The sequence below is a fragment of the Halorussus marinus genome (assembly GCF_004521895.1).
Lineage (GTDB): Archaea > Halobacteriota > Halobacteria > Halobacteriales > Haladaptataceae > Halorussus > Halorussus marinus.
In genome coordinates this window covers 165,545-277,342 of sequence record NZ_SBIR01000005.1, presented here as the reverse complement: position 1 = coordinate 277,342, position 111,798 = coordinate 165,545, and the positions used below count along the sequence as shown (strand labels likewise).

The 111,798-nt window shown below is 69.0% G+C and carries 107 protein-coding genes (2 of these 107 only partly in view); 50 read left to right on the top strand and 57 right to left on the bottom strand.

Features of this window, described 5'->3' with window-relative positions:
- The 5 genes from EPL04_RS08705 to purL all read right to left on the bottom strand — a co-directional run.
- Window positions 1–3,034 carry the 5' portion of a molybdopterin-containing oxidoreductase family protein gene (locus EPL04_RS08705; protein WP_134670937.1) on the bottom strand. Its footprint begins 170 nt before the window's first position, so 3,034 of the gene's 3,204 nt are visible here — the first part of the coding sequence; the start codon lies at window positions 3,032–3,034; its stop codon lies beyond the left edge, outside the window.
- A 224-nt stretch (window positions 3,035–3,258) separates the two neighbouring features.
- Window positions 3,259–4,749, bottom strand: coding sequence for an aldehyde dehydrogenase family protein (locus EPL04_RS08700; protein ID WP_134670936.1), 1,491 nt, complete (start codon window positions 4,747–4,749; stop codon window positions 3,259–3,261).
- A gap of 170 nt (window positions 4,750–4,919) precedes the next feature.
- The gene (locus EPL04_RS08695; protein ID WP_134670935.1) at window positions 4,920–5,222 is read right to left on the bottom strand and encodes a hypothetical protein; all 303 of its coding nucleotides are present in this window, start codon (window positions 5,220–5,222) and stop codon (window positions 4,920–4,922) included.
- Between the two features lie 155 nt (window positions 5,223–5,377).
- Window positions 5,378–6,832, bottom strand: coding sequence for an amidohydrolase family protein (locus EPL04_RS08690; protein ID WP_134670934.1), 1,455 nt, complete (start codon window positions 6,830–6,832; stop codon window positions 5,378–5,380).
- A 205-nt stretch (window positions 6,833–7,037) separates the two neighbouring features.
- Window positions 7,038–9,149: a phosphoribosylformylglycinamidine synthase subunit PurL gene (gene purL, locus EPL04_RS08685; protein ID WP_134670933.1), complete on the bottom strand. Its 2,112-nt coding sequence runs from the start codon at window positions 9,147–9,149 to the stop codon at window positions 7,038–7,040.
- Between the two features lie 430 nt (window positions 9,150–9,579).
- Here purL and EPL04_RS08680 point away from each other — a divergent pair, with 430 nt between their 5' ends.
- Window positions 9,580–9,780 (top strand): hypothetical protein, encoded by a 201-nt coding sequence (locus tag EPL04_RS08680; RefSeq protein ID WP_134670932.1) that lies wholly within the window; start codon window positions 9,580–9,582, stop codon window positions 9,778–9,780.
- A 126-nt stretch (window positions 9,781–9,906) separates the two neighbouring features.
- On the opposite strand, the gene arsB is transcribed toward EPL04_RS08680, so the two are convergent.
- From arsB to EPL04_RS08660, 4 genes are all read right to left on the bottom strand, one after another.
- A complete protein-coding gene (gene arsB / locus EPL04_RS08675; RefSeq protein ID WP_134670931.1) occupies window positions 9,907–11,073 on the bottom strand; it encodes an ACR3 family arsenite efflux transporter in 1,167 nt (388 codons plus the stop codon).
- Window positions 11,066–11,467, bottom strand: a complete 402-nt coding sequence (locus EPL04_RS08670; protein ID WP_134670930.1) for an ArsR/SmtB family transcription factor — start codon at window positions 11,465–11,467, stop codon at window positions 11,066–11,068. The genes arsB and EPL04_RS08670 overlap by 8 nt, the downstream gene beginning before the upstream one ends.
- Before the next feature lie 165 nt (window positions 11,468–11,632).
- The gene (locus EPL04_RS08665) at window positions 11,633–12,418 is read right to left on the bottom strand and encodes an ABC transporter permease subunit (RefSeq protein WP_134670929.1); all 786 of its coding nucleotides are present in this window, start codon (window positions 12,416–12,418) and stop codon (window positions 11,633–11,635) included.
- Window positions 12,411–13,328, bottom strand: coding sequence for an ABC transporter ATP-binding protein (locus EPL04_RS08660; protein WP_134670928.1), 918 nt, complete (start codon window positions 13,326–13,328; stop codon window positions 12,411–12,413). The genes EPL04_RS08665 and EPL04_RS08660 overlap by 8 nt, the downstream gene beginning before the upstream one ends.
- A gap of 97 nt (window positions 13,329–13,425) precedes the next feature.
- Between EPL04_RS08660 and EPL04_RS08655 the strand changes: the two genes are divergently transcribed.
- Window positions 13,426–14,064, top strand: coding sequence for a TetR/AcrR family transcriptional regulator (locus EPL04_RS08655; protein ID WP_134670927.1), 639 nt, complete (start codon window positions 13,426–13,428; stop codon window positions 14,062–14,064).
- Between the two features lie 59 nt (window positions 14,065–14,123).
- Here EPL04_RS08655 and EPL04_RS08650 read toward each other — a convergent pair whose 3' ends face one another.
- Window positions 14,124–15,569, bottom strand: coding sequence for an aryl-sulfate sulfotransferase (locus EPL04_RS08650; RefSeq protein ID WP_134670926.1), 1,446 nt, complete (start codon window positions 15,567–15,569; stop codon window positions 14,124–14,126).
- 116 nt (window positions 15,570–15,685) lie between these two features.
- Between EPL04_RS08650 and EPL04_RS08645 the strand changes: the two genes are divergently transcribed.
- Both EPL04_RS08645 and EPL04_RS08640 read left to right on the top strand, forming a co-directional pair.
- On the top strand, window positions 15,686–16,405 hold the full coding sequence (locus EPL04_RS08645; protein ID WP_134670925.1) for a CehA/McbA family metallohydrolase: 720 nt from the start codon (window positions 15,686–15,688) through the stop codon (window positions 16,403–16,405).
- The gene (locus tag EPL04_RS08640; protein WP_134670924.1) at window positions 16,402–17,514 is read left to right on the top strand and encodes an asparagine synthase C-terminal domain-containing protein; all 1,113 of its coding nucleotides are present in this window, start codon (window positions 16,402–16,404) and stop codon (window positions 17,512–17,514) included. The genes EPL04_RS08645 and EPL04_RS08640 overlap by 4 nt, the downstream gene beginning before the upstream one ends.
- Window positions 17,515–17,520: 6 nt before the next feature.
- Here the strand turns inward: EPL04_RS08640 and EPL04_RS08635 are convergent, their stop codons facing one another.
- From EPL04_RS08635 to EPL04_RS08625, 3 genes are all read right to left on the bottom strand, one after another.
- Window positions 17,521–18,045: a hypothetical protein gene (locus EPL04_RS08635; protein ID WP_134670923.1), complete on the bottom strand. Its 525-nt coding sequence runs from the start codon at window positions 18,043–18,045 to the stop codon at window positions 17,521–17,523.
- Between the two features lie 91 nt (window positions 18,046–18,136).
- Complete coding sequence (locus EPL04_RS08630; RefSeq protein ID WP_134670922.1) at window positions 18,137–18,613, bottom strand: NUDIX hydrolase; 477 nt, start codon at window positions 18,611–18,613, stop codon at window positions 18,137–18,139.
- A gap of 51 nt (window positions 18,614–18,664) precedes the next feature.
- Window positions 18,665–19,633, bottom strand: a complete 969-nt coding sequence (locus tag EPL04_RS08625) for a transcription initiation factor IIB (protein WP_134670921.1) — start codon at window positions 19,631–19,633, stop codon at window positions 18,665–18,667.
- Window positions 19,634–19,899: 266 nt separating this feature from the next.
- Between EPL04_RS08625 and gatC the strand changes: the two genes are divergently transcribed.
- From gatC to EPL04_RS08610, 3 genes are all read left to right on the top strand, one after another.
- Window positions 19,900–20,178 carry an Asp-tRNA(Asn)/Glu-tRNA(Gln) amidotransferase subunit GatC gene (gatC, locus tag EPL04_RS08620; protein WP_134670920.1) on the top strand — a complete coding sequence of 93 codons (279 nt, stop codon included), beginning with the start codon at window positions 19,900–19,902 and terminating at the stop codon, window positions 20,176–20,178.
- A 2-nt stretch (window positions 20,179–20,180) separates the two neighbouring features.
- Window positions 20,181–21,455 (top strand): Asp-tRNA(Asn)/Glu-tRNA(Gln) amidotransferase subunit GatA, encoded by a 1,275-nt coding sequence (gene gatA, locus EPL04_RS08615; RefSeq protein ID WP_134670919.1) that lies wholly within the window; start codon window positions 20,181–20,183, stop codon window positions 21,453–21,455.
- A gap of 173 nt (window positions 21,456–21,628) precedes the next feature.
- A complete protein-coding gene (locus EPL04_RS08610) occupies window positions 21,629–23,266 on the top strand; it encodes a YegP family protein (RefSeq protein WP_134670918.1) in 1,638 nt (545 codons plus the stop codon).
- A gap of 9 nt (window positions 23,267–23,275) precedes the next feature.
- On the opposite strand, the gene EPL04_RS08605 is transcribed toward EPL04_RS08610, so the two are convergent.
- The 9 genes from EPL04_RS08605 to EPL04_RS08565 form a co-directional block, all read right to left on the bottom strand.
- Entirely contained in the window at window positions 23,276–23,620 is a 345-nt protein-coding gene (locus tag EPL04_RS08605) for a helix-turn-helix transcriptional regulator (RefSeq protein WP_134670917.1), read from the bottom strand.
- A gap of 25 nt (window positions 23,621–23,645) precedes the next feature.
- On the bottom strand, window positions 23,646–24,398 hold the full coding sequence (locus EPL04_RS08600; protein WP_134670916.1) for an NRDE family protein: 753 nt from the start codon (window positions 24,396–24,398) through the stop codon (window positions 23,646–23,648).
- Between the two features lie 56 nt (window positions 24,399–24,454).
- A complete protein-coding gene (gene menE / locus EPL04_RS08595) occupies window positions 24,455–26,005 on the bottom strand; it encodes an o-succinylbenzoate--CoA ligase (protein ID WP_134670915.1) in 1,551 nt (516 codons plus the stop codon).
- Window positions 25,998–27,050 carry a mandelate racemase/muconate lactonizing enzyme family protein gene (locus EPL04_RS08590; protein WP_134670914.1) on the bottom strand — a complete coding sequence of 351 codons (1,053 nt, stop codon included), beginning with the start codon at window positions 27,048–27,050 and terminating at the stop codon, window positions 25,998–26,000. Before EPL04_RS08590 ends, menE begins: the two co-directional genes overlap by 8 nt.
- Window positions 27,047–27,988, bottom strand: coding sequence for a 1,4-dihydroxy-2-naphthoate polyprenyltransferase (locus EPL04_RS08585; protein WP_134670913.1), 942 nt, complete (start codon window positions 27,986–27,988; stop codon window positions 27,047–27,049). The genes EPL04_RS08590 and EPL04_RS08585 overlap by 4 nt, the downstream gene beginning before the upstream one ends.
- A 224-nt stretch (window positions 27,989–28,212) precedes the next feature.
- Window positions 28,213–29,016 (bottom strand): molybdate ABC transporter permease subunit, encoded by an 804-nt coding sequence (locus EPL04_RS08580; RefSeq protein ID WP_134670912.1) that lies wholly within the window; start codon window positions 29,014–29,016, stop codon window positions 28,213–28,215.
- Complete coding sequence (locus tag EPL04_RS08575) at window positions 28,991–29,941, bottom strand: extracellular solute-binding protein (RefSeq protein WP_134670911.1); 951 nt, start codon at window positions 29,939–29,941, stop codon at window positions 28,991–28,993. The genes EPL04_RS08580 and EPL04_RS08575 overlap by 26 nt, the downstream gene beginning before the upstream one ends.
- 85 nt (window positions 29,942–30,026) lie before the next feature.
- Complete coding sequence (locus EPL04_RS08570; RefSeq protein WP_134670910.1) at window positions 30,027–30,920, bottom strand: 1,4-dihydroxy-2-naphthoyl-CoA synthase; 894 nt, start codon at window positions 30,918–30,920, stop codon at window positions 30,027–30,029.
- Window positions 30,921–30,963: 43 nt separating this feature from the next.
- Complete coding sequence (locus tag EPL04_RS08565) at window positions 30,964–31,683, bottom strand: DUF2270 domain-containing protein (protein WP_134670909.1); 720 nt, start codon at window positions 31,681–31,683, stop codon at window positions 30,964–30,966.
- A gap of 115 nt (window positions 31,684–31,798) precedes the next feature.
- On the opposite strand from EPL04_RS08565, the gene EPL04_RS08560 reads away from it, so the two are divergent.
- Both EPL04_RS08560 and EPL04_RS08555 read left to right on the top strand, forming a co-directional pair.
- A complete protein-coding gene (locus EPL04_RS08560) occupies window positions 31,799–32,986 on the top strand; it encodes a pyridoxal phosphate-dependent aminotransferase (protein ID WP_209019597.1) in 1,188 nt (395 codons plus the stop codon).
- A 74-nt stretch (window positions 32,987–33,060) separates the two neighbouring features.
- Window positions 33,061–35,130 (top strand): S9 family peptidase, encoded by a 2,070-nt coding sequence (locus tag EPL04_RS08555; RefSeq protein WP_134670908.1) that lies wholly within the window; start codon window positions 33,061–33,063, stop codon window positions 35,128–35,130.
- On the opposite strand, the gene EPL04_RS08550 is transcribed toward EPL04_RS08555, so the two are convergent.
- The 4 genes from EPL04_RS08550 to EPL04_RS08535 form a co-directional block, all read right to left on the bottom strand.
- Window positions 35,127–35,501, bottom strand: a complete 375-nt coding sequence (locus tag EPL04_RS08550; protein ID WP_134670907.1) for a DUF7522 family protein — start codon at window positions 35,499–35,501, stop codon at window positions 35,127–35,129. The genes EPL04_RS08555 and EPL04_RS08550 overlap by 4 nt on opposite strands.
- Window positions 35,502–35,571: 70 nt before the next feature.
- Window positions 35,572–37,365 (bottom strand): 2-succinyl-5-enolpyruvyl-6-hydroxy-3-cyclohexene-1-carboxylic-acid synthase, encoded by a 1,794-nt coding sequence (menD, locus tag EPL04_RS08545; RefSeq protein ID WP_134670906.1) that lies wholly within the window; start codon window positions 37,363–37,365, stop codon window positions 35,572–35,574.
- Window positions 37,362–38,696 (bottom strand): isochorismate synthase, encoded by a 1,335-nt coding sequence (locus EPL04_RS08540; RefSeq protein WP_134670905.1) that lies wholly within the window; start codon window positions 38,694–38,696, stop codon window positions 37,362–37,364. The genes menD and EPL04_RS08540 overlap by 4 nt, the downstream gene beginning before the upstream one ends.
- 32 nt (window positions 38,697–38,728) lie before the next feature.
- Window positions 38,729–39,325, bottom strand: a complete 597-nt coding sequence (locus EPL04_RS08535; RefSeq protein ID WP_134670904.1) for a sulfite oxidase-like oxidoreductase — start codon at window positions 39,323–39,325, stop codon at window positions 38,729–38,731.
- Window positions 39,326–39,547: 222 nt separating this feature from the next.
- On the opposite strand from EPL04_RS08535, the gene EPL04_RS08530 reads away from it, so the two are divergent.
- The 4 genes from EPL04_RS08530 (at window position 39,548) to EPL04_RS08515 (ending at window position 43,330) form a co-directional block, all read left to right on the top strand.
- Window positions 39,548–39,793, top strand: coding sequence for a hypothetical protein (locus EPL04_RS08530; RefSeq protein WP_134670969.1), 246 nt, complete (start codon window positions 39,548–39,550; stop codon window positions 39,791–39,793).
- 188 nt (window positions 39,794–39,981) lie between these two features.
- A complete protein-coding gene (locus EPL04_RS08525; RefSeq protein WP_115865556.1) occupies window positions 39,982–40,200 on the top strand; it encodes a ribbon-helix-helix domain-containing protein in 219 nt (72 codons plus the stop codon).
- A 67-nt stretch (window positions 40,201–40,267) separates the two neighbouring features.
- The gene (locus EPL04_RS08520; RefSeq protein ID WP_134670903.1) at window positions 40,268–40,546 is read left to right on the top strand and encodes a UPF0058 family protein; all 279 of its coding nucleotides are present in this window, start codon (window positions 40,268–40,270) and stop codon (window positions 40,544–40,546) included.
- 420 nt (window positions 40,547–40,966) lie between these two features.
- Entirely contained in the window at window positions 40,967–43,330 is a 2,364-nt protein-coding gene (locus EPL04_RS08515) for a DUF7527 domain-containing protein (protein WP_134670902.1), read from the top strand.
- Here the strand turns inward: EPL04_RS08515 and EPL04_RS08510 are convergent.
- Window positions 43,327–43,632: a hypothetical protein gene (locus tag EPL04_RS08510; protein ID WP_134670901.1), complete on the bottom strand. Its 306-nt coding sequence runs from the start codon at window positions 43,630–43,632 to the stop codon at window positions 43,327–43,329. The two genes, EPL04_RS08515 and EPL04_RS08510, sit on opposite strands and share 4 nt — an antisense overlap.
- A 249-nt stretch (window positions 43,633–43,881) precedes the next feature.
- Here EPL04_RS08510 and EPL04_RS08505 point away from each other — a divergent pair, with 249 nt between their 5' ends.
- The 12 genes from EPL04_RS08505 (at window position 43,882) to EPL04_RS08455 (ending at window position 59,309) form a co-directional block, all read left to right on the top strand.
- A complete protein-coding gene (locus EPL04_RS08505) occupies window positions 43,882–45,237 on the top strand; it encodes an adenylosuccinate synthase (protein WP_134670900.1) in 1,356 nt (451 codons plus the stop codon).
- A gap of 158 nt (window positions 45,238–45,395) precedes the next feature.
- The gene (locus EPL04_RS08500; RefSeq protein WP_134670899.1) at window positions 45,396–45,626 is read left to right on the top strand and encodes a UPF0058 family protein; all 231 of its coding nucleotides are present in this window, start codon (window positions 45,396–45,398) and stop codon (window positions 45,624–45,626) included.
- 109 nt (window positions 45,627–45,735) lie between these two features.
- Complete coding sequence (locus tag EPL04_RS08495; protein ID WP_134670898.1) at window positions 45,736–45,927, top strand: methytransferase partner Trm112; 192 nt, start codon at window positions 45,736–45,738, stop codon at window positions 45,925–45,927.
- Window positions 45,928–45,962: 35 nt separating this feature from the next.
- A complete protein-coding gene (locus EPL04_RS08490) occupies window positions 45,963–46,541 on the top strand; it encodes a DUF7524 family protein (RefSeq protein ID WP_134670897.1) in 579 nt (192 codons plus the stop codon).
- A gap of 64 nt (window positions 46,542–46,605) precedes the next feature.
- Complete coding sequence (locus EPL04_RS08485) at window positions 46,606–47,124, top strand: DUF7523 family protein (RefSeq protein ID WP_134670896.1); 519 nt, start codon at window positions 46,606–46,608, stop codon at window positions 47,122–47,124.
- A gap of 74 nt (window positions 47,125–47,198) precedes the next feature.
- On the top strand, window positions 47,199–48,647 hold the full coding sequence (gene cysS, locus EPL04_RS08480; protein WP_134670895.1) for a cysteine--tRNA ligase: 1,449 nt from the start codon (window positions 47,199–47,201) through the stop codon (window positions 48,645–48,647).
- Window positions 48,648–48,763: 116 nt separating this feature from the next.
- Window positions 48,764–49,402: a DUF6517 family protein gene (locus tag EPL04_RS08475; protein WP_134670894.1), complete on the top strand. Its 639-nt coding sequence runs from the start codon at window positions 48,764–48,766 to the stop codon at window positions 49,400–49,402.
- 38 nt (window positions 49,403–49,440) lie between these two features.
- On the top strand, window positions 49,441–49,617 hold the full coding sequence (locus tag EPL04_RS18720; protein ID WP_167599444.1) for a hypothetical protein: 177 nt from the start codon (window positions 49,441–49,443) through the stop codon (window positions 49,615–49,617).
- Complete coding sequence (gene corA, locus EPL04_RS08470; RefSeq protein ID WP_134670893.1) at window positions 49,614–50,594, top strand: magnesium/cobalt transporter CorA; 981 nt, start codon at window positions 49,614–49,616, stop codon at window positions 50,592–50,594. Before EPL04_RS18720 ends, corA begins: the two co-directional genes overlap by 4 nt.
- Window positions 50,595–50,652: 58 nt before the next feature.
- On the top strand, window positions 50,653–51,558 hold the full coding sequence (locus tag EPL04_RS08465) for a DMT family transporter (RefSeq protein ID WP_134670892.1): 906 nt from the start codon (window positions 50,653–50,655) through the stop codon (window positions 51,556–51,558).
- A gap of 361 nt (window positions 51,559–51,919) precedes the next feature.
- Complete coding sequence (locus EPL04_RS19170; RefSeq protein ID WP_134670891.1) at window positions 51,920–55,552, top strand: PKD domain-containing protein; 3,633 nt, start codon at window positions 51,920–51,922, stop codon at window positions 55,550–55,552.
- A 211-nt stretch (window positions 55,553–55,763) separates the two neighbouring features.
- Window positions 55,764–59,309, top strand: coding sequence for a PKD domain-containing protein (locus EPL04_RS08455; protein WP_134670890.1), 3,546 nt, complete (start codon window positions 55,764–55,766; stop codon window positions 59,307–59,309).
- Here the strand turns inward: EPL04_RS08455 and queC are convergent.
- Window positions 59,306–60,007: a 7-cyano-7-deazaguanine synthase QueC gene (queC, locus tag EPL04_RS08450; protein ID WP_134670889.1), complete on the bottom strand. Its 702-nt coding sequence runs from the start codon at window positions 60,005–60,007 to the stop codon at window positions 59,306–59,308. The genes EPL04_RS08455 and queC overlap by 4 nt on opposite strands.
- Before the next feature lie 89 nt (window positions 60,008–60,096).
- On the opposite strand from queC, the gene EPL04_RS08445 reads away from it, so the two are divergent.
- Complete coding sequence (locus tag EPL04_RS08445) at window positions 60,097–60,942, top strand: DUF7847 domain-containing protein (RefSeq protein ID WP_134670888.1); 846 nt, start codon at window positions 60,097–60,099, stop codon at window positions 60,940–60,942.
- On the opposite strand, the gene EPL04_RS08440 is transcribed toward EPL04_RS08445, so the two are convergent.
- The 5 genes from EPL04_RS08440 to EPL04_RS08420 form a co-directional block, all read right to left on the bottom strand.
- A complete protein-coding gene (locus tag EPL04_RS08440) occupies window positions 60,939–61,706 on the bottom strand; it encodes a 7-carboxy-7-deazaguanine synthase QueE (protein ID WP_134670887.1) in 768 nt (255 codons plus the stop codon). The two genes, EPL04_RS08445 and EPL04_RS08440, sit on opposite strands and share 4 nt — an antisense overlap.
- Window positions 61,707–61,708: 2 nt before the next feature.
- Window positions 61,709–62,161 (bottom strand): 6-pyruvoyl trahydropterin synthase family protein, encoded by a 453-nt coding sequence (locus tag EPL04_RS08435; RefSeq protein ID WP_134670886.1) that lies wholly within the window; start codon window positions 62,159–62,161, stop codon window positions 61,709–61,711.
- 104 nt (window positions 62,162–62,265) lie between these two features.
- Complete coding sequence (locus EPL04_RS08430; protein WP_134670885.1) at window positions 62,266–62,553, bottom strand: DUF3006 domain-containing protein; 288 nt, start codon at window positions 62,551–62,553, stop codon at window positions 62,266–62,268.
- A complete protein-coding gene (locus EPL04_RS08425; protein ID WP_134670884.1) occupies window positions 62,543–63,997 on the bottom strand; it encodes a lamin tail domain-containing protein in 1,455 nt (484 codons plus the stop codon). The genes EPL04_RS08430 and EPL04_RS08425 overlap by 11 nt, the downstream gene beginning before the upstream one ends.
- Window positions 63,998–64,165: 168 nt before the next feature.
- Complete coding sequence (locus tag EPL04_RS08420; RefSeq protein WP_134670883.1) at window positions 64,166–65,194, bottom strand: NAD(P)/FAD-dependent oxidoreductase; 1,029 nt, start codon at window positions 65,192–65,194, stop codon at window positions 64,166–64,168.
- 164 nt (window positions 65,195–65,358) lie between these two features.
- Here EPL04_RS08420 and EPL04_RS08415 point away from each other — a divergent pair, with 164 nt between their 5' ends.
- Window positions 65,359–65,913 carry a metal-dependent hydrolase gene (locus EPL04_RS08415; protein ID WP_134670882.1) on the top strand — a complete coding sequence of 185 codons (555 nt, stop codon included), beginning with the start codon at window positions 65,359–65,361 and terminating at the stop codon, window positions 65,911–65,913.
- 6 nt (window positions 65,914–65,919) lie between these two features.
- Here EPL04_RS08415 and EPL04_RS08410 read toward each other — a convergent pair whose 3' ends face one another.
- Window positions 65,920–66,510 carry a DUF1616 domain-containing protein gene (locus EPL04_RS08410; RefSeq protein WP_134670881.1) on the bottom strand — a complete coding sequence of 197 codons (591 nt, stop codon included), beginning with the start codon at window positions 66,508–66,510 and terminating at the stop codon, window positions 65,920–65,922.
- Window positions 66,511–66,834: 324 nt separating this feature from the next.
- Here EPL04_RS08410 and EPL04_RS08405 point away from each other — a divergent pair, with 324 nt between their 5' ends.
- Complete coding sequence (locus EPL04_RS08405) at window positions 66,835–68,169, top strand: glycosyltransferase family 2 protein (protein ID WP_134670880.1); 1,335 nt, start codon at window positions 66,835–66,837, stop codon at window positions 68,167–68,169.
- 58 nt (window positions 68,170–68,227) lie between these two features.
- On the opposite strand, the gene EPL04_RS08400 is transcribed toward EPL04_RS08405, so the two are convergent.
- The 6 genes from EPL04_RS08400 to EPL04_RS08375 all read right to left on the bottom strand — a co-directional run bounded on the left by EPL04_RS08400 (window position 68,228) and on the right by EPL04_RS08375 (window position 77,468).
- Window positions 68,228–70,462 (bottom strand): DUF2206 domain-containing protein, encoded by a 2,235-nt coding sequence (locus EPL04_RS08400; protein ID WP_134670879.1) that lies wholly within the window; start codon window positions 70,460–70,462, stop codon window positions 68,228–68,230.
- 154 nt (window positions 70,463–70,616) lie between these two features.
- Window positions 70,617–72,074, bottom strand: coding sequence for a flippase (locus tag EPL04_RS08395; RefSeq protein ID WP_134670878.1), 1,458 nt, complete (start codon window positions 72,072–72,074; stop codon window positions 70,617–70,619).
- Window positions 72,075–72,267: 193 nt separating this feature from the next.
- Complete coding sequence (locus tag EPL04_RS08390; protein ID WP_134670877.1) at window positions 72,268–73,455, bottom strand: carboxylate--amine ligase; 1,188 nt, start codon at window positions 73,453–73,455, stop codon at window positions 72,268–72,270.
- A 174-nt stretch (window positions 73,456–73,629) separates the two neighbouring features.
- Window positions 73,630–74,820: a carboxylate--amine ligase gene (locus tag EPL04_RS08385; protein WP_134670876.1), complete on the bottom strand. Its 1,191-nt coding sequence runs from the start codon at window positions 74,818–74,820 to the stop codon at window positions 73,630–73,632.
- Window positions 74,821–74,917: 97 nt separating this feature from the next.
- Window positions 74,918–76,114: a carboxylate--amine ligase gene (locus EPL04_RS08380; protein WP_134670875.1), complete on the bottom strand. Its 1,197-nt coding sequence runs from the start codon at window positions 76,112–76,114 to the stop codon at window positions 74,918–74,920.
- A gap of 106 nt (window positions 76,115–76,220) precedes the next feature.
- On the bottom strand, window positions 76,221–77,468 hold the full coding sequence (locus tag EPL04_RS08375) for a sulfatase-like hydrolase/transferase (protein ID WP_134670874.1): 1,248 nt from the start codon (window positions 77,466–77,468) through the stop codon (window positions 76,221–76,223).
- Between the two features lie 121 nt (window positions 77,469–77,589).
- Between EPL04_RS08375 and EPL04_RS08370 the strand changes: the two genes are divergently transcribed.
- The 3 genes from EPL04_RS08370 to EPL04_RS08360 are packed head-to-tail and all read left to right on the top strand — an operon-like array spanning window position 77,590 to window position 80,738.
- Window positions 77,590–78,483 carry a polysaccharide deacetylase family protein gene (locus EPL04_RS08370; RefSeq protein WP_244605506.1) on the top strand — a complete coding sequence of 298 codons (894 nt, stop codon included), beginning with the start codon at window positions 77,590–77,592 and terminating at the stop codon, window positions 78,481–78,483.
- A 4-nt stretch (window positions 78,484–78,487) separates the two neighbouring features.
- Entirely contained in the window at window positions 78,488–79,552 is a 1,065-nt protein-coding gene (locus EPL04_RS08365) for a GNAT family N-acetyltransferase (protein ID WP_134670872.1), read from the top strand.
- 4 nt (window positions 79,553–79,556) lie between these two features.
- Complete coding sequence (locus EPL04_RS08360; protein ID WP_134670871.1) at window positions 79,557–80,738, top strand: glycosyltransferase family 4 protein; 1,182 nt, start codon at window positions 79,557–79,559, stop codon at window positions 80,736–80,738.
- Window positions 80,739–80,746: 8 nt separating this feature from the next.
- On the opposite strand, the gene EPL04_RS08355 is transcribed toward EPL04_RS08360, so the two are convergent.
- Window positions 80,747–81,748 carry a glycosyltransferase family 2 protein gene (locus EPL04_RS08355; RefSeq protein WP_245154544.1) on the bottom strand — a complete coding sequence of 334 codons (1,002 nt, stop codon included), beginning with the start codon at window positions 81,746–81,748 and terminating at the stop codon, window positions 80,747–80,749.
- Window positions 81,749–81,844: 96 nt separating this feature from the next.
- Between EPL04_RS08355 and EPL04_RS08350 the strand changes: the two genes are divergently transcribed.
- Window positions 81,845–82,480, top strand: coding sequence for an IS6 family transposase (locus EPL04_RS08350; RefSeq protein ID WP_134670870.1), 636 nt, complete (start codon window positions 81,845–81,847; stop codon window positions 82,478–82,480).
- A 56-nt stretch (window positions 82,481–82,536) separates the two neighbouring features.
- Here the strand turns inward: EPL04_RS08350 and EPL04_RS08345 are convergent, their stop codons facing one another.
- On the bottom strand, window positions 82,537–83,070 hold the full coding sequence (locus EPL04_RS08345; protein ID WP_134670869.1) for an inorganic diphosphatase: 534 nt from the start codon (window positions 83,068–83,070) through the stop codon (window positions 82,537–82,539).
- Between the two features lie 216 nt (window positions 83,071–83,286).
- Here EPL04_RS08345 and EPL04_RS08340 point away from each other — a divergent pair, with 216 nt between their 5' ends.
- Window positions 83,287–83,643 (top strand): PadR family transcriptional regulator, encoded by a 357-nt coding sequence (locus EPL04_RS08340; RefSeq protein ID WP_134670868.1) that lies wholly within the window; start codon window positions 83,287–83,289, stop codon window positions 83,641–83,643.
- Here EPL04_RS08340 and EPL04_RS08335 read toward each other — a convergent pair whose 3' ends face one another.
- Window positions 83,644–84,189 (bottom strand): DUF7108 family protein, encoded by a 546-nt coding sequence (locus EPL04_RS08335; RefSeq protein ID WP_134670867.1) that lies wholly within the window; start codon window positions 84,187–84,189, stop codon window positions 83,644–83,646.
- The gene (gene rnhA, locus EPL04_RS08330; protein WP_134670866.1) at window positions 84,182–84,775 is read right to left on the bottom strand and encodes a ribonuclease HI; all 594 of its coding nucleotides are present in this window, start codon (window positions 84,773–84,775) and stop codon (window positions 84,182–84,184) included. The genes EPL04_RS08335 and rnhA overlap by 8 nt, the downstream gene beginning before the upstream one ends.
- Before the next feature lie 177 nt (window positions 84,776–84,952).
- Between rnhA and EPL04_RS08325 the strand changes: the two genes are divergently transcribed.
- The 3 genes from EPL04_RS08325 (at window position 84,953) to EPL04_RS19165 (ending at window position 87,516) form a co-directional block, all read left to right on the top strand.
- Window positions 84,953–85,915 (top strand): transcription initiation factor IIB, encoded by a 963-nt coding sequence (locus EPL04_RS08325; RefSeq protein ID WP_134670865.1) that lies wholly within the window; start codon window positions 84,953–84,955, stop codon window positions 85,913–85,915.
- 85 nt (window positions 85,916–86,000) lie between these two features.
- Window positions 86,001–87,260, top strand: coding sequence for a DNA repair protein NreA (gene nreA, locus EPL04_RS08320; protein WP_134670864.1), 1,260 nt, complete (start codon window positions 86,001–86,003; stop codon window positions 87,258–87,260).
- A gap of 34 nt (window positions 87,261–87,294) precedes the next feature.
- The gene (locus EPL04_RS19165; protein WP_134670863.1) at window positions 87,295–87,516 is read left to right on the top strand and encodes a hypothetical protein; all 222 of its coding nucleotides are present in this window, start codon (window positions 87,295–87,297) and stop codon (window positions 87,514–87,516) included.
- A 21-nt stretch (window positions 87,517–87,537) separates the two neighbouring features.
- On the opposite strand, the gene EPL04_RS08310 is transcribed toward EPL04_RS19165, so the two are convergent.
- The 5 genes from EPL04_RS08310 to EPL04_RS08290 form a co-directional block, all read right to left on the bottom strand.
- A complete protein-coding gene (locus tag EPL04_RS08310; protein ID WP_134670862.1) occupies window positions 87,538–87,987 on the bottom strand; it encodes a DUF302 domain-containing protein in 450 nt (149 codons plus the stop codon).
- An 81-nt stretch (window positions 87,988–88,068) separates the two neighbouring features.
- Window positions 88,069–88,749, bottom strand: a complete 681-nt coding sequence (locus EPL04_RS08305; protein WP_245154543.1) for a CPBP family intramembrane glutamic endopeptidase — start codon at window positions 88,747–88,749, stop codon at window positions 88,069–88,071.
- Between the two features lies 1 nt (window position 88,750).
- Window positions 88,751–89,038, bottom strand: a complete 288-nt coding sequence (locus EPL04_RS08300) for a DUF5789 family protein (protein ID WP_134670861.1) — start codon at window positions 89,036–89,038, stop codon at window positions 88,751–88,753.
- Window positions 89,039–89,194: 156 nt separating this feature from the next.
- On the bottom strand, window positions 89,195–89,500 hold the full coding sequence (locus EPL04_RS08295; RefSeq protein ID WP_167599443.1) for a HalOD1 output domain-containing protein: 306 nt from the start codon (window positions 89,498–89,500) through the stop codon (window positions 89,195–89,197).
- Between the two features lie 94 nt (window positions 89,501–89,594).
- The gene (locus EPL04_RS08290) at window positions 89,595–90,878 is read right to left on the bottom strand and encodes an amidohydrolase (RefSeq protein WP_134670860.1); all 1,284 of its coding nucleotides are present in this window, start codon (window positions 90,876–90,878) and stop codon (window positions 89,595–89,597) included.
- A 111-nt stretch (window positions 90,879–90,989) separates the two neighbouring features.
- Here EPL04_RS08290 and EPL04_RS08285 point away from each other — a divergent pair, with 111 nt between their 5' ends.
- The 6 genes from EPL04_RS08285 to EPL04_RS08260 all read left to right on the top strand — a co-directional run bounded on the left by EPL04_RS08285 (window position 90,990) and on the right by EPL04_RS08260 (window position 97,117).
- On the top strand, window positions 90,990–92,564 hold the full coding sequence (locus tag EPL04_RS08285) for a Na+/H+ antiporter NhaC family protein (protein WP_134670859.1): 1,575 nt from the start codon (window positions 90,990–90,992) through the stop codon (window positions 92,562–92,564).
- Window positions 92,561–92,827, top strand: a complete 267-nt coding sequence (locus tag EPL04_RS08280) for a DUF7513 family protein (RefSeq protein WP_134670858.1) — start codon at window positions 92,561–92,563, stop codon at window positions 92,825–92,827. Before EPL04_RS08285 ends, EPL04_RS08280 begins: the two co-directional genes overlap by 4 nt.
- Before the next feature lie 86 nt (window positions 92,828–92,913).
- Complete coding sequence (locus EPL04_RS08275; RefSeq protein WP_134670857.1) at window positions 92,914–93,519, top strand: hypothetical protein; 606 nt, start codon at window positions 92,914–92,916, stop codon at window positions 93,517–93,519.
- The gene (locus EPL04_RS08270) at window positions 93,516–94,235 is read left to right on the top strand and encodes an RNA methyltransferase (protein WP_134670856.1); all 720 of its coding nucleotides are present in this window, start codon (window positions 93,516–93,518) and stop codon (window positions 94,233–94,235) included. Before EPL04_RS08275 ends, EPL04_RS08270 begins: the two co-directional genes overlap by 4 nt.
- A 52-nt stretch (window positions 94,236–94,287) precedes the next feature.
- Complete coding sequence (locus EPL04_RS08265) at window positions 94,288–95,136, top strand: phosphatase PAP2 family protein (RefSeq protein ID WP_134670855.1); 849 nt, start codon at window positions 94,288–94,290, stop codon at window positions 95,134–95,136.
- A gap of 85 nt (window positions 95,137–95,221) precedes the next feature.
- Window positions 95,222–97,117, top strand: coding sequence for a S9 family peptidase (locus EPL04_RS08260; protein ID WP_134670854.1), 1,896 nt, complete (start codon window positions 95,222–95,224; stop codon window positions 97,115–97,117).
- Between the two features lies 1 nt (window position 97,118).
- Here EPL04_RS08260 and EPL04_RS08255 read toward each other — a convergent pair whose 3' ends face one another.
- On the bottom strand, window positions 97,119–98,414 hold the full coding sequence (locus EPL04_RS08255; protein WP_167599442.1) for a heme ABC transporter ATP-binding protein: 1,296 nt from the start codon (window positions 98,412–98,414) through the stop codon (window positions 97,119–97,121).
- Complete coding sequence (gene btuC, locus EPL04_RS08250; protein ID WP_134670853.1) at window positions 98,411–99,511, bottom strand: vitamin B12 ABC transporter permease BtuC; 1,101 nt, start codon at window positions 99,509–99,511, stop codon at window positions 98,411–98,413. Before btuC ends, EPL04_RS08255 begins: the two co-directional genes overlap by 4 nt.
- Before the next feature lie 61 nt (window positions 99,512–99,572).
- On the opposite strand from btuC, the gene EPL04_RS08245 reads away from it, so the two are divergent.
- From EPL04_RS08245 to EPL04_RS08230, 4 genes are read left to right on the top strand one after another with little or no spacing between them, the layout of a single operon-like run.
- Window positions 99,573–100,706, top strand: a complete 1,134-nt coding sequence (locus EPL04_RS08245) for a PGF-CTERM-anchored ABC transporter substrate-binding protein (RefSeq protein WP_134670852.1) — start codon at window positions 99,573–99,575, stop codon at window positions 100,704–100,706.
- Between the two features lie 48 nt (window positions 100,707–100,754).
- Window positions 100,755–101,036: a signal recognition particle subunit SRP19 gene (gene srp19 / locus EPL04_RS08240; protein WP_134670851.1), complete on the top strand. Its 282-nt coding sequence runs from the start codon at window positions 100,755–100,757 to the stop codon at window positions 101,034–101,036.
- The gene (locus EPL04_RS08235; protein ID WP_134670850.1) at window positions 101,036–101,263 is read left to right on the top strand and encodes an H/ACA ribonucleoprotein complex subunit GAR1; all 228 of its coding nucleotides are present in this window, start codon (window positions 101,036–101,038) and stop codon (window positions 101,261–101,263) included. Before srp19 ends, EPL04_RS08235 begins: the two co-directional genes overlap by 1 nt.
- Window positions 101,264–101,311: 48 nt before the next feature.
- Window positions 101,312–102,352, top strand: coding sequence for a presenilin family intramembrane aspartyl protease PSH (locus EPL04_RS08230; protein ID WP_134670849.1), 1,041 nt, complete (start codon window positions 101,312–101,314; stop codon window positions 102,350–102,352).
- A 212-nt stretch (window positions 102,353–102,564) separates the two neighbouring features.
- Here the strand turns inward: EPL04_RS08230 and EPL04_RS08225 are convergent, their stop codons facing one another.
- Both EPL04_RS08225 and EPL04_RS08220 read right to left on the bottom strand, forming a co-directional pair.
- Window positions 102,565–103,563 carry an ornithine cyclodeaminase family protein gene (locus tag EPL04_RS08225; RefSeq protein WP_134670848.1) on the bottom strand — a complete coding sequence of 333 codons (999 nt, stop codon included), beginning with the start codon at window positions 103,561–103,563 and terminating at the stop codon, window positions 102,565–102,567.
- A gap of 77 nt (window positions 103,564–103,640) precedes the next feature.
- Window positions 103,641–103,871, bottom strand: a complete 231-nt coding sequence (locus EPL04_RS08220; protein ID WP_134670847.1) for a hypothetical protein — start codon at window positions 103,869–103,871, stop codon at window positions 103,641–103,643.
- Between the two features lie 290 nt (window positions 103,872–104,161).
- Between EPL04_RS08220 and EPL04_RS08215 the strand changes: the two genes are divergently transcribed.
- Window positions 104,162–104,803 (top strand): SdpI family protein, encoded by a 642-nt coding sequence (locus tag EPL04_RS08215; protein WP_134670846.1) that lies wholly within the window; start codon window positions 104,162–104,164, stop codon window positions 104,801–104,803.
- On the opposite strand, the gene EPL04_RS08210 is transcribed toward EPL04_RS08215, so the two are convergent.
- Window positions 104,800–105,219, bottom strand: coding sequence for a DUF3054 domain-containing protein (locus EPL04_RS08210; RefSeq protein ID WP_167599441.1), 420 nt, complete (start codon window positions 105,217–105,219; stop codon window positions 104,800–104,802). The genes EPL04_RS08215 and EPL04_RS08210 overlap by 4 nt on opposite strands.
- Before the next feature lie 97 nt (window positions 105,220–105,316).
- On the opposite strand from EPL04_RS08210, the gene EPL04_RS08205 reads away from it, so the two are divergent.
- From EPL04_RS08205 to EPL04_RS08195, 3 genes are all read left to right on the top strand, one after another.
- On the top strand, window positions 105,317–105,856 hold the full coding sequence (locus EPL04_RS08205) for a GNAT family N-acetyltransferase (RefSeq protein WP_134670844.1): 540 nt from the start codon (window positions 105,317–105,319) through the stop codon (window positions 105,854–105,856).
- A gap of 68 nt (window positions 105,857–105,924) precedes the next feature.
- Window positions 105,925–107,448, top strand: coding sequence for an FAD-dependent oxidoreductase (locus tag EPL04_RS08200; RefSeq protein ID WP_134670843.1), 1,524 nt, complete (start codon window positions 105,925–105,927; stop codon window positions 107,446–107,448).
- A 62-nt stretch (window positions 107,449–107,510) separates the two neighbouring features.
- The gene (locus EPL04_RS08195) at window positions 107,511–108,290 is read left to right on the top strand and encodes a GHMP family kinase ATP-binding protein (RefSeq protein ID WP_134670842.1); all 780 of its coding nucleotides are present in this window, start codon (window positions 107,511–107,513) and stop codon (window positions 108,288–108,290) included.
- A 90-nt stretch (window positions 108,291–108,380) separates the two neighbouring features.
- Here the strand turns inward: EPL04_RS08195 and fni are convergent, their stop codons facing one another.
- The 3 genes from fni to EPL04_RS08180 all read right to left on the bottom strand — a co-directional run.
- A complete protein-coding gene (fni, locus tag EPL04_RS08190) occupies window positions 108,381–109,463 on the bottom strand; it encodes a type 2 isopentenyl-diphosphate Delta-isomerase (protein ID WP_134670841.1) in 1,083 nt (360 codons plus the stop codon).
- 60 nt (window positions 109,464–109,523) lie between these two features.
- Complete coding sequence (gene thsA / locus EPL04_RS08185; RefSeq protein WP_134670964.1) at window positions 109,524–111,086, bottom strand: thermosome subunit alpha; 1,563 nt, start codon at window positions 111,084–111,086, stop codon at window positions 109,524–109,526.
- A gap of 114 nt (window positions 111,087–111,200) precedes the next feature.
- On the bottom strand, window positions 111,201–111,798 hold the 3' portion of the coding sequence (locus tag EPL04_RS08180; RefSeq protein WP_134670840.1) for a hypothetical protein. It continues 815 nt past the right edge of the window; the window shows 598 of its 1,413 coding nt (coding positions 816–1,413); its start codon lies off the right edge, out of view; it ends in the stop codon at window positions 111,201–111,203.

Here is a 111,798-nt window from a genome sequence, read left to right as displayed (position 1 = left end):
TCACGCCCGTCGGGGCCCAGACGGTCTCCTCGTAGCCGTGTTCGAGTTCCGCGCCGTGCCACGCGATCTCCTCGCCGACCTCCTCGGAGACGTTCGGGTCGCCGAACACCGCCTTGTGGACGAGGTCGTCGGTCTCTTGGCCGGGGTCGAGCCAGATGTTGGTCGTCGTGTTGAACCCCTTGACCTCGTCGTCGCCCTTCTCCTCGTCGTCCGGGAAGTGCTGGGGCCACCAGCCGTGCCAGAGGGTCAACTGTCCCATGTCGCCCGCCTTCCCGGGGCGCTGGCGCTCGCTGAGCATCGCCCGGACCACCGTCCCGCCGCGCTTGCCCGAGATGCGCACGTAGTCGCCGTTCTCCACGCCGATGTCCTCGGCGTCGCTCGGATGAATCTCGACGAACGCCTCGCCGAGCGGCGGCGCGTCGCTGGTCCGGCCGTCGCCTTCGGGGAACGAGAAGTCGTCGACGAGTCGCTCGGTGCCCTCGGGGTCGGCGCTGGTGGACCCGAAGTCCCGCGCCGACCAGATCAGGTTCCAGTCGGTCATCCCCCACGAGGAGTGAGTCCGGTACTTGCTGTGGGGCGTGTTGTAGTAGAACTGGTAGCCCTCGTCGTGGTAGAGGGGATTCTCCTGTTCGCCGGCCTCGGGCCACTTCTCGTTGACGCCGTATGGCGTCCCCTCGACGCTCTCGATGTGGTCGAGGTCGCCGCGTCCGAGGTCCACGAACCGGTCTTCCTCCTTGTGGAACTCCATCCGGCCGGTCTTGGTGTAGAAGGGCCGATCGTCGTGCACCTGCGAGTAGAACGGAACCCGCGGGTAGGTCTTGAGATTCAGACGCTCGGGCCCGTCTTCGAGGTCCTCGACGTCGATGTCCTGAGTGGTGATCCCCGCATCGAGGGTCTGTTGGATGTAATCGCGGACGTCCTCGTCGTCGTCGAGGAACTTCTCGAAGTACGACCGGTACGAGTCGACGGTGCGCTCCTCGGGCGGAATCTTCTCGTCGAGCTTCTCGGCGACAAGCGCGAGCACCTCCCCGTCCTGTTTGGTGTCGTAGATGGGGTCCATCACGCCGTGGTCCATCGTGATGAAGGGGTTCTCGGGCCCGATGGTGATGTCGGGGTACTCACACTCCAGCCACGACGGCGCCGGGAACACGACGTCGGCGTGGCGGGCCGAGTAGGTCATGTGCATGTCCGAGACGACGAACAGCTCGTTCTCGGTCTCGGGGTGCTTGACGAAGTTGTTGACGACGTGCTCCTGATGTTTGGTCTGGTTCAGGAGGTTGCAGTTCATCGTCCACAACACGGTGGGCTTGGACATCGTGTACGTCTCGGCCCCCTCCGGCATCACCGGCTCCTCGGCGTCGCCCTGCGGAACGAGATCTAGTTCCCGGTCGAAATCGCCCCGGATCTCGTGGGGGTCCAACTGCTCGCCGCCGAAGAACGCGAAGGCGTACCCCGGGTACATCCCGTGGGCCGCGTGACCGTCGGGGTTGACGTACTCGGGGTAGCCGTCGAGGAGTTCGATCTTGTACTGGCCGGAGTAGTTGTAGTAGCCCGACCCCGGCTTGCCGACGTTCCCGAGCATCGACTGGACGAAGAAGATCGAGCGCTGGAGCTCGGAGTTACCGTGGAACCAGTGGTTGATGCCCTCGCCGGTGAACCACTGGCCGTTCTCGGCATCGGCGAACTCCCGCGCCGTCTTCCGGATCGCGTCGGCCGGGACCGTCGTGATCTCCTCGACCTGCTCGGGCGAGTAGCTCTCCAGCACGTTGCGCTTCTGGCGCGAGAAGTCGGTCTCGACCGCGACCGTCGACCCGTCGGCGAGTCGGAGCTCGGTCTCGGCGTCGAGTCGCGGCGTCGCCGGCATCTCGTCGCCGACCTGCTCGCGGGTGACCGCGACGGGGTCGCCGTTCTGGTCGAGGACCACGAAGTCGCCCCAGTCGTCGTTCTCGTGGCGTTCGTGGCTGTCCTCCGGGGGCGCCTCGTGGTCGTCGAACACCTCGTGGGCCCGGAGGTACTTGTCGTCGTCCGCCCGCACCAGCAGGGGCAGGCTGGTGAACTTCCGCACGAAGTCGGGGTCGTACAGCTCCTCGCTGATGATGACGTGGGCGAACCCGAGCGGGATCGCGGGGTCCGACCCCGGCCGGATGGGGAGCCACCGGTCGCACTTCTGGACGGTCGGCGAGTAGTCGGGGTAGATGCCGACCATCTCGCCGCCGCGCTCGCGCATCTCCTGGAACCAGTGGTTGTCCGCGAGCTTGTTGTGGATGAGGTTCTTGCCCTGGATGATGGTGTAGTCGGCCTTGCGCCAGTCGGCGGCGTCGGCGTCGGAGGTCTGGTAGCCCGTCGTGATGACGTGGCCCGGCGGCAGGTCGGCGTACCAGTCGTACTCGGTCCACTCACAGCCCCCGAAGATGGAGGCGAGGCGCCGGCCAGCGCCGTGGCGGGTGATGAGCCCGTCGGCCTTGATCGCGTTGAAGATGTGGAACCGTTTGCGGTCGTCGAGGCTCGCCATCTTCTCGGCGACCAGATCGATCGCCTCGTCCCACGAGACCCGCTCGAACTCGTCCTCGCCGCGGCCCTCCGGGTTGGGGTCGTCGGGGTCCCACCCTTTCCGGACCATCGGGTACTTGATGCGACTGGGCTCGAAGGTCCGGCGGTGGAGCGTCAGCCCCTTCATGCACCCGCGGGGGTTCCAGTTCTGGCTGACGTCCGCGTCCTCGTAGCCCGACGGGCCGACGCTCGGCTCCTCGTTGTGGTAGACCTGCTCGGCCCTGATCGGGATCCCGTTTTTCATGTAGAAGTTGAGCGCACACGACTGGGTGCAGTTGGGGTGACACACCGTCCAGTCGACGTCGTCGTACGCGTAGATGTCGTGGTACACCTGTTCCCAGTCGCGGTTGGGGTAGCCCCGCAGGGGGTTGTCGACCTCGGTCACGGGGTCGATGCTCTGGGTCGCGCCCCACCCGCTGGTGAGTAGCGAGCCGACCGCGCCCGCTCCCGCGCCCCTGATGAAGTCGCGTCGCGAGAGGCTCACGCGTGCTCACCTCGGTTCGTCCGGCGTCGTGTCGGCTGGCGTGCCATACCCGACACTCGGCGTGTCCAACTCTTTAACCGGAAACCACGTTCTCAGCTACTCGGGACGCTCCGGAACGTGTTCGTCACACCGTGACATGTTCGGTGGCGGCGTTATGCGTCGACCGAAAAATCGGGGGCGACCGACCGGACTCGCCGTTGGCGTCCCAGCGGTGATCGGCGGGCTCAGAACGGGTACTCGCGGGGCTCGCGCTGGATCGAGACCCACTTCGTCTCGGTAATCTCGTCGAGGAAGGCGTCGCTGTTGTACGAGCCCATCCCGGAGGCTTTGGTCCCGCTGAACGGGACGTGGGCCTCGTCGTTGATCGGCTGGTCGTTGATGTGGACGTGGCCGGTTTCGAGCCGGTCGGCGACGTCCTTCGCGACCCCGAGGTCGCCCGCGTGGACGGCGCTCGACAGGCCGTACTCGGTGTCGTTGGCGATCTCGACCGCCTCGTCGAGGTCCGAGAACGGGATCACGGGCGCGATCGGACCGAAGTGCTCGTTGCACGCCGCGGCCATGTCGTTTGTCACGCCCGACAGCACCGTGGGCGCGACGACGAGCGAGTCGTCGACGCCGTCGACCGGGACGGTCTCGCCGCCGGTTTCGAGGGTCGCACCCGCCTCGACGGTCTCCTCGACGTAGCCGAGCATCTCGTCGCGCTGGGACTCGTCGATGATGGGGCCGACGACCGTCTGGTCGTCGTGGACGGAGCCGGCGGGCAACGAGGCCGCGCGCTCGGCGAGTCGGTCGACGTACTCGTCGTAGACGTCCTCGTGGACGATGTGGCGGTTGATGGAGATACAGACCTGCCCCTGATGGACGAACGAGCCGAACGACGCGGCGTCGAGCGCCCGATCGAGGTCGGCGTCGGCGGTCACCACGAAGGGGTTGTTCCCGCCCAGTTCCATCGTCGGGACCGCGAGGTTCTCGGCGGCGGTGGCCGCGACCTGCCGGCCGACCGATGTCGAGCCGGTGAACGCCACCACGTCGCTCTCGGGGTGGCCCGCCACCCGGTCGCCGATGTCCGAACCCCGCCCGGTGACCACGTTGAGGACGCCGTCGGGGAGCCCGACCTCCTCGAACAGCTTGCCGAACAGGAGCCCGCCCGTGATCGGCGTGTTCGTCGCGGGCTTGAGCACGACCGCGTTCCCGGCCGCGATGGCGGGCGCGACCGCCCGCATCGAGAGGTTCAGCGGGAAGTTCCACGGCGAGATGACCGTGACTACGCCCTTCGGACCGCGCTCGACGACGTTCTCCTTGCCCGGGATGTTCGAGTCGGCGTGTTCGCCTTTCATCCGGCGAGTGAGCGTGGCCGCCTCGGCGGCGTGGTCGGCGGCGATCTGGACGGAGGTCTCGCCCATGATCCGGGAGCCGCCGGCTTCGCGGGCGAGCAACTCGACGATCTCGTCGCTGTGGGCCTGAAGCGCGCCGAGGAACTCCTGTACGGCCTCCTCGCGGCGGGCGGGCGGCTGGTCGGCCCACTCCGTCTGGGCCGCCGCGGCGGCCTCGTAGGCGGCGTCGACGTCGGCCTCGACGCCGGCCGGGACCTCGGTGACCGCCTCGCGCGTCGAGGGGTCCTCGACCGCGACGGCGTCGTCGCCGGCGGAGTCGGTCCACTCGCCGTCGACGTAAAGCGCGTTCCAGTCGGCGTCTATCGAGAAGTCGTCTGGCATGTGTACTACCATTGGACGCAGATACACAAAGCAAGTGGCCAACTGGCCGGTCCGGCCCCGAGCGCCAGACTCAAGTCCGGGGCGAACGCGCGGCGAGCGACGGTCCGACGGCGTCGGCGTAGCGTGTCTCTACCGAGGCTTCGACCGAACGGGGCGGCGACTCCGGGCGGTCACTCGGCGTTCGCCCGGCGGCGCTCGTGTTTCTCCGCGCCGACGGTCAGTCCGGCCTTCGCCTGATCGGCGCCGTCGAACGTCAGGTCCTCGACCGGCACTTCGTGGACGTCGTCGTACTCCTCGACGATGTACGTGTAGTAGTACTGGATCGCTCGCCGGGCGTTCTGGGCCGGACTCCCGCTCAAAACGTCGGTGTTCAGACTGAGGTGAAGCACCTCGGGGAACGAGAGCCCCAGCACCTCTTGGGCGGCCGAGATCGCCTCGTAGTCGTCGTCTCGTATCCGGACTGGCTCCGACATACGTCGAACGTGCGGGGCGACCGACATAAGCGTAACGGCTAGTAACTTCTTGTAACAGCCGGTTACAATTCGGGGGCCGCCTCGCTCGGTGGCTCTCAGTCGTCCCCCGATGTTTCGAACCGGCGTGAACGATCCCCGCTCGGACGCGACTCCGCTCACCACCGGTGTTGTGCGACGACGCCCCGGCCGTACTGCCGTACTGCTCTCAACAGCGGGCGCGGGGCAACGCGCCGGAGAAGAGATTCGTCTGGGGGTGTGCTGCCGGCCAGCGACGTCTCCCAGCCGGTGTGGGTCCGGAGGCGTTCGCGCTCCCGCCTCGCGTCGGCCCGAACGCTCTCAACGTCCATCGACCTGACCGATCGGTCTTCCACGAGGACCTCGCCGTCGACGACGACCGTCTCGACGTCGCCCGCAGTGACCGTGTTCATCAGTACCGACGGGAGATTGCTGTAGGGGCGGTGGCGGGGCGTGTCGACGTCCACGACGACCAGATCGGCGCGCTTCCCGGGTTCGATACTCCCGACCCGATCGTCGAGTCCGAGCGCGCGCGCGGCGTCGATGGTGAGCATCTTGAGCAGGTCGTACGAGGACCACTGCTGGGCTCCGTATTCGAAGTTCGCCAGCAGGCGGGCGTGTTTAGCTTCCTGAAAGAGGTCCCAGGAGTCGAACCAGAACGGATCGTCGAGGCCCACGACGACGTTCGCGCCGAACTCCCGGAGCGCCGGGAGCGGGAACCAGGTTCGCTCGCCCGCCCGGAAGTAACTGTAGACCGTCGGACAGTGAAGGACGTGCGCGCCGCTGGCGGCGATCCGGCGCGCGGCGTCCCGGTCTGCGTGTAACAGGTGGGTCACCAGCGTCCGCTCGTCGAGGAGACCGTACCGGTCGAGCAGGTCGAGCGGATCGTCACCGCCGCTTCCGGCCGCCATCGTGTCCGCCTCCGTGGAGTCGTACAGATGCGTGTGGAGCCGCAAGTCGGGGTAGTCGGCGCGGAGTTCGGCCACGCCCTCCCAGAGCGCGCGCGAACAGCCGGCTTCCCCGCCGGGCGCGATGCTCGCGGTGACGCGTCCGTCGTGCGTGTCGTGGTGGGCCTCGATGAACCGACGGGCGGCCCGGAGCTGTTCGGCCGCGGACGCGGGGGCGAGAAAGTCCGCGAGCTCCGGCCCGATCACGCCGCGTAACCCGCTCGCACCGATCGCCGACGCTCCGATTTCCGGCGTGAAGTCCATCGCGTTCACCGTGGTGACTCCGTGCGTGAGTTGACGCAGGCAGGCGAGTCGCCACGCGGCCTCGAAAAAGGAGTCGCCCAAGAGCGGTTCGGCGGTGTGGTACAACGCGAAGGCCTCCTTGAGCAACTCGTCGCCCGAGAGCTCACTGAACAGCCCTTGGACGAGCGTGAAGTCGGTGTGGCGGTGGGCGTCGATGAGACCGGGAATCACGACCTTGCCGCTGGCGTCGATCACGCGTTCGGCGTCCGAATCCCGATCGCCGGGTTCGGTGGGTTCGACCGACGAGACGACCCCGTCGGTCACTCGAACGGAGCCGTTCTTCAGGATCTGGTGCTCTTGATTCACCGTCACGACGATCGCATCGTGAATCAGGAGGTCCGTCATCGTCCAGATCACGTTGTCCAACTTACAAAAGCGATTGGGGACCTCGACGGGATCGAGATTCCCCCCATCGCGCTCTCGCCCGACCGCACCGAAATCGCGGCCCGTCCGCATCGAGATCGCGGTCTCGGCGACCGGGCGCCGGCCGAACGTATCGCGGGTGAGGATTTATCACTGCCGCCGAACGCCGGAGTGGCGCCCGCGCCGATCAGGCCAGTTCGCGCCCGAGCACGTCCCGGAGCGTCGCGATCTCGGCCGCATCGTACGACAGCGTCTCGTCGCCGACCGACAGTTCCAGCGTCCCCGAGCCGTCGGCCTCGCCGAGTTCAGCCACGGGCGCCACGCCGTCGAACGCCTCGCGGACCGCGTCCGGCGCGGTGGTCTCGACGACGGCCCGGCCCGGCGTCTCGGCGAACAGCGCCTCGACGGTCTCGACCTCGGCGCTCGCGCCGGCCGAGTTGGTCACCATCTCGGCGAGCGCGACCGCGAGCCCGCCGTGGCTCACGTCGTGGACCGCGAGCGTCTCGGGGGCGTCGGCCACCGCCGCGAGCGCGGAGACGACCTCGCCGGGATTCGCGGGCAGTTCGGGGAACCGGTCGCTTCCGCCGACCTGCGCGAGGTACTCCGAGCCGCCGAGCCCCGAGCCTCCGTCCGCGCCGACGACGAGGAGCGTGCCCTCACCGGAGAGGGCGGCGGGCGGCGCATCGTACCCGGCTTTGGTGCCGGTCATCGCGAGCGTCGGGGTCGGCGGGATCGGTCCCGACGGCGAGTCGTTGTACAGCGAGACGTTGCCGCCCACGACGGGCACAGAGAGCTCGCGGCACATGTCGGCGAGGCCGTCGACGATGCCCTCGAAGCCGCCGTACACCTCGGGCTTCTCGGGGTTGCCGCCGTTGAGGCAGTCGACTGCCGCGAGCGGCGTCGCACCCTTCGCCGCGAGGTTGGTGGCGTTTTCGAGCGCGACCGCCCGGGCACCGTCGTAGGGCGCGGCCGCCGTCCAGTTGGGGTCGGCGCCCGAAGCGAACGCCAGCCCCTTCTCGGCGTCCCGGAGCGCCAACACCGCCGCGTCGTCGCCGGGCGGCGTCGCGGTCCGGACCTGTACCTCGTGGTCGTACTGGCGGTAGACCCACCGCTTGCTCGCGGTGTTCGGGCTCTCGACCACCGCCTCGAACGCCGATTCGAGGTCGGGGTCGGGCAGATCGCGCTCGGGCCCTGCGGGCTCTGTGGCGGGCAGGTCGTTCATCGGCGCGCCGTCGGCGAGGAACTCCGGTGGCGCGTCGACGACGACCTCGTCCTCGAAGGTACAGACGTAGTTGCCCTCGGTGACGTCGCCGATGACCGAACAGCCCAGATCGTACTTCTCGGCGACGCGCTCGACCGCCTCGACGTTCTCCGGGCGGACCTCGTAGCACATCCGCTCTTGGGACTCGGCGAGCAGGATTTCGAGCGCGTTCATGTTGGGCTCGCGCTGATGGACCCGTTCGAGCGCGATCTCACAGCCGAGTCCGCCCTTCGAGACCATCTCGGAGGACGCTCCGCCGAGCCCGGCCGCCCCGAGGTCGCGGGCCGCCTCGACGAGCGACTCGTCGAGTAGCGCCTCGTTGGCCTCCACCAGCAGTTTCTCGGTGTAGGGGTCCCCGACCTGCACCGCGGGCCGGTCTTCGGTCTCGGCGTCCTCCGAGAGGTCCTCGCTGGCGAAGCTCGCGCCGCCGAGACCGTCCCGGCCGGTCGCGTTCCCGACGAGCACGAGCTTGTTGCCCGGCGACTTCGCGTCGGCGGTGACCAGCCGCTCGTCGTCGAGCAGTCCCACGCAGGCGACGTTGACCAGCGGATTGCCCTCGTAGTCGGGGTGGAACGCCGTGGAGCCCGCAACCGTCGGAACGCCGATCGAGTTGCCGTAGTCGCTGATACCCTCCACGACGCCCTCCAGCAGGTACCGGGAGTGTTCGCGGTCGAAGTCGCCGAAGTAAAGCGAGTCCGCGAGCGCGATCGGGTACGCACCCATCGAGAGGGTGTCGCGGACGATGCCGCCGACCCCGGTCGCCGCGCCGTCGTAGGGGTCGACGAACGACGGGTGGTTGTGGCTCTCGACGCCCATCGTGATGTACGTGCCGTCGGCGACTTCCACGACCGCGGCGTCGTCGCCGGGACCGACGACGACCCGCTCGCCCTCGGAGTCGAACGCCGAGAGCAGGGGTCGCGAGGACCGGTACGCGCAGTGTTCGCTCCAGAGGTTCTCGAACAGGGCCGCCTCCGCTGGGGTCGGCTCCCGGCCGAGTTCGGCGACGACCAGTTCGCGGTCTGGCTCGGAGAGACTCATTCACTCATCTGTACAGACAGCGCGGATTAATGCCTTTCTATGTGCAAGTGCGTGGGTATATCAGTCCGGGAGCCGCGATCGCGGCCATCGCCTCGTATTCACGCAATTAGTATCGGAGATGTTACCGTTGTGGCGCGGGCGTCCGATCCGAAGCGAACAAGTAAATCGTATTTTGCTATATAGAAAACAGTTCGAGCAGTTCAGATAGTCGGAGGAGAGACTTCGTCAGTTCGCACGCTTACTCCCGCCTAGAATTCGGGTATCTTCTGGCTCAGCGGGCTTCGGCCCTTGCCGAAGACGCCAGCTAAGAAGCAACTCCGAACAGTCGCCGAGCAATCCAGAGCGTGAATCGTTTGGTGTGCAGTGTGAACGTGACACTCCCTGCTGAAAAACACAATAGTTATAATTTAATTTGTTAATGTCGTCTATCATGAGTGAGGGCTCAGTACCGAAACTCGTCGTCGACGAGAAAGTAGAGGTTGCCGTATCCCTGGCGGGAATTTTAGCAGTCTGTGTAGCCACGTACCACGTCGGGAAGACGGGAAACTGGAAACCGCTGTCGGCGACGTCTTTTGGACTGGCACTCGTCGTTCTGTTTGTCACTTCTGAGAGAGACCCACCGCGCAATTGAGCGAACCGGCGAATCAATTGCGGACTCTCAACCGAGGACGCCGTCTATCTGGCCCGTTCGTCCCGGCCGAACGCGAGACGAATCGGACCGGCGGCGTCGACCCGTCCATGCGGAATCGGAGCGCGCTCAGTCGTCTTCGGCGGCCGACCCCGAAACGGAGAGGCCGAGCCCTCCGGTCGCGGCGCCGGTCCAGTCGAACCGCCGCTGGAAGTAGAGCGCGACGTGGACCAGCGCGAGCAACACCGGGACCTCGATCAGCGGGCCGACGACGGTCGTGAACGCGACGCCCGAGCCGACCCCGAACACCGCGACCGCGACCGCGATCGCGAGTTCGAAGTTGTTCGAGGCGGCGGTGAACCCGATCGCGGTCGTCGTCGAGTAGTCCGCGCCGATCCCCTTGCCCATCCCGAAGCTCACCAGAAACATCACGACGAAGTAGATCGTCAGCGGCACCGCGATCAGCAAGACGTCGCCCGGCGCCGCGACGATGTTCTCGCCCTGCGTGGCGAACATCACGATCACCGTGAACAACAACGCGATCAGCGTCAGGGGATCGATCTTCGGGACGAACTCCTCGTCGTACCACGTTTCGCTTCTGAGGCGGGTGCCGAGGTAGCGGCTGAGAAAGCCCGCGGCGAACGGGATCCCGAGAAAGACCACGATGGCCTCGAACACCTGCATCGGCGTGATGTCGAAGGCCGTGATCCCGTCGACGAGCGACTCCATGCCCAGTAGCGGCGGGAGCACGAGCCCGAAGAACCAGACGTACACGCCGTACGTGACGATCTGGAAAAGGCTGTTGAACGCGACCAGCCCGGTCACGTACTCGGTCGAGCCCTCCGCGAGCTCGTTCCACACCAGGACCATCGCGATACACCGGGCCATTCCGATGAACACGAGCCCGAGGAAGTACTCCGGGCGGGCCGGCAGACCGGGCACGACGCCGCCGAAGAAGACGACCGCGAGCCCGAACATCAGCGTCGGGCCGATGAGCCAGTTCTGGATCAGGCTCAGCCCGAGCACGCGCCAGTTGCTGAACACCGCACGGAGCCGGGAGTAGTCGGCCTTCGCCAGTGGCGGATACATCATCAGGACGAGCCCGATCTCCACGAGGTTGAAGCGCTGGATCGGCTGGGTCACCGACGGCGCGAGGAAGCCGACGCCGACGCCGATCCCCATCGCGCCGAAGATCCAGACGGTGAGATACTTGTCGAGAAAGTCCATCGACCGCGGGTCCCCACAGCTCTCACAGTCGCAGTTCGGCCCGTGGTCGTGGGCGTCGGCGTCACTCATCGGGGCTCACGCTCCCGTCCAGAACCGTGACGAGCGCCACCGCGCGGTTGGTCGCGCGGTACTTCTTCCACCGGCCGTCCTTTCGGCCCTCGACGAGTCCGGCGTCGACCAGCGCCGAGAGGGCGTGGCTCAGCCCGCTCTCGGTCACGTCGACGACCGCGTGCAGTTCACAGACGCAGAGCTCCTCTCGGGCCCCGACGAGGACCCGGACGAGCGTGTAGCGCGTCTCGTTCGAGAGCGCCGACAGCACGTCGAGTTCGGCTCCCACCTGCGCTGTTCCGAGTGCCGCTTCGAGAGTGCCGAGTTCGTCGAGCCGACGCTCGACGTCCTCGCTACGACACTCTCCGAGTTCGTCTTCGAGGTACCGCCGAAGGCGCTCGGTCGATTGTGCCATCGCGCTTAGGTTGAATGTTTCTTCAATTAATAGTTCCGATGACAGAGTTCGGGCCGCTACAAACTATCAGAAGTTGCAACAGGAGTGCTTTGAGAGATGTCGCGCAAAGTCGCACTTGAATATTTTCTAAACCAAACTGGCACCGCGACGCCGGTGTCGGGGGTCCTATATGTCCCGGCGCTGGAACAGGAGTTGGCTCACGACGAGTAGCCCCAGGAACGCGGCGAGCAGAATGGCGGCGTCGATCAGTTCGTACGACCCGTCGACGAGAATCGGCGTGGGGGCGTAGTAGTGAGTCGGGCTGAGGTTCTGTATCCACGCGAAGTCTTCGGCCGCGCCGACGGCCGACTCGACGAGCCAGAGCACGAACACCAGTCCGATGGCGGCCCGTTCTGCGATCGCCGCCCGATCGACCACCACGGACAGAACAAGCCCGATCGCCGCACACACGAGCAGATACGGGATCGAGAGGAGGTGGGCCGCCGCGAGATGCATCGGATCGATCGTCTCGCCGATCGCCACCACGAGACCGTAGGTCACGGCCCCCACGACCACGTTCAGCGAGACGAGCGGGAGAAGCACCGACGCGAACTTCTCGGTGAGCAACCGCCGCCGGGAGACCGGAAACGAGAGCAACAGGTCCATCCGATCGCTCTCGATATCGTTCGCGATCACGCCCGCCGACGCGTACGCGAAGTATACGCCGAGCCCCAACAGCCACAGGAACGTGTAGATCTGTCCGCCGAGCCATCCCTCGATCGAGCCGATCGACTGCATGCCGAACGCGTCCAGCATCGCCGGCGGCAGCGACTCGGCGATCTGTGCGTACGCCGAGGGGTCCAACAGCGAGAAGTACCAGACGATGAAGGCCACGTAGGCGCTGACGCCGACGGTCAGGACCGCGGTTCCGCGAATCCGACGACCCATCTCGTACTTGGTGGTCTCAAACATCGGTTCGCACCTCCCGGTCGGACTCGACCGCATCGGTCGCGCCGTAGTAGTGCATGAAGATGTCTTCGAGCGGCGGTTCGCTGATCTCGATTTCGCGAACGTCGTGAGTCGCCAGTTCGCGGAGCAACGCGTTGTACTCCCCGGTGTAGATGAACTGGACCCCCTCGGCGAACGTCTGGACGTCGAGGGCACCCTCGATCGCTTCGAGATCCGTTCTGGCGTCGTCGGTCGTCTGGAGTCGGACCCGCTTGCCGCCCTGTCGAAGTAGCGTCTCGACGTCTTCGAGACCGACGAGTTCGCCCTCCCGGAGGATCCCGACGCGGTCGCACACGCGTCGGACCTCGCTCAGGACGTGGGAAGAAAAGAACAGCGTCTTGCCTCGCTCGCACTCGTTTCTGGCGAACTCGTTGAACTCCTCCTGTTTGAGCGGGTCGAGACCGGAGGTCGGCTCGTCCATGATCACGAGGTCCGGATCGTGCATGAACGCCTGAACGATCCCGAGCATGCGCTTGTTCCCGGTCGAGTACTCCCGAATCGGCCGCTCGACCGGCGGGGTGAAAATCTCGAGGAGTTCGTCCCGGCGCGAGCCGCCTTTGACCGACTCGTGGTAGTCGAGCACCTCGGCGCCCGTCGCTTCCTCGTCGAACCCGAGGTGTGCGGGCAGGTAGCCGATGCGTCGTTTCGCCTCGATGAGGGCGTCCTCGTCGTGGACGTCTGCGCCGAGGACGGTCGCGGTCCCGGCGGTCGGTTCGAGCAAGCCCAGTAGCGACCGGATCGTCGTCGTCTTGCCGGCCCCGTTCGGACCGAGGAATCCGAACACTTCCCCGGATTCGACGGTAAACGAGATGGAGTCGACTGCACGCACGCTCCCGAACTCTTTTGTAAAATCTTTTACCTCTATCGTCGCCATACCCCAATGTGCCCGCTATGACTAAATATTTATTTTGGTTACGGGGTAATAACCGAAAACCAATTTAGTTATGAGTTTTCGATCCGTGGGCAGAGACATGCGATCGTTCAGCGACGACGAACGGGAGCGGATCCGGGAGGAACTGCTCGAAACCGCACGCGAGCTGTTGGTGAAGTTCGGGCCCGCGAAAACGACCGTCAAAGACATCACCGACCCCGTCGGGATCGCCAAACCCACCTTCTACCAGTTTTTCGACGCCAAGTCCGATCTGTACGTCGATATCTTCGAACAGGAGCTAGACGAGTTCGCGACGACCCTGGAGTCGGAACTGGCGGCCATCGACGACCCTCAGGACCGCCTCGAACGGTTCTTCCGCTGTTACGTGGAGTTCGGCGAGGGAAACGAGTTCATTCAGGAAGTCTTCATCAAACAGGACTACCGGGAGGTCCTCGGGGACATCTCGTCGGATCAGCTCGCCGAGATAGAAAAAAAGGAGATGAACGTGCTGATCCCCCCTGTCGCGGAGATTCAGGCCCGTAGCGACGGTCCGATCGCGGAGATGGAGCCGATCACCGTCCTCGGTCTCATGGGGTCGGCGCTCGGACTGTTGATCCTTCACAAAGACGAGTACGACGAGATCAGCGCGAACGTCGCCGAGATTCAGAACGGGATCTACGATCACCTCCAAGAGGAGATGATCGTCACCCTCGCGAGAGGCCTGACCGTAGAACGCTGACGCTCGGAGTTTCAGACGAGAGAGCCGAAAGCGCCGTCGGTCTTGGCGGTCTGTGCCGATCAGTTCCCCTCCGATCCGAACGCCCGATCGCGGACCGCCTCGCCGACGTCGCCGACTCGCCGCAGGATGCGCTCGCGCTGGTAGACCGCCTCGCCGACGCCCCACCCGAGCAGGACCGCGAGCGCCGCCCCCAACAGCGTGGCGCTCCAGGTCGGGAGCCATCGCGGCGTGAACCACGGCGCGACGTGGTGCCACCGCTCGGCCGCCCGGACCACCGGCGCCGCCGCGGGCGTCCCGCGGGTCAGGTCGGCCGCGACCGCCGGAACCGACCGCACGCCCGGGACCCCCGATCCGGTCGCGCCGTGGAGTTCGCGGTCGCCGCCCGCCCCGAGGTCGGCCATCGTCGGCCCGCCGGGTTCGTCGCCGTGGACCGCCCGTTCGGCGTCGTAGGTCGCCCACGGGACGAACGTCTCCCAGACGACCTCCCCGTCCGGGGTCACCTCCACGACGCGGTGGTTCATCGAGTCGACGATCAGCGTGTTGCCGTTCGGGAGCCGATCGGCGTCCCGGGGCCAGTTCAGGCCGCCCGAGACCGACCAGACGCGCTCCCACTCGCCGTCGGCCGAGGCTCCCGAACCGTTCGTTCGCTCGCCCCCGTCGCCGGTGCGCTCGTACTCCACGACGCGGTCGTTCTCGCTGTCGGCGACCAGAATCGTGGGCGTCCCGTCCTCGCTTTCGAGGTACGTCGGGTTGTGTTGCTCGTACATCGTCTCGTGGTCGCCGTCGCTCCCGAGTGCCATCTCGATCTCGTCTGTCGAGCGGTTCACCACGATCACCTGATCGAGGTTGCGCGGGGAGACCAGATACTCGCCGTCGCCGATCTTGTCGACGTCGTTGACGTGGGTCCAGTCTTTGGCCCGGACGCCCGGCCCGGCGTCCTCGGGGTAGTGGTCCTCGAAGTGCCACTCCCAGGTGACCGCCTCGCGGGTGCGGTTGTAGACGAAGACGCTGTCGCGGCTGACCCGGTCCTCGTCGTAGTTGATCCCCGCGACGAGGAGTTCGTCGCCGTTGATCAGGTCGACGTCGTGAACGTCCGGGAGGTCGAACCGCTCGGTCCAGAGACGCTCGCCCGTCTCGGGGTCGTACTCGTAGACGACGGTCGTCTCGGGCACCGGATTGACGACGAGGAGGGTCCCGTTCGGCAGGGGGTCGACGTCGTAGAACCACTGCTCGGTGTCCGCCGGACCGTCGTGGGTCCACTCGGTGGTCGCGTTGGGACCGACGCCAGCGAGTCGGGCGGGCCGGCCGGGCAGCGAGTAGCCGTTCGCGTGCCACCCCTGACTGGTGACGACCGTCGTCCCGTCGGCCGGCGACTCGACCGCGCCGGCTCCGAGCCGGGGTGTGTCGTACGAGAGCGTCATCGCCCCGCTCGCCAGCACCAGCACGGCGACGAGCGCGCCGAGCAGACCGCGGGCGAGCCAGCGCGGGGCGGGTAGGGCGGTCATACCTAACGGGTCTTTCAATAGCTGGATAGTAGTTACGAAGCCGCCCGACCAGACCGTCGGGCTCGCGCGGTCCCGAGACCGAGTCGCTTTTGCCACCGCCCTCCGAAGCTCAAGCCGTGCTATCGGTCGAGCTTCACGCCCACTCGTCGCTGTCGTACGACGGCCGTGACGACGTCGACCTCCTGCTCGAGCAGGCGTCCGCTGTCGGTCTCGACGCGCTGGCGATCACCGATCACGACGAGATCGACGCGAGCCTCGCGGCCGTCGACCGGGCCCCCGAGTACGGACTGGTGGGCATCCCCGGCATGGAGGTGAGCTCCGCCGCGGGCCACGTCCTCGGGCTCGGCGTGACCGAGGCGATCCCGGCGGGGCTGTCGTTCGGCGAGACGCTCGCCCGGATCCGCGAGCAGGGCGGGGTCGCGGTCGTCCCCCACCCGTTCCAGAAGTCCCGGAGCGGCGTGATGGCCAACATCTCCCGGTCCGAGCTGGCGGGCGCCGACGCCATCGAGGTGTACAACTCCCGACTGCTCACCGGCCGGGGCAACCGGAAGGCCGAGAAGTTCGCCGACCGCCGCGGGCTCCCCAAGACCGCGGGTAGCGACGCCCACATCAGCGAGATGGTCGGACAGGCGGTCACCCGCATCGATACCGGAGCGGACGCTCCGAACGGTCCCGGGTCCGACGGCCCCGCCTCCGTCGACGCGATCCTCGACGCGATCCGGGCGGGCCGGACGACCGTCGAGGGCAAGCGAACCCCGTGGCGGATCAGCTTCCGGCAGGCCGCCGGCGGGGCCAAGCGCCGGGTGAAGAGCCGGGTCGCCGACCTCCTCGAATGATCCGCGGGGCGCCGGCGGCGGCGGTCGAGCGAGCTCTCGACCGGGCGGAGCCGCTGGTCGGCGCCCGCGACCGGACCGGGTCGGCGATCCGGGGGTACGCGGGCGAACTCCCCGACGGGCGACTCGTCCGGGACGTGCTGGGTCGACGGCCGATCTTCGTCGGGAGCGACGGCGAGTGGGGGTTCGGCCCGGACGGGCTCGCCGACCCGGACCCCGTGCCGGCCGGCGCAGTGCGCTCGGCCGACGGGAGCCTCGAGCGCGCCTTTTCGCTCCCCGATCCCGATCCGGTCGCCGACCGACGGGCGGCCGCGAGCGCCGTCGGGGACGCGCTCGACGCGAGCCTCGGCGCCGTCGAGGACGACGGGCTGGCGGTCGCGTTCTCGGGCGGCGTCGACTCGGCGGTCGTCGCGAGCGCGGTCGACGCACCGCTGTACGTCGTCGGGTTCCCCGACAGCCACGACGTGGCCGCGGCCCGGACCGCGGCGGGGCTGATGGGCCGTGCGCCCGACCTCCGGGTCGTCGAGCTCTCACCGGCCGACGTCGAACGGGCGGTTCCGGCGGTCGCGCGGGCGATCGGCCGGACGAACGCGATGGACGTCCAGATCGCGCTCCCGCTGTTTCTGGCGGCCGAGCGGGCCGCCCGGGACGGCTTCGACCGGCTCGCGGTCGGACAGGGCGCCGACGAACTGTTCGGCGGCTACGCCAAGGTCGCCCGCGCGCCCGAGGACCCCCGCGTCGAGGCCGACACCGTCCGCGGGGCCGCCCGGGAGGTGACCCGGACGCTCTCCGAGCAGTTAGAACGGGACGTGCTCGCGCTCCGGGCCGCGGGGGTCGAGCCGGTCGCGCCGCTGCTCGACGACCGGGTGGTCCGGGCGGCGCTGGCGCTCCCCGGGGACCTGCTGGTCGACTCGCGGGGCGAACGCAAGAAGGCGCTCCGGCTCGCGGCCCGCGAGTTCGTCCCCGACGCGGTGGCGTTCCGCGAGAAGAAGGCCGTCCAGTACGGGAGCCTCGTGGCCCGCGAACTCGACCGGCTCGCCCGGCAGGCGGGGTTCAAGCGCCGGATCGACGACCACGTCTCGACGTACGTCGAGTCCCGCGTCGGCGAGTAGCGACGCTCAGTCGACCAGCCCCGACAGCTTCGGGCCGACGTCCTCGTCGGCCGCAAACGACAGGCGCTGGCGCTCGTTGCCGATGACGATGGTGACGGTCGCGGCCCGATCGGTGTCGTCGATCGCGGCCCCGACCGCGAGGAGCGCGATCGAGAGGACGACGAGGCCCGCGCCGTTGGTGAAGTCCTGTAGCGCGACCACTACCCCGACCACCAGACAGAGCCCGCCGCTCGCGAGAAACGCCGTCGAGACGTCGAACCCGGCGGCGGCGGGGCTCGTCTTGACCGCCCGCATCCGGTCGTACCCGATCGAGGCGACCGACTCGTCGGTCTCGAAGAGGATTCGACGGTCGGTCGCCGCGAACGTCGTCGGCGTCGAGACGTCGTGGATCGACTCGTTCGCCCACCGGACGCCGGTCGCGGTCCACGAGAACCGGACCGACTCCTCGGACTGGAGCTCGTCGTCGAAGCGCTCGCTCGGCTTCTCGGCCGCGTCGTCGCGTCGCCCGCCGCCGACCTCCCCGACGCTCATGTAAGCGAGCTTTTCAGAAAGCGGGGTAATTAAGCTTGCTAATTGATAAGATCAGAGATATAGTTGAAAGAGCCGAACGACGGGGCGTCGCTCAGGCCTCGGCCTCGACGCGTTCGATGGCTTGCGTCCCGATCTGGACGACCTCGCTGGTGAGCGCGTCGTCGTCCCGGAGGTCCGCGGCGGTGAACCACTCCCACTCGTCGGCGCCGGCCTCGCCGTCGGCGGGCGCGATCTCGCGGTCGGCGGCCACACCGAAGTAGACGAAATCGACGTGCTGGTGGCCGACCTCGCCGTCGGGGTGGACGTTGATGTCGAACAGCATGACGTGCTCGGCGGGCGGAAGCTCCCGTCCGGCCTCCACGTCGAGGGCGGTCTCGGGTTCGAGCAGGTCGACGTCGAGGCCGACCTCCTCGCGGACTTCGCGGCGGGCGGTCTCGCGGGGGCGCTCGTCGCGCTCGACGTGGCCGCCGGGCGCCAGCCACATGTCGAGCCGATCGTGGTGGTGTAAGGCGAGCGCGCCGTCGTGGACGACGTAGGCCGTAGCGGTGAAGTGGCGAGTGGTCTCCATGCCGGCCTCCAGACGGTCGGCCGTCTTGCGCGTTACGAAATCCGCGGAGAATCAGGGCGCGAGCGCGTCGTCTTTCGCTTCGAGCAGTTCGTGGTAGCGGTTGCGGATCGTGACTTCGCTGATGTCCGAGACCTCGCTGACCTCGCTCTGGGTCACCTTCTCGTTGCTGAGCAGGGCGGCGGCGTAGACGGCGGCCGCGGCGAGCCCGACCGGCGACTTGCCGCTGTGGATGCCCTTCTCGGTCGCGGTGTCGAGCAGGCCGCGCGCGCTGCGCTCGACCTCCTCGCTCACGCCCAGATCCGAGACGAACCGCGGGACGTAGCTTTTGGGGTCGGCGGGCTGAATTTCGAGCCCGAGCTCCCGGACCACGTACCGATAGGTCCGGGCGATCTCGTCTTTCTCGACCCGCGAGACGTTGCTGATCTCGTCGAGGCTCCGGGGGGTCCCGGCCTTCCGGGCGGCGGCGTAGAGCGCGCTTGTGGCGACGCCCTCGATCGAGCGGCCGGGCAGGAGGTCCTCGTCGAGCGCGCGCCGGTAGATGACCGAAGCGGTCTCCCGGACGTTGTTCGGGAGCCCGAGCGCCGAAGCCATGCGGTCGATCTCGCCGAGCGCCTGCTTGAGGTTGCGCTCTTTGGAGTCGCGGGTCCGGAACCGCTCGTTCCACTTGCGGAGCCGTTGCATCTTCTCGCGCTGGCGCGAACCGAGCGAGTTGCCGTAGGCGTCTTTGTCCTGCCAGCCGATGTTGGTCGACAGCCCCTTGTCGTGCATCGTGTTGGTGGTCGGGGCGCCGACCCGACTCTTCTCGTCTTTCTCGGCCGCGTCGAACGCCCGCCACTCGGGACCGGGGTCGATCTGGTCCTCGTCGACGACGAGGCCGCAGTCCGCACAGACGGTTTCGCCGCGCTCGCCGTCGGTGACGAGGTCGCCGCCGCACTCGGGGCACTGGTGTTGCTCGCGCTGTTCTTCGGCCTCGTCGGCCGTTCGTTCGTCGGTCGGGTTTCGGATTCGTGTGTCAGTCATGATCGGGTTGGGACGGGATAGCCAACGGTAGACGGGGCGGTCGACCGCAGTACAGAAGACACCGTTAATAGCGACCGAAGCTACTTAAATAGTTCGGCTCGGTGGGGGTGGAGATTCGGCCCGGGATAGCGACTTCGAGGGTCGATACGGCCGCGGAAGGCATCTACGCTGTTTTGCCCGAGAGCTCCAATTCCCGTATCTTTAATACAGTTTCCGAGAGGTCCCGTATCGAAACCCTTACCGCCGGTCCGCGGGACCCTTTGGGTATGAGCGAAACGTCTCCCGGACCCGAGGAGGTCCGCCACGTCGCCGACCTCGCGCGCGTCGGGCTCGACGACGAGGAGGTCGAGCGGTTCACCGACCAGTTCGCGGACATCCTCGACTACTTCGAGACGCTAGAGGAGGTCCCCGAGGTCGAGCGCGAGGCCGACCTCGCCAACGTGATGCGCGCCGACGAGATGCGCGAGTCGCTGAGTCAGGACGAGGCGCTCTCGAACGCACCCGAGACCGAGGACGGCTACTTCAAGGGGCCGAACGTCTCCTGATCATGACCGACGACCACAACATCTTCGTCACCGAAGAGACCGTCGAGGGCGCCGACGACGGCCCGCTCGCGGACGCGACGGTGGCGGTCAAGGACAACATCAGCACCGAGGGGGTCCGCACGACCTGCGGGTCGGCGATGCTCGACGACTACGTCCCGCCCTACGACGCGACCGTCGTCGAGTCGCTGAAGGCGGCCGGCGCGACGATCGTCGGCAAGGCCAACATGGACGAGTTCGGGATGGGCTCGACCACGGAGACCTCGGCGTTCGGGCCGGTCGAGAACCCCGCCGCACCGGGCCGCGTGCCCGGCGGTTCGTCGGGCGGGAGCGCGGCCGCGGTCGCCGCGGGCGAGGCCGACCTCGCGCTCGGAAGCGACACCGGCGGGTCGGTCCGCAATCCCGCGGCGTTCTGTGGCGTGGTCGGTATCAAGCCCACCTACGGACTCGTCTCGCGGTACGGCCTCGTGGCGTACGCCAACAGCCTCGAACAGATCGGGCCGCTCGGGCCGACCGTCGAGGCGACCGCCGAACTCTTAGACGTCATCAGCGGGCCGGACGACCGAGACGCCACCTCCCGCGAGGAGGGCGCCGACACCGACTACGCGAGCGCCGCCGACGGCGACGTCGCGGGGACCACGATCGGCGTCCCGACCGAACTCGTCGAGGGCGCCGACGCGGGCGTCCGCGAGCGCTTCGAGGAGACCCTCGAAGACCTCCGCGATGGGGGCGCGACCGTCGAGGAGGTCTCGTTGCCCTCGGTCGAACACGCGGTCGAGGCCTACTACGTCATCGCGATGTCGGAGGCGTCCTCGAACCTCGCGCGGTTCGACGGCGTCCGGTACGGCAACTCGGGCGGTTTCGAGGGCAACTGGAACGAGGCGTTCAGCGACTCTCGGGAGGCGTTCGGCGAGGAAGTCAAGCGCCGCATCCTCCTCGGGACCTACGCGCTCTCGGCGGGCTACCACGACAAGTACTACAAGCAGGCTCAAGACGCCCGCGCGTGGGTCAAGCAGGACTTCGACGAGGCGTTCGAGTCGGTCGACGTGCTCGCGAGCCCGACGATGCCCACCCCGCCGTTCGAGCAGGGCGAGAGCCTCGAGGACCCGCTCCAGATGTACCTCGCCGACGCCAACACCGTGCCGGTGAATCTGGCGGACCTGCCCGCGATCTCGGTCCCCGCCGGCGAGACCGACGCCGGCCCGGTCGGGGTGCAGTTCGTCGGCCCCGCGTTCGGCGAGGAGGCGATCATCCGGGTCGGCAGTGCGGTCGAGAACTGAGCCGAGCAGGTTTTTACCGCCTTCGATCCCCGAGAGCGTCGATTTTCCGACTGGTGAGCGCCGCCGCCGCGCGTTCCGGGACGCGGCCGTGCCGTGTCCCGGTTTGCTTTCACCGTTCAGTTATAATACATTTGTCAACATTCATGGTGTGGTGGTGAGAACCCTCAGAAGTAATGTCAACTAACACGTCGGAGAGCGCGCTCGTGAGCACGTATCGCAAGCGGTTCGGCGAACCGCTGACGAACGACGAAGTGTACGGCTACTGGCTGTTCGTGGTCAGCGTCCTGGCCGCGGTCGCGGGCATGGTGCTCGCGTTGAGTACCGAGAGCATCGGCACCACCCGGGAGATGGCGTTCTCGCTGACGGGACTCGGCCTCGCCGGCGCGCTGACCGGGCTCGTGGTCGGCCAGTCGTTCCACCGGGTGGCGAAGCTACTGGTGTATCTCGGCGCCGCGGTGTGTGTCGCCGCCGTCGGGTGGTTCACGGCCGTCTACCCGTTCGAGTGGCAGCTCGGTCGAGCCGCGACCACGAACGTGATCGCGCTGTACACGCTCGGACTCGGCGTCATCACCTTCTCGGGAGTCCTCGCGCCCGTGACCGTGGGCCAGAGCCGCGCCCGGAGCGCCGCAGAGGCGGCGCTGGCCGCCGCTCGCGAGACGTCAGCGGACCGCGAGCGAGAGGCGTCGGCGCTCCGATCGGAGCTCGAGGAGAAGGCCGACCGAATCGAGCGACTGGAGGCCGAACTCGACGAACTCAGCGACTCCCGGGACGCCGCGGCCGCGGCGGCCGACGCGGCCAGCGAGGAGACCGCCGCCGAGCGCGAGCGCGCCGACGACGCCCAAGCCCGCCTCGAGCGCCTCCACGAGAGCACCGCCACGTTCCAGCTCTACCGCGACAAGGCCAGCGAGTGGCGCTGGCGGCTCGTCCACCGGAACGGCAACATCATCGCGACCAGCGGCGAGTCGTACGCGAGCGACCGCAACGCCCGCCGGGGGATGCAGAGCGTGACCCGCAACGCGCTGGGCGCGGACGTGCTCTGGGACCGCGGCGACGAGGAGCCCGAGCCGACCGTCGATCCGGTCGCAACGGACCCGAAGACGACGTTCGAGCTCTACCGCGACGACGCCGAGGAGTACCGCTGGCGGCTCCGCCACGACAACGGTCGGATCGTCGCGGCGGCCGCCCGCGGCTTCTCCTCGAAGTCGGCGGCCACCGACGGGATCGAGGCGGTCCGGACCCACGTCGGGCCGGCCGACTACCTCGCGTTCGACCCCGCGGCGTTCGAGGTGTACGAGGACGCGGCCGGCGAGTACCGCTGGCGGCTCGTCCACCGGAACGGCCGGATACTCGCCGACTCGGGCGAGGGGTACGTCTCCCGGTCGAACGCTCGTCGGGCGGTCGAGACCGTCGCGGAGACGGCCGGCGAGGCGGCGGTCGACGCCGACGACGGCGCCCGGTTCGAGGTGTACGAGGACGCCGGCGGCGAGCACCGCTGGCGGCTCCTGAGCGCAAACAACGAGCTCATCGCCGACGGCGGGCAGGGGTATGCAGACCGGTCGGCCGCGACTGACGCGGTCGAACGAGTCTGCGAGTACGCGCCGGACGCGGACGCACTCACGGTCGGCGAGGCCGCCGTCGAGATCTACGAGGACGCCGGCGGCGAGTACCGCTGGCGGCTCCGCCACCGCAACGGCACCATCCTCGCCACCGGCGGCGAGGGGTACAGCGATCGCTCCGGGGCGGTCGAGGGGGTCAACGGCGTGAAGCAAAACGCGCCGAACACGGCGATCGAAGAAGTAGAGTCCCAGTAGGCGTCCGGCTCACTCGCTGTACGCGAGGTTCATGATCCACTGGGAGAAGGCGTCGCTCTCGGCGTCGATCTCTTCTTCGCCGATGAACGGCGAGAGCATGTCGCCGGCCATCAACAGCGAGAAGTCGAGATCGCGGGCCGCGGGCGTGATCAGGTAGGTGTTGTGACCCTCGTAGACGGTCTCCTCGCGCTGGACGAGGCCCTTCTCGTAGAGCGACTCCACGATACGGCTCCCCTTCCGGGAGTCGACGTCGAGTTCCTTCCAGAAGTCGCTCTGGTGGATACCGCCGGACTGCCGGACGAGTTCGAGACCGGCACGCTCCGCCTCGGTGAGGTCGTCCTCAGATGCTGCCATACGGGGAACACGGTCCCCGAGCGGTTTAAAACTGACCGTCGCCGATTTCGACGTCCTCGTAGTCGGTCTCGCACGGCGGCCCGTCGGCGAACCGATACCGCCCCGCCCCGGTCGCGTCGATCGAGATCAGCGAGGACGATCTGGTGGCGTACCCCTCGCCGTGGACGCACGCGCCGAGGTCGTGGTCTTCGAGCGCGGCCGCCGCGGTCTCGAACCACGCCGACACCTCCTCGCCGCGATCGGCGTCGCCGGTCGGATCGCCCCTCGGGACGGGCCGGACGGCCTCGCGGACCCGATCGGCCGTCTCTGTGGCCCCCTCGTAGCCGTCGTTGACGACGACGTGGACGCCGGGGTCGAAGTGAGTCGCACGGAGGACGCCGTCCCACTCGAGCAGAGTCGCGTCCCCGGCGTCGGCGACCACGAGGTTGAAGCCGTCGTACGGGCGGGCCGCCAGTTCGTCGCGGACGGTCGAGACCGCCTCGTGGTGGGACTCGGCGGCGAGCGCGTCCCGCACGAGGAGTCCCCGAGACCGGTCGGGCTCGAAGCCAGCGCCCGTCTCGGGGTCGCGCCGGCGGTTCGTGATCGCGACGAACACGCCGGCGTCGTTGTAGCCGATCCACGTCCCGCCGGCCTCCTCGTCGGTCGGCGCGACGACTCGCGGATCGTCGTCGATGGTCGCGGGCGGTCGCGACGGGCGGTCGACCCGCTCGTCGCGGTTCGCCGCGGCGGCTATCGGGGCGTCGTCGAACACCTGCCACGCGAGGACGAGGGTACACACGGTCGCCACTACGGCCGTGGCGGGCTAAAACCTCGCGGCCTCGGAAGCTCCTTCTGCTACTCCCGGAGGAACTCGCGGACCGCCTCGCGCTCGACGGTGCCCGAGGCGGTTCGCGGGAGCTCGTCGGCGACCCCGACGGTTCGGGGCCGCTTGTAGCCCGCGAGTCGGCCCTCGCAGTGGCGCTCGACGTCGCCGACCGAGAGCGTGGCCCCGGCCTCGGGGACCACGAGCGCGCCGACCCGCTCGCCCCACTCCTCGTCGTCGAGTCCGACGACGGCGGCGTCCCGAACGTCGGGGTGGTCGCGCAGTACGTCGGCGACCTCGCCGGGGTGGACGTTCTCGCCGCCGGTGACGATGCGGTCCTCGCGCCGGTTCAGCACCCAGATTCGGCCACCGTCGTCGCGGTAGCCCACGTCGCCGGTGTGGAGACCGCGGGGGCCGAACGCCGCCTCGGTCGCCCCGGGATCGCCGTAGTAGCCGGGCGTGACCGTCGGGCCGGCCACGACGAGTTCGCCGGTCTCGCCCACCGAAACCGGCTCGCCGGCGTCGTCGACGACCGTCACGTCGGTCCACAGCAGGGGCCGGCCCACGGTCCCCCGGTGGGCGAACGCCTCGCGGGGCCGGGCGGTCGCGATCTGGGAGGTCGTCTCGGTCATGCCGTAGGTCGGGTGGACCGGCACGCGCCGCTCCTCGCAGCGTTCGAGCAGTTCCTCGCGGGCGGGCGCGCCCCCGAGCAGGACGAACCGCAGCGAGTCGGCGAGGTCGTCGGTGGCGTCGAGCATCCGGCGGAGCATCGTCGGGACCAGCGAGACGCCGGTGACATCGTACGCCGCGATCGCGTCGGCGGCCCTCGCGGCGTCGAACCCCGCCTGAAGCACGACGGTCGAGCCGTACAGCGCCGACCGGAGGACGACCGACAGCCCGCCCATGTGATACATCGACAGGCAGAGCAACCACCGGTCGTCGGGGGTCGCGCCGAGCCGGAACGCCGACGACACCGCACTCGACAGGACGTTCCCGGCGGTGAGCGCGACCGCCTTCGGATCGCCGGTCGTGCCGGAGGTGAAAAGAAGCGCCTGCCGGTCGCCGCGGGACCGCTCGGCGGGCGCGACCGCCGCGGGCTCGGTCTCGCGGAGCGAGGCGACCGGCTCGCGGTCCGGCGGGTCGACCGACGCGACCGGGACGGCCCCGACCGGCTCGCCGTCGGCCCGCGAATCGTCGGCCCGTCGGGGCTCGGAGGCGGCTACCGCCGCGGACTCGGTCTCGGCCTCGCAGACGAGTAGCGTGAGGTCGGCGACCGCGGCCTGCCGGGCGAGTTCGGGGTCGGCGAGTCGGGCGTTGAGCGGGACCAACACCGCGCCGAGCCGGGCCGCGGCGTGGACGAGCCGGACGAACGCCACCCGCGTCTCCATCAGGACGCCGAGGTGGTCGCCTTCCCGGACACCGAGGGCCGCGAGCCGGCCCGCGGTCGCCGCGACCGCCTCGTCGAGGTCGGCGTAGGTCCACTCGGTGGCGTCGGCCGCCTCGATCAGCGCGGTGGCGTCGGGCGAGATCCGCGCCCGGCGGGCCAGCCAGTCGACGGTCCCGTCGGGCCAACGCTCAGACACGGTCGCCCCCGTGGGCCCCCGCGGCGTTGCCCCACGCGTCGACGGGGCCGTTGCCCGACCCCTGCGGGACCACCGCCCGGCCGTCGGCGACCGGCGCGATGTCGGGGCCGAGGTCCGATTCGAGCAGTTTCGCGGTCGCGAGCCCGCACGCCGGCGGGTCGGGAATCGCGGCCGCGACGTGGACCGCGGCGGTCCGCGCGACCGCGGCGTCGACGGTGGTGGTCACGACCGGCTCGACGCCCGCCTCCCGGGCCCGCTCGGCGACCGCGACCGCACGCCGGGGGCCGCCGAGCGCCATCGGTTTGAGCACGAGCGCCGCCGGATCCGCGTCGAGGGCGTCCGCGACGTCGACCGCCGCGAGCGTCTCGTCTAACGCGATCGGCCCCGACAGCGCCGCGAGTCCGGGCACGTCGGTCGCGGGCAGGGGCTGTTCGACGTACTCGAGTCGGTCGGCCGTGGCGTCGAGGAACTGCTGGGCCTGCGACCGGGACCACGCCCCGTTGGCGTCGGCCCGGAGGGCGGCGTCGACCGCGTCGGCGGCGGCCTCGACGCGCTCGATGTCGGCCGCGAGCGGGCGCGCGCCCACCTTGAGCTTGACGCAGTCGAAGCCGGCGTCGACGGCGCGTTCGACCGCCGCGACGGTCTGATCGGCGGGGGCGTCCCCGACCGTCGCGTTCGCCGGGACGCTCTCGACCCGATCGGACGCGCCGAGGTGGCGGTAGAGGGGCTCGTCCGCCCGAGAGGCCGCCAGATCAGCGAGCGCGAGATCGAGCGCGTGGCGCGCCGCGGGGGTCGGTTCGAGCGCGTCGAGAGAGTCGTCGGGGGCCGCGCCCCGATCGACGGCGTCGACGACGGTGCCGAGCGCGCGCTCGCACTCGTCGTAGTGTTCGGTCCAGCCCGCGAGCGGGGTCGCCTCCCCGACGCCGACCGCGCCGTCGTCGGCGTCGAGCCGGAACACCAGCCCCTCGCGGCGCTCGATCGACCCCCGGGCGGTGTCGAGGGGCTCCGCGAGCGGGACCGCGAACGGCCGGACGCCCGCCTTCATGCTATCAGACCCAGCGCGAAGAGGACCGAGTGGGCCGCCAGCAGTTTGCCGGTCTGTTCGAGCGCGGGGTTGAGCGCCTCGCCGGAGGCGTCGGTGAGGACGGTCCGGGCGATCAGGCCGGCGTACGGCAGGGTCGCCAGCGGAGCGAGCACGGCCGGCGAGTAGTCGGCGGCGAGCCAGAACCAGAACGGGACGGCGTACGCGACCGCGAGCAAGCCGACGAACTCCGCCCTGCTGGCCCGGTAGCCGAGGATGACCGCGAGGGTCTTCTTGCCGGCCTCGCGGTCGGTTTCGAGGTCCCGGACGTTGTTGACCACCAGGATGTCGGTGGAGATGGCGGCGACCGGGAGGCTGGCGACGACCGACGCGAGCGTGACCGTCCCCGACGGAATCGCGGTCGGGAACAGCGGGGCGACCACCGCGGCCGCCTGCACGTAGAAGGTGCCGGTCACCGCGATGACGCCGAAGAAGACGAAGACGAACAGGTCCCCGAGACCGTGCGAGCCGAGCGGGAACGGGCCCCCGGCGTACGCGACGCCCGAGACCACGCTGGCGAGTCCGATCACGAGGATCGGGACCCCGCCGACCGCGACCAGGTAGGTCCCGACGAGGATCGCGAGCCCGAAGGTGGCGTACATCGCGCGCTTGACCTGTGCCGGCGGGATGAGTCCCGACTGGGTGACGCGGGTGAACCCCTCGCGGTCGTCGGTGTCGACGCCCTTGACGGCGTCGTAGTAGTCGTTGGCGAAGTTGGTCCCGATCTGGATGAGCGCCGCGCCGAGGAACGCGGCGAGCGCCGGGAGCGGCGCGAACAGCCCCTCGTGGACCGCGAGCCCGGTCCCGACGACGACGGGGGCCGCGGCCGCCGGGAGCGTGTGGGGCCGGGCCGCGATCAGCCACGCCTCGCGGCGGCTGTGGTCGGTGGTCGTTTCGCTCATTGTGTGACCCTTACGGGAACCGAACAATAGCCCCTGCGGTTTCGGGAAACGCGGCCGGAACCCCTCGGCCTCGGGGCGGCGCCGCGGCTGTCGAATCGCGGCGGCCCGTAGAAGGCGTCTTCGCTCGTATCTACTCCTTGTCGCCAGAATCACTTAAACGATCGCGGCGGACGCCGACTTCCCGACGCTGGACTCTGCGGGGCGGCCTCCGGACTCGCGAGCGCTCAGTCCCACGGGTTCGTGCCGACGAGGTTCAACACGACGAGCGCGGCGATCGAAACCCCGACGAGGACGAGCGCGACGGGGAACGCCTCGGAGAGCCCGGTCGTGGTGAACGACACCCAGATCTGGACCGGCATGGTCCGGGGGTAGTAAGCAAGCATCATGGTCGCGCCGAACTCGCCCATCGACCGGGCGAACGCCAGCGTCACGCCCGCGAGCACCCCCGGCCACGCGAGCGGCAGGGTCACTCGCCGGAAGGTCGCGGCCCGGGACTCCCCGAGCGTGAACGCCGCCTCTTCGAGTCGATCGTCGACGCCCTCGAAGGCGGCTTTCGCGGTCACGACGACGAACGGCGAGGCCACGAACGTCTGGGCGAGGACCACGCCCGCGAGCGACCGGGTGAGCGGGACGCCCGCGGCGGCGGCCGCGGTCCCGACCGCGGAGTTCGGCCCGACCAGCGTCAGCAGGACGAGACCGCTCACGATCGGCGGGAGCACGAGCGGTAACACCACGATCGCGACGACGAGGCTCCGCCACCGGGTCTCGGTCCGAGCGAGCCAGTAGGCGAGCGGCAGGCCGAGCGCGGTCGCGACGACGGTGCTCGCGGTCGCCGAGACCAGCGAGTTCGTGACCGCCCCGATCACGCTCGGGTCCCCGAGCCGCGCGGCCACGTCGCCCGGCGGGCGAGCCACGACCAGCGCCGCCAGCGGGAGGAGGTAGTAACACAGCAACAGGCCCCCGAGCAGGAGAGCGACGGTGAGCCACCCCGTCGAGCGGACCTCACTCCGCGATCGCGTCGGGAACATCGCCTCCGAACTCGGGGTAGTCGTCGGGCACTTCGAAGCCGTACTCGGTCAGATAGTCGCCGGTCGCGTGCGCCTCGAACACCGCCCGGACCGTCCGGGTCGGCTCCGAGCGAATCGTGGTCGCGTAGCGCACGGGCGCGCCCCGGACGGTCTTGCCGCTCGGCAGGGTGTACGAGACTGTCCGGTAGGTCTCCTCGCGGTCGGGGTCGCTGAGGTCGATCTCGGGCGGCAGGTCGACGTACTCGTAGCCTCGCGCGAGCGCGTCGCTCCGGTAGGTGAACGCGGCGTCGACGTTGCCGGTCTCGAACTGGCTCACGAGCTGGGTCTCGGGGTAGAGCTGGTCGCGGCTGGGGATCGCCTCCCGGAGGTCGGCGTCTGTGTCGTAGCGCTCGGTGGCGAGCTCCAGCGCGAAGAGGGTGCGATAGCCGAGCGGATCGAGGTCGGGGTCGGTGCGCCCGAGCGTCACCTCCCCGTCGAGTAGCGGTCGGAACCACGCCTCGGACCCGGCGTCGGCGAGCGCCCGGCCGCCCGGCGTGTCGGGGTCGTAGGCGATCACGACCGAGTTGGTCGCGAACGCCGCGTGCCACGGCGGATCGAGCGGCCCGTCGAACAGCACGGGGTCGGCCACCGACACGATGTCGGGGTCTTTCTGTCCCTCGTCGACCAGTCGGGCGAGCGCCGCCGAGCCGCGGGCCTCGACGCGGAGGGTCGTCCCTCGGTCCCGAAGCGTCGGCCGGAGGCCGTTCTCGAGGGCGTGGTTGAGACTCCCGGCGGCGAGGAGTTCGACGGGCCCCGAGTCGGTGGTCTCGGCCGACGGCCCGCCGGCCGACAGGTGGGTCACACAGCCCGCGAGCCCGCTCGCGAGGATCGCCGCCCCGCCGGCGAGGACGCCGCGGCGCGATCGTCGAGGCTCAGAGTCGGCCATAGTGGGATTCCCAGTGGTTACTCAAAAGTTGTATCGAAACCAAAATACGTTACTCCCGAACAAGTTCGGCTCTGTGGCGTGAGGCTCAGTAGTGCCAGTCGAACTCCTCGAAGTCGGGGTCGCGCCCCTCGACGAACGCGTCGCGGCCCTCCCGGGCCTCGTCGGTCATGTACGCGAGTCGGGTGGCCTCGCCCGCGAACACCTGCTGGCCGACCATCCCGTCGGAGTCGAGGTTGAACGCGTACTTGAGCATCCGGATCGCGGTCGGGCTCTTGCGGTTGATCTCGGCCGCCCACTCCAGCGCGACCGCTTCGAGGTCCTCGTGGGGGACCACCTCGTTGACCATCCCCATCTCCTCGGCCTCCGCGGCGCTGTAATCCTTTCCGAGGAAGAAGATCTCGCGGGCCTTCTTCTGGCCGACCTGCCGGGCGAGGTACGCCGAGCCGAACCCGCCGTCGAACGACGCCACGTCCGGGTCGGTCTGCTTGAACACGGCGTGGTCCTCGCTCGCGATGGTCAGATCGCAGACGACGTGGAGGCTGTGGCCGCCGCCGACCGCCCACCCGGGGACGACACAGACCACCGGCTTGGGGATGTGGCGGATGAGGCGCTGGACTTCGAGAATGTGGAGCCGACCGCCCTCGGCGGCGCGGCCGGTCTCGCCGTCCTCGCCTCGATACTCGTAGCCGTCCTCGCCCCGGACAGTCTGGTCGCCGCCCGCGCAGAACGCCCACCCGCCGTCTTTCGGCGAGGGACCGTTGCCGGTCAGCAGGACACAGCCGACGTCGGTCTGGCGCTTGGCGTGGTCGAGTGCGTCGTAGAGTTCGTCGACGGTTTTGGGTCGGAAGGCGTTCCGGACCGCCGGCCGGTCGAACGCGATCCGGACCGTCCCCGAATCGACCGCGCGGTGGTACGTGATGTCGTCGAAGTCCGGCCCCGCGGCCTCCCACGCCTCGGGGTCGAAGGTCTCTGAGACCATACCCCCGAGTGGGTGGGGAACCCCCAAATAGGTTCCACGTTCGTCACTCGTCGAGGTCCTTCCACTCGTCGGGGTCGCCCTCGCGAAACTCCCCCTTGGCGTGGCGCTCGCGGGGCCAGAACGCGATCGCGACCATCGCCAGATAGAACGCGCCGACGGTCCCGATCACGGCGACGCCCGGGATGGTGCCGATCGCGGCGGCCGTCAGCCAGTCCTCGCGGGGCGCGAACGCCGTGATCCGGAACGCCCACGCGACGAGCAGGACGCCGAGCAGGGCGAGATAGACCCGCTTGAGCCGGTTCGCGAGCGCCTCGGGAACCGAGACCTTCCGCGTCGGCCGCCGGTAGTCGCGGCTGAGTTGGGCGCGCCAGTCGCGGCTCTCGACGCCGTCTGAGGGGTCGAGCGCGTTCGCGAACAGGTTCTCCTGCAGGAGTCGGACCCGCGACCGGAAGACGTCGTAGTCGCGGTAGCGCCGCGCCTCGATGCCGAGGAAGATAGCGACGACGACGACCCCGATCAGCAGAATGTAGTGGGGGTTGTCGCCGCTCGAAAACGCCCACGTCAGGATCGCCGCCAGCACGGTCACCGACCACGTCGTGGCCTGATCAAGCCGCTGGCGCCACGTCCCGACCCGATCGACCTCCCCGCGGTAGGCGTGGGCCATCACCGATCCGAGACCCGTACTCTCGTCGACCATCTCGCGGCCGATCTCCCGCTGGTCGGGAGCCTGCGGATCGAACTCGTCGTCGCTCGAATCGGTCATAGGTGAACAACGCGCTCGGCTCGCATATGCGGTGTGGCGGGGCGACTCGACGCGACGGCCCGGCCCGTTTTCCGGGGGACGAACTTACTTCACGCCAGATTCCGTGCGTACGCCCATGACCGACGCAAGCCAGCAGGCCTCGACGCCACCGACCGCGGCCCGAGTCGACCACCTCGAACGCTCGAAGATCCGCGTGATGTTCGATCTCGCCGCCGAACACGACGGCGATCCCGTCCGACTCCACGTCGGCGAGCCCGACTTCGACACCCCCGAGCACGTCCTCGACGCGGCCGACCGGGCGGCCCGCGACGGCGAGACTCACTACACGGTCAATCAGGGGATCGCGCCGCTCCGTGAGGCCGTCGCCGACGAACTCGCCCGCGAGAGCGACGTGACGGTCTCGCCCGAGCAGGTGACCGTCAAGTCGGGCGCGATGGAGGCCCTCGCGCTGGGGACCCTCGCGGTGGCCGACCCCGGCGACGAGGTGGTGATCCCGACGCCGGCGTGGCCGAACTACTACAACCACGCCGCGATGGCGGGCGCGACCCCGGTAGAGGTCCCGCTGTCGGCCGACGAGGGGTTCGACCTCGACGCCGACCGCGTGGCCGACGCCATCGGCGACGACACCGCCGCCGTGATCCTGACGACCCCGTCGAACCCGACCGGACGGGTCTACGACGAGGACGCGGTCAGCGAGGTGGTCGACGCCGCCGCGGCCCACGACGCCTACGTCTTCGCCGACGAGGTGTACGGTCGGCTCACGTACGACGAGTCGTTCCGGGGGATGGCGTCGTACGTCGACCACCCCGAGCGGGTGCTGACAGTCGGCTCGTGCTCGAAGACCTACGCGATGACCGGCTGGCGGCTCGGCTGGCTCGCGGGCCCCCAGCAGATCGTCGACGCGGTCACACAGCTGGGCGAGAGCACCACCGCCTGCTCGTCGAGCGTGAGCCAGCACGCCGCGCTGGCCGCGCTGACCGGACCCCAAGAGCCCGTCGCGGAGATGAAGGCGGCGTTCGAGGAGCGCCGGGACTACGTGGTCGAGCGCGTCGCCGACATCGACGGCGTCTCGTGTCCGCGCCCCGAGGGGGCGTTCTACGCGTTCCTCGACGTGAGCGAGTTCGAGGGCGGGAGCTTCGACGTCGCCAAGCGCCTGCTCGAGGAGTACGGAGTCGTGACCGCGCCCGGCGACGGCTTCGGCGACGCCGGCGAGGGCTACCTCCGGATCAGCTTCGCGAACAGCTTAGACCGCATCGAGACGGGCCTCGACCGAATCGAGGAGATGGCTCGGGCCGAGAGGTAGCGACCGTTCGATCCGCCCCGAGAGCGGTCCCCGGAAGGCGAGGAGTTATTCTGGTGGCCTCGGAAGGCCCCCGCATGGCAGACCGACCGCTCGAACCCTCTGACCTGTACGACCTGCGCCGGGTCCGAACCGTCGCCGTCTCTCCGGACGGTGAGCGCGTCGCTTTCGTGGTCAGCGAGGCCGACGAGAGCGAGGACGCGTGGCACGAATCACTGTTCGTCGCGCCGACCGACGGCTCTCGGGAGCCCCACCGCCTGACCAGCCGTCCCGGTGCGGGGTCGCCCGAATGGAGTCCCGACGGGTCGAAGCTGGCGTTCGTGGCCGCCCGCCCCGCGGACACCGAACTCACGACTTCGGGCGACGAGCCGGCGACCGACGGGGAAGACGAACGGGCCGGAAGCGACGACGAGCCCGAACCGCAGGTCTGGGCGTTCGATCTGGAGCGCGGCGGGGACGCCCGCCAACTCACCGACTTCGAGGAGGGCGTCGAGTCGTTCGACTGGGGGCCCGCCGGCGAGCGACTCGTCGTCGCGGCTCGCGATCCGACCGACGACCAACGCGAGTACCTCGCCGCCCGTCGGGAGGACGACGCCCCGATCGAGACCGAGCGCCTCCAGCACAAGTACGACGGGAAGGGCTGGCTCGACGAGGTGCGGACTTATCTGTTCGTGGTCGACTGCGAGAGCCGAGAAACCGACCGACTCGACGACGCCTACGGCGGCGGCGCCCAAGAGCCCGCGACCGGGCTCCAACCGAGATGGTCGCCCGACGGCGGCCACGTTGCCTTCCTCTCGAACCGGACCGACCGCCCCGACGACTCGGGCGCGATGGACGCCTACACGATCGCGCCCGACGGGTCGGGGCTCCGGCGGGTCACGGACGGCGACCTGTTCGTCAGCGACCTCGCGTGGAGTCCCGGCGGCGACCGGATCGCGCTGGCCGCCCGGGCGGCCGACAACTGGTACGACACGACGGAGGTGCTGGTCGCCGATCCCGATACCGGCGACGCGTCGTCGGTCTCGGAGTCCCTCGACCGGACCCTCTCGCGGGCCGGGATGGTCCGGTGGGTCGACGACGACACCCTGCTCGGTCCGTTCGCCGACGAGGGCCGAACCCGACTCGTTCGACTCCGCACCGACGGCGAGCCCGAGCGCGTCTTCGACCGACAGAACGACTCGGAGACCGTTGCCGGCTTCGACGCGGCGGGCGGAACCGCGGCGCTCGTGCGCACGTCGCCCGACGAGACCCCGGACGTGTACGCGCTCCCCGTCTCCGAGGTGTCGACGGACGGCGGCTCGGGGGCGCTCCGGCGCGTTTCGAACCTGAACGACGGATTGGTCGCGGCGGTCGAAACCCCGTCCAGCGAGCGCGTCAGCTTCGAAAACGGGAACGGCGACGACATCGAGGCCATCGCGTACCTCCCGGCCGACTTCGACCCGGCGCGCCCCGAGGAACGCCCCTTGATAGTGAAGATTCACGGCGGCCCCATGGCGTACGACGAACCGAAGTTCGGCTTCGAGGAGACCTACTGGACCGGCCGGGGGTACGCTGTCCTCGAAGTGAACTACCGCGGGTCGACCTCGTACGGCCGGGCGTTCAGCGAGCAGATCCGCGGCGAGTGGGGCCCGCGAGAGACCGACGACGTCGTCTCGGGCGCCCGAGCGCTGGTCGATCGGGGGTGGGCCGATCCCGACCGGCTGTTCGTCACCGGGTTCTCGCAGGGCGGGATCAACACCCTCCACGTCCTCACCCGTACGGACGACTTCGCGGCGGCGGCACCCGAGCACGGCATCTACGACTTCTACGGGCTGTACGGAACCGCCGACACCCACCACTGGTACGAGAGCGACCTCGGCCTCCCGTGGGAGAACCCCGAGGGCTATCGCGCGATTTCGACCATTCAGGACGTCGGGGCGGTCGAGACGCCGACCCTCCTCACCGCCGGCGAAGACGACTGGCGGTGCCCGCCGTGGCAGGCCGAACAGCTGTACGTCCGCCTCAAGAAGCGCGACGTGCCCTCGAAGCTCGTGGTGTACCCCGACGAACACCACAACGTCGGCGACCCCGAGCGCACGATCCACCGACTGCGAACCCTGACCGACTGGTTCGAGACCCACGACCCGGCGATCGACGAGCGGGCCTAGACCTCCATCAGTTCCCTGCAACGGCCGATGAACGTGTTGTGGACCGCGAACACCTCGGCGTCGAGCGCGACTGCGGTGCCGGTGTTGGCGTCGTGGGCGAAGTGCATCTCGACGGCGTTCTCGAAGCACTTGACCGTGCAGTTCAGCTCGCCGTGGTCGTAGAGGCTCTCCTGATGGGGCTTGCCGAGTCCTTCGAGTCGGACGTCGTCGACCGCCCGCTCGATCTCCCCGTCGGCGTAGCGGTCGGCGACGTCGTCGCGGAGATACACCACCTGCCAGTCGTCGGCGGTGTAGTGGACGACGCTCCGGAGGTGGTCGCCGACGCGCTCGCGCAGGAACTCGGTCAGCGATTCGGCGGCGGCTACTGACATGGTTCGGGCTGAATTGACGCTAAACGGACATTAATGTTGCCTCGGTCATCACCGAGCACAACGGCCCGGGCTACCCGAGGCGGCGACCGACTCGCTCGGCGAGTTCCTCGCGGTAGCGGTGGCTCTCGGCGGCCTCGGTCACGACTTCGATCACCTGAGTCCCGTCGCGGTCGACCGAGTCGGCGAACGCAGACCGGAACGACCCGAGGTCGGCGACCCGCTCGAACTCCAGCCCGTAGAGGTCGCCGGTCGCCTCGAAGTCGAGCCCGTGGGGGGTCTTGAACTGGTCGGTGAACGGCGGGTCGAACCCCTCGATCGGGAGCATGTGGAAGATGCCCCCGCCGTCGTTGTTGATCTCGACGACGGTGGCGTCGACGCCACACCGCCTGACCGCGAGCAGACCGTTCATGTCGTGGTAGTACGCGAGGTCGCCGGTGACGACGACGAGGGGGTCGTCGGTCGCGCTCCCCGCGCCCAGCCCGGTCGACGCGATGCCGTCGATGCCGCTCGCGCCCCGGTTGCCCAGTACCGTCAGCGCCGCCGCCCGGGGCTCGCCGAAGCGGTCGAGGTCCCGGACCGGCATGCTGTTCGAGACCATCACGGTCGCCGGGTCGGGCGCGTCGGCGGCCACCGCCGAGAGCACCCCGCCCTCGAACAGGCGGTCCTCGCGGGCCGATTCGACGGTCTCCCAGTACTCGCGCTCGGCGTCGACGAACCGCCGGCGCCACGCACGCCCCGAGTCGCCGGCCTCGTCGGCGTCGAGCGCCGAGGCGAGTCGCTCGGCGAGCAGGGTCGGATCGGCCGCCAGCAGGTCGGTCGCGGCGAACGTCGCCTCGCGCCACTCGCCCGCCGGGTCGACGAGGAACTGGCGGGCGTCGCTGGCACCGAGATACTGCCGGAGCACCTTCGAAGTGGGCGAGGCGCCGAACCGGACGACCACCGCCGGGTCGGGCCACGAATCGGCGACGGCGTCGAGGTAACCGTCGTAGCCGCCGGCGACCAGCGGGCCGCCGTCGTCGGGCGTCGCGTGCCCGAAGCGGTGGCCCGAGAGAGGGTCTGCGAGCACCGGAAAGCCGGTCGCCGCCGCGAGGTCGGCGAGCGCCGCCCGGTCGGGCGTCGGCGCGTCGGCGGGGCCGACCACGACCAGCCCGCGGTCGGCGTCGGCGACCGCGTCCCGGACCACCCGGAGGTCGGTCTCGTCGAGGCCCGGGCGCCCGCCGGCGGTCCGGACGAACGGCCCATCCCGACCGTCGGCCGCGAGCGGGTGGTCGTCGGGGAAGCCCTCGGGCACGTCGCCGGGCACCTCGATCGGTTCGAGGGGCTTGCGGAACGGGACGTTGAGGTGGACCGGCCCCGGTGGCGTGCCGGTCGACTCCGCGACGGCGCGGCCCGCGGTCGTCCGGACCGACCGGAGCTTGCGGTCGTCGGCCTCGGGCTCGGGGAGCTCGGTGTACCACCGGACCGCGTCGCCGTAGAGCTTCTGTTGGTCGACGGTCTGGTTCGCGCCGGAGTCTCTGAGCTCGGGCGGCCGGTCGGCGGTGAGCACGACCATCGGGACCCGGGCCTGATTCGCCTCGATGATCGCGGGATGGAAGTTGGCGGCCGCGGTGCCCGAGGTACAGACCAGCGGCGTCGGGCGCCCGGTGCGCTTGGCCCGCCCGAGCGCGAAGAAGGCCGCCGACCGCTCGTCGAGGTGCGAGAACACGGTGAGGTCGCTGTCGGCGAACGCCACGGTGAGCGGCGTCGACCGGCTCCCGGGCGCGATACACACCGCCTCGATCCCGGCGGCCTCGAACTCGGCGACGAGGGCCTCGGCCCACAGCGCGTTGCGGTTCGGCGCCGGGGCGTCCGAGCGGTCGGTCATCGCTGGAGTTCGTCGAGGATCGGCCGGTACTTCAGCTGGACCTCCTCGTACTCGGTCTCGGGGTCGCTGTCGGCGACGATGCCGTTGCCGGCGAACAGCGTCACCCGCCGGTCGGTCGCGACCCCCGACCGGAGGCCGACCGCGAACGTGCCGTCGCCGTCGGCGTCGAACCAGCCGACGGGCGCGGCGTACCACCCGCGGTCGAAGCTCTCGACCGCCCGGATGGTCGCCAGCGCCTCCTCGAGCGGGAGCCCGCCGACCGCGGGCGTCGGGTGGAGCGCCTCGGCCACCGAGAGGACGTGGCCGGCGTCGTCGGGGAACTCGGCCTCGACCGGGGTCCAGAGGTGCTGGATGTTCGCGAGCTTCCTGACCTGCCGGTCGCCGACCCTGACCGAGCCGGCGAGGGGGCCGAGCTGGTCGCGGATCGTCTCGACGACCAGCTCGTGCTCGTGGCGCATCTTCTCGCTGTCCCGGAGGTCGGCTTCGAGTCGCTCGTCTTCGGCGTCGGTCTCGCCCCGCCCGACCGACCCTGCGAGCGCGTCGGTCTCGACCGTCCGGCCCCGGAGAGTCGCGAGCCGCTCGGGCGTCGCGCCGAAAAAGCCCGCCTCGGCGGTCGGCTCGAAGAGGAACCGGAAGCAGTCGGGGTACGACTCGCCGAGGCGTTCGAGGACGTCCGGAATCGGGACGGGGCCGTCGAGGTCGGCCGAAAGCGCCTGCGCGAGGGTGACCTTCCGGAGGTCGCCGCGCTCGATGCGCTCGACCGCGCCCCGGACCTGCGCGGCCCACTCCTCGCGGGTCGCTGTCGGCTCCGTGGCGACGACCGACGGGAGGCGGCTCTCGGGCGCGTCGTCGACGAGACGCTCGCGGACCGATTCGAGCTCCTCGTCGACGGTCTCGGGCGCGCTTTCGGGCACCGAGACGGTCAGCCACGTCTCGCCGTCGGCGCGGGTCAGGAGGGTGCGCGGGAGCACGAAGTGGGCCGGCGGGAACCCCCGCCACGGCGCGAGCGCTTCGTGATCGTCGTGAAACGAGAACCCGCCGAACAGCCGCGGACGGGCGACCCCGGGCCCGTCGTACTCGACCCCGTCGAAGAGGTCGGCCGCGTCCTCGCGGACGGACTCGAAGCGGTTCGGATCGGTCGCGATGATCCGGGCCGCGCTCCCGCCGCCCGCGAACTCCGGCCCGTACGGGCTGGTCCAGTAGACGCGAGGGGCGTCGCGCCCGGCGAGAAACGACCGGGCGGCGCAGTCGGGTAGCTGGCAGGCCCGGCTCGCGACCGCGGAGCCGGTCGGTTCGGCCGACACCTGTCCGTCGCGGGGCGATGACTCCATTCAGTCGGACTCAGGGTCGGGAACCCTTCAGTCTAACTGTATCGCTGTTCGCGCCACGGGTTCGCGGTGTCGGAGTAGCCCCGCTTCTCCCAGTAGCCCCGCTCGGGGTCGGTGAGGAACTCGACGCTGTCGACCCACTTCGCGCCCTTGTAGGCGTACTTGTGCGGCGTCACTACCCGGAGCGGGCCGCCGTGTTCGCGCGCGAGCGGCTCGCCGCCGTACTCGTAGACGAACAGCACTTCCTCGCGCATGCACTCTTCGAGGGTCAGATCGGTCGTGTAGCCGTCGAGCGCGGAGAACATGACGTGGACCGCCTCGTCGTCGACGCCCGCCCGCTCGGCGAGCGTCGCGAACGGGACGCCAGTGAACTCGCAGTCGAACTTGCTCCAGCCGGTCACGCAGTGAAAGTCCTGACGCTGGGTCTCGGTCGGGAGGTCTCTGAACGCCTCCCACGAGAACGCCAGCTCGTCGTCGACGGCGCCCGAGACGGTGAACTCCCACGTCTCGGGGTCCCAGTCGGGGGTCCCGCCCTTCGAGAGGACCGGAAACTTGCTGGTCTCCCGCTGGCCCGGCGGGAGGCGGTCGCCGTCGAACTCCTCGTGGAGGTCGGTCACGTCCGTGAGGCTCATGTCCCGTGGTCGGGCTGGGAGACAAGTAGGTCTATCGACTCGGGGCGATTCGGCTCGCGACCGACCGCGAAAACCGCGTGTTTCGCGGTCGTAACCCGACGTTTCCCGAGAGAAACGTGGGGTACTCGCGGGCATCGACTCAATAACAAAGGACGCGTGGCCAAAGATTCGAGTTGCATGGCGATGCAAAAACAAACCCAAGACAGTGGTAGCGGAGCGGCGATGGAGGCCGCCGAGGACTCGACGACCGACATCGCGGTTCTCGCGTCGGTAGCGTCCGTCGCGCTCTCGTGGTATCAGTTCTTCGTTCGGGGCGACCGCGAGATGGGGCTGTTCGTCGGCCTGTGGGCGCCCACGATCATCGGGTTCGCCAGCTACTTCAATCAGAAGCGGATGGAGCGAAAGCTCGCGTCGCTGGGTCCGAGCCGGATCAAAGACTCGATCGAGCAGATGCTGAGCGGCCGATAACCGCCGCCCGAACCCCTTTATTTAATCGTCCGAGCGCTGTCCGGCGGTCGGTCCCGCGAATTCCGACTGAGTGAGTCTGAGTTACGACTCCCCGAACAGAATTTTCGGTAGTAGATAAAACCTTTAGGAACACTCGAACTCTCCCCGTCAGACTTAAGAACACCCCTCCCGAAGCCACCAATGTTCCAATGCCGAAGGTAGAGATAACTATCCCGGAGCACCTCGAAATGCAGATCGCCCAGATGGTCGAACAGGGCGAGTTCGTCAACCGCGAGGAAGCGATCGAGGACCTCCTCTCGACCGGCCTGAAAGCCTACAAGACGAGCGGCCCCATGGACGACGACGACCGCGAGCCCGGCCTCGAAGACGAAGGCATGATGGGTCACGAAGACGAGTACGTCTTCTAGCTCTCCCTTTCTCTCGTGGGACCCGTTCTCAGAAACCCTTAAACCGAACAGTTCCCTACCCACGTCCATGCACAAAGACGAGCTTCTCGAACTCCACGAGGAGATGGTCCTCATCATGGAGTACTTTCAGGACCGCGAGAGCGTCGCCGACGGGCTGTTCGACCCCTACGAGGAACTGGACGTCGACCCCTCGCACGTCCACAAGTCCAAGAGCGAGCACAAACACGCCGTATTCGTCCTCGGCAACGCGCTCGCGACCGCGATGAGCGACGACGAGTTCAGCGAGGCCGGCCGCATCGGCAAGCGCATGCAGGAACTCGCCGACGACGCCGAGTCTAAGATCTAAAACGACACTACGACCTTTTGCCGCGGGCGCGCCCCGAGCGGCGCGCCCTTGCAAAAGCTCGATCAAAAACACGGCGTCACCGCCTCAGTCACACCCTCGCTTCGCTCGGGGTGTTCCTTCGACGGTTCCTTGGTCCGCTCGCTCCCTTCGGTCGCTCGCGGCGGATTGTGGTGTGGGTCCGTGGAACGTGTCCCCGAGCTACGCACTGTTTTGTGACCTTCGTGACTCCCATCGTCCACGGGAGGCGAGCAATTGTACCGAGAGCGAGGGCGAAGCCCGAGCGAGCGGACCAAGGAACCCCCGAAGGGGGTGACGCAGGATTTTGATCGAGCTTTTGCAAGGGCGCGCCGCGAGCGGCGCGCCCGCAGCAAAAGGTCGCGGGCCGCAAGATATTTAGAAGGGCTTTGGCTTGACCGTAACATGGAAACGCGCACGGTCGAGCAGGTCGAAGGCTGGAACTCCCGTCCGTTTTCGGACGGGTACGCCGGCCTGCGCGAACTCTCTGACGGGGAGTTCTCGGGGGCGGTACGAACGGGTGGGGCGTGGCTGTTCATGCTCAACGGGCGGGCAATCGGCGTCCACGAGGGCGATCTGGACGACTTCGAGGACGCCGACGGAACCGCGTACGCCGCGCCACACCCCTCGCTCCCGCTGCTCTTCAGCATGCAAGAGACCGGCGGCGACACGCGAGCCAAGTACTACACCAACGACACGCCGCTGACGGAGGTCGATTCGACGCTCAGCGACGGCGGGTTCACTGGTTTCATCGAACTCAGCGAGAACGTCCTGAGCGGGGACTACTACGTCGCCTACTACGGCGGGCGCTCGATGAGCGTGGCGTTCGTCGGCGCGAGCGAACAGGTCGTCTCCGGCGATGAGGCGTTCGAACGGGCGGCCGACGAGGTGGGCATCTACAAAGTCACCGACGTCGACATCGACGTGATCGACCTCCCCGAACCCGAGGAGCCCGACGACCCCGCCCCGGATGCTCCGAGCGCCGGCGGCGCTGACGGCGGGACGGCCCCGGACTCGACGCCCGCCACCGGACGCGACCAGCGCCGAGGGCCGTCCGAGGAGGCCGACGCCTCGCCGGCGACCGACGCGACCGAGACCGACCCCTCCCGAGGCGGCGATCCGTCCGAAGCCCGAGACGCGTCCGGGACGGAGACCGAGAGACGAACCGCGTCCGGGACGGGCAGTCGGTCCGAGCGCGCGGACGCGCGAGATAACGCCCCGCAAAGTGCTCGGGAGCGTGGCGACCAGTCGGCGCCCGGTGGCGGACCGACCGCCGAGGCGTCGACCGACGCCGGCGACGCCCCGGCCGAACGCTCTCCCGATACCTCATCGGCCGAGTCCGCCCCGACCGAGGCGACCACCGGAGCCGAGGTCGCCGATACCGACTCCGCGGAGCCGGCCGGTGGCGCCGCGAGCGCCGAGGTGCAATCCGAGCCGACGCCGAGCGCGGCGGCGGACGAATCGCCGGCCGACGCCGGCGAGGACGAGCCGACCACGCCGACCGGTTCGGGCGAATCGTCGGACGAACGCCAGAGCGACGACGGCGAGATGTTCGAAGGCGAGGCCGAGTGGCGCGAGACCACCACGATTCCCTCGCTCGACCCCGACCGGACGGCCGACGACGCGGGTCCCGAGCGGACCGGCGAGCGCGCCGCGGCGGGGTCGACCCCCTCGCCGTCGCCGTCGGGGTCGGCGACCGAGAGTCGCGGCGGTTCCGAGCCCTCGAACGGGTCGGCGGGCCGACGCTCCGGAGCGGCGGACCGTTCGCGGACCGACGACCCGCGGGCGAGCGGCGAGTCGAGCCGAGCGTCGAAGGCCCGCGAGCCGTCTTCGGGCGAGTCGACGGACGACGCCGACGAGCGCGTCGCGGAGGTCCGGTCGGAGCTCCGCCAGCGCACCAAGGAGGTCGAGAAACTCAAGCGTCGGCTCTCGTCGATCAAGTCCGAGCGCGACGAGTTGGCGCGCGAGCGCGACGCGCTCCGCCAGGAGGTCGACCGCCTCGAATCCGAACTCGACGCGGCCGAATCGGGCGGCTCGGTCGACGCGAGTTCGCGCCTCGGCGCGGGCGAGGCCTTCGAGGGGACGAACCTCTTCGTTCGCTACCGCTCGAAGGGCGACGCGACCCTCGAACAGGCGGCCGCGGGGGACGCAGAGCCCGACGAGGTGAACGCGAACCTCCAGCTCGAACACCACACCCAGTTCGAGGCGGCCGACGTCGCGGTCGACGGCGCGCGGTTCGAGGAGTTTCTCACCGACTCCTTCGAGTACCGGTTCGCCTCGTGGGTCGTCGAACAGCTCCTCTACGAGATCCGAGAGACGGGCTACGAGAGCCGCCTCCAGGGGCTCTACGATGCGATCTCCAAGATCGACCGGGTCGACTTCCACGGGTCGGTCGGCGCGGGCACCGACGGCGACGACACCCGCCAGGAGACGTTCGACGTCATCATGCGCGACCGGATGGGAAACCCTCTGATCGTCGCGGACCTAAACGACTCGCGTGACCCCACGACAGGGGAGATGATGGGATCGCTCGTCGACGCCGCGACCGGCGTCGCGCAGGCTCACGGAGAACTCGTCGGCGCGTTCCAGGTGACCGAGAGCTTCTTCGAGCCCGCGGCCCTGGAGACGACGGAAACGGCGACCAGCGGCGGCCTTCTGAGCCGCGAGAAGAGAGCGAGTTTCGTCAAGCTCTCGCGGAAACGCGGGTTCCACCTCTGTTTAGTCGAGTCCCGAAGCGGCGGCTTCCACCTGAACGTCCCGGAGCTTTAGTTCTCGGCTTCGGGCGTTTCGCTGATCTTCATCTCCTCGAGCTTCGCGGTCGTCTCGTCGATCTTACCGTCGAGTTCGGAGACGAACTCCTCGGTGCGCTCGGTCGTGATCGCACCCTGGCTCGAGGGTTCGATGAGGTTCTCCTCTTCGAGAACCCGGAGGGAGTACCGAACCTTGTGGTGGGGGTAGCCGGTCTCGTTCGACATCTTCACGATGCCGATCGGTTCGCTCTCGATGACCATCTTCAGCACCTGAAGATGTCGTTCCAGCATATCGACTTCCTTCTCCAGTCTATCTATCATGGCATGTGTTAACTTGTCTTAGAGGGTTTTAAAAGTTATTGTCCCGGACCGCGGTGTTCCGGATCAGATCGATGCTTGTCGGTGCGAACAGTTAACGGTTCTGGTCAGGCCGTCCGGTGTCGGCGATCCGGTGTATCCTCGATAGTGCGCTTTTCGCACACCGGTCGCGAAGTAGTATCCACGGACGTGCATTTTCGGGGCGTAACGATCGAAATCGGTTTAGGGAATCGGCGAGAATCACTCCGCGTAATGACCGTAACTATCGTCGGATCGCAACTCGGAGACGAGGGCAAGGGCGGGGTCGTCGACCTCTTCGGCGACGCCGCCGACGTCGTCGCTCGCTATCAGGGCGGGGACAACGCGGGCCACACCGTCGTCGAGGGCGGGACGGAGTACAAACTCTCGCTCGTCCCGAGCGGCGCGGTGCGGGACAAGGTCGGCGTGCTCGGCAACGGCTGTGTGGTCAACCCCGCGACGCTGTTCGAGGAGATCGACGACCTCCGCGACCGGGGGCTGGCTCCCGACGTGCGGGTCGCCGAGCGCGCGCACGTCATCCTCCCGTATCACCGCGTGCTCGACGGCATCGAAGAGGAGGCCAAAAGCGACTCGGACATGAAAGTCGGCACGACGGGCCGCGGGATCGGGCCGACCTACGAGGACAAGGTCGGCCGGCGCGGGCTCCGGATCGCCGACCTGCTCGATCCGGAGGGCCTCCGCGAGAAACTCGAGTACGTGGTGGCCCAGAAGCGCGCGCTCGCCGAGGACGTGTTCGGCGTGGACGTCGACGGACCCGACGCCGACGAGGAGATCGGATCGGCGTTCGACGTCGACGCGATCCACGAGGAGTACAGCGAGTACGGACGCCGGCTTCGCGAGGAGGACATGACCGTCAACGCCGGGGCCTTCCTCGCCGATCGCATCGAGCGCGGCGAGGAGGTCATGTTCGAGGGTGCACAAGGCACCTCGATCGACATCGACCACGGCAACTACCCCTACGTCACCTCCTCGAACCCCACCGCGGGCTACGCCGCGACCGGGACGGGCGTCGGCCCGACGACGGTCGGGCGGGGCGAGGTCGTCGGGATCGTGAAGGCGTACCTCTCGCGGGTCGGGTCGGGGCCGCTCCCGACCGAACTGAAAGGCGACGACGAAAGCGAGGAGCTCGCCGAGTACATCCGCGAGGAGGGCGGCGAGTACGGCACCGTCACGGGCCGGCCCCGCCGGGTCGGGTGGCTCGATATCCCGATGTTGCGCCACGCCGCGCGCGCGAACGGCTTTACGGGCCTCGCGATCAACCACATCGACGTGCTGGCGGGTCTCGACGAGGTGAAGGTGGGCCACAGCTACGACCTCGACGGCGAGGAAGTGTTCACCCTGCCGGCCACCACCGAGCAGTGGGCCGACTGCGAGCCGAACCTCCGGCGGTTCGACGGCTGGTCGGACGTCGACTGGGCGGCGGTCGCCGAGGAGGGGTACGACGCGGTCCCCGAGAACGCCCGAGCGTACCTCGAGTACGTCAGCGACGAACTCGACACCGACATCTACGCGGTCGGCGTCGGCCCCGGTCGCGAGGAGACGGTCGTGCTCGAAGACCCCTTCGAGTGACCCCGAGGTGAGCGGACGGCCCGGAGTTCGGCCGGACGACCTATATAGGGCGGCGACGATTTAAGGAGACGCGGACTCTCTAGTTCTGCGCGGCGCGTCGGGGCGGCGCCGTCGACGCCACGACCACTGGACGGTGGACCGACCGCCGCGCGAGGAGAATGCAAAAAGTCGAGCTCATCTACGTGCACGCGCTGCTCGCGGCTGTTCACGAGTACCTCGCGGACCGTCACGATCTGCCCGAGTCGTTCCCGAAGTACGACGCCGAGGTAGGACCCTATCAGATCCAACACCGGAAGGCCGACCACGAGGCGGCGGCCCGCACGCTGGCCGCCCACATCGCCGACGAGCTCTCGACCGACGAGCCCGAGCCGGAACTGTCGGAGCCGTGACGGTCACCTCGGAGCCGGCCGTCGAACCGAACCGAGCGACGCCATCGAGCGGGGGTTCGCCCACCCGAAACCCGTCACGCTTTTGGCCCGTCCCCACACAGTCCAACCCATGAAGGAGTCGCTGATGGACATCATCTGTTGTCCGCTGGACAAGCAGGAGCTCGAACTCGACGCGACCGAGACCGACGACGAGGAGGTCCTCGCGGGCACGCTGACCTGCACCGAGTGCGGTGAGACCTACCCGATCGAAGACGGCATCCCGAACCTGCTACCTCCCGACATGCGGGACGTCGAGGCCTGAACTTTTTTCTACCCGGGCGCGAAGGTGTGAACCGAGTGTCAGAGAACCTCACCGTCCACCTGAACGACGACCGGCTCCACGACATCCGGACAGCGACCGCGTTCAAGGCGACCGGCTCGTTCGCCGTCGTGCTGAACAACGGCGACGCGCCGGTCCACGTCCACCTCCGGCTCGACGACGAGCTCTCGTCGGTGGCGTCGATCCGGGCGAACAACCACTTCGTGGGCGCCGACACCGCCCGGCAGGTGAACGTCGAGGTCGAGGACGGCCCCCGACCGGTCGACGGCCAGCTCAAGATCGTCACCGGTCACGGCGCCGAGACCGACTACGTCAGCGTCTCGATCGTCGACCCCGAGGAGAGCGAGGAGACCGTCGCGGTCGACGAGGCGCTCGCCGCACCCGCCCCGGACCGCGACCGCGACGACGACGCCGACGGTGGACTCGGCGGCGTCGACCCGGACCTCGGCGCGAACGCGCCGCTTGCGGCGCTCGGGCTGTTCGCGGTCGCGGTCGCCGCGAGCACCGCACTGCTGGCCGACAGCGCGGTCGTCCTCGTCGGCGTCGGGGCCGTGATCGCCAGTCTCGCGGCCGCCGGCTACCTTCTCGTCCGGTGACGCCCCGGTTCGTTCGGTCCGACAGCACCCAACCGTTTTACCCGTCGGCTCCGAGCCCACACCCATGTCACTCGCCGAAGACGCGCGCGCCGCGGTCCGGGATCGCCCCGTCCTGCTGGCCGCCCTGCGCGCGGGCGTCGTCAACTACACCGCCGCGGCGCGAGCGCTGGCCGACGACGTCGACGGCGACACCGAGTCGGTCGCGACCGCGCTCCGGCGGTTCGCCGAGACGCTCTCGGAACGTACGGTCGATTCGCGCGACGTCCGGGTCACCATGACCAGCGGCGTCGGGATCGCGAGCGAGGGGGCCGACGACCCGGTGCTCGCGGTCGGCGGGGTCGCGCTCGCACCCGGCGCGGGGTCGCTCACCGCCGTCCTCGCGACCGGCGAGGTCGACGCCGCGGCGCTGGCACACGTTCTGGGACGACTGGACGCCGAGGGCGCGGGCGTCCGGGCCGCGGGCCTCGCGGGCGAGGCGCTCGCGGTCGCGGTCGAGCGCCGCGACGGCCCCGACGCGCTCCGGATCGCCGAGGACGCGCTGGCGTCGGTCCCGACTCGCGACGGGACGGACGCCGACGGGTAGCGCTCCGACGGGCCCGTCGGCGCGTACTGTCCCTTTCGAATGTTTCAAACGGGCCGTGGGGCTACTAGTCGCCAATGACGCTCCAAGTGACGAACACGCTCTCGGGCGACCGGGAACCGTTCGAGCCCCAGGATCCGGACTCGGTGTTGCTCTACTACTGCGGGCTGACGGTCTCGGACTTCGCCCACCTCGGCCACGCCCGGTCGTGGGTCCACGTCGACGCGATGCACCGGTGGCTCGAACACGTCGGATACGACGTGCGCCACGTCGAGAACTTCACCGACGTGAACGAGAAGATCGTCGCGCGGACGGGCGAAGACGACCTCGGTGACACCGAGAGCGAGGTCGCCCGGACGTTCATCGGGGAGGTCATCGAGGACATGCGCTCGCTCAACCTCAAGCGCGCGGAGGTGTACCCGCGGGTGAGCGAGCACGTCCCCGAGATCGTCGACCTCGTCGAGACGCTGATCGAGAAGGGCTACGCCTACGAGTCGAACGGCTCGGTGTACTTCGACGTGACCGAGTTCGAGGAGTACGGCAAGCTCTCGAACCAGCGGGTCGAGGAGATGGAAGCTCAGGGCGAGGAGAGCGAGCGCGCCGAGAAGCGCAACCCCGCCGACTTCGCGCTCTGGAAGGCCGGCGAGGCCCACCCGGACAACGCGGGGCCGGGCGGCCAGACGTGGGACTCCCCGTGGGGCGAGGGCCGGCCCGGCTGGCACATCGAGTGCTCGGCGATGAGCATGACCCACCTCGGCGAGACCCTCGACGTCCACGTCGGCGGTCAGGACCTCGTGTTCCCCCATCACGAGAACGAGATTGCCCAGAGCGAGGCCGCGACCGGCGAGCAGTTCGCGAAGTACTGGCTCCACGTCAGCCTGCTTGAGACCGGCGGCGAGAAGATGTCCTCGTCGCTGGAGAACTACTTCACGGTCCGGAACGCGGTCTCGGAGTTCGGGTCGAACGCGGTCCGGATGTTCCTGCTGTCGACGGCGTACAACAGTCGCCAGACCTACAGCGAGGAGACCCTGAGCGAGGCGGTCGAGCGCTGGGAGCGCCTCGAACGGGGCTACGACCGGGCGGTCGAGGCGGTCGACGGCGTCGACGCCCGGACGAAAGTCGAGGACGGCGACCTCCGGGCGGCGGTCGCCGACGCCCGCGAGTCGTTCGCCGGTGCGATGAACGACGACTTCAACACTCGCGAGGCCATCGCGGCGCTACTCGAACTCGTCTCGGCGGTCAACAGGCACGTCGACGACCGCGAGACCTACGACTACCGGGCGCTCCGGGACGCCGTCGAGGCGTTCGAGGAACTGGGCGGTGAGGTGCTCGGGTTCGCGCTCGCCGCCGACGCCGAGGGCGACGTCCGACTGCTCGACGAGCTGGTCGAGCTCGTGCTCGACGTCCGCGAGCGCGAGCGCGAGTCGGGCAACTACGAGCGAGCCGACGACCTGCGCGACGAGCTCGCGGCGCTCGGCGTCGAGGTTCAGGACACCGACGACGGCGCCACGTTCCGGATCGAGTAGCCCGTCGGCTCCCGAGCGGCGAGATCGGCGGTCCCTCGTCGATCCTTTCGGTCGGCCTCGGTGGCCGTCGCCGGCCACGAGATTGATAAGGGCCCTCTGATTACCGGGCGAGTAGCATGAGGAAACCCGTAGCTACTGGCACGCTACTCGCCCTGCTGGTCGTCACCAGCGGGTGCGTCGGCGTTCTCTCTGGACCGGTCACGTTCGCCGCCACGGAGGCGACGGTGAGCGAGGCCGCGCTCGAATCGACCGGATACGAACACAACCGCACCGAGGAGATGGTGGTCAACCGCACCTTCTCGGCGGCGGGCCAGAGCAAGGACGTGGAGGTGACAAACTGGATCTCCGAGTACCACCAGAGCGTCGGCATCGAGGGGCTGGCCGAACAGCGCGTCGCGGTGTTCGCGACCTTCGCGAGCCCGACGGTCGAGGTGGTGGGCCAGTCGTTCAACCCGCTCGACGACTACGACAACCGCGAGCTCGCCGAGCAGTTCACCGCCCAACTCGCGAGCGTCGGCGACGTCCGCAGGGTCGGCAGTCGGACGATCACGATGCTCGATAGCGACGCGAACGTCACGAAGTTCGAGGCGACCGTGACCACCAGTACCGGACTCGAGTTCGACGCCTACCTCCACGTCACGAAGGTCGAACACGGCGACGACTTCGTGGGGGCGATCGCAGTGTATCCCAAACAGCTCCCCGACCAGCAGGCCGCGATCAACGAACTGATCCGCGGCGTCGAACACGAGGCGTAGCGCCAAACCCTTTTCTCGTTCGCGCGCGAGCCGCGAGTATGAACGGTGCGTTCGCCGCCGGAGCCGGGCTCACACTGCTCGGCCTCGTCGGCTATCTCGCGGGGCTCGTTGCCGCCTATCCCGGCCGGGCGTTCTCGGTGTCGGGCGTGATGGTCGGCATCACACTGCTCGCGATCGGTGCGGACACGACCGGCGCCGCGGGGGCCGACTCGTGACCGTCCGCTCGGTGGTGTACTCCGCCGACGGGACGACCGACTACACCGATCTGGCCGAGGCCCGAGGCGCCGACGGGACGACGTGGGTTCGGGTGTCGGACGGCACGCCGGCCGAACTGGACCGGGTGGCCGAGACGTTCGGTATTCACCCGCTGTCGGTCGAGGACGTGCGAAACGACGTGCGCCCGAAGACCGAGGAGTTCGACGACCACACCTTCGTCCTGCTGAAGACCGCCTCACTGCGCCGGGGCGAGACGACGTTCGAGGAGGAGATCCGAACCCGAAACGTCGGGCTGTTCGTGGGCGACGACTGGATCGTGTCCCTATCGACCCACGACCTCTCGGCGGTCGAGCGCGTCTGGGGGATGGTCGAGTCCGAGGAGGGCCGGCTCCTCCGACAGGGCGCGGACTTCGCGGTCTATCGGATCGTCGACGCGGTCGTCGACGACTACTTCGAGGTGCTCGACCAGATCGAAGACCAGATCGAGGCCGTCGAGGACGACGTGACCACGGCGGCCGACATCGACACGCTGGAGGTCATCAACAACGTCCGCCGGGAACTGCTCTCGTTTCGGAAACTGCTGTGGCCGACTCGCGAGGCCGCCGGCTCGCTCGCCCGCGGCGACCCCGACCAGATTCAGGAGTCGACCGAGAAGTACTTCCGGGACGTGTACGACCACCTCGTCCAGTTGGTCGATCTGACCGAGACCTATCGGGACCTCGCGAGCGGCGCGCGCGACATCTACCTCAACTCGCTGTCGCTGTCGACCAACGAGGTGATGAAGCGACTGACCGTCGTCGCGACCGTGGTCCTCCCGCTGACGTTCGTCGTCGGGGTCTACGGGATGAACTTCGAGGGGAGCCCGTACAACATGCCCGAGCTCGGCTGGACGTACGGCTATCCCGCCGTGATGGTCGGGATGCTCGGCGTGACGGTGGTGCTGGTGGCGTACTTCAGGCGGTCGGGGTACGTCTGAGCTGGCGAGCCGTCCGAAACCGGTTCGACTAAACCGCCGCCGTCCGACACCGTCAACGATGAGCACGCTCTCGCGGCTCGAAGCGCGGACCCCGCCGATGGCGGGGCTCGCGGTCGCGATCGTCGCGGTCAGCACCAGCGCCATCCTGATCCGATACAGCGAGGCCCCGAGCATCGTCAAGGCGCTCTACCGCGTGGTGTTTACCACGCTCATGCTCGCGCCGGTGGCGGTCACGCGCTACCGGGAGGACCTCCGGCGGCTCTCGGGGCGGGACGCGGCGATCGCGGTCGTCACCGGGGTCGCGCTCGCGGCTCACTTCGCGACGTGGTTCGAGAGTCTGGAGTGGACGACCGTCGCGGCGAGCGTCACGCTGGTCCAGTCCCAGCCGCTGTTCGTCGCGGTCGGCGCGTCCCTCCTGCTCGAGGAGACCGTCACCCGCCGGATGGCGGCCGGAATCCTGATCGCGGTCGCCGGGGTCGCGGTGATGTCGCTCGGGGGGCTGTTGTCGGGGGCGGCGCTCGCCGGCGCCCGACCATTGTTCGGCAACGGGCTGGCGCTGGTCGGCGCCGTGATGGCGGCCGGCTACGTCCTCGCGGGGCGGTCGCTCCGCCAGCGGGTCGCGCTCGTCCCGTACGTCACGGTGGTGTACGCCGTCTGTGCGCTCGCGCTGTTGGCGGTCGCGGTCGGTCAGGGCGCGACCGTGGCGCTGACCGCCTACGAGCCCACCGAGTGGCTCCTCTTTCTCGGGATGGCGATCGGGCCCGGGATCTTCGGTCACACGGTCATCAACTGGGCGCTGAAGTACGTCGAGTCGAGCGTGGTCAGCGTCACCCTGCTCGGCGAACCGGTGGGGTCGACCCTGCTCGCGCTCGTCCTGCTCGGGGAGGTCCCCGACGCGTTCACCGTCGCCGGCGGCGCGGTCGTGCTCGCTGGCATCTACGTCACCGCGCGAAGCCGTCCGTAGCGACGCCGAGTTCTCGGTCGGATTTCTGAACGCTCGACAGGCACGGCCTACGGCCGTATAGCCGACGGTTTGTGAACGGTCAGGCGCGTTCTGTTCGGGCGACAGCCGGTGGATAACAAAGGGCGGGTACGCCGGAAGTTGTCGGGTAACGATGTCGTGACGACCGATTCGACGGTTAAGACCGACGAAACGTCTCGAAACGCGCAATTTCCGACGAACCCCGACTCAGAATGCCCGAACGCCATCCCCGCCGCAGACGCCTCGAACGGCCTCGAAAGCGGCGGTACACCCACGCTAGCATCGATAAGCCGACCGAACCCGGACCGCCGACCCGCCAGAGACGCCCCGGAGGTGGGCGGGCGTGAGCCGCCGAGCCCAGGCCCGGGCGGTCCTGCTCGCCGGACTGCTCGTCGTCTCGTCGCTCTCGGTGGCCGGCGTCGGTGGCGCCGCGCCGTCGGGCGAGGCGACCACGTTCCACGTCTCGCAGGGCGAGGAGTGTTACGAGGTGTCGCCGATCTCCGGCGAGGAGAACGTCTCGGAGTTCTACGACTACCGGACGCCGAACGAGTCGTACACGTACTCCTCGCACGGGACTCAGGACATCCAGCAGAACCAAGCGAGTAACCTCTTTCTCTACCACGGAACCGAGGGAGTCAGTCTCGTCATGGTTCACGACAAGCTGGGGGACGGTCCGCACGGGAGCGCCATCACGTTCGACATCTCCGGGCTTCCGAGCGATCGGACGTGGGCGGTCGAGGACGACAGTTACGGCGAGAACACCGACGACAACTTCACCCACTCCGAAACCAGTTCGAGCATCGACTGGATGTGGCGGCCCGACCGAACTGACGGGGGCGCCGTCCGAGGGCTCGGCGGTGACGACTACGAGGAGATCACCATCGATCCCGGCTTCAACGAGGCCGCGGACGACTGGGGTAAGTGGAAGTGGACTGGCGGCGACAACCGGACCGAGGAGTGGCGGCTCCTCGGCGGCGACCAGTCCGAGGTCGCGTCGCTCGATCTCTCCCAGAGCGTGACGATCAAGAAGGGGAGTTGCCCCGACACCACCGACCCCGAGGCCTCGCTGACGGCCACGCCGAACCCCGTCGCGAACGATCAGGCGGTCACGCTCGATGCCAGCGGCTCCTCGGGCACCGGTAGCGACGTCGCCGAGTACCGCTGGGACTTCGAAAACGACAGCGAGATCGACCGGACGACCTCCGAACCGACGGTCTCCCGGACGTACGACACCCCCGGGACCTACACCGCGGCGGTGACGGTCGTCGACGGGGGCGACAACACCGCCACTACGACGACGGAGATCGAGGTCACAGCGTCCGATGGCGGGGACGAGACCGGCCTCGTGGCCGCCTTCTCCGCCGATCCGAACCCCGCCGGAAACGACGAGGCGATCACGTTCGACGCCGGCGATTCGTCCGGCGACGTCACCAGCTACGAGTGGGACTTCGGCGACGGGTCGAGCGCCACCGGCGAAACCGCCACGCACAGCTACGACGGCTACGGCGAGTACGAGGTCTCGCTCACGGTGACCGACGGCGAGGGCGACACCGCCACCGCGAGCGAGACCGTCACCGTCGAGGAGCGTGACCCCATCGAGTACCTCAACGAGAGCGCGGTCCGGATCAACGGCGACTTCGAGACGGTGTACGTCCACGCGCCGTTCTACGCCACCGACGGCGCCGGAGCCGACGACCTCGACCTCGGCCCGGTCAGCGGCACTACCGTGCTCGAAGCCCCCGACAGCGGTCAGTGGGGGCCCGTGATCCGTGAGGTCTCCGTCTACGACGGCGATCGGACCGGCGACGCCGTCGCGACCAGACAGAACCCCGACTACGAGTCCCAACTCGCGGCGGTCCGCCCCGAGCGTCCGAGCACCTTCGTCGAGAGCGCGACCCGGGTCGGCGACGGCACCTACGAGGTGACGTTCGGCTACGAGAACCCGAACGACGCCGAGATGTCGCCCGCGGTCAACGAGTTCGGAGCCGGCAACGTCGACGCGGAACCGCCGTCGGTCTTCGAGCCCGGGCGCAACACCTTCACAGTGACGTGGACGCCCGAGACCGACGACTCGAACCTCGTCTGGCAGACCGACTTCGGGAACTTCGACCTCGGCGCGGCCACCGCGACGAGCCCGACGGCCGCCCAGATCGAGGCCGACGCCGAACCTCCGAGCGCGCACATCGACGCGCCCGAGACGGCCACCGTCGGCGAGACGATCAGCCTCGATGGCTCCGGATCGACCGACGACGCCGGCGTCGTGGGCTACCACTGGCAGTTTGGCGACGGGACGACCGCGATGGGCGAGACGGTGACTCGCACCTACGACGAGCCCGGCGAGTACGAGGTCTCGCTCACGGTGAACGACGCCGCGGGCAACACCGACACCGCGACCCACCTGCTCACGGTCGAGAAAGCCGACTCGGCGCCGCCCAAAGACGACGACCCGAAGGACGACGACGGTCCGACCGCGAAGCTCACCCTCTTGACCGACACCGCAGACTTCGGTGAGAAGGTCGGCTTCGACGCGAGCGACTCGAAAAGCGACGCCGACATCGAGGAGTACCGGTGGAACTTCGACGGCGACGACGAGATCGACCGCCGGACCAACACGAAAGACAACAGCACCGTCTACCACCGAGTCCACAAGATCTACGACGGGCCCGGGACCTACACCGCCTCGGTGACCGTCGTGGACGCGAACGGCGACAAAGACATCGCCGGCGCCCAGATCACCATCGAGCGGAACGACCACACGAAACCCGGCGCGACGCTCCACGTTCCTGAGACCGCCGAGGTCGGCCAGAAGGTCCACCTGAAGGCGACCGACCTCACCGGCGTCGAGTCCGGGGTCTCACACATCTGTTGGGTCGTCGTCGACGGCGACGAGCACAACCACGACAAGCCCGAGGGCGAGACCGCGACCCACGTCTTCGACTCGCCCGGCGACAAGACGGTGAAGCTCCACATCGTGGACAAAGCCGGCAACAAGAACATGATCGAGCGGACGATCACCGTCGAGGAGGCCGACGGCGGGAGCGATTCCGGCGACGCGAACGACGGTGACGACGGCGACAAAGAGCCCGTCGTCGACGATCCCGACGACGGGGCCACCGGCGGCGGGATCGGAACCGCCAGTCCGAACCGCGGATCGAGCTCGAACGACGATTCGAACGAGCGCAACGACCGCACGATCGCCTCGCTCGGCGACGACGCCGGCGAAGTCGTCGTCGAGTCGAGCGGCGCGAGCCTGACGGTCAACGAGACCGCGCCCGCGGACGTGCGGGCGCCGACCGCCGCGGCCGACGGCTTCGAGGCCCTGTCGTACGTCACCGTCGCGGACGCCGACGGCGCGAACGCGACGTTCACCGTCTCGAACGACCGGCTGGCGGCGGCCGACGCCGCCCCCGAGCACGTCTCGCTGTTCCGATACGAGAACGACTCGTGGACCCCGGTCGACGTCGAGCGCCTGAACGAGACCGACGACGCCCAGCGGTTCGGCGCGAACGCCACCGACGGCACCTACGCGGTCGGCGTCGAACGGCCCGCGACCGCGATCGCCGGCCTGTCGGTGCCGGGCGACCGCGTCGCGCCCGGCGACCGGGCGACCGTCACCGCGACGGTTGCCAACGACGGCCTCGCGGAGGGCACCCACGAGGTCGAACTCACCGTCGACGGCGAGGTGGTGGCGACCGAGTCGGTCACCGTCCCGGCCGACTCGACCCGCGAGGTCGAGTTCGCTCGGCAGTTCGACGACCCCGGCGTCTATCAGGTGAGCGTCGACGACGAGCGCGCCGAGATCGTCGTCGAGGGCATCGAGACCGCCGAGGCGACGACCGAGGCGGGTCCCGCGACGTCCGAGTCGACCGAGACGACGACCGAGAGCACCACCGACGGCGGCGTGCCCGGCTTCGGCGTCGGCGCGGCGCTGGTCGCGGTGCTCGCGGCCGCGCTCATCGCCCGTCGGCGGTCCTGACGGCGCGATCGCATTCGCGGTTCTTTTTAAGCCGGCGCTGTCGGCGGTTAGGCTTCGAGGACGCCGCGACGCCGACTCGGCCTAGGTTCGGACAGCCGACGTATAACAAAGACCGACTCGCCGCAAAGCCGGGGTGACTCGGCGCCCAGAGCCGCGACTCGACCGCGCGGACGGGTCGACCGCCCGGCTCTGTGCGGCGCTGGCCCCCACAATGACTCAGATACGCTCTTACGCCGCGGTCGTGGTCGTCGCGCTCCTCGTCGTCGCGCCGGTGGCGCCCCACGCGGTCGACACCGCGAGCGCCGCCGAGAACGCGTTCGTCGTCGAGCAGGGCGACCGGTGTTTCGAGGTGTCGCCGCTGGAGGGCGGCGAGGATGTCGTCGACTTCTACGATTACCGCAGTCCGATCGACGACGAGGAGTACACGTACAGCACCTACATGCCGTCGACTCTCCCCCGAGAGGACACCAGCCGGTTGTTCCTCTACGACGGGCCCGAGGGCGTGAGCCTCGTGATCGTCCACAACGAGCGCGGCGCGAGCGGCGGCGGGAGCGCCGCGACGTTCCGGTTCTCGGGACTGCCCGGCGACGGCGAGTGGGCGCTCGTCGACGACAACTACGACGACCGGGACGACCGGATCTCCCGGGACCGGATCGACTGGACGTGGTACGGCGACCGCACCGACGGCGGGATCTTCCGAGGCATCGACGCCGCCGACACCCGGATCACGATCGACCCCGCGTTCGACGAGCGGGCGGCCCTCTACGACGACCTCGATCGGACCGGCGAGGTCCGGGCGTGGCAGTTCCTCTCGGGGAGCGTCGACGATCCCGCGACGACCGACCTCCGGATGAGCCGACCGATCACGATCCGAGCCGGGAGCTGTACCGACTCGTCGGCGCCCGACGCCGCGCTCGCCGCGGGCGACGGCGTGGCCGGAGTTCCGGTCTCGCTCGACGCGAGCGGCGCGAGCGACGACCGGGGCGTCGCCGAGTACCGGTGGGACGTCGACGGCGACGGCGAGGTCGAGCGGACCACGTCGACGCCGTCGATCGATCACGTCTACGACGACCCCGGCGAGTACCGGGCTCGGGTGACCGTCGCCGACGCCGCGGGCAACACCGACGCCGCGGCCGCGAACGTCACCGTCGAGGCGGACGCGCCCCCGGAGGCGGCCGTCACTGTCGCGACCGACGCGCCGACCGAGGGGTTCCGGACCGTCCTCGACGCGACCGCCACCGTCGACGACGTGGGGGTCGCGAGCTACCGGTGGGACCTCGACGGCGACGGCGAGATCGAGCGAACGACCGACGGGCCCCGGACGGGGTACGTCTACAACGAGAGCGGGACCTACGAGGCGAGCGTGACCGCCGTCGACCGCGGCGGCTCCGAGGACACCGCGACCGTTTCGGTGTCGGTCGGGGCCGACGAGTCGCCCGCGCCGACGATCGAGGTGGCGGCACCGGCCGACCCCGTCCGGGGCGAGCAGTTCGTCTTCGAGGCCGGAAACACCACCGACGACACCGGGATCGACACCTATCGGTGGGCGTTCGGCGACAACGCGACCGCGACCGGCGAGACGGTGACCCACCGATTCGACGCCGCGGGGAGCTACGAGGTCGCGCTCGAAGCGACCGACGAGGGGGGCAACGCGGCGACCGCGACGGTCGACGTCGAGGTGCTGGCGCCCGACGAGACCCCGCCGACGGCCGCGGCCAGCGCCGACCCACCGACCGTCGAAGCCGGCGCGAGCGTCACCCTCGACGCCGCCGACGCGACCGACGACCGCCGGATCGCGAGCTATCGGTGGGCGTTCGGCGACGGGTCGACCGGCTCGGGCGAGACCGCGAGCCACATCTACGACGAGCCGGGGACCTACACCGCGACCGTGACCGTCACCGACGCCGCCGGCAACGCCGCCACCGCCAACGCGACCGTCGAGGTCGTCCGCGCTCGGCCGCCGAACGTGAGCGCCACGGTCCCCGACGCGGTCGGAGTCGACGCGACGCTCGACGTCGAGGGATCGGCCGCCGATCGGAGCCGGATCGCGGGCTACCGGTGGGCGTTCGGCGACGGGGCGACCGCCCGGGGGCCGACCGCGAACCACAGCTACGACGACCCGGGCAACTACACGGTGACCCTGACCGCGACCGACCGGGCGGGCAACGCCAACCGGACCGCCGCCAGAGTGCGGGTGTTGGGGCCGGACCGAACGACGCCGACCGCCGCCCTCTCGGTCGAGGACGAGCAGGCGAGCGTCGGCGACGACGTGACCTTCGACGCGACGAACAGCAGCGACGACCGAGGCGTCGCCGAGTACCGGTGGACGTTCGGCGACGGGGAGACCCGGACCACGGACGCGGCGCGCGTCGACCACGCCTACGGCGAACCGGGGTCGTACAACGCGACGGTCACCGTCGTCGACGTCGCGGGCAACGACGACACCGCGGCGGCCGTCGGCGTCCGGGTCACCGAGGAGCAGGCGATAGGAGACAGTGGCGGCGGCGGAAGCGCCGGTGGTGGCGGAAGCGGCGGTGGCGACGATAGCGGTGGAAGTGGCGGCGGGGGCGGCGGAGGCGGAAGCGCCGGAGGCGGCGGCTCTGTGTCCGTCCTCACCGAGACCGAGGCTCGCGGCCCGAACGCGACCGCCGTCGACGTGCGCAACGCGCGGGGCGACGAGACCGTCACGGCTGACCTGCCCGCGACCGACGCCGCCGACCAGACCGGCCTTCGGTTCCGGGCGGTCGAGATCGACCTCGCGACCGACGACCCGCACTTCGTGGTCGAGACCGCTCGCGGCGCCGACGGTGGGGCAGAACTGCCGGCCGACGAAGCGTTCGGGAGCCTCGCCGTCGGCGCGAAGTACCTCGACGCCGCGTCGGTCGAGCGCGTCGTCTACGTCGCGACGGTCGCGCGCGACCGCCTCGACGCCGCCGGGGTGGGCCCCGACGACCTCGCGGCGTACCAGCGCCGCGACGGCGAGTGGTCGGCCCTCGACGCGACCGTCACCGACCGGGGCGAGCGCGTCCGGGTCCGAGCCACGGCCGACGCGATCGGCGCCCTCGCTGTCGGGGCCGACAGACCGTACGCCGTGACCGAGGCCACGCTCGCGGCCGAGTCGGTCGCGGCCAGCGATTCGATCGCGGTGAACGCGACGGTCCGCAACGAGAGAGCCGATTCCCGGACGTTCGCGGTCGACCTGACCGCGGACGGCGAGCCGGTCGCCACCGAAACGGTCGCGGTGCCGGGCGGGGAGACCGCCGCGGTCGCGTTCGAGCGCTCGCTCGCGCCGGGCACCCACGAGGTCGCCGTGGCCGGCGAGCCCGTCGGGACGGTGTCGGTCGCCGACCCGGTCGCGGACATCGCGGTCGCCGACCTGTCGGCGAACGCCTCCCGGATCGACGCCGGCGACCGGGTCGCGATCACCGCGAGCGTCGAGAACCGCGGCGCGAAAGACGGCCAGCGCGAACTCGCGCTCGGACTGTTCGGCGAGGCGGTCGCGACCGAGACCGTCGCCGTGCCCGCCGGCGAGCGCCGGTCGGTCACGTTCGTCCGGGAGATCGGCGCGGCGGGCGACTACACCGCGAGCGCGGGCGGGGAGACCGTCGAGATCGCGGTCGTCGAAACCGGTCCCGACGCAACCGACTCGTCGGCGCCCGACGCGTCGATCCCGGGCTTGGGCGCGAGCGGGGCGTTGATCGCTCTCGTCGGGGCACTGCTGGTCGCGGCGCGCCGGGGGCGGGCGGGCGACCGCTAGTCGGCGTACTCGGGGCGCCGTTCGTACTCGATCGGGTCCCGGACGCCGACATTCTGGAAGGCCTTGAGCCGGAACGCGCAGGCGTCGCAGGTGCCACACGCCGGCGACTCGGCCCGGTAACAGCTCCAGGTGTCCTCGTAGGGGACCCCGAGTTCGACGCCGCGGTCGGCGATGTCGGTCTTCGACAGCTCGGCGAACGGCGCCCGGATCTCGACGTGGGTGTCGTCTCTCGTTCCGGCGTCGACGACCCCCTGAAACGCGTCGAAGAACGCCGGCCGGCAGTCCGGATACCCCGAGAAGTCCTCGGTGTGGGCGCCGATGAAGACGGCCTCGCAGTCGTTGGCCTCGGCGTACGACACCGCCATCGCGAGCAGGTTCGCGTTCCGGAACGGGACGTAAGACGTCGGGACCGACTCGGAGTCGAGGTCGGCGTCCGCGATGTCCATCTCGTCGTCGGTCAGGCTCGACCCGCCGATCGCCGCGAGGTGGTCGGTTTCGATCCGGAGGAAGTCCGCGGCGTCGACTTCCTCGGCCAGTCGCTCGGCGCACTCGTACTCTTTGTCCTCGGTTTCCTGTCCGTAGGAGGTGTGCAACAGGTAGAGGTCGTAGCCCTCGGCCTGGGCCTCGTAGGCGGCGGTGGCGCTGTCCATCCCGCCGGAGACCAGGACGACGGCCCGCTTCGATGTGCTTTCGGTCATACTCGACTACTCGCACGCGAATACTATCAACGATGCGGTCGCGCGGCCGAAACCGACAGCGATAATACACGAACGGCTGACGTGTCCGTATGGGTGCAATTTCGTCGCTCTCCACGACGGGCCGGACGCTCGCGCGAAATAGCAGTCTGTTCGGCGCGGCGTTCGTCGTCACGCTGGTCTCTTTCCTCCCGACGGGACTGTCGGTCCTCCTCCCGCCGCCGACCGCCGGGGTGGTGATGGTTCCGCTGTCGGGGCTCTCGCTGTTGGTCGTACCGTTCCTGACGGGCGGACTGCTCTCGATGGCCCGAGAGGGACTCGACGGGACCGCCAGCTTCGAGACGTTCCTCGCGGGCGGCCGGAAACACTATCTGCGACTGCTGGCCGCGATCGTCCTGTTCGTGGTGCTGTTCGGCGCCATCGGCGCCGTGCTGGGGATGGCGGCGATCGCCGCGTTCGCGGTGGGCGTCGGCGCCGGGTCGGCGGCGATCACAGAGGCCAGTCTGGTCGCGCTGGCGATTCTGGGCGTGCTCGGGGTCCTCGCGGTGGGGCTACCCGTGTTCTTCCTGCAGTTTTACGCCGCGGCGGTGGTCGTCTCGGACCTCGGGGTCGCGGCGTCGTTCAAGCGGAGCGCCGGCCTCGTCCGCCGGAACCTCGTCTCCGCGCTCGGGTACTCCGCCGTCTCGCTCGCGATCGGCGCGGTCGGCGGGCTCTTGGGCGTTTTCTTCACGCTGTTCGGCGGCGCCGGCGTCGAGTCCCCGGCCCCGGGCGCTGGCGCCGGCGCCGGCCCGGGTGTGGGCACGGGAGTGCCGGAGGTGGCTCCGGGCGTCCTCGTCGCGGTCGGCGCGGCGATGGTCGTCCTCACGGCCCTGCTCTCGGCGTTCGGGGTGACCTATCAGGTCGCGTTCTACGACGACTGTCTCGACTCGCTCGCCTAGGTCTCGGGCGCGTCGTTCCAGAGGTTGACGTGGAGCCGCGGGGTGTATCGGAAACCGTACTCACGGGCGAGTTCGGCGGCGACGGGTCGGGTCTCCTCGATCCGATCGCGGGTCGCGCCCTCCGGCATCAAAAGCACGTCGGCGTCCCGAATCCGAACGTCGACCGCCTCGCGGAGCCGCGCCACCAGATCGGTGATCTCGTCCATCTCCCCGCGGTCGCTCACCACGAACTTGAGTTGGACGTCGTAGGCCTCGACCAGCGCCCCGAGCGCGTCGCGGTCGATGCGGCGGGCGTCGTGGCGCTCGGCCCACTCGCCGTCGCCCTTCGGATCGCGTTCTGGCGTGGGAGTGCTCGACGCCAGCTTCGGGCTGACGCTGGCGAGGTCGATGGGAGCGTCCCGGAAGACGGTGCCGTTGGTCTCGACCGTGGTGTGGTACCCCCGATCGTCGAGGGCGTCGAGGAGGTCGACCGCCGAGTCGTGGATCAGCGGCTCGCCGCCCGTGAGCACGACGTGGTCGGCGTCGTACGACGCCACCTCCGCGAGGATCTCGTCGACGCTCATCGTCGCGTGGGTCGGCTCCCACGAGGTGTGATACGAGTCGCAGAACCAACACCGGAGGTTACAGCCGGAGGTCCGGACGAACACGCTCGGGACGCCCGCGAGCCGCCCCTCTCCCTGAAGCGATTCGAACAGTTCGTTGATCGGGAGGCCGTCGGCGTCCGACTCCCCGGGCGCCTCGTCGAGGTCGCTGGAGACCGGCACGGTCAGAACTCCGCGCCGCCACAGAGCTCGGCGGTCTCGCTGACCTGCACGCTGACCGCCGAGACGGTCTCGGGGAGCGTCGCTTCGAGCCGGCGTTCGAGCACCGCGCTCATCACTTCGGCGGTCGGCGGGTCGTCGAGGACGACGACGGCGTCGCCGTCGCCGCTCGCCTCGAACGCCTCGACGAGGGGATCGTCGGCCTCAAGGAGGAAGCGGTGGTCCCACTCGGAGACGACAGCGGTGACCGACCCCTTGTCGACGACCCACCCTTCCTCGCGGAGTTCGCCGACGATCTTCACCGCGATCTCGTAGTTGTGGCCGTGCGGGCGACTGCATTTGCCGTCGTGGTGGCGGATGCGGTGGCCGGCGCTGATCCGAATCGGTCGGTCGCGGCCGACGTAGAGGGTCCGTTCGTCGGCGCCGGGCGAGGCCGGCTCTGATACTCTTCGAGTCATATTCGGAGATCACTCGGCGCACACTTAAGCGTGCGTAAACGGACCGAGTCGTGGGGCGATTCGCGACCCGCGGGCGGCCCGACTCTGGTCCGGACGCCGTCGACTCAGGCGTCCTCGTCCGACTCGTCGGGCGGGCGCTCGGCGAGTCGGTCGAATCGGTCTTGGGCCTCGGCGAGCCGGCGCTCGGACGCCTCGGGGTCGGGTCGCGCCGAGACGAGGTGGCCGTTCCGGACGGTCACCCGGAAGACGGCGTTCTGGCGGCTGTCGGCCGGTAGCCGACGCGTCCGGACGGCGAACTCGTCGAGGACCGTCCCGCCGTCCTCGACGAGCAAGACCGCCCGCTCGCCCTCGAATCGGTCGAGCACCGCGACGTAGCGCCCGTCAGGAAGCATACGCCTCCTCCGTCACGAGTTCGCCTTCGGGCGTCCGGACGAAAACGGTGTCGCCGCCGTTGTTCCAGACGGCGGTGTCGGCGCCCCAGTAGGAGTGACCGTCGGCGTCCGTCCCGGAGCCGGTGTGGAGCGTGAGCGTCTCGCCCGGCCCGAGTTCGGTGTCGGCCGGGAACTCGTATGCGTGGTCGGCCTCGTCGCCGACCGTCCACCCCGAGAGGTCGAGGGTGCGGTCGCCGGCGTTCCGGAAGACGACGTACTCGTCGTCGAGGTTCTCGTGGTCGTTGCCCCGCGCGTCGGCGTGGACCTCCGCGACTTCGAGCGCGCCGGCGGTCTCGCCCCCGTCGGCGACCACCGTCGCGTCGGGCGTCCTCGTCGGACCGGACGTGCTCGCGGGCGCTTCGCCGCGAGCCCGGAACGTGGCCCGGGGATCGAGTCGGCCCTCCGAACCCGGGCTCACCCCGGGCGCCGTCCGGAGTTCGCGCGGGTCGGTCGGGGCCCCGCGGCGAGTCAGGACCGCGACGCGCTCCCCGTCGGTCTCGAACGCCACGGTGCCGTGGACGCCGGTCCAGTAGGTCGGGACCCCGCGGTCGGCGAGACGCCCCAGCACCTCCCGATGAGGGTGGCCGTACGGCGAGTCGTAGGCGCTCTGGACGACCGCCACCCGGGGCGCGCTCGCGGCGAGCAGGCCCGGCCCGGTGCTGGAGTTGCTTCCGTGATGGCCGGCCGCGAGGATCGTCGCGTTCAGCCCGTCGGCGTAGCGCTCCCGGAGGTAGCGTTCGGCGGTCGACCCGCCGTCGCCGGTCAGCAGGAGGCTGACGTTCCCCCGGGCGACCCGGAGCGCGAGGCTGTTCTCGTTGCGGTCCTCGCCCGCGAAGCCCTCCGCGGGCGGGGCGAGCACCCGAGCGCTCGCGCCCGAGAGCGCGATTGCGTCGCCGGCCGCGGCCCGGTAGAGGGTCACGTCGTGGGCCTCGACCGCGTCGAGGTACCGCTCGTAGGTCCGGGTCGCGGCCGCCACGCCGGGGTCGTAGACCGCCCCGACGCCGTCGGCCTCGGTCTCGAAGTACTCGATGACCGCGGCGTGGCCCCCGATGTGGTCGGCGTCGGCGTGGGAGGTCACGAGGTAGTCGATCCGGGTCACGTTGCGCGCCCGGAGATAGTCGAGGACGTGCTCGCCGTCGTCCTCCCAGTCGCCCGTGTCGTACAACAGCGTCTCGCCGGTCGGCCCGACCACGAGGACGCTCGCGCCCTGTCCGACGTGAATAAAGTGGATCGAGAGATTGCCGGCGGAGTCGTCGCCGACCGGCGCCGACGCGGGGGAGGCGGTCCCGGAGGCCCCGTCTCCGAACCCGCCCGAGCCGCCGAGACAGCCCGCGAGACCCGCGACGACGAGAAGCGCGACCGCCGCGAGGGCGAGCGACCGAGCGCGACGACGCGGGAGTTCCATTACGCTCACCCACGGTCGGGCGAGTCAACACTCCTTCCCAAAATATCGCGCAGAAATGCCCGCAAAGAACAGCATCGGGTTCGGCGACGCGCAAACCGAGACGAGTGAGCCTCGTCGAAGACGCGATCGCTTCCGAAAGACCGGTGGGCGTCGGATCGCCGGGCCGGATCAGTCGTCGGCGTCGGCGCGGCTCGCGGCCCGACTCCGGAGCGACTCGGGCATCGCGGGAACGTCGGTCGGTTCGACCTCGCCGTCGATCTCCGAGAGCGGTTTGGGGTAGGTCCGGAGGTCCTTGTGGATCGCGAGCCCCGCCTTCGCGCCCTGGCCCATCGCGACCGGGATCTGGTTGTGGCCGGGCGTGAGGTCGCCGACCGCGTACACGCCGTCGCGGCTCGTCCGACCGTGGTCGTCGACCACGACCGCCCCGTCGTCGTCGATCTCGACGCCGAGGCTCGCGGCGAGGTCGTTGTTGTAATCGGCGCCGTACATCGCGAACCCGCCGGCGTACTCGCGCTCGGTGCCGTCGGCGAACGCGAGGCTCTCTAACCACCCGTCCTCGCCGTTGGTGACCCCGACCACGTCCGACTCGACGATATCGACCGGATGGGCCCGGAGCTGGCGGTCGGTCTCCCCGCTCCACTCGGGATCGTCACCCCGCAACAGCAGGTCGACGTCGTCGGTGAAGTTGAGCATGATCATCGCGACGCGGGCGGCCGACTCGCCGGCCCCCATGACGTACACCGGCTCGTCGACGAACATGTACGCATCACAGTGCAGACAGTAGTGGAGCCCCCGACCCGTGCGGGCAAGCGGCGGGTCGGGCCGTCCGTCGCCGAGCCCGGTCGCGAGCACGATCCGGTCGGCGAACGCCGTCCCGTCGGTCGTTTCGAGCTCGAACCGTCGCGACGAGTCGGCCTCGTCGATCCCGGTGACGAAGGCCCGCTCGTAGCTCGCGCCGTAGCCTTCGAGTTGGTCGATCGCGGTCCGGAGGAACTCGTCGCCCGAGACCGACTCGGGGACGCCGACGACGTTGTGGGTGTCTCGCATCATCGCGGCTCGGCCGCCGCCGCGGTCGAACACCGCCGTCTCGTGGCCGAGTCGCGTCGCGTACAGCGCCGTCGTGAGTCCCGCGGGCCCGCCGCCGACGACGGCGACGTCGTACGCCGCTCGGTCCGCGTCGTCCGAACTCGTGGTCATCTTTTGAGTCACCTTCTGTAACCTACTTACTCGCAGTTACTCATAAGTGCTCGCTAACCACACAGTTAGGCGGTTACCGGACGGAAACCGCGCGGTGGCGCCGGTCGTCTCGGCGACTAGACGGCCCCGAAGGCCTATGCGTCGTTGCGGCGTACGGAGGACCAATGTGGCCATGGGGACATCTTGCGACGGGGTATCTGGCGTACTCGCTGCTCGTTCGGGTCTCGGGCGAGCGACTCAGGGACTATCCGACGCTCGCGCTGGCCGCCGGCACCCAGTTTCCGGACCTCGTCGACAAGCCCCTCGCGTGGACGTTCGGCGTCATCCCGAACGGCCGGTCGCTGGCCCACTCGATCTTCACGGCGGTCGTGCTCGTCCTCGCGATCCGGTTCGTCCTGCGTCGGTACGGCCACGCCCGAGTCTCGACGGCGTTCGGGGTCGGCTATCTGGTTCACCTGTTCGGCGACGCGATCGGCCCGTTTCTCGCGGGCGAGTACTACTACGTCACCTTCCTCGGGTGGCCCGTGTTGCCCGCGATCGACTACGGCGAGAAGAGTTTCGCGGCCCAACTGGCGACGCTCGAACTCTCGGCCTTCACCGCGATCGAGTTCGGGCTCGGCGCGCTCATGATCGGGCTGTGGATCGCCGACGGCCGCCCCGGACTGCGAGCGGTGCTCGAAGCGCCCCGGCTGGCGTATCGCCGGCTGTCGGCCAACTGAGGGCCGCTACCGCGACGGCAGGCCCGCGGATGCGGTGGCGTCGCTCTCGGCGGGCGCGGTGACGTTCAGCCAGAGGTGGGTCTCGTGGGAGGCGGTCTCGATCGAGGCGTTCTCGGGCGGATCGTCGGGATAGAGCAAGAATCGCAAGCGCATGTCAGAGCCCCGCATCTCCGGAGAGACGTTGAGTCGCTCGACGGTGCCGGCGTCGGCCGCCAGCGGGATTCGATCGACGGTGACGGTCTCCTCTTCGAGCACCTCCGGCGTCTCGTTGGCGGTGTACATCCGCTGGAGTTTCACGACGACCGAGTAGGTCGTCGGCTCGCTCCGGTGGTTCTCGACCCCGACGTGGAACTCGTTTGGCCGTTCGGACTGGATTGACGCCGGATACCCCTGGGCGACCAGTTCGCCCGACTCGTTTTCGGCCAGCAGGTAGAACTCGGTGTACTCGTGGGTGCCTTCCGAGACCGCGGCGGTGTAGCCGACGCCGGCGATCCCGACGATCGCGACCACGAGGACGAGCGCGTTCACCGCGGCGCTGTGTCGGCCGTTTATCTCGAACGCGCTGGCGACCCACGCCGCGACTCTGTCGAGGACCATCTTCTCGGTCTCTGACGAGACACGCCCTAATAAGGCTCCTGCCCGCCGCGTCGGGACGCCGCCGGATCGCGGCCGGAACCGACGGTCACGCCGACGGTCGCGATCGTTTCACCGGCGTCGTCGTCCCGGCCGACGGTTCGGTCGCTGATAGGTGTCCGACCGCGAGCGGCGGGCCGACTCCACGACCTATTTATTTGGGACCGGACAGGTGTAATTCGGCGTTTCCGTCGACATAATTACACACAATGTGGAACAGTAAACTGGACGCTCGGGTAGCTGGTTCATAACAAAGACCGTCGGCGGGAAAATTCCTTGCGAGAATTGATGGAAACTGTCAGTGAGTACGAGGAGTCGGCCCTGGATCACCCGGCGATCGGGGTCATCGCGACGGGAGACAACACTGACGCCATCGTCCGGGTCGCCGCCCTCGCCAGAGAACACGGTCACGCCGTGTTCGTCGGGTACGACGGCCGAGACGAGCCCGAATCGGCACGTCTGGCTCGCCAGCTCGGCGCGGAGACGGTCGCGACCGACGACGGATCGGGCGACGAGGACGTCCTCCGGAACGTGGTGGCGACGATGGCTCGCGCGCGCGGATTCCCCGGCCTCCTGTTTCACGACTCGCCCGAAGAGTGCATCAACTACGAGCGGAGCCGCGAGGCGTTCCGGTCGAGCGCCGCGTTCACCGTGCCGGCCCCGACCCGCGACTCGGCGAGCGAGACCGATGCCGACGTTCTGGTCGCCATCCCGGCGTACAACGAGGCGGGCTCGATCGGGGAGGTCGTCCGGTCGGTCCGCCGGAACGCCGACACGGTGCTGGTCGTCGACGACGGGAGCGCCGACGACACCGCGGCCGTCGCCGAGGCCGCCGGCGCCGAGGTCGTCCAGCACGAGACCAACGGGGGGTACGGCGCCGCGCTGAAGACGGCGTTCGTCGAGGCCCACGACCGGGGGGTCGAACACCTCGTGACCATCGACGGCGACGGCCAGCACAACGCCGACGACATCGCTCGACTGATCGAGTGCCAGGACGAGACCGGCGCGGAGGTCCTCATCGGGAGTCGGTTCGTCGGCGACGCCCGGACGGACATCCCGCTGTATCGGCGCTTCGGGCTCTCGGTGGTGAACGTCCTCACGAATCTGAGCCTCGGGGTCGTGAAGGCCGAGTCCCGAGTCAGCGACACCCAGAGCGGGTTCCGGGCGTACGACGAGCGCGCGATCGAGAGCCTCGCTCAGGACCGCACGCTCGGCGACCACATGAGCATCAGCACCGACATCCTCTACCACGCCCAACAGCGGGGCTACCGGATCGAGGAGGTCGGCACGGTCATCGACTACGACGTCGAGGGCGCGAGCAGTCACAACCCGGTGTCCCACGGCTACGTCCTCGTGATGAACCTGCTCAACACGATCGAGCGCACGCGGCCGCTCACCGCCCTCGCGCTCCCGGGGTCGGTACTCACCTTCATCGGTGTCGGGTTCGGCTACTGGGGGTTTCTCCACTACATTCAGGCGAGCTACTTCCCCGTGAGCCGGGCGGTTCTGGCCGCGTTTTTCATCTTCGTCGGACTACTCGTCTGTCTGGTCGGGATCATCCTCCACAGCCTCAACAAGTACTTCGACAAGGTCCCCGCGGTCGAGACCGACCCCGTTCGGTGAGGTCGTCGGCCACTATCGCTCTTTTCGTACCGCGCCCGTCGCGAACGCGCCGCGTCGGTCACGGGACCGCGGTCGTGTTCGAGTCCATGATCCGGGCCGACTCGCTCGCGTACACCACGTTTCGGGGGCCCGAGAGGTTCCCGACGGTGCTCCCCGAGAGCATCGACGGCGGGAGGTCGGCCGACCGCGCGTCGGGGTCGACGCTCCGCTGGCGAACGAAGACGTACCCCTCCTCGACCTCCGCGGGGAACACCGTCGGCCGCCACTGACTCTTTAGATACCGGATTTCGACGTTGGTGTACCCCGGGAGGGCGACCGCTCGGAACAGCTGGTAGCTCCTCGGCTCGGTGTAGATCGGGAGCGTCGCCGCGCCGTCGTCGGCGCCCAGCCGGTCGTAGCGTTCGATGGCGGTGGCGTTGTCGACCAGCCAGTCGGCGGCCTCGCGCTCGGGTCCGTTGAACGTCAGGTCGTTGGTCTCGGCGTTGAACCCGGACGCGTCGGCGGTCCCGACGAGCGCGAACGCCAGTCCCGAGTTGAGCGCGAGCACCGCGGCCAGCACGACCGCCAGCAGGGTCCAGTGGGCGCCTCCGAGCCGTCGCCGGACGCCGCCGTCGCTCGCGGCTCGGCTCGTCCGGCCGAGCGCCGCGCTCGCACGGTCGAGGACGGCGCCGGCGCCGCCGAACACGGTGGCGAACCCGACCGCCGCGTACGGCGCGAGGATCGTCAGCACGAGCTGGTACACCCGGTCGGCCCAGAGGTTGGCGATGACGAAGTACGACGAGCCGAGAAACGCGAACAGCGGGACCGCCAGCGCGGCGTACTCGACGTACCCGGGGTCGGCGCCGGTCCGGATTCGGTCGAGTCGCCCGAGGACGTCCCGGGCCAGCCCGAGCCCGATCAGCCCCGTCAGCAGGAGGTACAGGTACAGCCGGAGCGAGTCGAGGAGCCCGGTCTCGCCCGAGACGTAGCTGGCCCCCGAGCCCGGAACGGCGCCGGTGATCGCGAGCGTCACGAGCTGGTCGACGATCCCGAACGGGAGCGCCCCGAGCCGATCGACCAGATCGGGCGCGCTGTACGCGTAGAAGGCGGTCGCGGCCCCGAGCAGGACGACCGGCTGCCAGATCGAGAGGTCGTGGTCGAAGTCCCCGCCCAGCCGCCGGACGATTCCGAGCCCGGCGACCGCCGCGAGTAGCGACAGACCGATCGCGTAGGTCATCCCGTAGTGAGCCGAGATCAGCGTCGCCGCGAAGATCCCCAGCGCGGCCTTCAGTCCGGCGGTGTCGACGCCCTCGTAGACGACCAACAGGAGCATCGCGACGACCACAAGCTCGGACATGAGCTGTTTGCCGGGCGTGAAGTAAAACGAGCCGTGGTAGAAGACGAAAAACAGGCTCCCGAACAGCGCGATCCGGTCGTCGAACACCCGGCTGTTGACGTAGAAGAGCCCGACTGGTACCAGCGAGAACAGGAACACGTAGACGACCTTGTACGTGGTGGCGAGGTCGAGGCCGGTCAGCATCGTGATCGACGCCGGAACCGAGGTGACCACCGAGAGGCTCATCATCGACCCGCCCATGTCGGGCGCCCAGTAGTGGGTGTCCAACAGGAGGTCCGACAGGAAGTACGACGCCTGAATGTCGGCGCCGACGACGTGGTCGGTCAGGAGGTTTCGGTGCAACAGGACCGACAGCGAGACGCTGAACACCGCCAGCGGCGCGAGCGACCCCGGGACCAGCCGCGTCGCCGCCAGTAGCGTGACCGCGATCACCCCGCCGAGGAGCGCGAACATCCCGAGGTGGGTGCCGAACTGGTCGACGCCGATCACGGCCGCGGCCGCGAGTCCGGGGAGCGCGACCAACCCGAGAACGACCGCCGGCGAGCCGCGGAGTCGAATCGGAGGGATCGACATCGAGGTCCCGGTGACGTGGATGGCCGCCAACAGCGCCGCGAGGACGGCCGACAGCACGCCCGCAAGCGGCAGGAACGAGAGGGGCTCGGCGACGCCCAGCGGCGCCAACACGAAGCTGACGAAGAGGTTCAGCAGGGTCAGGACGCCGAAACTGAGGGTGATCGCGAACAGCGCGAACACGCCGAATCGGTCGGGCCGGACGCCGACCAGTCGCGCCAGCAACGCCCCGGGAGCGAACAGTATCAGGAAGAGCCCCGCGAACGCCCGGACGGCCGGGACGAGCGCCCCGACATCCTGTAACGCAGGGGTCGCCCAAAACACCGCCAGTAGTCCGAGCACGACCCCACCGAACGCGACGACGCCGCTGTCCACCGAACGTGCCATCCTCTCGACAGTAGCTCTCATGTATCAGGTTCCTCACTCGAAGATATCCGCGACCGCCCGATCGGGTCCGGCCGACCGAGAGAAAGTGTATCGATCAAACGGTAGGGGTGAATATATATGTTGTTGCCACGAGGGTCGGGCGCGCCGGGTCGGCTCAGAATCGCCGGCCCTCCCCGTCGGCCCCGACCCCGAGCTGGGCGCCGAGCACCCGGAGCCCCGGCCGAAGGATGCGTCGGCGCACGTCCGGGATCGCGAGCGAGACCGCGAGATAGATCACGACGCCGAGCCCGACCTCCGCCACGAGCGTGATCACGCCGGTGACGGGCACGAGGTGTCTGATCCCGAGCAACAGCCCGCCCATCACACACGAGGCGAGGCCGTACCAGCCGACCAGCCGGAACGGAACGTCGACCGAGATGAACCGCGTGAGATACCGGTAATGTAACGCGGTGTTGAGGAGGCCGGTGACGGCGGTCGCGATCGCGGCGCCCACCAGCCCGACCCACAGGATCAGGACCGGGTTCAGGACGAGGTTGAGCCCGACCGAGATCACGGTCGCCTTCGCGGCGAGCTCCGGCCGGTCGATCGCCCGGACCGACGCCTCGACGATGTCGTTGAACGACTGGATGAGCTTCTCGACCATCAGGACGACAAGCACCGTCGTGGCGAACGCGTACTCCGGGCCGAACGCCACCCGGAGGAGCTCGGCGCCGTAGATCTGGACGCCGACGATGGCGGGGACCGAGACGAACAGGACGACCCCGATCGCCTTCGAGACGGTGGTCTCGATGTGGTCGGTCGCCGACTCGGCGTCCCACTGGCTTATCTGGGGGAAGATCGACAGCGAGATCGACTTGCTCAACATGAGCACGAGCAGGGTGATCTGCCACGCGAACTCGTAGGCGCTGACGTCGAGCTGGGTCAGCAGGAAGCCGATGATGGCGATGTCGACCCACTGGTAGAACCGGCCGCCGACCGAGGTGACGGTGTTGTACTTCGAGAACGCCACCAGCGACCGGACGTGGTCGAGCGACGGGCGGCCGATCCCGACGTCGAGGCGCCGGTACGCCCAGACGAGCCCGACCGCCAGCCCCGCGATCAGCCCGATGATCGGTCCCTCCGGGCCGAAGCCCGCGGTGACCAACACCGCGCCCCCGACCATCCAGACGAACCGCACGGTGAGTTTGATGACGGCGGTCTCGGCGACCCGAAGCCGGCCCCGGAGCGCCGAGAGATACGCGAACGAAAACTCCCGGAAGAACAGCGCCGCGACCAGCAGTTCCGCCAGCGGCGCGCCGATGTAGTGGTTTATGTGGCCCCGGACGGCGAGAACGATCGTCGCGACGGCCGCGAGCGTGACCGCCTTGAACGCCAGCGCGGAGCCGAGCGTCTTCTCGGGGTCGGTCCCCTCGCTCAGCCGCTTTTCGAGTGCGCCCTTGATCCCGAAGTCCGCGGGGATCGAGGAGATCCCGAGCACCGCGAGAAAGAGGACGAACGCCCCCATCTCGTCGGGCGTCAGGTGGCGCGAGAAGTACGCGAGCCCCAGAAAGTAGAGGATCGCGTTCCCGCCCTTCGAGAGGAACAGCCGGAAGGTCGAGTGGCCGAGATCCATCGGTCAGGAGCCGCCCCCCGGCGCGGCCGGCGAGCGGGCCGCTCGCGCCGCGCGGTCGCGCGTCGATGCGATCGTCTCACCGGAAGCTACTCTCGACGTTGTGTGACTCATATCCACCCACCAACTGCCGTTGGCAGACGCACGACGCCCGGGTATTAGCGTCTTTTCCCCGATTCGATCGGCCGGCCGACGCTCACATCGGGATCGTACTGCGGACGCCCCGGATGAACGGGCCGGGGTCGTCGAGCCGGAGGTAGTCGAAGTTGGGCTGGTCGTAACACGAGGCGGCGATCTCCCACACCGTCTGGCCGACCGGGGGTCGTTCGACGTTCGGGTACTCGTCGCGGAGCACGCTCCGGAGGTAGGTCAGCTCGCCGTGGAGGTAGTGGCCGCCGACGCCGACCTCGTAGCCGTCGCCAAAGCGGTCGGCCTCGCCGTTCGCGAGCTGCCAGTAGTAGTACGGGAAGTCGGCGCCGGCCGCCACCGCGAACGCCAGCGACCGCCACATCCGGGGGTTGATCTCGGTGAGCACGAACTCCCCGGTCTCTGCGTCCTCCATGTACTCGATGCAGGCCAGCCCGTGCCAGTCGAGTTCGTCGAGCAACGCCCGGCCGACCTCCTCGAGCGCCGGGATGTCGACCGACTCGCGGTAGGACCCGCCGCCGCCGGCGTAGGTCTCTCCGCGGATCTGGCGGTGCTGGAACGTCGCGGCCGGCTCGCCCCGGTCGTACAGCGCGCCGAACAGGTACTCGCCGCGCTTGGGCACGCACTCCTGGACGATCGGGACGTGGTTCATCTCCGCGAGGATGGCCTCGCGATCGGGTCGCTCGCCGGGCGGGAGGTACTTCAGCGTCTTGTTGAGTTCGGCGTCTCGCTCCGACAGCGAGTCGAGGTACTCGCCGGCGAGGAGGTTGTACCGCGACTTGATGACCAGTTCGCGGTCCCAGTCGTCGACGTCGTCGAACGACTGAGTCTCCGGAAACGGCACCCCCGCGGCCTCGGCGGCCTCGGCCAACAGCAGTCGGTCGTGGACCCGCCGGAGCCGGTCGAGGTCGGGCCACACTCCGGTGACGTGGGCCTCGAACTCGTCGCTGTACTTCGCCAGCAGATACGCGTCGACCTCGCCGGTCGGAACGAACGTCTTCACCTCGGGCCGCGCCGCGATCGACAACAGTGCGTCGCGGTACGCGAGCAGGTCCTCGTCGGGCGACGGGACCGTCAGCGCCTCGTCGCAGTACCGGGACGCGAACGCCGGCACGCTCCCTTTCGCCGAGACGACGACGGTGCGGATGCCGCGCTTGGCGAGCGACCGCAGACACGCGTAACACGACGGCGAATACTTCGCGGGCAGCAGTACCGCATCCCCCATTCTCTCTCCCATGTAGGTGAGCATCGTCGCAGAGAGCAAAGAACGTATACCATCGTCTCGCGCCGATCGGGGTAAGAACAACGGGACGCGCCGCGAAGACGAACCGGTCTCCGGGTCCGGTCTCCCGGTTTCGCCCGTCGTCGAGCGCGTCGGTCTCCGAGCGCCCGGACTCGGGCGCCACGACCGTCAGAGCCGAACGGCGTCGCGCACGCCCCGGACGAACGGGCCGGGGTCGTCGAGCCGGAGGTAGTCGAAGTTGGGCTGGCTGTAACACGAGGCGGCGATCTCCCAGAGTCGCCGGTCGAACGCCGGTCGCTCGACGTCGGGGTAGTCGTCCCGGAGCACGCTCGAGAGGTGCTGGAGTTCGCCGAACAGCGAGTGGTTCCCCGTCCCGACCGCGTACTCGTCGTCGATCCCGTCGGCCTCGCCGGTCGCGAGCCGCCAGTAGTAGTACGGGAAATCGGCACCGGCCTCGATCGCGCACGCGACCGACGCCCACATCCGGGGGTTGACCTCCATCAGCTCGAACTCGCCCGTCTCGGGGTCTCTGAGGAACTCCACCTCCGCGAGACCGTGCCAGTCGAGCTCGCCGAGCAACGCCCGGCCGGCCCGTTCGAGCGCCGGGACCGCCACCGACTCCCGGTAGACGCTGGTCCCGCCGGCGTAGGTCTTGGCCCGGATCTGGTGTTTCTGGTACGTCGCGACCGGCTCGCCCCGGTCGTACAGCGCGATGAACGCGTACTCGTCGGCGCCCCCGGTGACGGTCTCCTGAGCGATCGGGACGTGGTTTAGCGCCGCGTAGACGGTCTCGGGGTCGGGCTCTTCGCCGGGCGCGAGGTACTTCAGCGTCTTGTTGAGTTCGGCGTCTCGCTCCGAGAACGAGTCGACGTACTCGCCGGCGAGGAGGTTGTACCGCGACTTGAGGATGCGCTCGCGGTCCCAGTCGTCGACGTCGTCGAACGACTGGGTCGTCGGGACGGCCACGCCCGCGTCGGCGGCGACCTCGGCCAGTCGGAGTCGGTCCTGAACGGACCGGAGCGTCTCGAAGTCGGGCCACGCGCCGCCGACCCGGGCGCCGAACGCCTCGCCGTACTTTCCGAGCAGGTAGGCGTCTTCCTCCCAGATAGGGACGAAGGCGGCCACCTCGGGGCGGTCGGCGACCGACAGCAACGCGTCTCTGTACGCCAGCAGGTCGTCGTTCGGCGACGGCACCACGATCGACTCCTCGCAGTACCGGGACGCGAACGCCGGGACGCCCTCGTGGGGCGAGACGACGACGGTGCGGACGCCGCGCTCGGCGAGCGACCGCAGACACACATAACACGACGGCGAGTACTTCGCCGAGAGCAACACCGACTCCGTCGTCGATCGGGTCATGTACTACGTACGGTCGTTGAGGCGGATCAACGTGTGGGCCCCGAACCGGGCGAGGTAGACGACTGCGTTGCTCGCCGACCGGCGTCGAGCGGCCCTGCTACTTGTCGAACGGGCTCACGTCGAGCAGGCCGCGGACGAACGGCTCGGGATCGTCGAGCCGGAAGTACTCGAAGTTCGGCTGGGCGAGACACGACGCGACCACGTCCCTGATCGCCGACCCGGCCGAGGGTCTGGGGACGTGCGAGGAGTCGCCGGCGATCACGCTCCGGAGATACTTGAGCTCGCCGAACAGCGAGTGGGTCCCGATCCCCTCGGCGTAGTCGTCCTCGAACGGGCCGGCGACCCCGTTCGACACCTGCCAGAAGTAGTACGGGAAGTCGACGCCGGCCTCGATCGCACACGACAGCGACGCCCACATCCGGGGGTTGACCTCCATCAGCTTGAACTCGCCCGTCTCGGGGTCTCTGAGGAACTCCGCCTCGCCGATCCCGTGCCACCCGAGGTGGTCGAACAGCGCCCGGCCGGCTCGGTCGAGCGCCGGGATGTCGACCGACTCGCGGTAGACGCTCGCGCCGCCGGCGTAGGTCTCCCCGCGGAGCTGGCGGTGCTGGAACGTCGCGGCCGGCTCGCCCCGATCGTACAGCGCGAAGAAGGCGTACTCCTCGCCGCCGCCCCGCACGAACTCCTGTGCGATCGGGACGTGGTTCATCTCCGCGACGATGGCCTCGCGGTTCGGCCGCTCGCCCGACCGGAGATACTGGGTCCGATTCCGCGGGTCGCACTCGGTGGGGGCGTAGGTGCTCTCGTAGTCCGCGATGAGGATCGGATACCGGGGTTTGACGAACAGCTCCGACTCGGCCGCGCCGACGTCGTCGAGGAGCAGGGTCTCGGGGACGGCAACCCCGGCTTCCTCGGCGGCCGCCGCGAGTCGGACCCTGTCGTGGGCCGTCCGGAGCGTCTCGAACTCCGGCCAGAGCGGCGAGACGTGGGTCGCAAACTCCTCGCGGTACTTCGCCAGCACGTACACGTCTTCCTCGCGGTTCGGTATCACCGCGCGCACGTCCGACCGCGCCGCCAGCGACAGGAGCGCGTCCTTGTACGCCAGCACGTCCTCGTGGGGCGAGGGGACCGCGACCGACTCGTCGCAGTACTTCGAGGCGCTGGTGAGGTCGGCGTCGCTCTCGGCGGCCACGACCGTGCGGACGCCGCGGCGACTGAGCGACCGCACGCAGGCCAGACCGTGGGGGCCGAACGGTGCCGGGACGACCGCAGACTCGCCGGCTCGGTGGTTCATACGACCCATCCGACCACACTGGCGGTGATTAATGTGACGGCTGAAAGATAGGGTAGCTAAGGTGAAACGGGGATTTCCGGGTGAGACGCCGCCCGCACACCGGCCGCTACTGGAGGTAGCCGAGATCCCGAAGCTGGGACTCCTGATCGCCGCTGAGCGACGCGTCGGCGAACTCGTGGGCGGCCTCCTCGAACTCGTCGGGGACTGCACGCCTCGCCTCTGCCTCCGAGAACTCCGGGGTCCGGTAGGTCAGGCTCTCGGCGACCATGAGATTGAACAGGGCGACCGCCTTCCCGAGCGTGGCGTTGTGGCGCCACGCCGGCCCGTATCCCCGGAAGACGTTGTCGTAGAACGTGGCGGCGAGTCGCTCGGCGGTCGAGTGGCGGTGGAACACGTAGCCGCCGGTGTCGTCCCACGCCGAGGTCGCGGCGTACACCGACACGTCGGTCGCGTAGCCGCGCGCGCCGACTTCGAGGTGTTGCCACACGTCCGAGCGGACTTTCCGGTCGAGAGTCGGGACGCCCTCCCAGAGGTCGAGCCCGTCGGCGTCGTCTGGGACCCGCCGGCCCTGCGCCGACAGCGCGGTCGGGACGACGTCGGTCCCGCTCACGAGTCCGGGATAGGTCTCGCCCTCCGGGAGGCCCGCGCCCATGAACACGACCGGAATCTCGACGTTCTCGGGACACAGGGGGTGGCCGTGACCGAACCGCCCGCCGTTCGACCACTCGCCCAGCGACTGACCGTGGTCGCTGGTGAAGACGACGAGCGTGTCTTCGAGGAGCCCCCGGTCGACGAGTTGGTCGTACATCGCCCGGAACCGCTCTGCGGAGTTCCGACAGTCCTGGCGATAGAGTTCGACCAGCGCGGGGCGGTCGCGCTCGTAGCTCCGGAAGTACTCCTTGGTCGAATCGAACACGTCGTTCTCGAAGCCGTACGGCGCGTGCGGGCCGATGTCGTGGACGACGTGGACGAACGGCGACGCCACGTCCGCGAGCTTCGATTCGGTCTCGACGTGGTGGATCTTCAGGGGCGGTTTCTCCGCTGACGGGAGCTTGATCCACACGCCCTCGGCGTCGAACCCGACGTCGACGCCGTCTTCTCGGAGCAACGGGGGTCGCTCGCGGAGCTGGTCGTCGAACATCCAGACTTTGTGGGTCGCGGGGTACTGTCCGGTCAACAGCGAGGGGAGTCCCGACGCGGTGAACGTGCTCGGTGCGATCGCCTTCGCGGTCACCCCCAGTTCGCGGACGGACTCGGGGAGGAAGTCGAACCGGAGCGCGTCGGAGACGAACACCACGACGTTGTCGACCGAATCGGCCGTCGCGAGGGTCGACAGCGGGCTTCGTTGGTTCATGGCACTCTCCGCAACACCGCGGCGCTAAACGCTTGCGGCCGCCCGATGCGTAGCTTTATGTTCGGATCAGTCGACATCGACCCGACACATGACGAGTTTCAATGGCACTTCTAAAACTAATGTGCTAAGCTTCGATCTCGAACACTGGCACTCCGCGACCCTGCTCAGTTCCGCCCTCGAGGACCCAGTCGACCGGATCGAGGAGTCGGTCGACATCGTGTTGAATCTGCTGAGAAAACACGGCGTGACCGCCACGTTCTTCGTGGTCGGCGAGGTCGCCGAGGAGTACCCGGACCTGATCGACCGGGTGCGCTCGGAGGGCCACGAGATCGGCTCGCACGGCCACACCCACACGCCGCTGTTCGAGCTTTCGCCCGCCGCGTTCGAGACCGAACTCGAACGGTCCTCGGGCGCGATCGAACGCGCGACCGGCGTCGAGCCCGAGGGGTTTCGCGCGCCCAACTTCTCGGTGACCCGAGAGACCGAGTGGGCGTTCGACGTTCTGGAGTCGGCGGGGTTCCGGTACGATTCGAGCGTGTTCCCGGTCAAGACGCCGATGTACGGCGTGCCCGACGCGCCGCGACGACCGTACACCGTCCCGGTCGACGACCCGTTCCGGATCGGATCGAACCGCGAGGCGCTCCGGTCGCTGGTCGAGTCGCCGCTGGCGGCGATCGGGTCGGTCCTCCGGCTCCCGATCGCCGGGGGCTTCTACGGCCGGGTGCTCCCCGAGCGCCTCCTGAAGTGGGGGATCAGGCGGCTCAATCGTCGGGGGATCCCCGCCAACCTCTACTTTCACCCGTGGGAGTTCAACCCCGCCATCGAGGTCGAGTCGCTTCGGCCCCACAAGCGGTTCGTGAGCTTCCACGGGGTCGAGGGCCTCGAATCCAAGCTCGACGGACTGCTGTCGGCCTTCAGCTTTAATACGGCTCGGAGCGTCCTCGAACAGGAAGCTCTGCTCGATTCGGGCGGTTCTGACGTCGAACGAGCAGTCGGGGCCAACGATTTGGAGTGAAACTATGACAGTTCAATCGCAAGCGAAAGCGCAGTTAACCGCCGAACGGTGCGCCGATCCCGAGGCGTGGGACGCGTTCGTCGCCCGAAACGACGGGTCGCCGTTCGCGCTCTGGGGATGGGGAGACGCCGTCGAGACGTACAGACACGACCGGTGGTACGTGGTCGCGAAAGACGGCGACCGGATCGTCGGCGGGGTGCCGCTGTTCTACGTCCGGAGCCGGCTGTTCGGGTCGAAGCTGGTGTCGCCCCCGTTCGGCGAGCGCGGGTCGATCCTGCTCGCCGACGGGGCCGACGACGACGTGGCGTCGTTTCTCCTCGAACGGACGAAGGAACTGGCCGAGACGCTCGACGTCGACTTCGTGAGCCTCCGTGGCGGGGACACCGACGCCCGACGGGGGTTCGAGGAACGGACTCGATTCGTCACGTTCCGGGCGCCGGTCGCGAGCGCCGACGACGCATGGGAGAGAATCAAAGAGAGCCGACGGCGCCAGATCACGCAGGCGGCCGACTCCGAGATGGTCCACGACGTCGGCGACTCGCTCGCGGACCTCCGAGAGTACTACCGGCTCTACCTGCGGTCGGTGCGCGGACACGGAAGCCCGCCCCACTCGTTCGCGTTCTTCCGGACGCTGTGGGAGACCCTCGGCGAGTCCGGGAATCTCCGGATGGAGATGCTTCGGAAGGACGGCGTGCTCGTGAACGCCGTGATCAACCTCGCGCTCGGGTCGACGGTCACCCAGTGGGGCGTCGTCAACGACTACGAGTACCGCGACCTGAACGGCGGCAGTCTCCTCGTCTGGAAGTCGATGGAGTGGGCCGCCGAGAGCGACTACGACGCCTACGAGTTCGGCCGGACCCGCGAGGGGTCGGGCGTCTACATGTTCAAGAAGAGCTTCGGCGGCGAGAAGACGTGGTACAGCGACCTCCACTACTTCCCGAACCCCTCCGCGGAGCTTCCCCACCCCGAAAAGGACGCCTACGAGCCGATCAAAGACGTCTGGAAGAAGCTCCCGATCCCGGTGACCCGGCTGGTCGGCCCGCACCTCCGGCAGTCCATCAGCCTCTGAGCCCATGAAGGTGCTCTACGTCATCGGACAGAACGCCGGGGGACTGCCCCACTACACCGCCGAACTCGCCAACGCCATGACCGAACACGCCGAGGTCACGGTGATGAAACCGGCCGAGACGACCGCCGACGACCTGTTCGTCGACGAGATCGAGCTCGTGGAGGCGTTCGGCTCGATCAGCGTCTCGATGCCGAACCTCTACAACCTGAACGTCGACCCCGTCGAGTTCGTCCGGGGACTGCTCTCGTACAACAACCTGAAGCGCGTCGCGGATATCGAGACCGACGTCACCCACATCACCACCGGTCTCTTTCCGCAGGTCAAACTGTTCTCGTGGCTCCACCGGATCGACGAACTGGGGCCGCTGGTCGTGACCCACCACGAGGTGCCAAGCGATCCCTTCTCGCTGTCGCGACCGCCGGTGTTCGTCGAGGAACTCATAAACAGCGCCCTGCCCGACCTCGACGTCGACGGCGTGGTGGTCCACACCGAAAACCAGAAGCGAGCGCTCCGGCGCCAGAACAGAGGGGGCGACCGGATCGAGGTCATCCCTCACGGCGCCTACTCGGTGTTCGGGGACAGCGAGGACACCGACGTCGAGACCCGGCCCAACACGGTGCTTTTTTTCGGCAACGTCGTCCCGCCGAAGGGCCTCGACACGCTGATCGAGGCGATCCCGCTGGTGAAACGCGAGCTCCCGGACGTCGAACTCCTCGTCGCCGGCGACGGCCGCATCACCGCGGGGTCGCGGGCGATCATCGACGACCACCCCGAGAGCTTCGAGATACACAACTACTTCGTGCCCAACGAGGAGGTAAAGCGCTTTTTCGCTCGGTCGGAGGTCGTCGCGCTCCCGTACCGCGAGCAGGACGGGACGAAGGGCCACAGCGGCGCGCTAGCGACCGCCTTCTCGTTCGGCAAGCCGGTCGTCTCGACGTCGGCGGGCGACTTCCCCGAGCTCGTCGAGCGATCGGGCGCCGGGGTCGTGGTCCCGCCCGAGGACCCCGACCGACTCGCCGAGGCGCTCGTGTCTGTTCTGACCGACCCCGAAGCGAGCGACCGGATGGCGAGAAACAGCCGCCGGATGGCAGAAGAGCTCTCGTGGGAGTCCATCGCGCGCCGGCACCTCGATCTGTACCGTGAGGTCTCGCGAGTCGACGTCGACGCGTCGCCGGTCGTCCAGTGACCGACCGGTCAGGCCTCCCACTTCAGCCGGTCGAGGTTCCCGTTCGGCGGCAGGATTCGGCCCGGGTGGGGTCCGTACCACCAGAAGTAAAGCATCGTCTTCCGGGACTTGATCCGGGCGATCGTCCGATCGTCGACGACGCGTCGCTCGGCCAGTAGCTCCCGGCGGTCCTCGTAGACGCCCCGGAGGACAGCCGCCAGCGCCGCCGGGCTCCGGGTGAGCGCGAGCGCGTACACCGACCACCCCAGCGCGGTGAACGCGACGTAGCGCCACGGGAGATTCCGGACCGCGAGCTTGATCCGGTTCTCGACCAGTCGGACCTGGGTCTCGGTCGTCTCGCGGCGCGCGCCCGGGGACTTCTTGTGGGCGACCGCGATCGACGGGGTGTAGAGGATGTCGTAGCCCGTGTCGTGGACGCGCAGCGAGAGGTCCATGTCCTCGAACCCGTAGGTGAAGTTGTCCGGGTAGAGCCCGCCGGCAGCCTCGATCGCCGCCCGGCGAAACGCACAGCCGACCCCGACGAAGTTGGTCGCGCGGTAGGGCTCGGTCGGGGTCATGTGGAACTCCGGCGGGTCGGGGGTCTCGTCGAGTTTCACCTCGTCGGTGTCGGCGTTCCGGCTCTGGAACGCGAGGATGCCGACGTCCTCGTGGTCCTCGAACAGCGAGACCACCGTCTCGGTCGCGTCGTCGTCGACGAGGGCGGCGTCGTCGTCGATCTGGACGACGATGTCACCGGTCGCGTGCTCGTAAGCGATGTTTCTCGCGTGTGACACCCCTCGTCGCTCGGTGTTTCGATGGAAGTGTATCCACTCCTCGTCGAAGCGCCCGCCTGCCTCGAAGAGCTGACGGACCTCGTTACTAGTCTCCCCTACGATGACGATTTCGAGGGGGCGGTACGACTGCGATATTATTGAGTCGACGGCGTCCCGGAGCTCGTCGGGCCGACCGTAGGTCGCCAACATGTAGGAGACGAGCGGACCGTCGGCGTCGTCGGACACGTTTTCCTCCACGGTAAGGGGCCAACGGGGTCGCTCAAAACAGTTTGGGCGGAGCGGCACTGTTCAGATAAGGATGAAGGATGAGGCGGTTCGATTTGCTAGTGATCCATGCCAGAAATCGACCGCCTCAACGGAGCTAGCGACTCGATCGAGTTAGCGTTTATGGAGCGAGAAGCGACACCGGAGCCGCTGATGAAGCTCAGTATCCACCTGCATGCGGCCGGACTATCACTCTCGGATACTGTTTCGGTCTTAGAACAATTCGGTGTCGAACGGTGTCGCTCAACCGTCCATAACTGGGTGCAGAAAGCCGATTTACAGCCGACTGACGGTAAAAGCCCGAATCACGTTGCGGTCGATGAAACCGTGATTCAACTCAACGACCAGCGCTACTGGCTGTACGCCGCCGCCGATCCCGAAACCAACGAATTCCTCCACGTCAAGCTCTATCCGACACGTACTATCGTTGTGACGAAGCAATTTCTCACCGAACTACAAGAGAAACACCGCGTCGACGACGCGGTGTTTCTCGTCGATGGCGCACCGTGGTTGCAAGCCGCACTCTTCGAGAAAAACCTCCGGTTTCAGCATGTCACACATGGAAATCCGAATAGCGTCGAACGTGTCTTCAAAGAGTTAAAACGCCGCACCAACCAGTTCGCCAATCATTTCCGTAACGCGACGCACCACACCGCCGAAAACTGGTTGCAAACGCTCGCCTTCGCGTGGAATCAGCTAATCTGAACAATGCCGCCGTCCGGAACGTGAAAATACTCTGCAGACCGCGGGCGGCCGATCGACTACGCGAACGTCTCGTCGTAGAGGTCCATCGCGTGCTCGATCGCGTCTTTGGCCGCCTGCTTGTCCTCCCAGCCCAGCGTCTCGACTTCCTTGCCCTCCTCGAGGTTCTTGTAGGTCGCGAAGAACTCGTCGATCTCGTCGAGGGTCTGTTGGGGGATGTCGTCGAGGTCCTCGACGTGGTCGTAGCGGGGGTCTTCGGTCGGCACCGCGATGACCTTGTCGTCCTGCTCGCCGTCGTCGTCCATCTTCATCAGCGCGACCGGGCGGGCCTCGACGATACAGCCCGGGAACGTCTGGTCCTCGACGAGGACGAGCACGTCGAAGGGGTCCTCGTCGTCGTAGTACGACTGGGGGATGAACCCGTAGTCGCTGGGGTAGTGGACGTTGCTGTGGAGGACGCGATCGAGCACGACGCCGGGGACGTCCTTGTCGTACTCGTACTTGTTGCGTTCGCCTTTGAGACACTCGACGACGGCGTAGATCTCCTCGGGCGGGTTCGGTCCGGCTTCCAGGTCTTCCCAGAGGTTCGTCATGTGCAGTTCGTGAGTCGGTCCGAAGTCGGCAAAGTCCTTTCGGCATCTATCGGGGCCCCCGAATCGTCACGACGCGTGACAGCTCCCGATAATCCACGAACTGGTATTTAAACTGCGTAACGTCTGGTACTACAACTCGGGGGTAAATTTCAGAAACTCGGTCCGAGTTGGGAAGGATTAAATACGAGCGTGACAAATTATCGACTGTCAGAGTCTATGTCAGAGGCACAGACACTCACAGAGACGAGTACCGCTCGCAACCTCACCGCGTTCCAGCAGAACATCCTGACCATCCTCTCCGAGGAGCCGATGTACGGCCTCGCCATCAAGCGCGAACTCGAAGAGTTCTACGGCGAAGAGGTCAATCACGGACGTCTGTACCCCAACCTCGACACGCTCGTCGAGAAGGGCTACGTCGAGAAGAGCGAGCTCGACAAGCGGACCAACCAGTACGAGCTGACCGACGAGGGCCTCGCGGTCGTCGTCGACGCGCTCCAGTGGACCCTCTCGAAGTTCGTCACCGACGACGAACGCGCCGAGCAGGTTCGGGAGCTCGTCGCCGACACCGAGTAGTCACTCCTCGGCCGCCTCGAGCGCGAGCTCGACGGACTCCCCCACGACCGCTCGCTGTTTCTCCGACGGCCAGGCGTTCCGCGGAAAGTACTCCGTTAGAAACTCGTTCGCTTCGTCCGGGGTCGCCGATTCGATCGGCCGCGCGTAGTGGTTGCTCATGAAGTCGGCGAACGCCGCCGCGTTGTCGCCGTGGACCTCGCCGTGGGCCGCACGGACCCGAGCCGCCACTTCGCGGTTGCGTTCGGCGACCGCGTCCCAGTCGTCGGGGTCGCCGGCGCCGGCGAGTCGGATTTCGACCGCCCGGTCGGTGTCGCCGATCCGATCGGTGCGGATCGTTCCCTCGTCGGTCCACTCGTCGGGGTGGAGGACCAGCGTCTCGGCGTCGTCGTCCTCGCGGATCCGCGAGGTGAACCCGTGCTCGGCGAGCAGGTCGGCCCGTTCCTCGCGGTAGGCCTCGGCTTCGGCGTCGTCGACCGCCTCGCGGGCGAGTCGCGTGAGTCGTTCGGCTCGGTCCGCGGTCTCGTCTGGGAGTTGATCCTCAGCCATCGTCGAGCGCCTCGTTCGCGAGGTTGTCGGCGCGTTCGTTTATCTCTCTCGGGACGTGGCTGAGCTCCCAGTCGTCGAACTTCGCGAGGAGTTCGCGCACCGTCACCCTGTGTTCGCGGAGTTCGGGGTCGTTGGCGTTCCACGCGCCGGTGACCTGCCTGACGATGAGTTCGGAGTCGCCTTTCACCTCGACCGTGTCGAACCCGTAGTCGCGGGCCGCCCGGAGCGCGCGGATCAGCGCCTCGTACTCGGCCTGATTGTTCGTCGCGCGCCCGATGCGCTCGCCGCCCTCGGCCGCGATGCCGTCGCTCGTGACCAGCACCCACCCGACCGCCGCGGGCCCGGGATTTCCCCGGCTCGCGCCGTCGAAGTAGACGTAGGCGTGACCGCCCTCCTCGCGGAGGAGCGCCTCGATGTCCTGCGGATTAGACCCCTGTACGACCACCTTCCCGTCGTAGGCGACCGCCACCGCGTCGCCGTACTCGGCGCGCCAGCGTTCGTGGTCGGAGTCGCCCGACGAGAGCCGAGCGCCCGCGTCGGCGAGCGTCTCGCGGGCGTCGTCGACGTCGCACTCGATGACGGGCATGGGGTCACGTCCGCGATACCGGCATTTACGCTTTCCGATACCCGTCTCGTCGGGCGATTCGCGCGGAAGGCTCGATTTCGTCGGGCTGGCGTCGCGGGGCGTATTCTGTCGGACCTGGTCGGTCGGAAGTTTCGGCCGAGGGTTTAAGTGCGTTGGAAGTACTACTATAAAAGTGCGATGACACGGTCCACTCGCCAGCGGGAGCGCCAAGCCGAGGCGGAGCAACAGGAGGAGGAAGAGGGTGTACGGGAGTGTCCGGAGTGTAACTCCGACAACCTGGTCAAGAGTTCCGACAGGGCGGAACTCGTGTGCGAAGACTGCGGTCTGGTCGTCGAGGAAGAGCAGATCGACCCGGGCCCTGAGTGGCGGGCGTTCAACCACCAGGAGCGCCAGGAGAAGTCACGGGTCGGCGCTCCGACGACCCAGACGATGCACGACAAGGGACTGACGACCACTATCGACTGGAAGGACAAAGACGCCTACGGGCGGTCGATCTCCTCGAAAAAGCGGAGTCAGATGCACCGACTCCGAAAGTGGCAAGAGCGCATCCGCACCAAAGACGCCGGCGAGCGCAATCTCCAGTTCGCGCTGAGCGAAATCGACCGGATGGCCTCGGCACTCGGCGTCCCGCGGTCGGTGCGGGAGGTCGCGTCGGTGATCTACCGGCGCGCGCTCAAGGAGGACCTGATCCGAGGGCGCTCGATCGAAGGGGTCGCCACCTCCGCGCTGTACGCCGCCTGTCGAAAGGAAGGCATCCCGCGAAGCCTCGAAGAGATTTCGGAGGTATCGCGGGTCGAGCGCAAGGAGATCGGCCGCACCTATCGGTACATCTCTCAGGAACTCGGACTCGAGATGAAACCGGTCGACCCCAAAAAGTACGTCCCGCGGTTCTGTTCTGAACTCGAACTCAGCGAAGAAGTCCAGACGAAAGCCAACGAGATCATCGAGACGACCGCCGAGGAGGGCCTGCTCTCTGGCAAGTCCCCGACCGGCTACGCCGCCGCCGCCATCTACGCCGCCTCGCTTTTGTGCAACGAGAAAAAGACCCAGCGGGAGGTCGCCGACGTCGCGCAGGTGACCGAGGTCACCATCCGCAATCGCTATCAGGAACAGATCGAAGCGATGGGCATCCACAGCTAGGTGGCCTCGCGCCGGAGCGAGCCGGACCGTCCGGTCGCCCCGAAGCGAGTAAGCTTCAAACCCGTCCGGTCCCAAGGGGAGTCGAATGCGGCTCGACGAGTACATCGAGGACCTCGAACCCGACGCCGACCAGCGCCGCCGACGCCTCGCCGAAGAAAAATCCTACGAGATCCTCGACTACGTCGACGAGGTCAAAGACCGCTTCGCCGACGTGGCGCAGGGCGACTCGCTGGTCGGTAGCACCTCCCCGTCGGTGTTCGTGGGCCGATCGAACTACCCCAACGTCTCGACCGGCATCCTCTCGCCGGTCGGCGAAGAAGAGCGGGCCGCCGAGTTCGCCACCAGCAGCGAGTGGTACGAGCGCGGACTCGACATCGACAACGTGCTCCAGTATCGGACCGGGCTCTTGAACTCGAACCACTCGGCCGACGTCGAGAACGTCGCCGAGGCGTGGGACGGGTTCGTCGGCACCCAGCGGGAGGTCGCGATCGCCGACCGACCGGTCGACGTCGAGATCGGGCTCTCGGACTCGCTGGACCTCGATCTGGACGTCGACGACATCACGACCCCGACGGGCCCGTCGGCGCGGGCGACCTCCGCGGACCTCACCGAGAACCCCCACGTCCCGCGCCCGGTCAAAAAGACCCTCGAAGACGACGACTGGCAGGCCCAGGGCGCGATGACCTACCTCTACCGCCGGGGCTTCGACGTCTACGAGATCAACGACATCCTCTCGGCCGGCGCGCTCGGGCGCGGCCAGAACCGGCGGCTGGTCCCTACCCGGTGGTCGATCACCGCGGTCGACGACACCATCGGGCAGTTCCTCCGGGGCCAGATCACCACGAACCCCGGCGTCGACGAGACGCAGGTCTGGGTGAACGAGTACGTCGGCAACCGCTACTGGGTGATCCTCACGCCCGGCCAGTGGGAGTTCGAACTCGTCGAGATGAAAGCGCCCGGTAGCATCTGGAATCAGGACCCGACCGGCGAGACGTGGATGGCGAGCGCCTCGGAGGGGTTCGACGGTCGGACCGGCTACGTCGACGAGACCGCCGGCGCCTACTACGCCTCCCGGCTGGCAGTGCTCGAACACCTCGAATCCATCGGACGGCAGGCCAAGTGTCTGGTCCTCCGGGAGGTCTCGGACGACTACTGGGCGCCGGTCGGCGTCTGGCAGATCCGCGAGAGCGTCCGGAACGCCTTCGAGGGAGAGTACGGCGCGGCCGAGACCTTCCACGGCGCGGTTCGCGAACTGGCCCCACAGCTCCCGGTGGCGCTGGGGGACCTCCGGCGCAAGTCAGACATGCTCTCGGGCCTGCAGGCTAACCTCGCGGACTTCTCGTGACAAGACTTATTCTGACGCTCCGGCGACGTCCGGTATGATCCCCCTGTTCGGGGCGGTCCCCGGCGGAATGGAACTGGCCGTTATCCTCCTTATCGCGCTCGTGGTGTTCGGGCTCCCGCTGGTGTTGCTCGGCGGGAGCGTCTACCTCTTCGGTCGGTCGAACGCCGACGGCTCGGAGACCGAAGAGCTCGCGGCGCTCCGCCGGGAAGTCGAGCGACTGCGCGAGGAGGTCGAGCGGCTGGACGACGAATCGTAACCCCGCCGCGTCGAGGTTCGACTACGCCGTGTCGAGGTTCGACCACGCCTCGTCGACGTACTCGCCGGTATCGGCGACGATATCGTCCCATTCCTCGTCGTCGGGTGCGAGCCCGAGCAGGCGAGCCCCACGCATGATGCTGACGTGGTAGACTTTCTGTCGCCCCGGTTGCTCCTCCCAGACGACCACGTTACACGGGAACAGCGCGCCGATGCGACCGTCGCTGGCGTCGAGCGCGCGATCGGCCACCTCGGGGTTGCACGCGCCGAGCACGTAGTAGGGATCGCGGTCGGCGTCGACCTTCTCGTTGAGCATCTCGGCGGGCGAGAACTCGACCGGGACGCCGAATCCCGCGTCGACGAACGCCTCCCGGACGTGTTCGATCGCGGTCTCGTGGTCCATCTCCAGGGTCGCTTCCATCTCGCCGACGTCGTCGCCGTCGAGTGCCGTGGGGTCAATTGGAAGACTCATGCAAGACTCCCTTCGTGCCCGACCCTAAAAAGGTGCGCGCCCGGTCGGGGCGGGACGGCGGCGGTCGCGGGACGAACGGTCTCAGAGCGACACCGGGAGCCACGACAGCCACCGCAGGACGCGCTCGGTCGCGATGATCGGCGGGTGCAACACCAGCCAGTCCAGCAGGGCCAACCCCAGTCCGTGGGCGACCACCGACGGGAGGATCGACTCGCTCTGGTAGTCGACCGCGCCGAACAGCACGTCGGTCGGTCCCGACAGCGCCAGTTCGATCGGCGGCTTGTAGAGGTGGTGAAACGCGTAGACGACCGGGCTGATGAAGACGCTCTTGAACCCGAGTTCGCGGACGCCGACACAGAGCAGTCCCCGGTAATAAGTCTCTGCGGCCGCCGCGATGACGAACTGCTTGAGCGCGTGGGGCAGAAACTCCCCGAGCGCGGCGCCGGTCTCCCACATGGGGTAGTAGCTCCGGATCGTCGGTAGCGACGAGCCGACGACGTAGAACGGGACCACGAAAAGCGAGAGCAACAGCGTGTTCCGGGCCGCGCGCCGGTCGACGCGAAAGCCGAGGTGTCGGCCGTGGGTGATCGCGAGGACGGCGGGCGCGAGGATGTAGACGGTGACGTCGCGGACGAGGCGCTCGTGCAGTCCGGCCACGTCCCACGACATCCACGCGACGGTGAGGACGCCGCCAGCGACCAGCGCGCGCTGGACCCACCCCAGACCGGCGAGCCGTCGGCGGACCGTCCGCGCGACCGACACGTTACTCGTCGGCGGTCGGTACCGCGCCGGTGGCGGTGACCGCCCGGATCTCGCCGAGGAAATCCCGCTGGCTCTCGAAGTAGGTCTCCTCGACGTCGGTCAGCAGGTCGCCCAACTCGCGGGGGCCCTCGGGGGTTCGGACGGTCTCGTCGCCAACTCTCCGAGCGACTTCGCTCTTCTGGATCGGCCAGTGCAGTCGGGAGGCGAGGCGCGCGACCGGCGCGCCGTCGACCGGTTCGCCCTCGCCGAGTTCGACGGCTGGCTCGTCGTCTTCGTTTTCGTCGGCCATGGCCGCCGATTCGGAGTCCTCCCGATTAGAGCTTTCGGAACGGCCTCTCACCGCGAGCGCGTCGGCCGGCGTTCCGCGCCGGCGGGGCCCGCCCGGACCGCCCGCGATCCGCCGTCGGGTCCCGTCCCGCGAGCCGACACGCGCCGCGAGCGAGCCTCAGTCGTGGACCACGACCTGACCGTCGCTGTAGACGGTTACCTCGTATTCGAGGAGCGTAAACGCCACATGGCCGGTCCCGCGGGGCTGTCCGTTGTGCCTGTCGCTGAACAGGTTGTCGAGGGCGTCGGGGTCGATCTGGTCGTAGAGCGACGCCCCGAGCTCGGCGGGTTCGACGCCGGCCGCGTCGGCGACCGCGTCTATCACCGCGGTGCTGAGCGGCTCGTCCCGACGCTGGGACGCGTTCGATGGTTTCCCGGTAGTGGCGACTGTCTCGTTTAGATTTTCGGTCAGGTTCTCGGTCATTCGTTGTCCTCCTCCGCAAGCGGGAGTGTTTAGCGTTGGCGGTGCAAAGAATAAAAACTCTCCGCATAATATTGAATATATTAGGCCGATCACATTACGGTCTGCGCTCGGCGATCTCGCGGACGGCACCCGCGAGCACGTCGATCCCGATCGGGATCGACTCCTCGTCGACGTCGAAGGTCGCGGTGTGATGGCCGCCGGGGTGGTCGGTCCCGACCCCGACGTACGCGGCCCGGCCGCCGTTCTGCTGGACCGTCCGCATCAGGTACGTCGCGTCCTCGCTTCCGCCGAGTTCGTCGCGGTCGACGACGGTGTCGACGCCGTCGGTCGTCCCGGCCACGTCGCCGACCACGTCGACGAGCTCCTGATCGCTCTCGGCGCTCGGGGCCTCGCCGTTGGTCGAGCGCTCGACGGTACAGCCGTGCATCTCGGCGGCCGATTCGAGCGCGCGCTCGGCCCGGGCTTTCATGTAGTCTTTGAGCTCGGTCGTCTCGCCGCGCACCTCCCCCTCGACGTGGGCGCTCTCGGCGATGATGTTCGTCGCGGTGCCGCCGCCGATCTTCCCGGCGTTGACCCGGGTCGCACCGTCCTCGTGGCGCGGGATCGCGTAGAGGTTCTGGATCGCGGTCGCGACCGCCTGAATGGCGTTCTCGCCGTCGTTGGGCTGGCCGCCGGCGTGGGCCGGTTCGCCCTCGAACTCCGCGCGGAAGTGGCTGACCGCGAGAAAGCCGTCCAGCCCCGCGACGACCTCGCCGGTCGGGTGGTCGAGCCCGACGTGGGCCGCGAGCAGGTACTCGACGTCGTCGATGTGGTCGCTCTCGGCCATCGCCTTCCCGCCAGCGATCATCTCCTCGCCGGGCTGGAAGAACACCTTGAGGGTGCCCTCGAAGTCGCTGTCGGCGATCGCCTCGATCACGCCGACGCCGAAGGTCGCGTGGGCGTCGTGACCGCAGGCGTGCATCGCGCCGTCGTGTTCGGACCGGAACCCCTCGGCGACGGGGGCGTGATCGTCGTCGGTCGACTCCGCGCGGAGGAGCCCGTCGATGTCGACTCTGAGTCCGACCGTCGGCCCGTCGCCGGCCTCGACGACCGCGACCGCGCCGGTGTAGCCGCCCTCAAGCCGTTCGAGTATCTCCTCGTCGGCGCCCGCGTCGCGGGCCTGCTCGTACCACGTCTCGAGTTCGTCGTCGCCGGGAACCGCCATCCGCTCGTCCTCGGCGACGGCGTCGCGTCCGACGTGGAGTTCGTCGACGCCGATCCGTTCGAGTTCCTCGACGATGCGGGCGGTGGTGTAGAACTCCCGCCACGCCGGCTCGGGGTGTCGGTGGAGGTCTCGTCGGAGTTCGATGAGTCGGTCGCGTTCGGCCTGCTGGCTCATATCCGCCCCGTGGCGCGCCCGGACCTTAAGTGCTTGAGGCCCGGCAAGGTGCGCTCCCGAGATTGAACGGTTACTTAAGGGTCCCACGGATACTCTCGACCGAGACCTACTATGGTCGACGACGAGCCACCTGACGAAGCTGTCGAAGAGGAACTGGCGGAGGCCCGCCGCGCCCGCGGCGGCTCCCGGATCGAGTTCTACGGCGGCCCCGCCGCCAGCACCATCCCCATCGCGTTGTTCATCGTGTGGGCGATCGTCCAGAGCGGACTGTTCCGCATCGGGGACACGACCGGCCTCGTCGCGGGGATGTTGCTCGCGCTCATCGTCGGGATGTTCTTCGCCAAGGGCGACTGGAAGACCTACGCCAACACCATCTTCGACGGGATGACCCAGCGCGTGGCCGCGACCGCGATCGTGGCGTGGCTCTGGGCCGGCATGTTCGCCGACACGATCCAGGCGGGCCAGTTCGTGAGCGGCCTCGTGTGGGCCGCCGACGCGCTGTCGGTCAGCGGGACGCTGTTCCCCGCGATCACCTTCGTGCTGGCCGCACTACTCGCGACCGGCATCGGCACCGGCTACGGGACCACCATCGCGTTCACCGGGCTGTTCTTCCCGGCGGGACTGCTCGTCGGCGCGAACCCCGTCCTGCTGTTCGGCGCCATCCTCTCGGGCGCGGTGTTCGGGGACAACCTCGCGCCGGTCAGCGACACCACCATCGTGAGCGCGGTCACCCAGAACTCCGACATCGGCGGCGTGGTCGCCTCGCGGTTCAAGTACGCGATCGTGGCGGCGGTGCTCGCGTTCGTCGGCTACCTCGTCGCGGGCTCGGTGATGCCCGGCGCCGACATCGCGGCCAGCGGCGCGGTGCTCGGCGACGAGGCCGAACCGCTCGGGCTGATCCACCTCGCCTCGATCGGCGTGGTCATCTTCACCGCGGTGCGGGGCCGCCACATCGTCGAGGCGGTCTCGTGGGGCATCATCGTCGCGGCGATCGCGAACGTCGCGTTCGGGCTCGCGGCGGTCTCGGACATGATCCTGTTTCGCGCGCCCGACTCCGTCGCGCTCGCCGACTCGCTGTCGTGGCTCCCGTTCCTGACGACGGTGCCGGCCGGCTCCGATCAGGTCGGGGTCGCCGGGAGCATCTACACGGGCGCGGCGGGCTTTTTCCCGCTGATCGTACTCACCTTGCTCATCGTAGCCGGCGCCCGGATCATGATCCGGGGCGGGGGCTTCGAGGCGATTCAGGACTTCCTGCTCGAACGGGTCGCGACCAACGTCCGGCGGGCCGAGACCACGATGGTGCTTGGCACCGCGTCGGTCAACGCGATGATCACGATTAACACCGCCGCCGAGATCGCGATCGCGCCGTACATCGCGCGAATCGGCGAGCGGTTCAACATCAACGGCTACCGCCGGGCGAACATCCTCGACGCCAACACCTCGGCGCTGGGCTACATCTTCCCGTGGGCGGGCGGCGTCCTCGTGGGCTACACCGAGATGCAGGGTCTCGTCGGCTCCGAGGAGTTCGGGTGGTTCACTCGCGAACTCCTCGTCAATCCCGCCGAGGTCTGGCCGTTCGTCTTCCACGGGTGGCTGCTGTTCGGCGTGTTCCTCGTCTCGGCGCTGACCGGGTTCGGGCTCGAATACGTCTCTGACCGCGAGTCCGAGGAGGTGGCTCGCGTATGAGCCTCCTCGAGAAGTACCTCGCCGGAATCGGCTTCCGCACCAACACGCCCGCGTTCGAGTCGGGCCAAGAGATTTCGGCGTTCGTCACGGGCTACGACGGCGACACGCCGATCGCGCGTATCGGCGACACCGTGCTCCGTGTCGAGGACGCGCCCGCCGACGCGGTCGACGCCCGGGCGCTCCTCCGGGTCGAGTCGTTCGACGACGCCGACCACACCGGCACCGCGACGTATCTGGAGCGGACCGGCGAGTCGGCGTTTTAGCGGCCGGCGAGCGCGGTCGGTCGCCGCCGTCGGACCCGCGCGCAGAACGCGCTCTTTTTGACCCCGCGACGACTACGCCCGATTATATGGGCAAGGTCAGCATCGGCCTCCGGGGCTGGCGCTTCGACGAGGACGAGGTGTTCACCGACGAGGGGGAGTTCCGGCCGCTGGACGAGATCCCCCAAGACCCCCGCGACCGCCTGCTCCGGCTTCAGGCGCTGGTGGGGTCGCCGTGCGACGCCTGCTGGCTGATTCACGGCGACGAGAACATCGAGAAGTGCAACGTCACCGAGGTCGTCTACGGCGAACCGCTCGCGGAGGTCGTGCTCTGCTCGGAGCACGAGGCCGACTTCCGCTACTGGTTCGCCGAGGCCGGCGGGAGCCGGTACAAGGGAAGCGACGAACTCGAAGACGCGTTCCACGAGTGGTTTCTCGACGGCGGGCGCGCGCCCGAGGGGTACGGCGGCATCGAGCACGTCGAGACCGACCCCGACGACGTCCCCGAGCCGCCGGACCCCGACCCCGAGGACCTCGAAGTCGAGGTCCCCGGCGCGGAGCGAGAGCGCATCGACCTCCGGAACATGGAGGTCACCACCGTCGAGGAGGGCCGGGACGACGACGGGACCGACGACCGCGAGGACGTGACTATCGACGAGGACGACCTCGATCTGAATCAGGACTACCCCAAATGAAGCCCGCCGTCGCGATCGTCGAGCCGAAGACGCCGGGCAACATCGGCACCATCGCTCGGGCGATGAAGAACTTCGGGATGGACGACCTGAAGCTGGTTGACCCCCCGGCGTTCGGCCGCGACAGCGAGGCGTACGGCTACGCGGGCCAGGCCCGCGAGGACGTGCTCCCGAACTACGACGAGGTCAGCTTCGACCATCTCGTCGAGAACTACCACACCGTCGGGCTGACCGCCACGACCAACGAGGACGCCCGCAAGCACCGGCGGTTCCCGTTCAAGACCACCGACGAACTCGCCGACAGCCTGCGCGACGTGGCGGCCCCGACCGTCCTCGTCTTCGGCCGGGAGGACAACGGCCTGACCAACGAGGAGGTCGCGCGCCTCGACGAGGTGTGTTCGATCCCGGCCAGCGCCGACTACCCGTCGCTGAACCTCGGGCAGGCCGCCACCGTCACCCTCTACGAGCTCCGGGAGCTGACCGTCCCCGAGACCCAGCTCCCCGACGTCGAGCGCGAGCGGGCCGACGAGGCCGAGATCGAGGGGTTCTACGACCACTTCGGCTCGTTCCTCGACGCGATCGACCACCCCGAGGAGAAACGCGAGAAGACCCTGCGGCTCGCCCGGCGACTGCTCGGTCGAGCCCACCCGACCGGCCGAGAGCTCCGGACGCTTCGAGGCGTGCTCCGGCGCGCGATGTACCACGCCGACGACGAGTAGCTCGCCCAGATAGTCAAATACTTTACCGAAGCGCGGCGTAACACCCACGAATATGTCTCCCGCAGCACAGCTGGCCGCCCGGTTCGGCTCGCTCCCGCTGGGCACCCAGTTTACCCTCCTCGTCGCGGTCCCGAGCGTCGCGGTCATGCTCGTCGGCAAGCGACTCTTCTTGCCGGACGTGGGGTTCCGGCGTCTCGTCGGCGACTTCGTCCGGACAGACTGGAAGTACCTCGGGGTCGCGTGGGTGGTCACGCAGGGCGTGAACACGCTGGCGATGCACTTTCACGCCCCGCGGACGTTCACGGGGATGGTGTACGCCGTCGAGGGCGCGACCGTCGCCATGTTTCAGGCGATCGCCGTCACCCCCCTCACCGTCGTCGCGACCGGGATCTACCTCGTGGGGTTCCCGTTCGTGGTCCTGTTCACGTACTTCAAAGTGAAGGCCCACGACGAGGAGCAGGCCCACCGGTACGCGCTGGCCTACACGGTGCTGGTCGTCACCGCGGTCCCGTTTTTCCTCCTCTTCCCGGTGAAGGTGTCGTCGCTGTACCTCTCGACGGTCGATCCGCTGATGTACGAACTCAGCCCCGCGATCCAGTACGGTATCTTCTCGACCGACACGCTGGTGAAGGCGTTCCCGAGCCTCCACACCGGCCTGTCGGTGCTGGCGGCGCTGTACGCCCGGAAGGTAGACGGCCGGTACGCCAACACCGTGACCGCCCTGACGGTCGGCATCGTCTTCTCGACGCTGTATCTGGGCATCCACTGGGTCATCGACGCCGTGTTCGCGGTGCTTTTGGTCTGGGTGGCCTACCGGTTCTCCCAGTCGGTCAGCGACCCCAAGTGGTCGACGGTCTCCCGGGAGGTCCTCGCGGGCGTTCGGCGGTACGCGCCGCTGTGAGGGCTCTGAGTCCCTCAGCGTCCCGAGGCGGCGACCCCGGCTCCGGGGAAAAGGTTTTGTCGCCCATGCCCATTACGTAGCCCGGATGACAGAACTCTCAGGCTCCGATCCGCTCGAAGCGCTGGCTCGCCTGCCGGAGATGGCCCACCCGACCGTCTCGCCCGACGGCGAGTCCGTCGCCTTCTACTACAACGGGACGGGGCGAAACGAACTCCACGTCCTCGACGTCGAGACCGGCGAGCGCGAGCGCTGGAGCGACGGTGAGGTCCCCCGGAACAACCGGTGGCCGGTGGCGTGGGCCGCCGACGGCGAGCGCGTCTTCTTCCATCGCGACGAGGACGGCGACGAGCAAAACGACGTCTACGCCATCGACGCGACCGGCGCGACCGAACCGGTGTTCGAGTCGGCGGGACAGGCCAGCCTCCAGGACGTCGGCGAGGACGGCGAGACCCTGCTTGTCGGCTCGAACGGAGACGGCCAGATGAACCTCTACCGCCGGGACCTGTCGGCCGGGGAGACGACGAAGCTCACCGACTACGACCGGGCGGTGCGGGCGGGCCACCTCTCGCCCGACTGCGAGCGCGTCGCGTACGCCACCAACGAGGCCGACGACCTCACAAACGAGGACGTCTACGTCGCCGACACCGACGGGTCGAACCCGCGGAACCTCGACGTGGGCGCGACCGGCGCGGAGGTCCTGCCGGTCGACTGGGGGCCGGAGGGCGACCGACTCCTGATCGCCGACAACACCGAAGATCTCGGTCGGTGTGGGATCTACGACCTCGACGCCGACGCGGTGGAGTGGTACGGCGACCTCGAACGCGAGGAGTCCCCCCGGTGTTTCCTGCCCGACGGCGAGCGGTTCGTGGCGACCCGGATGCGCGAGGCGACCACCGTCCCTGTCGTCTACGACGCCGCGACCGGCGAGTGTCGGGAGTTCGACCTCCCCGACGGGGTGGCCTCGTTCGGGTGGACCAGCGAGCGCGTCATCGACGAGGACCGCGTGCTCGTGAGCTACACCACGCCCACCCGCCGAACCGAACTCCTCGACTACGATCTGGCGACCGACGAGTACGAGCGTTGCTTCGACCGCGAGTACGGTCCCTTCTCGCGCGAGGACTTCGCCGACGCCGAGTACTTCACCTTCGAGTCCGACGGGGTCCCGGAGACGCCCGCGCGAGCGGTCGACCTCGACCCCTACGAGACCCTCGACATCGGCGCGCTGTTGTACGACTCGGGCGAGCGTCCCTCGCCGCTGGTCGTCAACCCCCACGGCGGGCCCCGGGCGGCCGACCGGAAGTCGTTCGACTACCGCACGCAGTTTCTCGTCCACCGGGGCTTTTCGGTCCTCCAGGTGAACTACCGGGGCTCGACCGGCCGGGGTCGGGCGTTCGTCGAGTCCATCTACGACGACTGGGGCGGCGCCGAGCAGGGCGACATCGCGACCGCGGTCGAGCACGTCCTCGACGACCGCGAGTGGCTCGACGGCGACCGCGTGGTCGTCTACGGCGGGTCGTACGGCGGCTACTCCGCCTACTGGCAGGCGGTCCAGTACCCCGACCTCTACGCCGGCGCGGCCGCCTCGGTGGGGCTCACCGATCTCGAAGACATGTACGAGAACACCATGCCTCACTTCCGGACCGCGCTACTTGAGACCAACCTCGGGACGCCAGAAACGAACCCCGACCTCTACCGCGAGCGCAGTCCGGTCGAGCACGCCCAGAACCTCTCTGCACCGCTGTTGATGACCCACGGCGTCAACGACCGGCGCGTCCCGGTCTCGCAGGCGCGCATCTTCCGCGAGACGCTACTGGACCTCGGCTACGAGGAGGGCGAGGACGGCGACTTCGAGTACCACGAACTCGGCGAGGAGGGCCACGGCTCGTCGGACATCGATCAGAAGATCCGGTCGCTCGAACTCCTCGACGGCTTCCTCGACCGACGGATCGACCCGCCGGCGGCCCAAGCCGACGACGACTGAGTCACTCGGCGTCGACGCGGCCGACCGGGTCGGAGCGCTCGACGGCGGCGGCGACGGCCGAGAGGAGTTCGTCGGGACCGACCACCCGGCCGCGCTCGGACAGCGACTCGTACAGCGCGGCGGCCTCGCTCCCGGCGAAGTTGCGCTCGGCGAACGGGCGCTCCTCGACCACGACCACCTCGTCGGCCTCCCGGGCGGCCCGGAGGTTGGCGAGGTTGCCCGTCCCGACCTCCACGTCGGCGAGCACGGTCGCGTCGGCCGCCCGGATCCGGTCTTCGACCTCGCGTCTGGCCGCCTCGCCGACCGGCGCGAACGGCTCTTCGGTCACCGCCTCGAGCCCGAGCGACCGGGCGGTCTCGAGGTCCGAGTCGCCCTCGTTGAGCGCGCCGACCGACACCTCGTAGCCCGCGGCCGAGAGCACGTACAACAGCCGCGAGACCGTCCCGCCGCCGCCCACGACGTGGACGCGGCCCGCGGGGCGGTCGGGACGCTCGGGCAGGGCGGTGACGTACGTCGAGCCGGTCACCGGGTGGCGAGAGACCACCGCCCGCGTGTCGAACGCGGCTTCGAGGTGCCCCTCCGAGAGCACCGTCGCGGGGTCGCCGCTCGCCCTGATTCCGCCGTCGGCGAGCAACAGTAGTTCGTCGCAGTAGTGGGCCGCGAGGTTGAGGTCGTGGATCGCCGCGATCACGGTCTTGCCGTCGTCGTCGACCAGTTCGCGGACCAACTCCAAGGTCCGGACCTGGTGGTTGATGTCGAGGCTGGCGGTCGGCTCGTCGAGCAACAGCGCGGGCGCGTCCTGAGCCAGCGCCCGCGCGAGCAGGACGCGCTGTCGCTCGCCGCCCGACACGGCGGTGATCGGCCTGTCGGCGAACCGAGCCACCTCGGTGCGTTCCATCGCGGCCTCGACGTGCTCGCGACCGGCGTCGCTGGCCCCGGAGAACCGCGACTTGTAGGGGTTGCGCCCCATCGCGACCACTTCCTCGACCGGGAAGTCGAAGGCGAGGCCGGTGTCCTGGGGAACCACCGCGATCCGGCGGCTCGCCTCCTTCGAGGAGAGGTCGGCGATCGGATCGCCCGCCACGCGGACCTCGCCGGCGTCGGGGCCGACGGCTCCGTGGATCGCCCGGAGTAGCGTGGTCTTGCCCGCGCCGTTCGGGCCGACCAGTCCGACGAACCGCCCCTCCGGGACGCTCGCGCTCACCGAATCGAGGACGCGGTTGCCCCCGAGTTCGACCGTCACGCCGTCGATCTCGATCGCGGATCGGCGGTCGTCGCCGCTCGCCCCGTCGCTCACAGCGCGTGCACCTCCCGCGTCCGGAGCAGATAGAGGAAGAACGGCGCCCCGAGGAAGGCGGTGACGATGCCGACCGGGATCTCGGCGGCGCCCGAGCGGGCCACCGTGTCGGTCGCCACGAGGAACGTCGCGCCCGCAAGCGCGGAGGTCGGCAGGAGGACGCGGTGGTCCGGCCCCACGAGCAGTCGCATTACGTGCGGGACCACGAGGCCGACGAAGCCGATGATGCCCGACACCGCGACCGCCGCGCCCGTCACCACGCTGGCGACCGCCAGCAGGAGGCGCTTGGTGCGCTCGACCTCGACGCCGAGCGCGTGGGCGTCCTCCTCGCCCAGCAGTAGGACGTTGAGGTCCCGTGCGTACGCGAACAGCACCGCGAACCCGATCACCGCGACCGGGAGCGTGAGCGTCACGTCGTCCCACGACGCCAGGTGGAGGTGGCCCATCAGCCAGTAGACGGCCCGTTCGAGGCTCTCGCCGGCGTGGAGTAGCAGGAACGAGACGATCGCCCCGAGAAACGTCTGGACGGCCACGCCCGCGAGCAACAGCGTCGCGACCGGCGTCCGGCCGTCCTCGGTGCCGAGCAGGTAGACCCCGAACGCCGCGACGATCGCGCCGAGGAACGCGGCCGTCGGCAGTCCGAAGGGGACCGCAAACGGGAGCGCGATCGTGGCGACCGCCCCGACCGCCGCCCCAGAGGAGACGCCGATGATCGAGGGGTCGGCCATCGGGTTCCGAAAGAACCCCTGCATCACGACGCCGGCGGTGGCGAGCGCGAACCCGACCGTCGCCCCGAGCGCGATCCGGGGCAGTCGGAGGGTCATCACGATCGTTCGGGCGGTCTCGGGCACCGCGAAGTCGAAGGCCGACCGGAACTCCACGGCGGGCACGGGAATCGAGAGCGCCGCCCCGGCGAGCCGGAGGGTGTGTTCGTCGAACGCCACGCCCGCGGGAATCGCGAGCGCGTTCACTAACACCTTTCCGACGACGACGTAGTCGAGGCTCACCGGCCCGACCGCCGCGCTGACCACGACGACCCCGATCAGCGCGGCGACCAGTCCGGCCGACCACCACGCCGCGCGAGCGCCCCATCGCATCGTATGAAAGCCTCTTTGCTTTAGGTAAATACTTATTGGATACTGTCCGAGGTGGTGACGCATGAAGGCGAAACTCACGAGCGCACTGCTCGCACTACTGGTCGTCGCGGCGGTCCCGACGGGAGTCGGAGCCGCCGGGACGGCCCAGGCGGAGTGTTCGTTCCCGGTAACCGCGACCGACGCGACGGGAACTGAAGTGACTGTCGACGAGCGCCCCGAGCGGGTCACCACCCTCTCGCCGAGCGCGGCCCAGACGATGTGGGAGATCGGCGGCGAGTCTCAGGTCGTCGGGCTGTCCGAACACGCGCTGTATCTCGACGGTGCGGCCGAGCGCACGAACGTCTCGGCCGCCGGAGAGGGCCGGATCAGCGTCGAGAAAGTGGTCTCGACCCAGCCCGACCTCGTCCTCGCGCCGAACGTCATCTCGAACGACACCGTCACCAAGCTCCGCGAGGCTGGACTCACCGTCTACAAGTTCGGGTTCGCCGCGTCGATCGACGACATCTACGCGAAGACCGAGGTGACCGGCGAACTCACCGGTAACTGCGAAGCCGCCGACGAGACCGTCACCTCGATGCGCGACCGCATCGCGACGGTTCAGGAGGCGGTCGAGAACTCCGAGCGGCCCGGCGTGTTCGTCTCGGTCGGGGGCGGCTACACCGCCGGCGACGGGACCTTCATCAACAGCATGGTGGAGCTCGCGGGCGGGACCAACGTCGCGGTCGAGGCCAACGTCTCGGGCTACCAGACGATCAGCGAAGAGATCATCGTCCAGCAGGACCCCGAGTGGATCGTCGAACTCGGCGCGTTCGGCGCGTACCCGAAGACCGACGCCTACAACGGGACCCACGCGGTCCAGAACGGGCAGGTCATGACCGTCAGCAACCAGAACATCAGCCAGCCCGCGCCGCGGGTCGTCAACGCGATCGTCCGGATGGCCGACGCGTTCCACCCCGAGGCGTACGCCGAGGCGAACGCGACCGAAACGACTGCGACCGAAACGACTGCGATAGAGACGACCGAAACCGCCGAGACCGCCACTACCGCGCTCACGACCGACGAGAGCGCGATGGCCGACGCGACCACGGAGACGACCACCGAATCCGGCGGCGCGTCGGGCGGCGTGCCCGGATTCGGCGTGCCCGCGGCGCTCGCGGCCCTCGCCGGGGCGGCGCTTCTCGCCGGCCGGCGCTGAAGTTCCGAACGGGAAAGGTGTTTAACCGACGGGTCCGACCGACCACGTATGGTCGAGAAAGTCCTCTGGCCCGCGTACTTCGACGCGGACAAGAGCCGGAACGAGGGGCGACGGGTCGCCGCCGAGATGGCGATCGCCGAGCCGACCGTCGACGAGATCGCCAAGGCGGTCCAGCAGGTGGGGTACGACGCGGTCATCGAGCGCGACAAGGCCTACTCCCGGGAGAACTGGGACGAGCGGGGCCGGGTGCTGGTGAAAGACGCCGACGACTCGACGAAAAACGACCTGATACAGGCGGTCGCCGCGTACGCGGCGGCGCTCCGGGACTGATGGAGCGTCTCGGCGAGGTCGTCAGGACCGCACAGGGGCTGGCGATCGTCCGGTGCGGCGACGAACGCCACCCCGACGTGGGGACCGAGGCGGTCGACGAACAGCTGACCGCGGTCGGGCGGGTCGTCGACGTGTTCGGGCCGGTCTCGCGCCCGTACGTCGCGGTCTCGCCCGACCACGGGGTCGCGCTCCCGACGCTGTTGGGCGAGAAGCTCTACGCCCGCTGACCGTCCCAATCCACAACCCCAAAGGCCGAGGCCTGCGAGCGTCCCGACATGGAAGACAGAACGCGTCTGCTCGGGGCGGTCGGGCTCACCGTCGCGATGTTTCTGCTGGTCCAACTCGGCGCGCTGGCGCTGGTCGAGCCGTTCCAGCGCGCCGGCTACCAGCAGGTCGAGAACCCCTCGGACCCGACCAACAGCCTCCTGTACGTCGGCGCGGTGCTGGTCCTGACCGCGGCGATGCTCGCGATCATCAAACTCGACGTGCAGTGGCTCCTCCGGGGCGGGATCATCCTCACCAGCGGCCTGCTGTCGTGGTACGTCTTCTCGGTGGTGATGCCCGCCGGCCTCGCCGTGACCGTCGACGGCGCGGCCGTGAACGTCCTCGCGATCGGCGCCGCGCTGGCGGTGTCGGTCGCCCTGCTGGTCCACCCCGAGTGGTACGTCATCGACGCCACCGGGGTCATCATCGGCGCGGGGGCGGCCGGCCTCTTTGGCATCAGCTTCGGGCTGTTGCCCGCCATCCTCCTGTTGGGCGTGCTCGCGATCTACGACGCGATCAGCGTCTACGGCACCGAGCACATGCTGACGCTCGCCTCGGGCGTGATGGATCTCAAGATTCCGGTGGTGTTCGTGGTGCCGATGACCCTCTCGTACTCGTATCTCGACGCCGGCGACGACTCCGACGGCGACGACGACGGTCCGGCGGACACGGAGTCGTCGGTCGACGACGCCGAGGACGCGGTCGCGAACCCCGACGGCGCTGACGCCGACCACCCCGAGGCCGAGCGCCCCGACATCACCGACCGCGACGCCATCTTCATCGGGCTGGGCGACGCCGTGATGCCGACGGTGATGGTCGCCAGCGCGGCCTTCTTCGCCGAGGCCGAGCCGCTGGTCTCGGGTATCGCGCTGAACCTCCCTGCGCTGACCTCCCTGCTCGGGACGATGGCCGGCCTGCTGGTCCTGCTCTGGATGGTGCTGAAAGGCCGGGCCCACGCCGGGCTTCCCCTGCTGAACGGCGGCGCCATCGGCGGCTACCTGATCGGCGCGCTGGCGAGCGGGCTGACGCTGACCCAGGCGCTCGGGCTGTAAGGTGCGGTGTGTCACCGCGACTGGCCCGGGAGCCGTTCTCGGGGCGCCACCGGAACGACATACTCAAATCCGAGTAAACATTTAAACCGTCTATGAACTGGACGCACCCCCGAAACATGTCGAACGCCGAGCGCAAGCAACACGAGACCAGAGCGGGCACCGACTCGAACTTCGTCGCCGCGATGGTACTCGCGGCCTGAACGCCTCTCGGATTACTTCCCGGTGAGCGCCTCGCTCGCGGGCGCGAACGAGATCTCCGACCCCAGTCCCTCCTCGCGGGCCTTCTCGTAGAGCATGTGGGCCGCCGCCACCGTCTCGATGGCGGTGCCCCCGGAGTCGAAGACGGTGACCTCCTCGTCGGTCTCCCGACCGGGCGCCGCTCCGGCGACGACCTCGCCGAGTTCGGCGTGGACGTGGTCCTCCGAGACGACGCCCGCCTCGACCGCCGCGATGAACGACCCCGCATCCTGGGAGACGCGCTCGCGGAGGTCCGGGACGTAGGTCGACCGCTCGATCGTCGTCGCGTCGAGTTCCCGCTTTTCGGGGTGGTACTGGCCCATCGCGGTGACGTGGGCCCCGTCGGCGAGCATCTCGCCGTCGAAGACGGGGTCGCTGGCGGTGGTCGCGGTCACCACGATACCCGCGTCGTCGATCGCGGCCGCGCTGGAGGCGACCGCCGCCACCGAGGCGTCGAGCTGTTCGTTCATCTCGGCGGCGAACGACTCGCGGGACGCCTTGGTCGGGGAGTACACCCGGACGGTGTCGAGATCCCGGACGGCCGCGATCGCGCGCAGTTGCCCGCGGGCCTGCGAGCCGCTACCGACGATCCCGAGGGTGTCGGCGTCCTCGCGGGCGAGGGCGTCGGTGCCGACCGCCCCGGTCGCGCCGGTCTTGAACGGGTTCATGCTCGCGCCGTCGAGCAACGCGATCGGCTCGCCCGACTCGGCGTCGAACACCGGCGTCACGAACCACGCGTCCTTGGCGCCGAACCCGGAGGCGTACATGTACCCGCCCATCGCGCCCGTCTCGGGCAGGATCGCCGAGTAGCCGGTCAGCATCCCCGGCGGTTCGGCGTTGGGGAGCTTCGTGCGGGGTTCGGCGGGCGCGCCCTCGCCGCGCTGGCGGTAACCCTCTCGGACCGCCTCGACGTACTCCTCGGGGCTCGCGAGTCCGGACACATCCTCGCTCGTCAGAAACAGCGTGTCGCTCATGGCCCAACCAACACAGGCCAGCCTGAAAACCGTTGAGGCGCCGGAGAAAAACGGGGATAGCGTCGTCGGGAGACGGTTCAGTCGGCGGCCTCGAAGCCGTTCGACTCCGACGCGGACTGGGTGGTCGCGACGGACGTCCGGTCGACGGGGCCGTTGACGAACAGCGCGTGAGCGATGAGCGCGACCGGGACGGTCGCCGCGACCGGGACGGCGGCGGTCACCGAGACGCCGATGGCGCTCATGGCGGCGGTGATACCGATCAGCGAGAGCGGGATGAGTCCGAGAATGATGTCGTAGTACCCAGTCATAATCTATTACATTCTATGCGGCGTGGGTATATAATTCTTTCCCGTACCTCTGGTGGGCGTTTCTGGTGGGTTCGAAATACTCTCTCTGTAATGCCCTCATAAGTTATGAGTTGGTTACAAGGGTGTTTCGAGCGTCTCCTGACCCGAAACCGTCGATACCGGGAAGCTCACGATTGCCGCTATATTTTCGCGAGTTATCCGACCGACGCGCAGTCGACGCGCGATCGCGGCCGGATCTGACCCTCGCGATCGGCCACACATTTACCTTCGACCACGGAGAACTCCCGGCTATGGACACCCGACAGAGCTACGCGGTCGGCCTCGCGCTCGTGGCGGTCGGAGTCGTGGCGAGCGCGCTGGCGTCCCCCGAGATGCCCGCGCGGATGGCGACCCACTGGAACGCCGCGGGCGTGGCCGACGGCCGGACTCCGAAGGTCATCGCGCTCGCGACCATCCCCGCGGTGTCGGCGGGACTGCTCGCGCTGTTCGCGGTCCTCCCCCGGCTCGACCCCCTCGGGGAGAACGTCGCGGCGTTTCGCGAGCAGTACGACGCGTTCGTCGTGTTGGTCGTCGGGATGCTGACGTACCTCCACCTCCTGGTGCTCGCCTGGAACGCCGGCTTCGAGTTCGGGATGATCCAGGCGCTCGCGCCCGCGATGGGGGTCGTCTTCTACTACGCCGGCGTCGTGTTAGAACGCGCCGAGCAGAACTGGTTCGTCGGCATCCGGACCCCCTGGACCCTCTCGGACGAGGAGGTGTGGCGCCGGACCCACGACCGCGCGGCCCCGCTGTTCAAACTCGCGGGCGTCGTGGCGGCGCTCGGGGCGGTCGTCCCCTCCGCCGCGATTCTCCTCATCGTCGTGCCGGTCGTCGCCGTCGGGGCGTACGCGACCGCCTACTCCTATCTGGTCCACCGCCGCGTCGCGGGCTAACGAAGCCCCACCGCGGCCGCCCGCCAGACCGCGAACGAGACCGCGCCCACGGTCGTCACGACGAGCGCGAACGTCCACGGCGCGCTCCCGTGGAAGTACGCGGTCGACCGGATCGCGAGGCCGATCGGCGCGGCGACGATCCACGCGCCGACCGCGCGGACCACGGCGGTGCGGACCCGTCGGGTCGTTCCGGGGGCGTACGCGCCGATCGCCAGCGCCCCGACGACCCACCCGGCGAGGAACGGCGCGATCGTGCCCGCGACTCGCCCGGGCATCGCGACCGGGTCGACGCCGTGGTTGATCGATCCGAGCGTGAGAAAGCTCGCGAGCACGAGCAGGTCCCCGACCGCGAGGCCGACCGTCCCGGTCGAGCGCTCGACTCGCGACCCGAACAGTCCGTCGACGGCGTTGCTCATGGCCGGCGGTTGGGGCCGACGCGTTATGATTCCCGCGGTGCGCGCCGACCGGTGCCGGAGCGAAGGACAGTTGCCGGAGGCCCCCCAACCCGAAGCCATGGAGTACGCGCTGGTCGGCTGGCCCGAGGACGACCCCAAGCTCCGGCTCGACCACCGGGAGTTCAGCTACGCGGGGAAGTTCGTGATGTCCAACACCGGGAAGGCGGTCGCCCGCGAGGACGGGGCCGACGGCGACCGCCTCGGGGCGATCGCGTTCAACGAGGACCGCACCGACCCGGCCGCCGCGTGGCTCCGGTACGTCACGGTGCGGGCCGACCGCCGCGGGGAGGGGATCGGCGCGCGGCTCGCGGCGTTCGCGGCCGACCGGCTCGACGCGCGGGGGTACGACCGGGTGAAGATCGCGGTCAACAACCCCTTCGCCTACCACGCCCTCTACAAGGCCGGGTTCGGGTACGCCGGCGAGGAGACCGGGCTCGCCGAACTGGTGTTGGTGCGGCCGGGCGACCGCTCGCCGGCGACCTATCGGGCGGGCCTCGACGCCTACCGGGGACGGGAGGACCTCGCGGCCGAGGAACGGGACTTTCTGGACGCGAAGTCGGCGGCGGGCCCGCCCGAGACGATCCCCGCGCCCGAGTGAGACCCCGCCGGCCGGTGGGGATAAGGCCGCCCCGATCGAATCACGCCCACATTCTGGGGGGTTCGGGCATGCACGAACGAGAGCTACCGGGACGACACGAATCGCTGTGGACGAGCACGACGCCGCGGACCGACTTCCCACCGCTCGACGGCGACCGTCGGGTCGACACCGCGGTCGTCGGCGGCGGGATCGTCGGGGTGACCGCGGCGCTTGAGTGTGCGGAGGCGGGCCGGGAGGTGGCGCTGCTCGAAGCCGATCGCGTGGTCGAGGGCGTCACGGGCAAGACGACCGCGAAGGTCACCGCCCTACACGGACTCGTCTACGACGACCTGCTCCGGACCCACGGGCGCGAACGCGCTCGGGGGTACGCCGACGCCAACGCGGCGGCGATCGAGGCGATCGCCGACCGGGTCGACGAGCGCGACATCGACTGCGACTTCCGGCGCGTCCCCGCCTACACCTACGCCGCCGACGAGGACCAGCGTGGGGCCGTCGAGCGCGAGGCGGCCGCCGCCGAGCGTCTGGGGCTCCCGGCGTCGTACGTGCCCGACCCGGCGTTTCCCGGGGCGACACACGGCGCCGTGAAGTTCGCCGAGCAGGCCCAGTTTCACCCCCGAAAGTACCTGCTCGACCTCGCGGAGGCGATCCCGGAGGCGGGCTCGCACGTCCTCGAGGAGACGGCGGTGACCGGGATCGACGACGGCTCGCCCTGCGAGGTCGAGACCGAGCGCGGGACCGTCACCGCCGAGAACGTGATCGTGGCGACCCACTTCCCGATCGAGGACCCGGGCTTTTACTTCGCGCGCCAGTATCCCAAGCGGTCGTACGTGCTGGCGGTTCGGCTCGCCGACGACCCGCCGGACGGGCTGTTCTACCGGGACGCCGATCCGTACTTCTCTGTGCGTCCGCACCCGACCGACGACGGCACGCTGGCGCTGGTCGGCGGCCAGAACCACAAGACCGGACAGGGCGGGTCGACGGTGGCGCGCTACCGGCGGCTCCTCGAACAGGCCCGCGAGCACTTCGACGTCGAGTCGGTCGAGTACCGGTGGTCGACCCAGGACTTCGTCTCGGTCGACGACGTGCCGTTCGTCGGGCGACTCGGTCCGACGTCCGAGCGCGTCTACGGCGCGACCGGGTTCGGCGGCTGGGGGATGACCAACGGCACCGCGGCCGGGATGTTACTCGCGGCTCTCGCGCAGGGGGAATCGCGGCCGTGGGCCGGAACGTTCGACCCCCAGCGGTTCGACCCCGCGGCGTCGGGGCGGGACCTCCTCGCCGAGAACGTCGACGTCGGCGCGCAGTTCGCCCGGGACTGGACCGCGGCCGCCCTCGCGAGCGCGGACGGCGCGGACCTCGCGCCCGGGGAGGGGACGGTCCTCAGGCGGGGGGACACGCCGCTGGCGGTCTCTCGGGACGAGGACGGCGACATCCGGGCGGTGTCGGCGGTCTGTACGCATCTGGACTGTCTGGTCCGGTGGAACGACGCCGAGGGTTCGTGGGACTGTCCGTGTCACGGCTCGCGGTTCTCACCGGAGGGCGAGGTGCTGAACGGCCCCGCGGTCGAGGACCTCCCGAAGCGCGGGGAGTGACCCCGAGGGCGCGGCCGGCCGCGTTCAGAGGATTCAAACGCCGCCGCCACCCATACCGACCCATGAAGGCCTTCGCCCCCGGAAGCGTCACCGCCGTCTTCGCGCCCGCTGAGTCGGGCGACGAGTCGATGGGCGCGAGCTTCGCGATCGAGGACGGCGTGGTCGCGGACGTCCGTCCCGCCGACGAGCCCGCGGTCGCGGTCGACGGCGAGCCGACCGACTTCGAACCCGTCGAGTTGGCGCTCGACGCCCTCGACGTCGCGGCGGCGGTCGACCTCGCCTCGTCGGTCCCGATCGGGTGCGGGTTCGGCGCGAGCGGGGCCGCCACGCTCGCGACCGCCCTCGCGGCGAACGAGGCGTTCGATCTCGGGCGGACGCGCGAGGAGCTGGTCGCGGTCGCCCACCGCGCGGAGGTGGCGGCCGGCACCGGGCTCGGCGACGTGTTCGTCCAAGAGATGGGCGGGCTGGTGGTCGGCGACGGGCGCGACCGGTGGCGGGTCGGGACCGACGCGCCGATCGAGTACGACTCGTTCGGCGGGATCGCCACCGAGGAGATGCTGGGCGACGACGAACTGATGGCCCGGATCGAGCGGGCGGGGACCCGAACGCTCGACGCGCTCCCGGCCGACCCGTCGTTCTCGGAGCTGACCCGGGCGGCGTGGTCGTTCGCCGAGGCGACGGGTCTCCCGACGCCGGCGGTCCGGGAGGCGGTCGCGTCGGTCGAGAACGCCGGCGGGCTCGCGAGCATGGCGATGGTCGGCGAGACCGTCTTCGCGGTCGGCGTCGAGGGCGCACTGCCCGACCGGACCCGAATCTGTCCGGACGGCGCGTCCCTGCGATGACCGCGGTCTGTGCTCCTCGCGTGCTGTTCGTCTACGACCGCCGAATTAGCGTACGGAGCCGATAGCACGGCGGGACGGAGAAGCCGGGCGTCACTCGCCGATAGCTCGCTGGTCGACGTACTCGCGGGTCGCTCCCTGCAACACGTAGTCGGTCTCTCGGAGCGCTCGGACCGACCCCGACCCGGTGACGAACATCGCCGTTTCCAGCTCGGCACGCAGGTCCTCGATCCGCTCGACGACGGCGTCCGGGCCGTCCGTGGCGGGTTTCAGGAACGGTTTCGCCAACCCGCCGGCCCGCGCGCCAAGCGCGATCGCCTTGGCCACGTCCAGGCCCGTGCGCACGCCGCCGCTCGCGATCACGCAGTCGTGTTCGGCCCCGCACTCGATCGTGCTCGCCGCGGTCGGGATCCCCCACTCCCGGAACAGGGTCCCGACGCGCTCCTGTCGGGGCGCGTTCGCGGTGGCCGCGCGGTAGGCTTCGATCCCCGACCACGTCGTGCCGCCCTTTCCGGCGACGTCGATCGCATCGACCCCTGCGGCGGTCAGCTTCCGGGCGGTCTCCCCGGAAATCCCGTTGCCCGTCTCCTTGACGATGAGCGGCACCGAGAGATCCGCGGCGACTCGTTCGATCGCGCTCAAGCAGTTTCGCCCGTCGACGTCGCCCTCGGGCTGGACGGCCTCTTGGAGGAAGTTCAGGTGGACCGCGAGCGCGTCGGCCTCGACCATCTCGACCGCGCGCTCGACCGTCTCGACGTCGTACTCTCGAAGCTGGGCGGCGCCGAGGTTCCCGTAGATGAACGCGTCTGGCGCGGCATCACGCACGACCGTGTACGACTCGAGGACGCCCTCGTCGTCGAGTTCGAGGCCCGCCCGCTGACTTCCGAGCCCCATCGCGATCCCGGTCTCGCCGGCGGCCCGGGCCAGCGCTCGGTTGATCTCGGTGGTGTTTTGGTGGCCGCCGGTCATGCTCTCGATGAAGATCGGGGCCGACAGCTCGTGGCCCAGAAACTCGACGGACGTGTCGATCGCGTCGCGGTCGAGTTCCGGAAGCGCTTCGTGGACGAGTCGGACGTCCCCGAAGCCGGTTCCACTGGTCTCGACGTCTCGTTCCTGCACGATCTGAATGTGGTCGTCTTTCCGGTCCTCGGTCTCCGACGAGCGCCGTTCGGTCATTAGGCTATCTTGGGAAAGCGGCGGGGAAAACAGTACTGCTGTCTCGACGCGACGACTCGCCTACTCGGCGGCGATCACGTCGTCGATGCGCGCGATCATCGTCGCGGCCTCGGTCGCAGACTCGAACGCCTCGCGCTTGACCGCGACCGGGTCGAGGACGCCCGCCTCGACGGGGTCGCCCACCTCGCCGTGCTGGCCGGTGGCGATGACGCCCGCCCGGCCGTCGCGGCTCTCGTTTTCGGTCCGGAGGTCGACCAGCGCGTCGATCGGGTCCATCCCGGTATTCTCGGCCAGCGTGCGCGCGAGCACGTCGACCGCGTCGGCGAACGCCTCGACCGCGAGTTGCCTGCGGCCCTCGACGCCGGCGGCCGCCTCCCGAACCCGGTCGGCGACGACGATCTCGGTCGCGCCCGCGCCCGGGACGACCCCGCCCGCGTCGAGCGCGGCCGCCACGACGTCGAGCGCGTCCGAGAGGGCGCGTTCGAGTTCGTCGACGACGTGCTCGGTGCCGCCCCGGATCAGGACGGTGACCGACTCGGCCGCCGCGCCGCCCTCGACGAACACGAGGTCCTCGTCGCCGAACGTCCGGACGCGGACGGTCTCGGCCCGACCGAGATCCGCGTCCTCCACGTCCTCGACCTTGCCGGACCGGCTCGCGCCGGTCGCGGAGGCGATCGCCCGGGCCTCGTCGTCGTCGACGCTCTCGAACGCGAGGATGCCGGCGTCGGCGAGCGCGGCCGCCGCGCCGTCGGCGATCGAGTCGGTCGCCAGCACCACGTCGACGCCGGCCGCCGACAGCGACTCGGCGTACGACTCCAGTTCGCGCCGCTCGGCGTCGACCGCCGCGGTGAGCTGTTCGACGCTCTCGACGCTGTACTCGGCGTCGATCTCGGCCTCGCGGACCCCGAGCTCCTCGTCGACGACCGCGATGGTCGCGTCGGAGACCTCGCGGGGCATGTTGGCGTGGGCGGGCTCCTCGTCGGTGACGACTCCGGGGACGAGCTCCGTCGCCGACGAGGAAGCCCCCGTCTGGGTGTGGACTCGGACGTCCTCGCGGGCCACGCCGTCCTCGCCGTCGACGTGGCGGATCGCCTCGACCACGACCTCGGCGAGCCGCTCGGTCGTCACGTCGCCGGTCCCCTTGCCGGTCATGCTCGACTCGGCGACCTGCCCGAGCAACTCGTCGTCGGTCTCGGCGTCGAGCACCTGCTCCTCGACGGCTTCGATCGCGATGTCGCGGGCGCGGGCGTACCCCTCGACGATCGTCGTCGGGTGGACGTCGTCCTCGAGCAGGTCCTCGGCCTTCGCGAGGAGTTCGCCCGCGAGCACCGCGGCCGTCGTGGTGCCGTCGCCGACCTCGGCCTCCTGGGACTCGGCGACCTCCACGATCATCTGGGCCGCGGGGTGGTCGATGTCCATCGTGTTCAGGATGGTCGCCCCGTCGTTCGTGATCGTCACGTCGCCGGTGTCGCTCACCAGCATCTTGTCCATCCCTCGCGGGCCGAGCGTGGTGCGTACGGCCTCGCTGACCGCCTTGCCCGCGTCGATGTTCGACGTCTGTGCATCGCGTCCGTGGGTGCGCTCGGTGTCCTCCGCGAGGACGAACATCGGTCGACCGCCCATGCGCTGCTGTCCGAATCCTGACTCCGACATCTGTATCCCCGTTCGAAAAATGAATGAACTTCTATATAAAAGTTTCTCCGGTCGCCGACTCCCTCGCTCTCGGCCCCGGCGAACTCAGTCCCGCAACCGCCGCCACGCGCCCGCCCCGACCAGCCCCGCGAGGGCGGCCGGCACGCCGAAGCCGGGGACGCCCGAGGAGGCGCCGTCGTCGGTCGTGGCGTCGTCGGCGAGCGCGGCCTGTTCGGTTCCTGTCGCGGTCGTGGTCTCGGTATCGCCCCCCGCGGTCGTCGTCAGCGACGGCGGATTCCTCTGCTCGCCGGCGTGGTTGCCGAAGGTGTACAGCGCGCCTCGACTCCCCTCCAGTTGGCCCGCACTGCTGGCGACGAAAAACCGGTCGGTGACCGGTCTCGCCGTCCAGAACGCCGCCTCGTCGGGCTTGCGCCACCACGCCAACAGCTCGGGGTTCGCGGGGTCGGAGATGTCGTGGATCTTGACCCCGCCCTGATACCACGAGGAGAACAGCCGGTCGCCGACGATGTCGAAGTTGTGGGAGGTGGTCCACGTACCGCTGAGGCTTGGGTCGGGGGTCGGCGGCGGGTCGATGGTCGACAGCCGGGTCGGGTCCTCGAGGTCCGAGACGTCCCAGAGTTCGAGCTCGCCGGGGGTCCCGCGGCCGTCGACGGCCCACGCCTCCTTGTTGATCCCGAGTAGC

Bases quoted from the DNA above. Each gene is read 5' to 3' on its own strand.
- menD (WP_134670906.1), bottom strand. From the start codon at position 37,365: ATGACCGACCGCTCGGACGCCCCGGCGCCGAACCGCAACGCGCTGTGG.
- EPL04_RS08430 (WP_134670885.1), bottom strand. From the start codon at position 62,553: ATGCTTCCTGACGGGCGCTACGTCGCGGTGCTCGACCGATTCGAGGGC.
- EPL04_RS08455 (WP_134670890.1), top strand. From the start codon at position 55,764: ATGACTCAGATACGCTCTTACGCCGCGGTCGTGGTCGTCGCGCTCCTC.
- EPL04_RS08700 (WP_134670936.1), bottom strand. From the start codon at position 4,749: ATGCCAGACGACTTCTCGATAGACGCCGACTGGAACGCGCTTTACGTC.
- EPL04_RS08530 (WP_134670969.1), top strand. From the start codon at position 39,548: ATGGAGGCCGCCGAGGACTCGACGACCGACATCGCGGTTCTCGCGTCG.
- EPL04_RS08385 (WP_134670876.1), bottom strand. From the start codon at position 74,820: ATGACCCGATCGACGACGGAGTCGGTGTTGCTCTCGGCGAAGTACTCG.
- fni (WP_134670841.1), bottom strand. From the start codon at position 109,463: ATGACCGAACGGCGCTCGTCGGAGACCGAGGACCGGAAAGACGACCAC.
- EPL04_RS08425 (WP_134670884.1), bottom strand. From the start codon at position 63,997: ATGGAACTCCCGCGTCGTCGCGCTCGGTCGCTCGCCCTCGCGGCGGTC.
- EPL04_RS08635 (WP_134670923.1), bottom strand. From the start codon at position 18,045: ATGAGCGTCGGGGAGGTCGGCGGCGGGCGACGCGACGACGCGGCCGAG.
- EPL04_RS08235 (WP_134670850.1), top strand. From the start codon at position 101,036: ATGGAGCGTCTCGGCGAGGTCGTCAGGACCGCACAGGGGCTGGCGATC.
- EPL04_RS08300 (WP_134670861.1), bottom strand. From the start codon at position 89,038: ATGGCCGACGAAAACGAAGACGACGAGCCAGCCGTCGAACTCGGCGAG.
- EPL04_RS08205 (WP_134670844.1), top strand. From the start codon at position 105,317: ATGGAGTACGCGCTGGTCGGCTGGCCCGAGGACGACCCCAAGCTCCGG.
- btuC (WP_134670853.1), bottom strand. From the start codon at position 99,511: ATGCGATGGGGCGCTCGCGCGGCGTGGTGGTCGGCCGGACTGGTCGCC.
- EPL04_RS08660 (WP_134670928.1), bottom strand. From the start codon at position 13,328: ATGGCGACGATAGAGGTAAAAGATTTTACAAAAGAGTTCGGGAGCGTG.
- EPL04_RS08420 (WP_134670883.1), bottom strand. From the start codon at position 65,194: ATGACCACGAGTTCGGACGACGCGGACCGAGCGGCGTACGACGTCGCC.
- EPL04_RS08495 (WP_134670898.1), top strand. From the start codon at position 45,736: ATGAAGGAGTCGCTGATGGACATCATCTGTTGTCCGCTGGACAAGCAG.
- EPL04_RS08605 (WP_134670917.1), bottom strand. From the start codon at position 23,620: ATGGCAGCATCTGAGGACGACCTCACCGAGGCGGAGCGTGCCGGTCTC.
- EPL04_RS08310 (WP_134670862.1), bottom strand. From the start codon at position 87,987: ATGAGTCTTCCAATTGACCCCACGGCACTCGACGGCGACGACGTCGGC.
- EPL04_RS08640 (WP_134670924.1), top strand. From the start codon at position 16,402: ATGATCCGCGGGGCGCCGGCGGCGGCGGTCGAGCGAGCTCTCGACCGG.
- EPL04_RS08245 (WP_134670852.1), top strand. From the start codon at position 99,573: ATGAAGGCGAAACTCACGAGCGCACTGCTCGCACTACTGGTCGTCGCG.
- EPL04_RS08550 (WP_134670907.1), bottom strand. From the start codon at position 35,501: ATGTCAGTAGCCGCCGCCGAATCGCTGACCGAGTTCCTGCGCGAGCGC.
- EPL04_RS08225 (WP_134670848.1), bottom strand. From the start codon at position 103,563: ATGAGCGACACGCTGTTTCTGACGAGCGAGGATGTGTCCGGACTCGCG.
- EPL04_RS08650 (WP_134670926.1), bottom strand. From the start codon at position 15,569: ATGACCGCCCTACCCGCCCCGCGCTGGCTCGCCCGCGGTCTGCTCGGC.
- EPL04_RS08390 (WP_134670877.1), bottom strand. From the start codon at position 73,455: ATGGGAGAGAGAATGGGGGATGCGGTACTGCTGCCCGCGAAGTATTCG.
- EPL04_RS08540 (WP_134670905.1), bottom strand. From the start codon at position 38,696: ATGGAGTCATCGCCCCGCGACGGACAGGTGTCGGCCGAACCGACCGGC.
- EPL04_RS08295 (WP_167599443.1), bottom strand. From the start codon at position 89,500: ATGACCGAGAACCTGACCGAAAATCTAAACGAGACAGTCGCCACTACC.
- EPL04_RS08195 (WP_134670842.1), top strand. From the start codon at position 107,511: ATGAAGGCCTTCGCCCCCGGAAGCGTCACCGCCGTCTTCGCGCCCGCT.
- EPL04_RS08655 (WP_134670927.1), top strand. From the start codon at position 13,426: ATGCGATCGTTCAGCGACGACGAACGGGAGCGGATCCGGGAGGAACTG.
- EPL04_RS08265 (WP_134670855.1), top strand. From the start codon at position 94,288: ATGTCTCCCGCAGCACAGCTGGCCGCCCGGTTCGGCTCGCTCCCGCTG.
- EPL04_RS08690 (WP_134670934.1), bottom strand. From the start codon at position 6,832: ATGACGGACCTCCTGATTCACGATGCGATCGTCGTGACGGTGAATCAA.
- EPL04_RS08220 (WP_134670847.1), bottom strand. From the start codon at position 103,871: ATGACTGGGTACTACGACATCATTCTCGGACTCATCCCGCTCTCGCTG.
- EPL04_RS08465 (WP_134670892.1), top strand. From the start codon at position 50,653: ATGAGCACGCTCTCGCGGCTCGAAGCGCGGACCCCGCCGATGGCGGGG.
- EPL04_RS08435 (WP_134670886.1), bottom strand. From the start codon at position 62,161: ATGACTCGAAGAGTATCAGAGCCGGCCTCGCCCGGCGCCGACGAACGG.
- EPL04_RS08520 (WP_134670903.1), top strand. From the start codon at position 40,268: ATGCACAAAGACGAGCTTCTCGAACTCCACGAGGAGATGGTCCTCATC.
- EPL04_RS08275 (WP_134670857.1), top strand. From the start codon at position 92,914: ATGGGCAAGGTCAGCATCGGCCTCCGGGGCTGGCGCTTCGACGAGGAC.
- EPL04_RS08270 (WP_134670856.1), top strand. From the start codon at position 93,516: ATGAAGCCCGCCGTCGCGATCGTCGAGCCGAAGACGCCGGGCAACATC.
- EPL04_RS08555 (WP_134670908.1), top strand. From the start codon at position 33,061: ATGGCAGACCGACCGCTCGAACCCTCTGACCTGTACGACCTGCGCCGG.
- EPL04_RS08510 (WP_134670901.1), bottom strand. From the start codon at position 43,632: ATGATAGATAGACTGGAGAAGGAAGTCGATATGCTGGAACGACATCTT.
- EPL04_RS08415 (WP_134670882.1), top strand. From the start codon at position 65,359: ATGTGGCCATGGGGACATCTTGCGACGGGGTATCTGGCGTACTCGCTG.
- EPL04_RS08565 (WP_134670909.1), bottom strand. From the start codon at position 31,683: ATGACCGATTCGAGCGACGACGAGTTCGATCCGCAGGCTCCCGACCAG.
- EPL04_RS08585 (WP_134670913.1), bottom strand. From the start codon at position 27,988: ATGAGCGAAACGACCACCGACCACAGCCGCCGCGAGGCGTGGCTGATC.
- EPL04_RS08335 (WP_134670867.1), bottom strand. From the start codon at position 84,189: ATGGCTGAGGATCAACTCCCAGACGAGACCGCGGACCGAGCCGAACGA.
- EPL04_RS08630 (WP_134670922.1), bottom strand. From the start codon at position 18,613: ATGGAGACCACTCGCCACTTCACCGCTACGGCCTACGTCGTCCACGAC.
- gatA (WP_134670919.1), top strand. From the start codon at position 20,181: ATGACCGACGACCACAACATCTTCGTCACCGAAGAGACCGTCGAGGGC.
- EPL04_RS08695 (WP_134670935.1), bottom strand. From the start codon at position 5,222: ATGTCGGAGCCAGTCCGGATACGAGACGACGACTACGAGGCGATCTCG.
- EPL04_RS08475 (WP_134670894.1), top strand. From the start codon at position 48,764: ATGAGGAAACCCGTAGCTACTGGCACGCTACTCGCCCTGCTGGTCGTC.
- rnhA (WP_134670866.1), bottom strand. From the start codon at position 84,775: ATGCCCGTCATCGAGTGCGACGTCGACGACGCCCGCGAGACGCTCGCC.
- purL (WP_134670933.1), bottom strand. From the start codon at position 9,149: ATGAGTCTCTCCGAGCCAGACCGCGAACTGGTCGTCGCCGAACTCGGC.
- nreA (WP_134670864.1), top strand. From the start codon at position 86,001: ATGCGGCTCGACGAGTACATCGAGGACCTCGAACCCGACGCCGACCAG.
- gatC (WP_134670920.1), top strand. From the start codon at position 19,900: ATGAGCGAAACGTCTCCCGGACCCGAGGAGGTCCGCCACGTCGCCGAC.
- EPL04_RS08340 (WP_134670868.1), top strand. From the start codon at position 83,287: ATGTCAGAGGCACAGACACTCACAGAGACGAGTACCGCTCGCAACCTC.
- EPL04_RS08525 (WP_115865556.1), top strand. From the start codon at position 39,982: ATGCCGAAGGTAGAGATAACTATCCCGGAGCACCTCGAAATGCAGATC.
- cysS (WP_134670895.1), top strand. From the start codon at position 47,199: ATGACGCTCCAAGTGACGAACACGCTCTCGGGCGACCGGGAACCGTTC.
- EPL04_RS08625 (WP_134670921.1), bottom strand. From the start codon at position 19,633: ATGACTGACACACGAATCCGAAACCCGACCGACGAACGAACGGCCGAC.
- EPL04_RS08680 (WP_134670932.1), top strand. From the start codon at position 9,580: ATGAGTGAGGGCTCAGTACCGAAACTCGTCGTCGACGAGAAAGTAGAG.
- EPL04_RS08230 (WP_134670849.1), top strand. From the start codon at position 101,312: ATGGAAGACAGAACGCGTCTGCTCGGGGCGGTCGGGCTCACCGTCGCG.
- EPL04_RS08445 (WP_134670888.1), top strand. From the start codon at position 60,097: ATGGGTGCAATTTCGTCGCTCTCCACGACGGGCCGGACGCTCGCGCGA.
- EPL04_RS08560 (WP_209019597.1), top strand. From the start codon at position 31,799: ATGACCGACGCAAGCCAGCAGGCCTCGACGCCACCGACCGCGGCCCGA.
- queC (WP_134670889.1), bottom strand. From the start codon at position 60,007: ATGACCGAAAGCACATCGAAGCGGGCCGTCGTCCTGGTCTCCGGCGGG.
- EPL04_RS08200 (WP_134670843.1), top strand. From the start codon at position 105,925: ATGCACGAACGAGAGCTACCGGGACGACACGAATCGCTGTGGACGAGC.
- EPL04_RS08375 (WP_134670874.1), bottom strand. From the start codon at position 77,468: ATGAACCAACGAAGCCCGCTGTCGACCCTCGCGACGGCCGATTCGGTC.
- arsB (WP_134670931.1), bottom strand. From the start codon at position 11,073: ATGAGTGACGCCGACGCCCACGACCACGGGCCGAACTGCGACTGTGAG.
- EPL04_RS08485 (WP_134670896.1), top strand. From the start codon at position 46,606: ATGTCACTCGCCGAAGACGCGCGCGCCGCGGTCCGGGATCGCCCCGTC.
- EPL04_RS08570 (WP_134670910.1), bottom strand. From the start codon at position 30,920: ATGGTCTCAGAGACCTTCGACCCCGAGGCGTGGGAGGCCGCGGGGCCG.
- EPL04_RS08285 (WP_134670859.1), top strand. From the start codon at position 90,990: ATGGTCGACGACGAGCCACCTGACGAAGCTGTCGAAGAGGAACTGGCG.
- thsA (WP_134670964.1), bottom strand. From the start codon at position 111,086: ATGGGCGGTCGACCGATGTTCGTCCTCGCGGAGGACACCGAGCGCACC.
- EPL04_RS08405 (WP_134670880.1), top strand. From the start codon at position 66,835: ATGGAAACTGTCAGTGAGTACGAGGAGTCGGCCCTGGATCACCCGGCG.
- EPL04_RS08345 (WP_134670869.1), bottom strand. From the start codon at position 83,070: ATGACGAACCTCTGGGAAGACCTGGAAGCCGGACCGAACCCGCCCGAG.
- EPL04_RS08395 (WP_134670878.1), bottom strand. From the start codon at position 72,074: ATGGATCTCGGCCACTCGACCTTCCGGCTGTTCCTCTCGAAGGGCGGG.
- EPL04_RS08575 (WP_134670911.1), bottom strand. From the start codon at position 29,941: ATGGCCGACTCTGAGCCTCGACGATCGCGCCGCGGCGTCCTCGCCGGC.
- EPL04_RS08515 (WP_134670902.1), top strand. From the start codon at position 40,967: ATGGAAACGCGCACGGTCGAGCAGGTCGAAGGCTGGAACTCCCGTCCG.
- EPL04_RS08505 (WP_134670900.1), top strand. From the start codon at position 43,882: ATGACCGTAACTATCGTCGGATCGCAACTCGGAGACGAGGGCAAGGGC.
- srp19 (WP_134670851.1), top strand. From the start codon at position 100,755: ATGGTCGAGAAAGTCCTCTGGCCCGCGTACTTCGACGCGGACAAGAGC.
- EPL04_RS08325 (WP_134670865.1), top strand. From the start codon at position 84,953: ATGACACGGTCCACTCGCCAGCGGGAGCGCCAAGCCGAGGCGGAGCAA.
- EPL04_RS08260 (WP_134670854.1), top strand. From the start codon at position 95,222: ATGACAGAACTCTCAGGCTCCGATCCGCTCGAAGCGCTGGCTCGCCTG.
- EPL04_RS08670 (WP_134670930.1), bottom strand. From the start codon at position 11,467: ATGGCACAATCGACCGAGCGCCTTCGGCGGTACCTCGAAGACGAACTC.
- EPL04_RS08380 (WP_134670875.1), bottom strand. From the start codon at position 76,114: ATGAACCACCGAGCCGGCGAGTCTGCGGTCGTCCCGGCACCGTTCGGC.
- EPL04_RS08280 (WP_134670858.1), top strand. From the start codon at position 92,561: ATGAGCCTCCTCGAGAAGTACCTCGCCGGAATCGGCTTCCGCACCAAC.
- EPL04_RS08500 (WP_134670899.1), top strand. From the start codon at position 45,396: ATGCAAAAAGTCGAGCTCATCTACGTGCACGCGCTGCTCGCGGCTGTT.
- EPL04_RS08400 (WP_134670879.1), bottom strand. From the start codon at position 70,462: ATGGCACGTTCGGTGGACAGCGGCGTCGTCGCGTTCGGTGGGGTCGTG.
- EPL04_RS08365 (WP_134670872.1), top strand. From the start codon at position 78,488: ATGACAGTTCAATCGCAAGCGAAAGCGCAGTTAACCGCCGAACGGTGC.
- EPL04_RS08665 (WP_134670929.1), bottom strand. From the start codon at position 12,418: ATGTTTGAGACCACCAAGTACGAGATGGGTCGTCGGATTCGCGGAACC.
- EPL04_RS08610 (WP_134670918.1), top strand. From the start codon at position 21,629: ATGTCAACTAACACGTCGGAGAGCGCGCTCGTGAGCACGTATCGCAAG.
- EPL04_RS19165 (WP_134670863.1), top strand. From the start codon at position 87,295: ATGATCCCCCTGTTCGGGGCGGTCCCCGGCGGAATGGAACTGGCCGTT.
- EPL04_RS08290 (WP_134670860.1), bottom strand. From the start codon at position 90,878: ATGAGCCAGCAGGCCGAACGCGACCGACTCATCGAACTCCGACGAGAC.
- EPL04_RS08210 (WP_167599441.1), bottom strand. From the start codon at position 105,219: ATGAGCAACGCCGTCGACGGACTGTTCGGGTCGCGAGTCGAGCGCTCG.
- EPL04_RS08580 (WP_134670912.1), bottom strand. From the start codon at position 29,016: ATGTTCCCGACGCGATCGCGGAGTGAGGTCCGCTCGACGGGGTGGCTC.
- EPL04_RS08535 (WP_134670904.1), bottom strand. From the start codon at position 39,325: ATGAGCCTCACGGACGTGACCGACCTCCACGAGGAGTTCGACGGCGAC.
- EPL04_RS18720 (WP_167599444.1), top strand. From the start codon at position 49,441: ATGAACGGTGCGTTCGCCGCCGGAGCCGGGCTCACACTGCTCGGCCTC.
- EPL04_RS08410 (WP_134670881.1), bottom strand. From the start codon at position 66,510: ATGGTCCTCGACAGAGTCGCGGCGTGGGTCGCCAGCGCGTTCGAGATA.
- EPL04_RS08360 (WP_134670871.1), top strand. From the start codon at position 79,557: ATGAAGGTGCTCTACGTCATCGGACAGAACGCCGGGGGACTGCCCCAC.
- EPL04_RS08590 (WP_134670914.1), bottom strand. From the start codon at position 27,050: ATGAAGGCGGGCGTCCGGCCGTTCGCGGTCCCGCTCGCGGAGCCCCTC.
- EPL04_RS08350 (WP_134670870.1), top strand. From the start codon at position 81,845: ATGCCAGAAATCGACCGCCTCAACGGAGCTAGCGACTCGATCGAGTTA.
- EPL04_RS08215 (WP_134670846.1), top strand. From the start codon at position 104,162: ATGGACACCCGACAGAGCTACGCGGTCGGCCTCGCGCTCGTGGCGGTC.